The following is a 115343-nucleotide window of genomic DNA, read 5'->3' as shown; positions in this document are numbered from 1 at the left end:
TTTTGAAGCGCCACAGTTTGCAATTCTTCACGTTCGTCTTTTAGATTCCGAATTAAGTTTGCCATCGAAAGTGAAAGGAAAATTACTTCCATTCCAGTGCCTAGTTTAGACCCATTTTCTGTCCAAAAGCTAAGAGGTAGTATGCTAAAGTTTTTGAGAATAAAAACTACAAAACCACAAATGAGAAAGAATATACCTGTTGCAAAGAAACGATCAAGTTTTTTTGTACGGATGTAAATAATTGCCACTGATGTAATGATTAGTAACAGTAAAATTAATCCCAATCCATTGGCAATAGGATAGGAGTATTCGAGTGCTTTCGGAATAAAGAATAAAGACAAAAACAACAGTAAATCTAATCCATATAAAACATAAAAAGCATTGTTTATAAAACGATTGTATTCTTTTATTTTTAAGAAAACCTGAGCATAACGACCTAAAAAGAAATTGGCAATACAGGCAAAAATAATTACGGCATGTAAAGAAAACCAGCCCGATTGTGGCGTAACAAATTCATAAAAATAACCATCAATAGAAAATTGCAGCAAACCTATAAAAACGACATACATACTGTAATACAAGAAAGTTTTGTCACGCATGGCAAAGAAAAAGAACAGATATAAAATAGCAGCAATGATTAAGATTCCGTAAAAGAAACCAAACACAAACTGTTCAAACGAAGTGATTTCTAATAAATGTTGTAAACTATGCAATACCATTGGCATAGAAAGCATTTCACCATCACTTTTAATATGTAAATAAAACTGCTGTTGTTCTTGTGGCGACAAAGTAATTTTGAAAATCGTTTTTCTATGATCAAAACTTCTTTGTGAATACGGAATTGCATCACCGCTAATGTATTTTGTAACCTGATTATTGCTCTTTATGACATACAATTCAGCTAAGTCGGTGATTGGTCTTGCCGTTTCAAAGAAATATATCAGTTCTTCATCTGTGGTATTCTTAAGCTGAAAGCGCAGCCAATAGTTATGGTTTGTAAAGCCAAAGTCCTGATTTTCATTCTTCATTGGAACGAAATGAAAGGCTTTGATATTCCTGATTTGGTCAAAAGTTACATCGACTTGCCCTACATCTACATATTCAACTTTAGAATGAATGGTTATATTTTCGGATTGGTTTCCTTTTTTTAAAAGAAATTGAGAAGATGCATTTGTACAGAATAACAGAAAAATGCCTATCAGGCATAAGTATCTATTACATGCTAAAAGTGTGGTATTGGTTTGCATGTTGTGTTAGTTTCTTTGGTTGTATTATTTACGAATATAAAGCAGTTATGGTTTAAACAATTCTTAAAAAATAAAAAATATTGAAAAAAGCAATATTCTTTTCATCTTTGTATTCATCAAAATAAATGCATCGCTATGCAACTTGTATTCGCTTCCAACAATCAAAATAAAATAAAAGAAATTCAATTGTTACTTCCGACTTCAATTCAGATTTTGAGTTTGGAAGATATTGGCTGCTTTGAAGAAATTCCCGAAACTGCTGATACAATTGAAGGTAATGCTATTCTCAAAGCCAATTATGTTACCGAAAAATATGGATACAATTGTTTTGCAGATGATACCGGTTTGGAAGTAGAAGCTTTGAACGGTGAACCCGGCGTTTATTCCGCTCGTTATGCAGGTGAACAAAAAGGTGCCAATGATAATATGGATAAATTATTATTGAATTTAAAAGACACTTCGAATCGCGTAGCACAATTCAAAACGGTAATTGCTTTAAATCTTAACGGAAAGCAAACCTTATTTACAGGAATCATTAAAGGTAAAATTATTGAAGAAAAAATAGGAACCAATGGATTTGGTTACGATCCAATTTTTGTTGCCGATGGTTATACAAAAACGTTTGCTGAGTTGACGATAGAGGAAAAATCTAAGATTAGTCATCGTGGATTGGCGGTGAAACAGTTGGTTGATTTTTTATCTTAAAGTTGCAAAGTTGCAGAGTATCAAAGTTCCAAAGTAAGAAAAACGTATTAATTAGCCCCGATAGTAGCTGGCTACCATGTAGCGCGGATAGCGGGAACAATAGTGAAAAAAAGACAGAATTTCCGCTTCTAATTTTATTAAAAACTTTGTCACTTTGCTGCTTTGTAACTCTGCAACTCCTGTTAGTACTTTTAATAAATCGTAACTAATTAATTATCAATAAATAACAAATTAGTTTTTATGGTTATTAAAGACTACCTTTGCACCCAATTTAAAATACAATATGAATAAATTTGAACAATTAGGTCTGAATGAGTCGTTACTGCTGGCGATCAAGGATCTAGGATTTGAGAATCCGTCAGAAGTGCAGGAAAAGGCTATTCCAGTTTTATTGGAACAAAACACAGACTTAGTAGCTTTAGCACAAACAGGTACAGGGAAAACGGCAGCTTTTGGTTTTCCGCTGATTCAAAAAATTGATGCTGAAGACAGAAGTACTCAAGCGTTAATTTTATCCCCAACGCGTGAGCTTTGTTTACAAATCACCAACGAGATTAAACAATACTCAAAATATGTAAAGGGTTTACATACAGTGGCAGTTTATGGTGGTGCAAGCATTACTGAACAGGCCAGAGAGATTAAACGCGGAGCACAAGTAATTGTGGCAACTCCGGGTAGAATGCAGGACATGATTAATCGTGGTCTTGTAAACATTAAAAACATCAGTTACTGTATTCTTGACGAAGCAGATGAGATGTTAAACATGGGTTTTTATGACGATATCGTTTCGATATTATCGGATACTCCGGATGAGAAAAAAACATGGTTATTCTCAGCAACAATGCCTGCGGAAGTAGCGCGTATTGCTAAGAAATTTATGGCTGACCCAGTTGAGATTACTGTTGGACACAAAAACTCAGGTTCGGCTACAGTTTCACACGAATTTTACTGTGTGAATGCTCGTGATCGTTACGAAGCTTTGAAAAGATTGGCTGATGCTAATCCGGATATCTTCTCTGTAGTTTTCTGTAGAACAAAACGTGATACACAAGCGGTTGCTGAGAAATTAATTGAAGACGGATACAGTGCTGCAGCATTGCACGGAGATTTGTCTCAGGCGCAACGTGATGGTGTTATGAAATCGTTCCGTGGCCGTCAAATTCAAATGCTTGTAGCTACTGATGTTGCGGCTCGTGGAATTGATGTTGATAATATTACACACGTAGTAAACTATCAATTGCCTGATGAAATTGAAACTTACAATCACCGTTCAGGAAGAACTGGAAGAGCCGGGAAATTAGGAACTTCTATCGTAATCATCACAAAAAGTGAGTTGCGTAAAATTTCTTCTATCGAAAGAATCATCCAGCAAAAATTCCAGGAGAAAACGATTCCAAGTGGAATTGAAATCTGCGAAATCCAATTATTACACTTAGCTAATAAAATTAAAGATACCGAAGTTGACCACGAAATAGACAACTATTTACCGGCAATCAACGAAGTTCTTGATGGTTTATCAAAAGAAGAATTAATCAAGAAAATGGTTTCTGTAGAATTCAACAGATTTATCGAATACTATAAAAAGAAACGCGATTTATCTGGTGATGGTGGACAAAGAAGTGAAAGAAGTTCAGAGCCAAGAGAAATCAGAGCCGGAGATCCAGTTCGTTATTTCGTAAACATTGGTGCGCGTGACGATTTCGATTGGATGCAATTGAAAGATTTCTTGAAAGAAACATTGGATTTAGGTCGGGATGACGTATTTAAAGTCGATGTAAAAGAAGGTTTCTCTTTCTTTAATACGGATGGTGAGCATACCGAAAAAGTAATGTCAATCCTTAACGGATATGATATGAATGGAAGACGTATCAATGTAGAGATTTCTAAAAACGATGGTGGAAGTCGCGAAAGACGTGACCACAACGGAAGAAGTTCTGGCGGTTTCAGAGGTGATAGAAATTCTGGTGGAGAAAGAAGAAGTTCTGGTGGAAGTTTTGGCCCAAGAAAAGAAGGCGGATTCAGAAGCGACAGAAACGATGCGCCAAGAGGTGAACGTTCTGACAGACCAAGAAGAGAAGGCGGTTTTAATCGTGATAGCGCCGCTCCAAAAAGAGCACCAGGTTCTTTTCAAAGAGAAGAAAGAGCACCAAGACGTTCTTCTGAAAACAATGACAGACCAGCAGGTCGCTCATTTGAAGCAGCTAAAAGCAGAAGACCGAGGAAAAGCTAACGCTTTTAAATTTCAAAAATAAAATTCCAAATTCCAATTGGGAAATCTATAACTCCGTTTTACTAATGTAATGACGGAGTTTTTGTTTTTTGAAATTTTACACTTTGATTTTTATTTGGAATTTGGGATTTGACATTTGGAATTTCACCCTTTTGTTAATTTTGTTCTAATTCTGCCATTAAACGTTACCATTTCTTAAAAGAGTTTCATACTTTTAAACCATCAAAATTAGCTATGAGATATTTTACAATTCTACTTTTATTTATACTTCCCTTTACTGGCATCTCGCAAGTTAATCAGACGGCGCAAAAAGTTACAGGAACTATCATTAACGATAATACGTTGTTGCCAATTTCCAATGTAAATGTTATTAATATAAACAAAGTAAAAGGTGTTACGACAAATGTAAAAGGCTACTTCGAATTGGAAGTAAGTGTCAATGATACGCTGCACATTTCTTTGCTGGGTTATCAATCTTTGAGGGTAAGAGTAACCAATGACTGGCTTAAAAACGGTGAAGCCAAATTATTGCTAACAGAAAAAGCCATCGCTTTGGAAGAAGTTATTGTCAAGAAATATGACTTAACCGGTTATCTTGAAATCGATTCAAAACTTATTCCGGATAAAGAAAACTACCGTTACAGTATTTCCGGTTTGCCACAAGGTTACGAAACAGGAGATACTTCTCCCGGAGCTTTTACGAGAGTTTTGGGTTCTATTTTCAATCCTGCGGACATGCTCTATAATTTCTTTGGTAAGAAGTCCAATGAGCTCAAGAAACTTAAGCAGATGAAAAAGGATGATACCGTTAGAAATCTGTTGGAATCTAAGTTTGACAGAGAAACCCTTGGTGTGCTTCTTGGTATCGATAAAAAAGAAATTGCCGAAATCTTAACGCGTTGCAGCTATTCAGAAGAGTTTATCAAAACTGCAAACGATTTACAGATTATGGATGCGATTAGCGAATGCTATGAGCAATATAAGGTGTTGAAGAAGAAATAGTGAAGACTTTTAGCTAATAGCTGTCAGCTGTTAGCTTTTTTCTGAATAATACCTCGCTTCAATCCGCTTAATATCCTTAATGCTATTTCTTGCCCAGGCTAAACGTTTTTCCAGTAACTCTTCTTCTGATAATTGCCAGTTTACATCAGATTGGCGTAGGCGAGTAGTGATGTCCTGAATTATAATTGCTGCAGAAACGGATATATTTAAACTTTCCGTAAAACCAACCATTGGAATTTTTAAATAACCATCCGCCTGACTCATTACTTCTTCTGATAATCCTTCTTTTTCGGTGCCAAAAAACAAAGCACTTTTTTTAGTTACATCAAACTCGTGAAGCAAACATGAATCGTTATGTGGTGTGGTAGCAATGATTTGATAGCCTTTGTTCTTTAAGGTTTGGATGCAATCAGAAATTGTGTCAAACTTATTAATATCTACCCATTTTTGTGCGCCCATGGCAATTTCTTTATCGATGTTTTTGCCGAAACGTTGCTCAACGATATTAAGTTCCTGAATTCCAAAAACCTCGCAGCTGCGCATCACGGCACTCGTATTGTGAAACTGAAACACATCTTCTACAGCTATCGTGAAATGATTGGTTCTGTTTGCCAATACAGTTTCAAAGCGCTCTTTGCGGTTGTCGGTTAAAAATCCTTCGAGATAGGTTAGGTAGTCTAGGTCTGTCATACTTGAATTGTTTATCTATTAGCCTCTGATATCCAGTGAAACTGCTTTTCGGCTAACGGGAACTTTTTATCATGTTTTACAAGTTCATAGAACAAAGTATCTTTTTTGAAAACTCCTTCTAACTGAAGGTTATTTTTAGTTATTAGTTTATATTTCATCTTAAAAAGCGGAACAGTATCTGACATTCCTTCCTTGAAGTGTATCATTTGTTTGGCCTTAACCGTTTCATAGATAAAATAGGCTCTACCATATTTGTTCATAAAAGTTGTGTCTGCTGTTTTGATGCTGCCAAGTTTTCCTTTATCAAATATAAAATCTTTCCAAGCCAAGGTATCATTAGCATCAATTTCAATAATCTGATTGTTCTTTTTAAATGTTTTAATGTTGTAAATTCCATGTGGAATAACGCTTGTTTCCTGTGCATGTGTTTTTTCATACCAGTCTATGCATTGGTAAAGGTTTAAGCCAACAAGCAACAGTATAAATACAGTTTTTAAAACGATGCGTCCAATTCGTTGCCATCTCTTGTTAAAGTGGTAATCATATCCTGTTGTTGGAATCGTTGGCTTATTGAGAATAAAGAAATTAAGGTACTTTCTACTGTCAATTGCCAATAAAAAGAAACAGCAAATAACAATCTGCATTGAATACAATTTAACCGGAATATCATAGCACATATTCATTGCGAATACATTAATGAAAACTCCAAGACCAATAATCAGTCCAAGCGGAATGGTTCTTCTGTAAAGCAATAAAAGTCCAACAATAACTTCCATCAAGCCCGAAAAGAATTGGTAAGGCTGAGAGTAACCAATAAACATCCAACTGAATCGCATTGGGAGAAAATCACCCAAAGGTGTTGCCAACTGACTCAGGTTTGGAAAAGGCATTTGTAATCCGAACAACTTGATAATTCCATAACTGAAAGCAACCATGATAAGGTTGTACCGAATTAAATTATGCAGCCAATACTCGAGTGCTCTGGATTCTTTTTCTTTTTTATTTAATACTGCCCAAATAACAGCAATTGCCAGTGAAAGTATAATGATGGTATAAAATTCGGCCCAGGCATAAGAGGTGTCTCCACTTCCATTACCCTCAATATTTAATTTTGGTTTTACATGCAAAAACCAATCATTAAATTTGAAAACAATCCACTGCATTCCTTTTGCGTAAAATTCAGTTACGTAGTTTATGCCTGGTATATATGCAAGCCAAAACCATGGCGTAATGATTAGAAAAAAGTAAAGAAAGAAAAACCGAAAGAATATTTTTTTGATCTGTTTCATAAATTGTGGTTTTGGTAAAAGTAGTAAATAGTGTAATTTTAAGAAAAAAAATGTATGAAAAAGAAACTAGTAGTTCTAACCGGTGCCGGAATTTCTGCTGAAAGTGGTTTCAAAACTTTCCGTGATGCTGATGGACTTTGGGAAGGTCATAATGTGATGGATGTTGCATCGCCCGAAGGTTGGCATAGAAACACTGCATTGGTTTTAGATTTCTATAACCAACGCAGAAGACAATTGCAGGAAGTTAAACCAAATAAAGGGCACATCGTTTTAGCTGAATTGGAAAAAGATTTTGATGTTCATATTATCACGCAGAATGTAGATAATCTTCACGAACAAGCGGGAAGTTCTAAAGTTTTACATTTACATGGCGAATTATTAAAAGTACGCAGCACTAATCCCGAAGCTTCGGGAGAAGAGTATATTTTAGATTGGAAAGATGATTTGTTAATTGGCGATGTTGATGACAAAGGGCATCAACTGCGTCCGCATATTGTTTGGTTTGGCGAAATGGTTCCGGCTTTAGAGGAAGCGGTTTATATCACAGAACAAGCAGATTATGTAGCTGTAATTGGCACATCACTTCAAGTTTATCCGGCAGCAAGTTTGATGCATTATGCGAATCCAAAAGCTCAGGTTTTTTACATTGACCCAAGACCGGCAAGCATCAACAATTTGCAAAATCCTTTAGAAATTATTGAGATGAATGCTACTGAAGGAATTCCTTTTTTAAGGGAAAGATTGTTGGAGAGATTAGCAAAACGTAGTCGTTAGCCCCGATAGGAGCTAGCTACCATGTAGCGCGGAAAGCGGGAGTGAATATTCTTAGAAAGAGAATGGTTCTGCTCCTAAAAAAACTGAATACTAATTACCGAACACTGAACACTATTCCTTATTTTTGCACAACAAACAAGATTCTGAAATGAATTCAGAATAAACAACACAACACATGTCACTAACACCATTAAACGCCGTTTCACCAATAGACGGAAGATATCGAAGTAAAACCAAATCACTTTCCAATTATTTTTCTGAAGAAGCTTTAATCAAATACCGTGTTTTGGTAGAAGTAGAGTACTTCATTGCTTTATGCGAAGCCAATTTGCCACAGCTAAAAGGAGTAAACCCAACCGTTTTTGACAGCCTGCGTAACCTCTATAAAAACTTCACTGCCGAAGATGCGCAATGGATAAAAGACACTGAGAAAATCACTAACCATGATGTAAAAGCGGTAGAATATTTCATTAAAGAGAAGTTTGAAGCTTTAGGATTATCACAATACAAAGAGTTTATTCATTTTGGTTTAACCTCGCAGGATATTAATAATACAGCGATTCCGTTATCTACAAAAGAAGCTTTTCAGGAAGTGTATTTGAAGTCATTAATAGCCTTAGTGGCAAAGTTGAAAGAACTGTCGATGGAGTGGAATGATATTCCGATGTTGGCCAGAACTCACGGTCAGCCTGCTTCGCCAACACGTTTAGGAAAAGAGATTTTAGTTTTTGTAGAGCGTTTGGAAGAGCAGATGCGTTTGTTGTTTAATATTCCGTTTGCGGCTAAGTTTGGTGGTGCTACCGGAAATTTTAATGCGCATCATGTGGCTTATCCAAATGTAGACTGGAAGCAATTTGGTACCACTTTCGTGGAAGATACGCTTGGTTTGCAACATTCTTTTCCAACTACGCAAATAGAGCATTATGATCATTTCGCTGCATTTTTTGATGCATTGAAAAGAATAAATAATATTGTCATCGATTTAGACAGAGACATTTGGACGTATGTTTCTATGGATTATTTTAAGCAGAAAATCAAAGAAGGAGAAATAGGTTCATCGGCGATGCCACATAAAGTAAACCCAATTGATTTCGAAAACTCTGAAGGAAATTTGGGAATTGCCAATGCTATATTTGAACACCTTTCGGCAAAATTGCCAATCTCAAGATTGCAGCGTGATCTTACTGATAGTACGGTTTTAAGAAATATTGGCGTTCCAATAGGACATACTTTAATTGCTTTTGAAGCAACTTTAAAAGGTTTGAATAAATTGTTATTAAACGAATCAAAATTCGCCGAAGATTTAGAGAAAAACTGGGCCGTTGTTGCCGAAGCGATTCAGACTATTTTAAGAAGAGAAGGATATCCAAATCCGTATGAAGCTTTGAAAGGCTTGACCAGAACTAATTCGGTTATTGATAAAAAAGCAATTCACGATTTTATAGGAACATTAGAAGTTTCAGATACAATCAAAGCTGAATTACTTCAAATTACTCCAAGTAATTATACTGGGATATAATTAAAAGGCATAAGTAATTAAACTTATGCCTTTATAATTAGTGTTGTTTTGGTTTAAAAAGAATAAGTTGTTGCTAATAAAATAAAAGCAGAAGAACCTGTTGCAGTACCATCTTTTTTGCTGAAAATATCTTCTGATGATGAATCAAATCTAACTTCCGGAATAAAAGTAAAGTTACCTTCTTTATAGTTAAATGATAAAGTATTGCCTATGATGCTTGGCATTGCTCCATAAATAGCACCATCTTTATCATCAAAATACTCTAATCTATAAGCCACACTCCATTTACCTTTCAAGGCATAGTTTACATAACCTACAAGTGAAAACCAATTAGCATCCAGATCACTATCAAAGTCATCCTCAACCATTGCATAAGTACCATTGAAACCCAAAGTTAATTTATCATTTAACTTTCTACTGCCAACAAAATCAAATTGAGTTTTGTTTTTATCTGATGCAGGATTAGCACTTCCTGAAGTGAAATTCAGGTAAGCACTACCTTTGTCTGCAACATAACCGATTTGACCAATAAAAGTTTTATTTTTAGATCCTGCCTCACTAGCAGTTTTAAAATCGGTTGGGTTTGTAATTCCGGCCATAAAGCTATATTTTCCGGAGGTATATTGAGCTTTAACTCCTGTGTTGAAGAATGGTCCGTTTGTAAAAGCATAAGACATACTGTAGTTTTTGTTATCAACTGCATCTAGTAATTCGTATCCGATATGAGTTCCGAAACTACCGGCAGTTACTTTAAAACTAGGCGTAAAATCATAAGTAATATACATTTGTTTAATCATGAAAGTATTGGCAGCATCGTTGTATGTAAATTCACTTGCTCTTGAACCAAAACCTAAATCAACAAATATTGATGCTTTTCCTAATTTGTGAGAAGCTTCAATCGAAGCCATACCAATTTCATAGGAATCGTGAGAATGGGTAAAGCTGGTATAACTGTTATCAACTTCTGCAAAGTCATATTTATAATAGAAATCGGCTGAACCTGCGAATGTAGTTCCAGGTATTATTTCTTTAGCTTCTTGTGCATTTGCAGAATACATTGCCAATAGGCAAAAACCAGCTATTTGAAGAAAATTCTTTTTTAAAGTTGTTGTAATTGTTTTCATGTGTTGTTCTTTTTAATGTTAGTTAGTAATATTTTTATTTAGATTTAGACAATAGAAAATACCATCAACAACATCTGGGGCAAAAAGATGTTGTTGAAAATATTTTCAGTAAATGAGCTTGATTTTAAATAATTTATTTAGAGGAATTCTCCGTGTTGTGTGATGTCTAGTCCTAATTCTTCTTTTTCTTCAGTTACACGTAAAGGTGTTATTTTATTAACGATAAAGAAAAGAGCATACGAAACCACAAAGGCAAATATAGATACTAGTACTAAAGCTTTCAATTGTATAAAAAACAAAGTAGCATCACCATATATTAAACCTTGATTGTCACCAACAATTGCATTAACAGATTTTGAGGCAAATACACCAGTTAAAAGCATACCAACCATACCGCCAACACCATGACAAGCAAATACATCTAATGCATCATCGATTTTACCTTTTGGAAATTTACTAACCACAAAGTTACTTACAATACTAGCTATAAAACCAATAGCAAGAGCAGAAGGAATTGACACAAAACCTGCAGCTGGAGTAATGGCTACCAATCCAACAACGGCACCGATACAAGCTCCCATTGCAGAAAGTTTGTGGCCTAAGATTTTATCAAGGAATACCCAACCCATTGCGGCAGCGGCAGCGGCTACAGTAGTTGTTCCAAGAGCTTGAGCTGCAAGGCTTCCTGATCCAACAGCAGAACCTGCATTGAAACCAAACCAACCGAACCACAATAAGCCAGTTCCTAATAATACATAAGTGATACGCGCAGGATTTGCTTTTTGCACTTTTCTTTTTCCTAAAAACATAGCTCCTGCAAGAGCAGCCCAACCGGCACTCATGTGTACTACAGTTCCTCCTGCAAAATCTAATACTCCCCATCCAAAAAAGATTCCGTCAGGATGCCAAGTCATATGGCATAATGGAGAATAAATAAACAGTATGAATAAAACCATAAATAACATATAAGCCCAGAAACGCACGCGTTCTGCAAAAGCTCCTGTTATTAAGGCAGGTGTTATTATAGCAAATTTTGCCTGAAACAAAGCAAACAATATAAAAGGAATTGTTGGAGCTAATTCCCATGCTGTATTAGCACTTACTCCTTGAAAAAATAAGTTATGAGAAGGATCTCCAATAAAACCTCCTATTGAAGGTCCAAAACACATTCCAAATCCAACTACAACCCAAAGTACAGTTACAATTACCATTGCTATAAAGCTTTGTAGTACTGTACTAATTACATTTTTCTTACCAACCATTCCCCCATAAAAGAAACCAAGTCCTGGGGTCATTAACAATACAAGTCCCGTTGCGCAAAGCATCCAAGCTGTGTCTCCAGTATCTAATTTTAAATTAACTACGTGAGCACCTAATGTTGTCCCTTCAGGAAATAAATAAATTGAAAAAACAGATAGTACTAAAATCGTGATCAGAATTACACTTAAAATAATTTTTCTCATAAATATGTTGTTTTAATGTTAATTATTTGCTAAAACTATTAATAAATTATTGTAACCCCCAAATTTTTATATATAAAAAGTTAATTTTTATTAAATTATTAAATATAACCCTAAAAATTATAGGGTATTCATATAAAATAAAATATTTTTAGAATTTAATAATCCTCATTTTAAAAAATCATATTTTTTTTACTTAAATAGTTAATAATGAAAAAAAGGCATCAGAAATTAATCTGATGCCTTTTCACTTTTATGCCTAATGGCTAATTTTATCTCGAATAATTGGGAGCTTCTTTGGTAATCGTAACATTATGTGGATGGCTTTCGCCAATGCCACTTGTTGTTATTCTAACAAAACGCCCGGTTTCCTGTAGCGTTGGAATATCCTTTGAACCACAATAACCCATTCCGGCACGAAGTCCACCCACAAATTGCTGCATGCTTTCGTTTAATTCACCTTTATAAGGGACGCGGCCAACAATTCCTTCGGGAACTAATTTTTTAATATCGTCTTCAACATCTTGGAAGTATCTGTCTTTTGAACCTTCCTGCATGGCTTCAACAGAACCCATTCCGCGATAGGACTTGAATTTTCTTCCTTCAAAGATTATAGTTTCTCCCGGAGATTCTTTTGTTCCGGCTAAAAGCGAACCTAGCATTACACTATCAGCACCAGCTGCAATCGCTTTTGGAATATCGCCAGTATATCTAATTCCACCATCAGCAATTACAGGAACTCCGGTTCCTCTTAATGCTGCAGCAACTTCTAAAACTGCTGAAAATTGTGGAAATCCAACTCCGGCAACAACTCGGGTGGTACAAATTGAACCTGGACCAATTCCGACTTTAACTGCATCGGCACCATTTTGTACTAAATATAATGCCGCTTCTGCTGTTGCAATATTTCCAACAACTACATCAAGATTTGGAAATTTAGCTTTTACTTCTTTTAAAACTGTTACAACACCTTGCGTATGTCCGTGAGCGGTATCAATAATTACAGCATCAACTCCGGCGTTAACTAAAGCAGTTGCTCTCTCCAAAGCATCGGCAGTAACGCCTAAAGCAGCCGCGACACGCAAACGACCAAATCTGTCTTTGTTCGCAATAGGCTTTTGAGTAAGCTTAGTTATATCTCTAAAAGTAATTAATCCGATAAGTTTAAAATTATCATCAACAACCGGAAGTTTTTCAATTTTATTTTTTTGCAGAATTCCTTCGGCTTCCTGTAATGTTGTTCCTTCGGCAGCGGTTACCAGGTTTTCTGAAGTCATTACTTCTAATATAGAACGGGAATTTATTTTTTCGAAACGCAAATCTCTGTTGGTTGCAATTCCTTTTAAAATTCCTTTTTCATCTACGACCGGAATTCCGCCAATGCCAAATTCTTTCATTGCCATTTTAGCATCGCCAACGGTAGCTGTTAATGGTAATGTAACCGGGTCGATAATCATTCCGGCTTCAGCACGTTTAACTTTTCTGACTTTGGCAGCCTGTTGTTCGATTGTCATGTTTTTGTGCAAAACACCAATGCCACCTTCCTGTGCCATTGCAATTGCCATTGAACTCTCGGTAACGGTGTCCATCGCGGCAGAAACAATAGGAACATTTAAAGTAATATTTCTCGAAAACTTCGATTGAATACTAACTTCACGCGGTAAAACTTCGGAATAATTTGGGATGAGCAATACATCGTCGTAAGTAAGACCTTCTCCAACGATTTTTGTTGTGTGTGCTTTCATTGCAATTTGTAGTTGTAGTTAAATTGCATGCAAATATAGTAATCTTTATGTAAATAAGACAGTTTAATTCATCTAAAATATCTAACTTAGTAGATATAACTCAATTCATTATAATGCAGGAAAATCATAAGCTTATCAAAGGACTTTCAAATGATGAAGTTATTGCCTCAAGAAAAAAAAATGGTTCAAATTCTTTAGAACATCAACATAAAAATCATTTGCTGATTTCAATACTTGAAATGGTAAAAGAACCGATGTTTCTTCTTTTGGTTGCTGCAGCCAGTATCTATTATATTACCGGAGATTACGGAGATGGTATTTTTATGACAACAGCTATTCTATTAGTTGCTGCTATTTCATTATTCCAGGAGGCCAGAAGCAGAAATGCTATAGATGCATTAAAGAAATTATCCCAGCCCAAAAGTAAAGTCATCCGAAATGGTGAAGTGATTGAAATATTGAGTGAAGAGATTGTAGTAGGGGATAGTATTCAGGTGGAAGAAGGTACTTTTATTCCGGCCGATGCAGTTATTATACAATCGAATGACTTTTCGGTAAATGAAGCTATTTTGACGGGTGAATCCTTATCGGTCTTTAAAAGTGAATCGTCAGAAATCAAGCAAGTATTCCAGGGAACTATTGTTGCTACAGGTCTGGCGATTTGTGAAGTTACCGCTATTGGTAATCAAACCAGTCTGGGTAAAATTGGGAAAAGTCTTGAATCTATAGAAGAAGAAAAAACACCTTTACAGCTACAGATTACCAACTTTGTCAAGAAGATGTCCATCATCGGATTGGTTATTTTCGGAATTGTTTGGGTATTAAATTATTATCATTCAAATAGTGTTTTAGACAGCTTATTAAAAGCACTAACTATTGCAATGAGTGTTATTCCTGAAGAGATTCCTGTGGCATTTACCACTTTTATGGCCTTAGGAGCCTGGCGTTTGATGAAGATGGGCATAATCACTAAGCAAACCAAAACGGTGGAAACGCTTGGAAGCGCTACGGTAATTTGTACAGACAAAACAGGAACGATAACAGAGAACAAAATGAGTTTGGCGCAACTCTATGTTTTCGATTCCAATGCTATATTTGATACCAATGAAAAACTAAATACAGAAGCCGAAGAAGTCTTGAGTTATGCCATGTGGTCTAGTGAACCCATTCCGTTTGACGCTATGGAAATTGCAGTTCATGAAGCCTACGCCAAATTAGAATCGGTTGATGAACGTCCAAATTTTAAACTAATTCATGAATATCCATTAAGTGGAAAGCCGCCAATGATGACTCATGTTTTTGAAGATAACAAAGGAAAAAGAATTTTAGCAGCTAAAGGTGCGCCCGAAGCCTTAATTGAAGTCAGTAATTTATCTGATAAAGAAAAAAAGCAAGTTTTGACAGCTATGGAAGCCATGGCTAAAGAAGGATATCGGGTTTTAGGTATTGGAATAGCCGATTTTTCAGGCAAAGAGTTTCCAAAAACACAGCAGGAATTTAAATTCAGCTTTAAAGGATTAGTAGCCTTTTATGATCCGCCAAAGGCTAACATTCAGGAAGTATTTGAAACTTTTTATAAAGCAGGTATTCAAGTCAAAATTGTTACTGGTGATAATGCAGCGACAACTTCTACGATTGCCCAACAAATAGGTTTTAAAGATGCTGATAAAGTACTTAACGGAGATGAATTGATGGCAATGGATGAAGCTACTCTAAAAGCAAAAGTCATGGAAACAGCTATTTTCACACGAATGTTTCCCGATGCAAAACTCAAAATTATTCAGGCACTAAAAGATAGCGGTCAAATTGTAGCTATGACTGGTGATGGTGTGAATGATGGACCAGCTTTAAAATCGTCGCATATCGGAATTGCCATGGGTAAAAAAGGAACCGAAATTGCTAAGCAAGCCGCTAACCTGATTTTAATTGAAGATGATTTTAGTAAAATGATTGATGCGATTGCTATGGGAAGAAAGATTTATATTAATCTCAAAAAAGCTATTCAGTATATTATTTCGATTCATATTCCAATTATTCTTATCGTCTTTATTCCGTTGGCGTTAGGATGGATTTATCCGAACATTTTTACGCCGGTTCACATCATCTTTTTAGAGATAATTATGGGGCCAACGTGCTCAGTGATTTATGAAAATGAACCAATGGAACGAAACTTAATGCTCCAAAAACCAAGGCCTTTAACAACTACTTTTTTCAATTTAAAAGAAATAACGATTAGTATTATTCAAGGATTAGTCATTACTTTAGGATTACTTTTAGTATATTACTATTGTGTTGATAGCGGTTATTCTGAATCATATACCAGAACTACTATTTTTCTAACTCTAATAGCGTCTAATATCTTTTTGACCTTGGAGAACCGCTCTTTTTATTATTCTGTTTTAACAACCATTAGATATAAAAACAATTTGGTTTTGATGATTATCGGAATCACAATAAGTATCACATCGCTACTATTATTTGTTCCTGTTTTTTCAAAATTCTTCTTATTTGAAAAAGTAGATATAACTCAAATTGGGTTAAGTGTTTTGGTTGGATTTGTAGCTGTAATGTGGATTGAAATTTATAAATTTTTCAAAAGGAAAAAGCATCAATGAAACTCTGTAAAAATCTTCGTGGCTTCATTATAAGCACTTTCAAAACTCATCGGACTTGTGTTGGTATTTACCTTTTGTGCAGTAAAATAGGATAGGAGTTTCTCGGTTGGCATATTTCCAGTCAAATCATCCTTTGCCATTGGGCAACCACCAAAACCCTGAATGGCTCCGTCAAATCGAACACAACCTGCTTTATAGGCTGCGTCAATTTTTTCGTGCCATTTGTCCGGAGTAGTGTGTAAATGCGCACCAAACTCGATGTGAGGATATTTCGGAATTAAATTCGAAAACAAATAAGTAATCACATCTGGCGTCGAACTTCCAACAGTATCTGAAAGCGATAGAATTTTAACACCCATAGTCGCCAGTTTTTCAGTCCATTCGCCTACAATTTCAACATTCCAGGGATCACCATACGGATTTCCGAATCCCATTGAAATATAGGTTACAACTTCTTTATTGGAAGCGTCAGCAATGTTTAAAATCTCTTGCAGTGTGATTAAACTTTCCGCAATGGTTTTGTGTGTATTTCGCATTTGAAAGTTCTCTGAAATCGAAAACGGAAAACCTAAATACTGAATTTCCTTATGTGTTGAAGCAATTTGAGCACCTTGTGTATTGGCAATAATTGCTAATAATTTACTTTGTGTTTGCGATAAATCTAATCGCGCTAAAACTTCAGCAGTATCCTGCATTTGTGGAATCGCTTTTGGAGAAACAAAACTTCCGAAATCAATCGTGTCAAATCCAACGCGAAGCAAAGACTGAATGTATGCCACTTTCCTTTCAGTTGGAATAAAATCTTTAATGCCTTGCATGGCATCACGTGGACATTCTATTATTTTGATTTTTTCTTTCAAAGGTTCTGAGGTTCTGAGGAACTAAGGTACTAAGTTTTTTTAAAAAGAGTTGTTGAGAAGTTAAGGGACTAAGGTTTTTTTGCTTTTTTAGAGCCTTAGCACCTTAGCGCCTCAGTACCTTAATATAGCTTTGTTGATATCGGAAACCAATTTCGGTCCTTCATAAATAAATCCGGTGTACAATTGTACTAAAGAAGCTCCGGCTTCAAGCTTTTCAATTGCATCTTCAGCCGAATGAATTCCGCCAACGCCAATGATTGGAAAAGCTTTGTTGCTTTTCTCTGAAAGAAAACGAATAACTTCTGTCGAACGTTTTGTTAATGGCTTTCCGGATAATCCACCTGCTTCTTTTAAAACTTGGGGACTATTTTCCGATTGCAATCCTTCTCTTGAGATTGTAGTATTGGTTGCAATTACGCCGCCAATCTTGGTTTCATTTACAATATCGATAATATCCAATAATTGCTCATCCGTCAAATCTGGTGCAATTTTTAGCAGAATTGGTTTTGGAATTTGTTTTTTGGAATTTGCATTTTGCAAATCTTGCAAGAGATTTGTCAGTGGTTCTTTTTCCTGAAGTTCACGAAGATTTGGTGTGTTTGGAGAGCTTACATTTACCACAAAATAATCGACGTAATCAAATAAAGTATCAAAGCAAATCAGATAATCAGCAGTCGCATCTTCATTTGGCGTAAGCTTATTTTTTCCAATATTTCCTCCTATAAGAACGCCTTTGTTTTTCTTTAATCGATTCACCGCTGCATCAACGCCACCATTATTGAAGCCCATTCTATTGATGATTGCGCTATTTGATTTTAAACGAAACAAACGCTTTTTTGGATTCCCATCTTGCGGTTTCGGTGTCAAGGTTCCGATTTCTATAAAACCAAAGCCAAAGTTGAAAAGTTCCTGATAACATTTAGCATCTTTGTCAAATCCGGCAGCCAAGCCCACAGGATTTTTAAATTTCAATCCAAAGACCTCTCGTTCTAAACGGCTGTCTTTGACTTCGTAAATCGATTTTAGAATGGCAGGAACAAAAGGAATTTTTGAAATAAATTTGATAAAACTAAAGGAAAAATAATGGACTTCTTCCGGGTCAAACCAAAATAAAATGGGACGAATGAGTAGTTTGTACATGAGTAGTGTTGTTGTTGCGCAAAGATAATTCGGTTATTTGGTAATTCGGTTATTTGGTTAAAAAATTGTTTTCAAATAACCAGATAAACGCATAACCAAATCAACATATTTACTATTTTAGCCAATCAATAGTTACAAAATGATTTCAGAAGAACAGTTTCAAAAAGAACTCAATATAATTATACAAAACGGTATTCGCGAGGATATTGGTCCGGGCGATTATAGTTCGTTAGCCTGTATTCCGGTTAGTGCCAAAGGAAAAGCTAAACTTCTGGTAAAAGATAGCGGAATCATTGCCGGAGTTACATTTGCTAAAATGGTTTTTGAAAATGTTGACCCAACTTTAGAAATCGAAACTTTTATTGAAGACGGAACAGCAGTAAAACATGGCGACATCGTGTTTCATGTTTCAGGAAGTTCACAATCTATATTGAAAGCGGAACGATTGGTACTCAATTCGATGCAACGAATGTCTGCTATTGCAACTAAGACTAATCAATATGTAAAACTTTTAGAAGGAACCAAAACAAAAGTACTCGATACACGAAAAACCACACCCGGATTTCGTGCCTGTGAAAAATGGGCTGTCAAAATTGGTGGTGGTGAGAATCATCGTTTCGCGTTGTATGATATGGTGATGCTCAAAGACAATCACAATGATTTTGCTGGCGGAATTACCTATGCAATCAATAAAACCAAAGCTTTTTTAAAACTTAATGATTTGGATTTGAAGATAATTGTCGAAGCCAGAAATCTTGATGAAATCAAAGAAATTCTCGAAAGTGAAGGCGTTTACCGAATCCTGATTGACAATTTCAATTTTGAAGATACTCGTAAAGCTGTCGAGTTGATTGGCGATAAATGTTTAACAGAATCATCCGGAAATATTAATGAAAATACTATTCGTCAATATGCTGAATGTGGCGTGAATTATATTTCATCCGGAGCATTGACGCATTCGGTTTACAATATGGATTTAAGTTTAAAAGCCTTTTAAATGTCAACGCCAAAAGAAAATAAGTTCATAAAACTCCCTATCATTAAGCAGTTTGTTTTTTTATTACAGAAAATAAAATTGCCTTGGCTTCATGGTTTATCATTATACGATTTACTGGATATTTATTTTATAGGAATCGTGCAAGGTGCCATATCTTATCGTGCTTCGGCAATTGCCTGGAGTTTCTTTATGGCTTTGTTTCCGTTTATGCTTTTTATTTTCAATCTCATTCCATACATTCCGATTGAAGGTTTTCAGGAAGATTTTTTAGGATTTGTACAGCAAAGCGTTCCGCCAACAACTTACGATGCTATTTATAAAATCATTAGTGACATTTTGCATAACAGTCACAGCGGGTTACTTTCAACCGGATTTTTAATGGCAATTTTATTGATGACCAATGGTATAAATGCTATTCTTGGTGGTTTTGAAAGTGGACATCATGTGCATGTTTCATCTAAGCGAAAATTTTTCAGGCAATACTTTGTGTCTTTAGCTTTGTCAATTGTCTTGTCTTTTGTTTTGATAATAACCGTTGCAGTTATCGTGATTTTTGAGGTTTTTATTCAGAAAACAAAAATTCAGGATGTGCTTTCAGACAATATTCCGCTGATAGAAATGGGAAGGTATATTTTTGTTATTTTAATGATATTGATAACTACTTCCTTTTTATTCAAATTCGGAATCAGACATGATAAAAAAAGACCATTTATTTCGATAGGTTCCGTATTTACTACGATTCTAATTATAATTTCTTCCTATTTCTTTGGAATTTGGGTAGTAAAGTTTTCAAAATATAACGAACTTTATGGCTCAATCGGAACGTTGTTAGTGGTAATGTTTTATATTTGGATTAACTGTATGATATTGCTTTTAGGTTTTGATTTGAATGCTTCAATACAACATCTTAAACGTGAAAAGCAACAGGAAATAGATACTCAAACCTAATGAAATTAATACTATCAATCGTTTTTCTTTTGCTTTTCCAACTAAGTTTTTCGCAAACTATTTTTGGAAAATGGAAAACTATTGATGACATAACCGGAAAAGAAAAAGGAGTTATTGAAATTTTTGAGCACAAAGGCAAAATCTATGGTAAAATAATCGAAATTTTTGAAGCAGATAAAAAGCATATCAAATGCGAAAAATGTGATGGTGATGAAAAAAACAAGTCAGTTCTGGGAATGAATATAATCAAAGGATTAACTAAAGATGGCTCTGTTTATAGTGGCGGAAAAGTATTGGATCCAAAAATTGGTAAATGGTATCATTGTAAAATTACACTCGAAGGAAAAGATAAACTGATTGTTCGCGGTTATATTGGAATTTCGCTTTTTGGAAGATCACAAACATGGATTAGAATATAATAGCGGCATAAATTATGAACTATTTTATTGAAGTTATTGTTCCGCTTTCTTTACCTAAAACATTTACTTACAAGGTTTCAGAAAATGAGTTTGCATATATTAAGAAAGGAATGCGAATCGCAGTTCCGTTTGGCAAAAACAAAATCTACACTGCATTAGCAATCGATTTACATCAAGATGCTCCAACGCTTTATGAAGCCAAGGAAATCCACCAAATTCTTGACGAAAAACCTATTGTAAACGAATTTCAAATCAATCATTGGTTTTGGATTGCATCTTATTATATGTGCAACATTGGTGATGTTTATCGCGGTGCATTACCATCAGCATTGTTATTAGAAAGCGAAACAATTATTTCTCAAAACAAAGAAACATTTGTAGATGAAACTGCTTTTACCGATGATGAGTTTTTGATTTATGAAGCCTTGCAAAATCAGAGTTCTTTGAATGTTCAGAACATTATTGATATTCTGAATAAGAAAACAGTTTTACCGGTTATTCAGAAGCTTATTAATAAAAATATCATCTCGCTTCAAGAAGAAATTCAGGAAGAATACAAACCTAAATTAGTTAAATATATTCGTCTAAACGAGCAATATCAGAAGGAAGAAAACCTAATTCATTTATTAGACAGTTTAAAATCGGAAAAACGGAAAAATGTTTTGCTCCAGTATTTTCAATTGAATGCTGGTGAAAAGAAGCCAATTTCAGTAAAGCAGTTAACCGAAAGCGCACAAACTTCTGCAGCAATTGTCAAAGCTTTGGTTGATAAGCAAATTTTTGATGAATACTTTATCCAGGAAGACCGAGTAAATTTTGACAAAAATAAAATTGAGAATGATTTGGTTTTAAGTCAGGCACAACAACAGGCTTTTGATGAAATTGAAACGTCGTTTTCAACAAAAGAAGTTTGTTTGCTGCACGGAATAACATCAAGCGGCAAAACAGAAATCTACACCAAACTCATAGAAAATTATATTTCAGAAGGCAAACAAGTCTTGTATTTGCTGCCGGAAATTGCTTTAACCACACAATTGGTCGCCCGATTAACACAGCATTTCGGAAATAAAGTTTCCGTTTTCCATTCCAAATACAGCAATAACGAGAGAGTAGAAGTTTGGAACAATGTAAATCAAAATTCTGACTCTGCACAGATTGTAATAGGAGCAAGGTCAGCTTTGTTTTTGCCCTTTTCAAACTTAGGTTTAATCATTGTTGACGAAGAACACGAACAAACATTTAAGCAACAAGATCCGGCACCAAGATATCATGCGCGAGATGCGGCGATTGTTTTGGCAAATGCGCATCAGGCTAAAGTTTTATTAGGTTCAGCCACACCAAGTATTGAAACGTATTACAATGCAAACTCAGAAAAGTTTGGTTTAGTTTCTTTAACTGAACGCTTTGGAAAAGTGCAAATGCCCGAAATAGAATTAGTCGATTTGAAAGACAGTTATTTCAGAAAAAAAATGAAAGGTCATTTTAGTTTGACATTAATTGAAGAAATCACAGAAGCGTTTGCGAATAATGAACAAGTAATTCTTTTTCAAAACCGTCGTGGCTTTTCACCTGTTTTAGAATGTATGACTTGTGGTCATGTACCGCAGTGTCCGCAGTGTGATGTGAGTTTGACGTACCACAAATACAAAAATCAGTTGCGTTGTCATTATTGTGGTTATTCGATGGCAAAACCAACGAATTGTCATGTTTGTTCGAGTGTTGATTTGGAGACCAAAGGATTCGGAACCGAACAAATAGAGTTGGAATTAGCCGAATTGTTTCCGCAGAGAAATATCAAGCGAATGGATCAAGACACCACTCGCGGAAAATATAGCTTCGAAAAAATCATTGATAGTTTTAAAAACAGAGAAATTGATGTTTTAGTTGGTACGCAAATGTTGGCCAAAGGTTTAGACTTTGACAATGTCTCTTTAGTCGGAATCATGAATGCGGATAATATGCTGTATCATCCCAATTTTAGAGCGTTTGAAAGAAGTTTTCAAATGATGACACAGGTTGCCGGACGTTCGGGCAGAGCTGAAAAACGTGGAAAAGTTATCATTCAGACGTATAATCCGTTGCATAATATTATTCAGCAAGTGACAAACAATGATTATGAAGGAATGTATAAGGAACAACTTTATGAAAGAAAGATTTATTACTATCCACCATTTTACCGTTTGATAAAGCTGACATTAAAACATCGTGATTTTGACAAGCTAAAAGAAGGCTCCATGTGGCTGTATCAGGTTTTGCAGCAAAACTTAACTATTCCTGTTCTTGGTCCGGAAGAACCTGCTATTGGAAGAATCCGAAACGAATATATTCGAACCATAATGATTAAGATGCCTGGAGACGCTTCGATTCAGGGCACAAAAAAAACTATCCAGAAAATACTGAATAGTTTTGATTTGGTATCACAATACAGAACGATTAAAGTTACTGTAAATGTTGATTTTTATTAAGTAGACTTACGCAATAGCCAAAGCTTTTATTAAATCTTCTTTTTTATTTCGGCTCAACGGAATTTTAGTAACGCCAATTTCGGCAAACTTACTGTTGAAACGTTCTACTTTATCAATGTTAATGATATAAGATTTATGAACCCGAATAAACTTTTCTTTTGATAAATCGTTTTCAAAAGATTTCATAGTAGAAAGAACAAGATTACTATCTTCTTCTGTAACTACTTTCACATAATCTCCATAAGCTTCAATCCACTTAATTTTATTAGTATAAATTTTAAGTTTTTTGAGATTACTCTTAATAAAGATATGTTCTCCTTCTTCTTCCTGATTTTCTTTTTTAAGCATATGGAAATCCATTGCTCTTCTAACAGAGGCATTAAAACGATCAAGAGCTATCGGTTTTTGTAGGTAGTCCGTAGCGTCATAGTCGAATGCTTTCATAGCATACTCTGCTTTTGACGTGATAAAAATAATTTGAGGTTTTACTTTTAAGCCGTCAAGAAAATCAAAACCGCTGATGACCGGCATCTCGATATCGAGAAAAATTAGGTCAACGGTATGAACCGACATGCAATTTTTTGCTTCAATTGCATTAGAAAAATCACCGACTAAGTGTAGGTTTGGGTGATTATTTACTAACTTTGCGATGATCATCCTTTGGATCGAACTATCATCAACAACAACACAATTTAGTTTCATAATATTATTTATTATAGATTTGGTGATGTAAAAATATATACTTTTTTTTAATCCACCTAACATTTCGTCGATTTTTTTTGCTTTTAAACGATATTTTTTACTTTTAGACGATTTAATGCAACTTGTGGTTATTTATTAAAATATTATTCTTACTTTCGCGCCCAAATTAAATTTTAATCATTTTTATTATGAATCATTACGAAACTGTTTTCATCTTAAATCCCGTTTTATCTGAAGTTCAGGTAAAGGAAACAGTAAGCAAATTTGAAGATTTTCTTACTACTAAAGGAGCAAAGATGGTATCAAAAGAGGATTGGGGCTTAAAAAAACTAGCTTACGAAATCCAAAACAAGAAAAGTGGTTTTTACCATTTATTCGAATTCCAAGTAGCTCCGGAAGTATTAATTGCTTTTGAAACTGAATTTAGACGTGACGAAAGAGTTATGCGTTTCTTAACTGTAAGCTTAGACAAACACGCTGTAGCTTGGGCAGAAAGAAGAAGAACTAAATTAAAAGAATCATCTAAAGCGTAATTACTATGGCAAATTTGCAACAATCAGCTTCAGGAAAGAAAGACGGAGATATCAGATATCTTACTCCTTTAAACATCGAAACAAACAAAACTAAAAAGTATTGTCGTTTCAAAAAATCTGGAATCAAATACATCGATTATAAAGATGCAGATTTCTTATTGAAATTCGTAAACGAGCAAGGTAAAATTTTACCAAGACGTTTAACAGGAACTTCATTAAAATACCAAAGAAAAGTGTCAGTAGCTGTAAAAAGAGCACGTCACTTAGCTTTAATGCCATACGTGGCCGATTTATTAAAATAATATAAACTAAGTTGTTGGTTTCTCGTCAAACAGAACCTAACTTCTCTAATAAGGACAACAACATGGAATTGATCTTAAAACAAGACGTTCAAAATTTAGGATTTAAAGATGACGTAGTAACTGTAAAAAACGGTTACGGTCGTAATTACTTAATCCCACAAGGATTTGCTTCATTGGCAACTCCTTCTGCTAAAAAAGTTTTAGCCGAAAATCTAAAACAAAAAGCACACAAAGAAGCTAAAATAGTTGACGACGCTAAGAAATTAGCTGAAGCATTAAAAGCTCTTGAAATTAAAATTACAGCTAAAGCCGGTGGTGAAAAATTATTCGGTTCTGTTTCTAACATCGACATCGCTGCTGCTTTAGAAGCTGCAGGTCAAACTGTTGACAGAAAGTTTATCACTAGCGGTATCGTAAAACGCACAGGTAAATACAATGCATCTGTGAGATTACACAGAGATGTAATTATTGATTTACCATACGAAATCGTAGCTGAAGTTTAATATTTCGCTATATAATATAAAAGTCCCGATGAAAGTCGGGATTTTTTTTTTAATCTGAATTTAGTTCAGATTCTTTTCTTATTAAACAATTGCATCTGATTTAAGATGCTGAAACAAGTTCAGCATAAATGAAATACAAAAGACTAACAAAAGAACAATTCGAAGAACTCCACAAGGAATTCACCAACTTCCTGGCAACTCAATCTATCGATAAAGCCGAATGGGACAAAATCAAAACCGAAAAACCGGAAGTGGCCGAACAGGAATTAGATGTTTTCTCCGATTTAATCTGGGAAGGTGTTTTGAGTAATGCGCATTATTTGGAACATTTTTCTAAAAACCACATCTTCCTTTTTCATTGTCAGGAAAAATTAATCCAATCCATAGTTCTAAAAGCTTTAGAGCCACAAGTCGATTTTATGCAGACAGAAGGTTTGCAATGGTTAAGCGATAATATATTCACAGATACTGTCGAAATTCATTTAGGTAAAAAAGAATATCAAGGCGAAAGAAATACGGCGATTTTCGATTTAATAAAGGAAGGAGCCATCTTGAGTGATGGACAATTATATCTTCAAATCAACGGAATAATTCAGTCGTAAAAGTTTATTCCTTTTCAAAAATATTGGCTATTTTAGTGCACATAATTTGCAACTATAATAGCCAATTTCTTTTTATGGATATTTCAAAAACAATTCAGGATTTACGCGATGAACTCAATCAACACAACTACAATTATTATGTGTTAGACACTCCAACGATTTCTGATTTCGAATTTGATCAAAAACTAAAACAGCTTCAGGAATTAGAAAATCAGCATCCTGAATTCTACGACGATAATTCACCAACACAACGGGTTGGCGGAACAATTACCAAAAACTTCAATACCGTAGTTCACGATTACCGAATGTATTCTCTCGACAATTCGTATTCCAAAGAAGATTTAATCGATTGGGAAACCCGAATCCAAAAAGTACTTGGAAATGTTCCGTTGCAATATACCTGTGAATTAAAATACGATGGTGCATCAATTTCTATAACTTATGAGAACGGAAAATTAAAACGGGCAGTTACTCGTGGTGATGGTTTTCAAGGCGATGATGTGACAACCAATATAAAAACAATCAAATCAGTTCCATTAAAATTAAAAGGAGATTACCCTGAACGATTTGATATTCGTGGCGAAATTATTCTGCCTTACGAAGGTTTCGAAAAGATGAATCAGGAATTAATCGAAATTGGAGAAACACCTTATTCAAATCCAAGAAACACCGCTTCCGGAAGTTTGAAATTACAAGATAGCAGCGAAGTTGCTAAACGTCCGTTAGAATGTTTACTCTATTTTATTGTTGGCAATAATTTAAATATCGATTCTCAATATCATGGTTTAGAAGCTGCCCGTAATTGGGGTTTCAAAGTTCCCAAAGAAGCAAAATTGGCCAACAGTATCGAAGAAGTTTTCGATTATATCAATTATTGGGATACACATCGACATAGTTTACCTTATGAAACAGACGGCGTTGTTATTAAAGTAAATAGTTTCCATCAACAGGACGAATTGGGTTATACTGCCAAATCTCCGCGCTGGGCAATGGCTTATAAATTTAAAGCCGAACAAGTTTCTACAGTTTTAAATTCGATCTCATATCAAGTTGGAAGAACTGGTTCTATAACTCCAGTTGCTAATTTGCAACCCGTTCAATTGGCTGGAACTATTGTAAAACGGGCTTCTCTGCACAATGCAGACCAAATCGAAAAATTAGATATTCGAATTGGCGATACTGTTTTTGTTGAGAAAGGTGGTGAAATTATTCCAAAAATAATTGGTGTTGATTTGACTAAAAGAAATAAGGAATCACAGCCAACAATATATGTAACGCATTGTCCGGAATGTGATTCGGAATTAATAAGAACCGAAGGCGAAGCCAATCATTATTGCCCGAATTTTTATGGTTGTCCACCGCAAATTATTGGTAGAATACAACATTTTATTTCGCGCAAAGCTATGGATATTGAAGGCCTTGGAGGAGAAACTGTCGCCTTGTTATTCAATAATAACTTGGTTAAAGATTATGCTGATTTATACGAGTTAACCGTTGAACAAATTCTGCCATTAGAAAGAATGGCTCAAAAATCGGCTGAGAATTTGGTGAATGGCGTACAGAAATCTAAAGAAATTCCGTTTGAAAGAGTTTTGTATGCTATCGGAATCCGCTATGTAGGAGAAACCGTTGCTAAAAAATTAGCCAAACATTATAAAAATATTGATGCTATTCAAAATGCTTCTTTGATGGATTTAATTTTGGTTGATGAAATAGGAGAGAAGATAGCCCAAAGTGTAATCGAATTCTTTGAAAACCAGGAAAACGTCAAAATAATAGAACGTTTAAAACAATTTGGAGTTCAATTAGAACTGGTTGAAAAATTCAATCCAAATGCTACCGATAAATTATCAGGCAAAACTTTTGTAGTTTCTGGTGTTTTTGAAAAATTCTCCCGTGATGATTTGAAAAAAGCAATAGAAGACAACGGTGGAAAAGTAGGAAGCTCCATTTCTGCTAAAACCGATTTTGTGGTTGCCGGAGAAAATATGGGGCCAGCCAAACTCGAAAAAGCAAATCAGCTAAAAGTCCCAATTATTTCAGAAAATGATTTTTTAGCTATGATTACCGATTGAAAATATAACTTAATAATTGCTTGATTTTAAAAATATTAAAGTAACTTTATTCAAGTTTAGCACTATTGATTATTAAATTTAGCCTCCAAATCTAAAAACATGAGCTTTGAAAACTCTTTTAATAGTAAGTATAGAAAATACATTTCAAATTTTTTTCTGTGTTTATTTTTTATCGTTTCTTTTTTTGAAATTGTAGCCGAATATTATGAAGACAAACTTTTAATTTGGATTACAAAACCCCTAATTCTTCCTTTTTTATTTGCTTACTATCTAAGTTTAACCAAAAAGTTAAACTACTATTTTCTGGCAGCAATAGTTTGCAGTTGGGTTGCTAATTTACTTTTTATAGAAAACACTTTAAAATGGATAATCTACGGCTCTGTATTCTTTTTAGTTTATAGAATACTGATTATTTACATTGTAATGAATAAAGTAAAAATGCCAAGTTTAGTGCCTCTGATTCTGGGTTCTATTCCGTTTGTTTTTATTTATGCAACGATTTGCTTTTTATCTTTTGAAGCCATGGGTGACAATATTTATCTGTTCTTAATACACGGAATATTCACTATCTTTTTGGGTGGATTAAGTCTGGGAAATTATATCATGATTTCAAATAAGTCAAACCTGGTATTATTTTTAAGTACAATGCTTTTTGCTCTGACACAATTTGTTTTTGTGCTTAAAGTATATTATGAAGAGGCTAATGTTTTTCATGCTTTAGCCATGATTATGTTTGTTTTCGGACAGTTTTTACTAACAAAATTCATCTTCTTAACCGAGAAAAATAAAGATAAATATCAAACTGCCTTGCTGGATTAAAACAGTCAATTTTTGAAATCAACGCTTAATGCAAAAAAAAGAGAACATAATAAAATCGCTAACGGTATGTTATTTTATAATAGCTTTTTTTGAAGTTATAGCCGAGTATTTTGTGAACAGAACACTAATCTGTACATTAAAACCCATAATTCCATTGGTATTAATTGTAATTTATTGCATCGAATCCAATAAAAAAAACACGCTTTTTATAGTTGCATTACTTTTATCCTTAATTACTAATATTCTTTTTATCCCAAATACGCCAAGCTGTTTGTTTTATGGCGTACTGGTTTTCACAGTTCATCGAATTATTGTGTTATACCTAATATTCAGTTTTCAAAAAGTCACTGATTTTATTCCTTTGATTATAGCGACAACTCCTTTTTTACTGATATTCTTTTATTTGTTTTTAGAGACTGTAGAAATTCCAGAAAACAGTATTTACATAATTATATTCCAAAATTTGCTGATATCCTTATTTGCCGGAATAGCACTTTCGAGTTATTTTATGAATGATAACAAACAAAATTCGGTACTGCTGATTAGTGCGTTGCTTTTTGTTATGCTGCAATTTGTGGTATTTGTAGAAAAGTATTTTTTGGTAAACGAATTCGAAGAATTGTTCAGACCATTAGCAATGACTTTCAATGCACTGGCTTTTTTCTCTTTCTATAAGTATGTAATTATTGCCGAAAAATCAAACAATAATTGATTTTCCTGAAGCAATTTTTGAAACATCGGTATCAAAATAAAAATCAATTCGACCAAGATTTAGACCATAACAGCCAACCTGATTTACCAAAACATCTTTTCCGTCTGCATTTTTTAAGACAGTTGGTTTATCCAGGAAAGTGTGAGTGTGCCCACCAATAATCAAATCAATATCTTTTGTCAAAGCAGCTAATTTGACATCACAAATTTTATCCGGTTCGTTTTTGTATTGATAACCAATATGTGAAAGACAAATTACCAAGTCACATTTTTGCTCGTGTTTTAAAATTCGAGCCAAATCCTGAGAAACTGCAACCGGATCGTGATATACAGTTTCTTTATAGTTTTTCTTATCTACTAAACCTGTTAACTCAACGCCAATTCCGAAAACGCCGACTTTAATTCCGTCTTTGTGAATTATTTTATAAGGGTTCACGTGACCGTTCATGATAGTATTTTTGAAATCATAATTGGCATTGACAAATTCAAATCCTGCATTTGGCAATTGGTTGTACAAACCGTCAATTCCGTTGTCAAAATCATGGTTCCCAATTGTTGCCAAATCATATTTCATCATGCTCATCAGTTTAAACTCCAATTCACCGCCATAATAATTAAAGTATGGCGTCCCCTGAAAAATATCACCGGCATCAAGCAATAAAACATTTGGATTTTCCTTTCGGATAGTTTCAATCAAAGCGGCTCTTCGGGCAACGCCACCCATATTTGGATTCTTTGGATGCGTTGGTGGAAAAGGATCGATATAACTGTGAACGTCGTTCGTGTGAAGTATCGTCAAATGCTTTGATTCAAAAGTTTTAAAGCTGCTCAAGGACAAACCACCTATTCCAACGAAGGCAGTACTTAAAGCCGTATTTTGGATAAAATCTCTTCTTTTCATTTATGCTGAATTTAGTTCAGAATCTGTTTCAATGCTGAAAATAGTGTCACTATTCTTTGGTAATTCTAATGTCTTTATTGGCTGTAATCGTTTTGTTCTCCTTAAAATAATCAATGATGATATTTCGGAGTTTATAATTTAAATCATATTGTTCAACTCCTTTTTTAAAGAAAAGCATATTGTCACCTCCATTAGATAAATAATCAGAAGTTACAACATAATAGACTTTAACAATATCCAATGCTTTTCCATTTACCAAAATGTTCTTAGGCTGATTGCTTTTGTCAATGGTAAAGTTCAATCCTTTTAACGGATGTGGTTTTTTTTCGGAAATAATATAATTAACGATTTCTAAAATCTGCTCGCCTTTCAGTCCAATTACAATGGCACTGTTTTCAAAGGGCATAATTTCGTATGCAGTTCGGGCAGTTATATTCCCTTTCGGAATAATGCTTCTGATACCACCATGATTAAGCAAACAGATGTCAATTGTTTTTTTCTCACGCAGTTGAAACACTTTATCCGATTTTTCAAAAGTAATATCGGCTAAAAAGTTACCCATTGGAGTTTGCCATTCACCGGATTTGTCAAGAGTTTCAGGAGCATTTCCTAAAACCGTATTTAAATCAGCATCAATCTTATCGCGATAGGGCTTGATAAAGTTTTCAATCTCAACAACTTCAGATTGCTTATCCGTAATTCCAATTTCCTTGCCTTCAATTTTGGTAACGACATATTTCTTTTCGGCACACGAAATAACAGCGGTAAATGTTAATAATAAAACAAAATGCTTTACTACACCGTTATAGTTTTTTAGTTTTACCATCTCTTTTTGACACTAATTTTAGTAAATTTGCAATTCAAGTAAAAGTAGTATGTTTTTAAATTACTTCAAGGATTTTTCAACAAAAAAAATAGTTAAAAATAGCCTGTCAAATGTAAAACATTTGGCTTCCGATAACGTAATCAAAACCGTCGGAATTATTTTTGACGAAAGCTATTTCTATGAAAGAGAAGACTTGGTTAACGAGTTGATTAAAAAAGGAATTGATGAAAAGGAAATTAAAGTTTTGGTTTTCAAAGACAAAATAAAGAAGAATGAAGTTTTTGATTATCCTGTTTTTAGTCACAAAGATTTGAGTTGGACAGGAACTGTTGATAAAAAAGAAGTAAAAGATTTTATCAAAGAACCTTTTGATTTGTTGATTAATTATTACGATACAGAAAAAGTAGCATTACTGTTGGTTTCTAATTTATCTAAAGCAGGTTTCAAAGTTGGTTTTGCCTCAATTGACAAGCGATTAAATCATTTTATGATTGATACCAATGCCGAAAACTATAAAGTTTTTATGTCTGAATTATTCAAATATTTAAAAATCCTAAACAAAATATAAAATGCAATCATTAATCGGAACCGGCGTTGCGCTTGTTACACCATTCAAAAAAGATTTTTCGGTAGACGTCGAAGCATTGAGAGCCATTGTCAATTTTCAAATTGATAATGGGATTGATTATTTAGTGGTACTTGGAACTACTGCCGAAACCGCTACTTTAACTAAGGATGAAAAAGAATTGGTAATAAAGACTATAGTTGATGCCAATAACGGAAGATTGCCTTTAGTTCTTGGCGTTGGAAGTAACAATACCGCTGAAGTTGTTGAAGAATTAAAATCAAGGGATTTTTCAGATTTCGTTGCTATTTTATCGGTTTCTCCTTATTACAATAAGCCAACTCAGGAAGGAATTTACCAACATTTCAAAGCCATCGCCGAAGCATCTCCAATTCCGGTGATTTTATATAATGTTCCGGGAAGAACAGCCAGTAATATATTGCCGTCAACAATTTTAAGACTGGCAAATGATTTCAAGAATGTTGTTGCCGTAAAAGAAGCTGCCGGAGATATTGTGCAAGCGATGAAATTGATACAGGATAAACCAAAAGATTTTCTGGTAATTTCCGGCGATGATATGGTAACGTTACCAATGGTTTTGGCTGGAGGTTCAGGAGTTATTTCGGTAATTGCTGAAGGTTTTCCTAAACAATTTTCAGAAATGGTACACCTTGGTTTAAACAAAAGGGTAGACGATGCCTATAAAATTCATTACCTTTTAGCCGAATCAATTGATATGATTTTTGAGCAGGGAAATCCGGCCGGAATCAAAGAAGTCTTTAAGGCATTGGGTTTGGCTGAGAATAACGTGCGTTTACCATTAGTAAATGTCAATGAAGATTTAGCAAATCGTCTGCATAATTTCACCAATAAAATCTCAAAAATGTAGATTTTTTGAGCTCAAAAAAAATATTTTGTAATCAACAATTAATAACTAAATTTGCAGTTGATTTTTACAGCACAAAAAGTGTTTAAAATCAACTGAATTAAATAAATAAATGAAGAAATTTTTCGCCCTATTTGCAGTAATTATATTTTTATCGTCTTGCAGCGAATATCAAAAAGCTTTAAAATCGGAAGATGTTGCCGTTAAGTTTGTATCAGCTACAAAAATGTATGATGCTAAAAAATATGGTAAAGCAATTCGGCTTTTTGAACAAATTGCCCCGGCCTATAAAGGTAAACCACAAGCAGAAAGATTGTTTTATATGTATTCACAATCATTGTATAAAACAGAGCAATATTATTTAGCGGGTTACCAGTTTGAGAGTTTTGTATCTAGTTATCCAAAAAGTGAAAAAATCGAAGAAGCATCATTTTTAGGAGCTAAATCATTTACTTTTTTATCACCGGTTTATAGTTTAGATCAAACAGATACTTACAAGGCGGTTGACAAACTTCAAAATTATATCGATTCTTATCCGGAAGGACAGAATTTGGCTGAAGCTAATTTATTGGCAAAAAATTTAAGAGAAAAATTAGAAAAAAAAGCATTTGAAAATGCAAAGATTTATCATACGATTTCTGATTACAAAGCAGCAATGGTAGCATTTGACAACTTTCTAATTAATTTTCCGGGAACACCGTATAAAGAGAAAGCATTATTTTATAAATTAGATTCGGCTTATTTATTGGCAATAAACAGCGTTCCATCTAAAATGGAAGAAAGATTGATAAATGCCAAAAATGCACACGCGAGTTTAATCAAATTTAAAGGTGATACGCAATACAAATCAAAGGCAGACGAAATGTTAGCCCGAATTGAAAACGATTTAAAACAATATTCTAAATAAAAAAGGCATGGATTTAAAGAAGACGAATGCACCGGTAAACACTGTTACTTACAACAAAACTGCAATTGAAGAGCGTACAGGTAATGTTTACGAGGCAATAACCATTATGGCTAAAAGAGCTAACCAAATCAATTCTGAAATTAAAAAAGAATTGACCGAAAAATTGGAAGAGTTTGCAACATACAACGATAGTCTTGAAGAGATCTTTGAAAACAAAGAACAAATTGAAGTTTCTAAATACTACGAAAAATTACCAAAGCCACATGCATTAGCTGTTCAGGAATGGCTTGATGACAAAATTTACTACAGAGATACTACAAAAGACTAATTCAGATGTCTGTTTTAAGCGGTAAGAAAATTTTACTCGGCGTTTCCGGAGGAATTGCCGCCTACAAGACAGCCACATTAGTTAGATTATTTATAAAAGCCGGTGCACATGTCCAAGTGGTCATGACACCGGCTTCTAAGGATTTTGTAACACCGTTAACTTTATCCACACTTTCCAAAAATCCGGTTCATTCTACATTTTTTAATGAAGAAGATGAGAATGCACAATGGAACAATCACGTCGAATTAGGACTTTGGGCCGATTTGATGGTTATCGCTCCGGCAACTGCCAACACCTTATCTAAAATGGTCAATGGCAATTGCGACAATCTTTTAATTGCTACATACCTTTCAGCTAAATGTCCGGTTTATTTTGCTCCGGCAATGGATTTGGATATGTACAAACATCCTTCAACAATAGCCAGTTTTACTACGTTGAGACAATTCGGGAATATCATAATTCCGGCCGAAACAGGTGAACTTGCCAGCGGATTATCCGGTGAAGGGAGAATGGCTGAACCCGAAAATATCGTGGCTTTTCTTGAAAAAGATTTAGAAAGTAAATTGCCTTTACGTGGAAAAAAGATACTTATTACTGCAGGCCCAACTTATGAGGCAATCGATCCGGTTCGATTTATCGGAAATCATTCTTCAGGCAAAATGGGATTTGATATAGCCGAAAGTGCTGCAAATCTTGGAGCAGAAGTAATTTTAATTTCAGGGCCAACACACTTAAATACAAATAATTCCGTTATTAATTTAATTCGAGTGACATCGTCAAAAGAAATGTATGATGTTTGTCATGAACATTTTAATTCAGTTGATGTCGCTATTTGCGCAGCCGCTGTTGCCGATTATAAACCAAAATTTGTTGCCAAACAAAAGATTAAAAAAGCAGAAGCAGCATTAACAATTGAGCTCGAAAAAACGCAGGACATATTGGCTTCTTTGGGTAAAATCAAACAAAATCAATTTTTAATAGGCTTTGCTTTAGAAACTGAAAATGAAATTGAAAATGCTAAGTTGAAAATTCAGAAAAAAAACCTAGATTTGATTGTTTTAAATTCGCTTCAGGACAAAGGAGCAGGTTTTGGAAAAGCAACCAATAAAATAACATTTATCGATAAGGATTTTGTTATTGAGCCGATGGAATTAAAATCGAAGGAATTGGTTGCAGTAGATATTATGAACAAAGTAATTTCACGTTATGAAAAAAATAGTTAGTCTTTTTATTTTGCTTTTTGTTGGCGTAACGCAAGCTCAACAATTAAATTGTTCAGTTCAGATTAATTCGGATAAAGTTGCATCGACTAACAATCAGATATTTAAAAACTTAAAAACGTCAATAACCGATTTTGTTAATAAAACTGATTGGACCGGAGAGGAATACAAACCAAATGAAAAAATAGAATGCTCGATGGTTATCATAGTAAATACCTATGAATCAAACCAGTTTACTGCAACCATACAAGTGCAATCAACAAGACCGGTTTTTAATTCTACCTATGCGACACCGGTATTCAATTTTAACGACAAAGAATTTAATTTTCGATATGTTGAATTTGAAAACTTACAATTTAATCCATCCAATTTCGATTCAAATTTAGTTTCGGTTTTGGCGTATTACAGTTATATGATTCTTGGTTTTGATGCCGATACCTATTCATTAATGGGCGGGAATAAACATTATGAAATTGCGCAACAAATACAATCCGTAGCACAACAAAGTGGCTATAAAGGATGGAGTCAGGCGGATGGAAATCAAAACAGGTATTTCTTAACAAACGATATTCTTAGCGGTACTTATGATGCCTACAGAGAAGCTTTGTATCAATATCACAGAGAAGGTTTGGATATGATGAGTACTGATGTAAAATCAGGAAAAGATAAAATCATCTCGGCTATTAATACACTTACCGCAATCGCTAAAGTTCGTCCAAATGCTTTTTTAACAAGAGTGTTTTTCGATGCTAAAGTAGATGAGTTAGTTTCGATATTGTCTGCAGGACCAAAAGTCTCTTTAACTGAAACTATCGATAATTTAAATAAATTATCACCACTCAATACAAGTAAATGGTCAGCAATTAAGTTATAATTAGTACATTTACTACTTACACTTTTTCTTCATTTTCTGAACATGATTACATCGTTATCCATTGAAAATTTCGCCCTGATAGAAAAATTAGATATCGATTTTTCGAATGGTTTTTCAATTATAACAGGCGAAACCGGAGCAGGGAAATCGATACTTCTAGGTGCATTAGGTTTGGTATTAGGAAAGCGAGCCGATTTAACTTCACTTAAAAATAAAGACGAAAAGTGTATTGTTGAAGCTAATTTTTCTATCGGAACTTACGATTTGGAATCTTTTTTCGAAGCTAATGACTTAGATTATGAACAGGAAACAATCATTCGAAGAGAAATTCTTCCTTCGGGAAAATCGAGAGCGTTTGTAAATGATAGTCCGGTTAATCTTCAGCAATTGCAGGATTTAAGTTTTTTTTTGATAGATGTCCATTCACAACATCAAACTTTAGAACTATCGGAAGAAGAATACCAATTCAAAATCATTGATGCAATTGCTGCTAATCAGGAGTTGCTTATTGAATTTCAATCCGGTTTGAAAAAATACCGTGCTGCAAAATCGACTTTAGAATCTAAAAGAAATGCCTTTTCTTCCATTTTAAAAGAGAAAGATTATAATGAGTTTTTGTATAATGAATTAGAATCTGCCAATTTAAAAGAAGGCGAATTAGAAGAATTAGAGCAGCAATATCAGGCATTAAGCAATGTTGAATTCATAAAAGAAAATCTGGATAAACTTTTGTCAATAGCAACTGAAGAAGAATTTGGGATTTTAAAAAATTTAAAAGAATTCAAAGCGGCACTTCAAAAAAACACTGCTTTTTCGACCGAATATCAATCGCTTTTTGAACGTACCAACAGTATTTTAATCGAATTTGATGATATCGTCAAAGAATTAAATCGAGAATCGGATTTGGTTTTTAATGATCCTGAAAAGCTCGAAGCCATCAATCAGAAACTGCAACTGATTTACAATCTCCAGAAAAAGCACAACGTTTTAACCGTTGAAGAATTAATCCAAATTCAAACCGATTTAGAAACTAAAGTTGTTTCGGTTGCTGCTTTAGAAGACGAAATTGCAAAACTAGAAAGCAGCATCAAAGATTTCGAATTGCATTTAGATACAATTGCTTCAAAAATAAGCCAAAGTAGGAGAGAAGCAGTTCCGAATTTAAGTGAAAAACTTATTGAAATACTCAATCAATTAGGCATGCCGAATGTTCGATTTAAAATCGAAATTATTGCTTCTGAAACTTATCACAATAACGGAAAAGACACGCTTCAGTTTTTGTTTTCTGCCAATAAAGGAACCGATTTTGGTTTACTGAAAAAGGTGGCTTCAGGAGGCGAGATGTCTAGAATTATGTTGGCTGTAAAATCAATTTTATCTCTATATTCAAAACTGCCAACAATTATTTTTGACGAAATTGACACTGGTGTTTCGGGTGAAATTGCCAACAAAATGGGAGAGATTATGCGAGACATGAGTAAAACGATGCAGGTTTTTGCGATAACACATCTTCCACAGATTGCTGCGAAAGGTGCAAATCATTACAAAGTTTTCAAAACTGTATTGGGAGAAAATACCGTTTCGGAATTGAAATTATTAAACAGCGATGAAAGAATCATCGAAATTGCTGAGATGCTTTCCGGTAAAGATATTTCAGATTCCGCCGTTAATCATGCTAAAGCATTGCTAAATTGAAATGCTAATTCATTACTTTTGTAACACAATAAAAAACTAACATAAAATACACATCACATGATTATAGAACCAAGAATGCGGGGATTTATTTGTTTGACAGCTCATCCGGAAGGTTGTGCCCAAAATGTTAAAAATCAAATCGAATATGTAAAATCAAAAGGACATATTGATGGCGCTAAAAAAGTATTAGTTATTGGAGCTTCAACCGGTTTTGGTTTGGCATCAAGAATAACAAGTGCTTTTGGTTCAGATGCCGGTACAATTGGAGTTTTCTTCGAAAAACCACCAACAGAAGGAAAGACAGCAACTCCGGGTTGGTACAATTCTGCTGCTTTTGAAACAGAAGCCCAAAAAGCAGGTTTGTATGCCAAAAGCATTAATGGAGATGCATTTTCAAATGAAATAAAACAACAAACTATCGACTTGATTAAAGCCGATTTAGGTCAGGTTGATATGGTAATTTACAGTTTAGCTTCACCTGTTCGTCTGCATCCTGTAACAGGTGTTTTGCATCGTTCGGTATTAAAACCTATTGGTCAGACTTTTTCAAATAAAACAGTTGATTTTCATACCGGACTTGTTTCACAAGTCAGTATTGAACCTGCGAATCAGGAAGATATTGATAACACTGTTGTTGTAATGGGAGGTGAAGATTGGAAAATGTGGATAGATGCTTTAAAAGATGCTGGAGTTTTAGCCAACGGAGCAACAACTATCGCTTATTCTTATATCGGTCCTGAAGTTACCGAAGCCGTTTACAGAAAAGGAACAATTGGACGCGCCAAAGATGATTTGGAAGCAACAGCATTCAAAATTACAGACGATTTAAAAGCTATAAACGGAAAAGCTTATGTGTCTGTAAATAAAGCTTTGGTAACTCAAGCCAGTTCTGCTATTCCGGTCATTCCACTATATATTTCTTTATTGTATAAAATCATGAAAGCAGAAGGCGTTCACGAAGGTTGTATCGAACAAATCCAAAGATTATTTGAACAACGACTTTATACAGGAAATGATGTGCCAACCGATGAGAAAGGCAGAATCAGAATTGACGATTGGGAAATGCGTGACGATATTCAGGAAAGAATAAAAGCATTATGGGCAAAAGCTACTACAGAAAATTTAAGCGAGATAGGTGATTTGGCAGGTTACAAACAAGATTTTCTCAATCTATTTGGTTTTGGATTTACCAATGTTGATTATGCTGCCGATTCTAATGAATTGACAATGATAAAAAGTATCGAAAGTTAATTGTTGATATTTATTTAATAACTCTAGTTTAAAACTCACAATTTATTTGTGAGTTTTTTTATTTATACATACTTTTATGGCAATTAACTTTAAAACATTAACTACATGAAAAAAATTACATTAGCATTAATGCTTCTGGTCACATTTTCGGGGTTTGCACAGTTTCCTGCGCCCTATTGTGGACCAATGACATTTACAAGTAATGTTGAACCGATAACTTTGGTCAATTTTGCTGGTATCAATCAAACCAGTTCTGCTACGGTAGGAGCTAACAATGGCACGACAATTATTGCACACGAAGATTATACTGCAATTGTTGGAAACGTAAGTGCCGGAACAACTTATCCAATTACTCTAAAAGGTAACACGGATGGAAATTTTACCACAAGACTTAGAGTATACATTGATTGGAACCAAAACAATGTTTTTACAGACGCCGGTGAATCTTATGACATCGGAAACATTGTTAATTCAACTGGTGTTGACGCTATTGAATTAGTTGGAAATATAACAGTTCCCGGAACCGCTTTAGGTGGAAATACGAGAATGAGGGTAATCAAGCGATATAATGCTTTCGGAACCTCATGTCAAACTGGAGCTGGATATGGTCAAGCAGAAGATTATACTTTAAGTGTAACAGCACTTGCTCCTTGTCTAACAGGATTTGAGTATCCTTCTAATGTGACTGTACCAGGACTTTGTGACGGGGTTACACCGACAATAGTTGCTACAGATTCTTGGGCAGGTGATTATTTTACTGTTACTGTAACAAGTGGTGAGGTATATAGATTCTTAAGTTCAGTCGCTACTGATTATTTAACTGTAAGTACTGACAGCGGAACAACAGCAGTCACTTCTGGTACAACTCCACTAAGTTGGGTATCAACTGTTACAGGAGATATTAGAGTGTATATAAATACCGATTCGGCATGTGGTACTGAAGATGTTGACAGAGAAACATCTGTAATTTGCGGTACTCCATGTTTAACAGGAACATTATATCCTGCAGCTACATATGATGTGCCGGTTTGTGATGGAACAACGGTTAATGTTGTTGCTACAGATTCATGGGCAGGAGAGTATTCAAACATCAATGTTTTTGATACTAATGATTATGTTTTTTCAAGTTCTGTAGCTACTGACTATTTAACGGTAGCATCAGCTGATGGTCTAACCGTTTTGGCAGTAGGAATAGGTAGTGTAAGCTACGCGCCAAATGCTGACGGTGTAGTTAGAGTTTATTTCCACACAAATTCTACCTGTGGCACTCAAAATACTAACAGAGAAAGAAGAATTGTTTGTACTACTGCTTTAACGGTACCGGAATGTGCATCAAATCCAACTCCTGCAGACGGAAGCACAACTGTTCCTGCATTTGCAACTTTTGATATTTCTTGGGATGCACCTACAACAGGTGAACCAGCAACATCTTACGATCTCTATTCAGGAACGGATAGTGGAAATTTAGTATTTGAAGGAAATATTGCAGCGACATCTATTACTGGTGTTGGACCTATTGGAGCATATAGTACTACTATCTACTGGCAAATTATACCAAGAAATGCTGCAGGTGCTGCTACAGGATGTACTATTTGGAGTTTCACAACAGAACCACAACCAACAGATACTCCTGATTGGGCTAACTTACAATTCCCTGCTGCTGAAACAATCACGCAAGGAGGAAGTATAACTGTTTATGGTCAAGTTTATGAAGGTGGTTTAACAGATGTTGTTCCAAATATTGACGGTCAGGCTCCAGGTATTTTGGCTTGGGTTGGTACCGGCGCAACCGGAACAGATCCAAGTACATGGACAGATTGGACAGTAGCAACTTGGAATTCAGGTCACATTAGTAACAATGATGAATATCAGGCAAGTATTGGAGCTACTTTAGCGCCAGGAACTTATGATTATGCCACAAGATTCTCTTTAAATGATGGACCATATGTGTATGGTGGACTAAATAATGGTTTTTGGGACGGAACCACACATCCTAGTGGAGTGTTAACTGTTGAAGCATTGCCAGCACCAGCTAATGATAATTTTGCAACTCCTACTGCAGTAAGTTGTGGAAATACTTATACAGGAGATACAACATCTGCTACATTAGATGAGGATAATGCTCCTGATGGATTTACTGCCGATTTAGATGCGCCAAATGTTTGGTATTCCTTTACAGGAAGTGGTACTCCTCAAACAGTAACAGTTAATCTTTGTGGATCATCTTATGATACATCTGTATTGGTTTATACTGGAACTTCTGGTAGCTTAACTTTAGTAGCAGGTAATGATGACGACAGTACTTGTGTATCTGATACATTAAATTCCAGAGTAAGTTTTGATTCTGATGGAACAACTACTTACTATATTACTGTTGAAGGTTGGAATGTTGGAAGTGTAGGTGCATTTACTATGGATATAACTTGTGCATCACCTCCTCAACCACCGGTAAATGATGATTGTTCAGATGCCGTAACTGTAACTTGTGGATCTACAACAGCAGGGACAACTGCATTGGCTACAAATGAAAACATGCCTGTTTGTGGTATTTCAGGAGTAACAACACAAAACACACCTGGTGTTTGGTATAAGTATGTAGGTGATGGAAGCGATGTAACAGTAACTACATGTTCTCCAACTATCACTACAGGTGATTCAAGAATTGCTGTTTACAGTGGTACTTGTGGTGCTCTTACTTGTATTGGTGGTAATGATGATGCTCAAGCTGCGGGTTGTGCAACAAATACATTAGCTTCTGTTGTTACATTTAGCACAGTTGCCGGTACTGATTATTATATTTTAGTATATTCATATACTTTTACTCCAGGTACAAATCCTATCAATTTTGAATTAAGCGTTAGTTGTGTTGCTGCTTGTACACCAGCTACTACAAATGATGAATGTTCAACTGCTACACAAGTAACAATAGGAACTCCAATTACCGGAGCTAATAATTCATGTTCTTCTGCTAGTTTGGGTACTGCCTATCCAAGTTGTGGAAATATGTTTGGAACATATTATGACACTTGGTATTGGTTCGATAGTGGTTCTGTTACAGATGTAACTATTACTCTTGCTAATCAAACAGGGGCTGCAGGTTTCGCACTATATTCAGGTACTTGCGGTGCATTAACGCAGGTTAACGGATCTTGTACAACAACAGGAGCAGCTACGAGTTTAACAGGATTGAGTATTGGAACATATTATCTAAGAGTATTCTCAACGAGTCCAGCCTCTCGCGGTAGTTATGATTTATCAATTACGGATGATGGGTTAGGAAACGGTTCTTTTGATAGTAGTAGTTTTACTTACTATCCAAACCCTGTAAAAAACATTTTGAACTTATCTTATAACCAAGAGATTTCAAATGTTGAAGTATATAATTTATTAGGACAAAAAGTAAGTTCTACTATTATTAATGCTAACGATGCTCACATTGATATGTCAAATCTACCAAATGGAGCTTACATGGTTAGAGTAACATCTAATGATCAGGTAAAAACTATTAAGGTTATTAAAGAATAATTAGATTTCCTTTTTTATAATTAAAACCACCTAATTTTTAGGTGGTTTTTCTTTTGTATAAAACTTATCTTTGTTACCGAGACTCGTTTTTAATACCAAACAAATTGTACGAAGTAAAATTTATGTCATGTATATTTCAATAATTATTCCTGTTTATAATAGACCCGATGAAATTAAAGAACTATTGGAAAGTCTTTTGATTTCTGATTATAATAAAGAATATGAAATTGTAATCGTTGAAGACGGCTCTTCTATAACTTGTAAAGAAGAAGTAGAAAATTTCAAAGAAAAACTGAACATATCTTATTATTTTAAAGAAAACTCAGGCCCGGGTGATTCTAGAAATTACGGAATGAAAGTAGCTAAAGGAGACTACTTTATCATCTTTGATTCAGATTGTATTATTCCAAAACAATATCTTTCTGAGGTTGATAAAGAATTGACTCAGAAATATGTCGATTGTTTTGGTGGTTCTGATGCCGCTTTAGATTCGTTTTCGGATATTCAGAAGGCAATAAATTTTGCTATGACTTCTTTTTTAACAACAGGCGGAATTCGTGGCGGTTCGGAAAAATTAACCAAATTCCAACCTCGAAGTTTTAATATGGGAATTTCTAAAAAAGCTTTTGAAGATTCAAATGGTTTTGGAAATATTCATCCAGGCGAAGATCCGGATTTAAGTATTCGATTATGGAAATTAGGTTACAAAACAAGACTTTTCCCAAAAGCATTTGTGTATCACAAGCGAAGAATAGATTGGGATAAATTTTTATTGCAGGTAACCAAATTTGGCAAAGCACGTCCGATTTTAAATAGTTGGTATCCCGAATATAGCAAGCTTACTTTTTTCTTTCCAAGCTTTTTTATCCTGGGATTGTTCAGTGCGATGCTTGTATTCTTTTTTGGAATTGAATGGCCACTGTTTTGCTATATATTTTATTTTATAATTTTATTTGTAGTTGCGACAATTGAAACCAAAAGCCTTAAGATTGGATTATTATCAATGGTAGCGGTTTGCAAACAATTTTATGGATATGGTTTAGGTTTTCTAAATTCATTCATTAAAATAAGTCTGTTAAAACAAAAACCCGAAATAGCTTTTCCTGAACTATTTTTTAAAATAAAGTGATGACAAAAATAATCGGATTAACAGGCGGTATCGGAAGCGGAAAAACAATGGTTGCTGAGTATCTCAAATCATTGGGAATTCCGGTATATATTGCTGATGATGAAGCCAGAGAATTAATGACTTCTAATAAAATAATTAATAAAATAAGTTCCTCATTTGGAAAAGAAGTTGTAGAAAACGGAACCCTTAATCGTACTAAACTGGCACAAATTGTTTTTAACAATCCTGAAAAGCTGCAAAAGCTAAATAGTATAGTGCATCCTGAAGTAAAAAAACACTTTGATGCTTGGGTTAAAAAGCATGAAAATTTCCCTTTTGTAGTCAAAGAAGCTGCTATTTTATTTGAATCCGGAAGCTATAAATATTGCGATGCTGTAATTACAGTAACTGCTCCTTTAGAAACCCGACTTCAACGGGTAATTGATCGAGATAAAACGGATAGGGAAGCTGTTTTAAAAAGAATACAAAACCAATGGACTGATGAGCAGCGAATTGGAAAAAGTGATTATGTAATTCATAATCTATCAATTGACTCTACTAAAAAACAAATCAATGAAATCCTCAAATCATTGAAAAATCAATAATATATATACAAGATGTTAATGTTTGGTTAATGTATTTATTGTATAAATGTTAAAATGTTAAATTTGTATAATGAATAAATTGTTTTTCCGCTTACTGGTTATTCTAATGAGTTTATCCTTAATAGGTATAATTCTTGTTCAGGTATATTGGTTCGATAAATCTTTCGAGAATAATGAAGAACAATTTAAGTATCATGTAAAACAAGTTCTTGGGAATGTTGCCGTTAAATTACAAAAGAATGAGCAATATTCTTATTACGAAATGTATAATCGCCTAAAGGATAGTACAGGCAAAGCACCACAAAAAAGTGATTTTTTGGAGTTTGGTTACTATCAGCGCGATTCAAGAACTAACGAAACCATAATATATTCAAACAGTATAAATTCCGAAGATTACGGGATTTCTGCTTCGTTCTTTGATAAAAAATTAGACAGCGTAAAACTCAAAAATTACACAGCAAAAAGAAAAACTGAGATTTACAATGATGATATTGATAATTCAAGTATAAAACAAACGGTTGCACCGGATATCAAAATCGAAAAATCCGGACGATTGGATTTATTAGACAACGCGCAATTTGAAATTGTTTATAAAGATATTGCAGCGGTAAAACCTATTCAGGAAAGAGTTTCAAACGAAATGATGCAAAAGTTATTGTCGGAGGAACTTAAGGAATATGGTGTTAAAACTCCATTCGAATTCAATGTTTACAGTAATGGCTTGGCAACAAAAATAAAGTCGGAACACTTTAGATACGATAAATCATCAACTTATTCTATTCCGATTTTTATTGATAATGATGGTAATAACAAATACCAATTGTTATTAACGTTTCCGCAAAAGAAAAAATTTCTGTTTTCGGAATTGATTGGAATTTGCATTTTGTCAATCATTTTCACACTCATCATTGTTATTGCTTATTCAAGTGCATTAAATCAGTTGATAAAGCAACGTCAGATTTCTGAAATCAAAACCGATTTCATTAATAACATGACACATGAATTCAAAACGCCAATTGCAACAATAAACCTTGCGTTAGACGCTATGAAAAATCCGAAGGTCATCGAAGACAAGGAAAAAGTACTTCGATACATGCAGATGATTAAAGATGAAAACAAAAGAATGCACGCGCAGGTTGAAAATGTTTTGAGAATTTCAAAACTTGAAAAGAGAGAATTAGACATCAATAAAGAATCTAACAATATTCACGAGATAATTGAAGATGCTATTGAACATGTGAATTTAATTGTAGAAGACAGAAACGGAACAATAACAACACATTTTGATGCAACGCGAACTTCGGTTTTATTAAATGATGTGCATTTTACCAATGTGATTGTAAATATTTTGGATAATGCCATAAAGTATTCGCCCGAAGAACCAATAATTGATATTCAGACAGAAAATGTAAAAGATTTTGTCATCATCAAAATTAAAGATCAAGGTTCCGGAATGTCGAAAGCAGCTCAAAAAAGAATATTCGAAAAATTCTATCGCGAGCATACCGGAGATTTACACAACGTAAAAGGTCATGGTTTAGGCTTAGCCTACGTTAAAAGAATTGTTGACGATCACAACAGCGAAATATTTGTAGAAAGCGAAAAAGGAAAAGGAAGCACATTTATAATTAAAGTCCCACTCATAAATTAAAATAAAAAAAAACTGCTATGGAAAACAACAAAAAAATACTCTTGGTGGAAGACGATCAAAACTTTGGAATCGTTTTGAGAGAATTCCTCACATTAAATGATTTTGAAGTAACACTGGCCAAAAATGGTATGGAAGGTTTCGAAAAATTCAAAAAAGACAATTTTGATTTGTGTATTTTGGATGTGATGATGCCTTACAAAGACGGCTATACTTTGGCAAAAGAAATCAGAGAAAAAAACAAAGACGTGCCTTTGATTTTCTTAACGGCTAAGTCAATGAAAGAAGACGTTTTAAAAGGATACAAAGTTGGCGCCGACGATTATTTAAACAAGCCGTTCGATTCTGATGTATTGTTGATGAAAGTGAAAGCAATCATTCAAAGAAAATCAGCAGAGAATAAAAACGAACCAGCAAAATTTGAATTCCAAATCGGAAGATTCCTTTTAAATTCAAAGCTTCGTTACCTAAAATTCGAAAATCAGGAACCAATTAAATTATCCCCAAAAGAGTCTGAATTACTAAAAATGATGGCGACTTATGAAAATGATTTGATGCCAAGAGAACTAGCATTAACCAAAATTTGGAGAGAAGATAATTATTTCACCTCAAGAAGTATGGATGTTTACATCGCCAAATTAAGAAAGTACTTAAAAGATGAACCAAATGTCGAAATCCTCAACATTCACGGCGAAGGTTTCAGATTGGTCGTAAAAAAATAAAAAGAAATCCCGTCTTTTAGGCGGGATTTTTTATTAGGATTTATTCTGAATTTATTTCAGAAGCTAATCCTGCTGTCCACTATATCTTTTTATTGTTTGTCACCCTGAGCGCAGTCGAAGGGCTATTCACTAAACAATAAAAAGGATGCCGTTCCCATCAGGGCTAGGGCATTAGTTTTTATTTCAAGTTCAGTTGTAAAGCAAAACAAATTTTGTTTCCGGAATTCACCGTAAAAACACTTGGGTTTTCCAAGCTGCTTTTCTCAATAGCAATAGTTTCATTCAACGAAACTTCTTTCAGATAATTCATCTCAAAACCCTCTAATCGCTGATTGAGTAACAGTTTAGGCTCAACATAATCCAAACACCATTCTAAATATTTCACGCTGTTAGCATGATTCACAATATCTAAATCCGAAAGCAAAATTGTTTTTTCTGCAACAAATGTTTTGTCAATAGCAGTATCAATTTTAGAAAACTGAATTTCAGTAGCTTTATCATTCGGATATTTTTCAAAATGTTCATGGGCCAAGGTCAAAGGTTCAGGACGACGCGTTTGTGTATTAAAAACAGCCCAAAAGGTTTCGCACCCAATTATTTTTTCATCACCAACATACATTTCCAAACAGCGAATAGAACGCGAGTTTTCTAACGAATTAATCCAGGTTTTCACCGTTACAACATCTCTCCATTTTGGCAAGCGCTTTATTTCAATGCGCATTCTGCTCAAAACCCAAGCCTGATGATGCGCCTGCATATCACTAAAACTAATACCGCCCAATTCTGCATGAACGCCGGCAGTCAATTGAAGTATATTACACAAATCAGTATATTTTAAATAACCGTTTGGATAACATTGCAGAAAAGTGATTTCCCAATCTTTGCATAATATAGAAGTAAAGTCGTTTGATATTGGCATTACAGCTTAGATTTTATATAACTGATAATATCGTTTGCATCGCTTTTGAAATCAAACCATTTCACATTCTCTGTTCGCTTAAACCAAGTTAGCTGGCGCTTTGAAAACCGACGTGTATTTTTCTTGATTTCATCTATGGCAAAATCTAATGTAATATCTCCATTAAAATAATCGAATAATTCACGGTAACCAACAGTTTGCAAGGCATTCAGTTCTTTATGAGGCAACAAACTTTCAGCTTCATTAACCAAACCTTCAGCAATCATAATGTCAACACGTTGATTAATTCGGTCATAAATAATTTCTCTTTCAGCTTCCAAGCCAATGATAATAGGAGTGAAGCGACGCTGTTTTTTTTTCTGATTTAAAAAAGAAGAATAGGGTTTTCCGGTTCCGATGCAAACTTCAACAAAGCGTTTCATTCGCTGTGGATTCTGCAATGTTTGTGGATTTTCAAGTGCTATTGTTTGATAATAATCCGAGTCCAATTCTTTCAACTTACTTTGTAGGTAATCTATTCCAAGTTGCTCAAAATCAGCATTTATTTTTTCACGAACAGAATTATCAATATCCGGAAAATCATCAAAACCTTTTAGAATGGCATCCACATACAAACCTGAACCGCCAACCATGATTTGAATGTTATTTTTCAGAAACAATTCATCCAATTTTATAATGGCTTCCTTTTCATAATCACCAACAGTATAATTCTCAAAAATGGATTTATTTTGAATAAAATGATGCGTAGCCGAAGCTAATTCTTCTTCACTCGGAACAGCAGTTCCAATACGCATTTCCTTAAAAAACTGACGACTGTCGCAAGAAACAATATCACAGTTGAAATGTTGCGCTAAAGCAATGCTCAGGGAAGTTTTCCCTATTGCAGTCGGACCAATAATTGTGATTAGATAATTCATCAGAACTTTAAAATCTTGTACACTTTATTTTTGCGCAAATATCCTTGAATGATAGTTCGTGTATCGCGATTGTTCTGCATCGGAATGATAATATTTTTAAGAATTTCGATATTATTTACCTGATAATTCAAATCATAAAAACAATAGCCTTTATAAATTCCGTTTTCAATCAATACCGCACAGCGTTCGTCAACCGTTCTTCCTCTGTCAATAATGACCATATTATCATTTTCGAACTTCATTTCACTGATAAATTCTTCAACGCGTTCGTTGTATAATTCGGGCGTTTCTTTGCCTAAACACGCGCCATTGCACTCTTTTATCTTATGCTGAAAACAACCATTCTTGGTTTCGTACAAACCATTAATCTTTTGACACAAATTATACTTTTCTGTAATTTTCAACAACGCATTTTTGCCTTCTTGTAAAGAAGTAAAAGACGTAATTTCCTTTTTTCTGCCATCTGCTTTTTGGACTTTCACTGCTAAATATCCGTTCTCATCCATTTCGGGATAAAGCGCCCATTGGAAAATAGTCTTGCGTTGCGAACGGTTATAAATAGGTTTGTTGATTTTTATTTCTTCGCTTTCTTTCAACAAAGCAATCAGTTCACTTCCGGTAACTTCATAGGTTACGGCAAAAACTTCCCGCTGGATCTTTTTACTTTTTCCCGATGTTCCTGTAAAATGTTGATTGATTCGTTTCTTAATATTTCGGCTTTTACCAATATATATCAGATTTCCTTTTTCGTTATGTATGTAATAGATCCCGGTTTTTGTTGGCAGACTTTCAACAATATCAAGTAATTTAGGAGTCAATCCCGATTTTATTTCAGCCTTAATCAAACTGATTAGAATTTCTTTTTCGACATCTTTTGCCAAAATCATTTTAAACAATTTCACGGTTGCCATGGCATCACCGCTGGCGCGATGTCTATCCGTTACCGGAATTCCGAGAGCCCGAACCAATTTTCCCAAACTATAGGAAGCTTGTCCCGGAATTAATTTCTGCGCCAATTCAACTGTACAAAGAGTTGGTTTTATATAATCATAGCCCAATCGCTTGAATTCGGTTCTCAGGATTCGATAATCAAAAGAAGCGTTATGTGCTACGACGATGCAATCTTCAGTAATTTCAATAATGCGTTTGGCAATTTCATAAAACTTTGGAGCAGAACGCAGCATTGCATTGTTGATTCCAGTTAATTTCACAACAAAAGGCTGAATTGGTTTTTCAGGATTTATCAAGCTAATGAATTGATCCACAATTTCGTGACCGTCAAATTTATAGATGGCAATTTCGGTAATGCCTTCTTCATTGAATTGTCCGCCGGTAGTTTCTATGTCGAGTATTGCGTACAAATTTCAGTTTTAGATTATCTTCCTCCAAATATACTACTTCCAATTCGAACCATGGTACTTCCACAATCAATAGCAAGTTTGTAATCCCCGGACATTCCCATAGAAAGAGTTATGAGTGATGAGTTTTGAGTTTTGAGTTTATCGAATAGTGATTTTAAGTACAGAAATTCTTTTTTGATTTGTTCTTGATTATCAGTGAATGTTGCCATTCCCATTAAACCAATGACTTTTATGTTTTGTAATTTGTCATTCTGAAGGTAGTGAAGAATCTCCTCTAATTCATTTTCATCCAAACCAAACTTCGATTCTTCTTCAGCAATATATACCTGAAGTAAACAATTAATAACCCGATTGCGTTTTGCCGCTTGTTTGTTGATTTCCAGTAGCAATTTCAAACTATCGACACCGTGGATCAAACTAACATATTCAGCCATATATTTGACTTTGTTGGTTTGAACATGACCAATCATATGCCATTGAATATCTTTGGGCATTTGTTCCCATTTCTCAGTCATTTCCTGAATTTTGTTTTCGCCAAAAATGCGTTGTCCGGCATTATATGCCTCCATCAAATTGGAAACCGGTTTGGTCTTTGAAACCGCTACCAATATGACATGTGGAGGAAGAGAAGATTTTATTTCTAGAAGATTATCTTTTATTGACATTTTCAAATTACAATTCATAAACCATCAATCCACTTCTGAATTTAGGTTCGATATAAGTACTTTTTGGAGGCATAATCAAATTGTTATCTGCCAAAGCTTTGATTTCTGAAATATCAGATGGGAATAACATAAAACCAACTTCAAATTCGCCTTCGTCAACCAATTCTTTTATAGTTGAAATAGATTGTTTTCCGGGAATGTATTCAATACGTTCATCATTTCGCAAATCTTCTATTGCTAATAAAGGTTGCAAGACTTTATCGTATAAAATCTGAGCATCAAGATTTTCTAATATCGATGGTTGTTTATTCTCTTGTTTGTAAAATAAAGCATAAAAATGGCCGTCGAGATACATTCCGAATTCAAATTTACTTTGTGGTTTCCACAATTCCTGTTCTTTGTCTTTGATGATGAAGTTTTCAGCTAATTTTTCCAGAAAATCATCTTTGGTAAAACCATTCAAATCACGGATGATACGATTGTATTCATAGATTTTGACATTGCTTTCGGCAATCAAAAAACTCATAAAGTAATTTAGATTTTCGTTACCCAAATGCTTGTCTTCATCATACAACAATTCGGCTGAAGCCGAACGGTGATGGCCATCAGCAATATACAATTCAGGGATTTGTTCAAACTGCTTTTGTAACCATTCAATTTCTTCCTTGGTTTCAATTTTCCAAACTTGATGATTTTCCTTGTTGGTTGTGGAATAGTTATAAATCGGTTGGGATTTTTTCTTTTCGGCAATCCAGGAGTCCAAGGTTTCATTATCCGGATATGTAATCAAAACAGGTTCGGTATTAAAACCTGTCTGATGCAAATAATCCTTGAAATATTCAACACGATATTGTAAAGTATCTTCGTGTTTTTTGATGATATTATTTTTGTAATCTTCAATCGAAGTTCCCGCTACGAAGCCAGTGAAAGACTGCACTTTATTCTGAATTTCATACAAAAAGAAAGCAGCTTTGTCTTCTTCCATGAAAATGCCTTCCTCTTTAAAGTCTTGATATTTGTGGGCAACACCTTTAAAACGCTTGTCCAATGTAATCTTTTGCGAATACATATAAGCCGGATTAATTACATGCAAAAACGAATATGGATTAAAACTCAACCAAGCCGCAAGCTCAGCCGAACTATAATCGTCATAATTTCTGCAAGTTACTAACGCTACTTTGTCTGGAGTAGGACGAACGGCTTTGAAAGGGATTATTTTAGACATATTTTATAGTTTTCAGTTTCAGTCTCTGTTCTCAGTAAAAAACTGCAAACTGCGACTGCAAACTGCGACTCATTAATTAAACTGTTTAGAGACTTTCTCAGCTTTCTTCGATTCTGCATAATCATAAAAACCTTCACCAGATTTTACTCCGAGTTTTCCTGCCATAACCATATTAACCAAGAGTGGGCAGGGAGCATATTTTGGATTTTTGAATCCGTCATACATTACATTTAAAATTGAAAGACAAACGTCGAGCCCAATAAAATCAGCTAATTGTAATGGTCCCATTGGATGTGCCATTCCGAGTTTCATTACTGTGTCAATTTCATAAACTCCGGCAACTCCGTTATATAAAGTTTCGATAGCTTCGTTAATCATTGGCATCAAAATTCTGTTGGCTACAAAGCCCGGATAATCGTTTACTTCGGTTGGTGTTTTTCCTAATTTTATTGATAAATCCATGATGATTTTAGTTACTTCATCCGAAGTAGAATAACCACGAATGATTTCAACCAATTTCATAATCGGCACCGGATTCATAAAATGCATTCCGATTACGCGTTCCGGATGAACGACTTGTGCTGCAATTTGGGTTATAGAAATTGAAGAAGTATTGGTTGCCAAAATTACATTGTGATCACAAACGTCACTTAATTGCTTGAAAATCTGAAGTTTTAAGCCAACGTTTTCAGTGGCAGCTTCTACAACTAAATCAGTTCCAACAACGCCATCTTTTATATCGGTATAAGTTATAATATTTGAGATTGTTTTGTGTTTGTCATCTTCGGTAATGGTTCCTTTGGTTACCATTCGATCAAGGTTTGAAGCTATTGTTGTCATTCCTTTTTCGAGTGATTTTTCGGAAACGTCTATTAATTTTACGGTAAAACCGCTTTGTGCGAAAGTGTGAGCAATTCCGTTGCCCATAGTTCCAGCGCCTATAACAGCAATTGTTTTCATTATGTTGGGTTGATAGTTTTATTTTTCTCCATCGAATCAATGATCATATATGCAACGCGTAATGCTTCAGTTCCGTCTTCCAAAGTAACAACTGGATTTGTATTGTTATTGATTGCGTCAGCAAATGTTTCCAACTCATCCAAAATAGCATTGTTATTGGTTACTTCCGGATTATTGAAATAGATTTGTTTTTTATCGCCTTCGGCATTTTGAAGAATCATATCGAAATCTCCCGGAGTTTCAGGAGCTTCTTTCATTTTGACAACTTCGCAGGTTTTATCTAAATAATCTACAGAGATGTAGGCATCTTTTTGGAAGAAGCGTGACTTGCGCATATTCTTCATTGAAATTCGGCTCGAAGTAATATTGGCTACACAACCATTCTCGAATTCAATTCGGGCATTGGCAATATCGGGTGATTGGCTTAAAACCGAAACACCGCTGGCGTGAACAAATTTCACTTTCGATTTTACCACGCTTAAAATCGCATCAATATCGTGTATCATTAAATCTAAAACTACAGGAACATCAGTGCCACGCGGATTGAATTCTGCCAAACGGTGTGTTTCAATAAACATTGGAGTTTCTATTTGGTCTTTAACTGCTATAAACGCAGGATTGAAACGTTCTACATGTCCGACCTGACCTTTTACATTATATTCTTTTGCCAAAGCGATAATTTCTTCCGCTTCTTCAACAGTTGTAGAAATTGGTTTTTCTATAAAAACATGTTTTCCCGATTTGATAGAAACTTTAGCACATTTGTAATGCGAAAGAGTAGGAGTTACAATATCAATAACATCTACAGCGTGTATTAATTTGGCAATGGTATCAAATTGTTTGTATCCAAACTCGGCTTCGATTTTGGCTCCGTTTTCGTGATTTTCATCATAAAAACCAACAAGTTCGTATTTTTCAGACTGTTGTAATAATCTCAAGTGTATTTTTCCGAGGTGACCGGCACCTAAAACGCCAACTTTAAGCATAGAAATAAATTTTATCAAAAGTAATAATTAAAGGAGAAATACCAATATTTTAAATATCAAAACTCAAATAAATTCCAAATCTTAATCCCGAAGCTTTGGGACTAAATTTCAAATAAATTTCAAATAAATTTCAATATCCAAATTTTAAATTTCAAAAAGTGTTTGCTATTTGGCTTTTGAGTTTTGAAGCTTGCTTATTATTTGAAATTTGTTATTTGTTTTTTGTAATTTTTCCCTCTATTTTTACCAAAATAAAACATTACCCAAATTGAAAGACACAAGCAAGCATCAAGGACTTCGAAATCAATTAGCCAAACTATTGGCAGAAAAAGGGATTACTGATAAAAAAGTATTGGAAGCAATTAAAACGATTCCGAGACATTTATTTTTAGATTCGAGTTTTGAAGATTTTGCTTATCAGGACAAAGCGTTTCCAATTGGTGCAGGGCAAACCATTTCACAACCTTATACTGTTGCTTTTCAAAGTCAGTTATTGGAAGTTAAAAAAGACCATAAGATTCTGGAAATTGGAACCGGTTCTGGTTATCAAACGGCTGTTTTGGTTGTCATGGGTGCTAAAGTTTATTCGGTTGAAAGACAAAATGAATTGTTCAAAACAACTTCAGCATTATTACCAAAATTAGGAATTCGCGCCAAGCATTTATCGTTTGGTGATGGTTATAAAGGTTTGGTAAATCATGCGCCTTTTGACAGTATAATTGTTACCGCCGGTGCGCCAATCATTCCGAAAGCTTTAATGGCACAGCTAAAAATAGGAGGGAGACTCGTTATACCGGTTGGTGAAAAAGAACAGGTAATGACATTACTGATTCGCAAAAACGCTACTCAATTTGAAAAACACGAATTTGGAGATTTTAAATTCGTTCCGCTATTGGAAAATAAAAATTAAACTAAATTTATTTCTAGATAATAATGAAAAGACTTCACATCATTTTTTTACTGCTTTCAAGTATTGCATTTTCTCAAACCGCCGAAAAAAAAGTTTGGGATTTATTATTAGCCAATAAGCGTGAAGAAGCCAGAAACTTATTCAATAAAGAGTTAAAATCAAAAAAAGATTCAAATGTTGATTACCTAATTCTCGATGTCATGATCGACTATGAACAGGGAAAGCTTTCTTTTGATGATAAATTTGTACAGCAGTTTGTTATAACATGCAAACAAAAAGAATACCTATATCCAATTTGGTATAAACCTTATGTGATTGACAATACCAGGTCGAATGGTTTTAATGATTTCACTTATAAAAAAATGGATATTCTTGCTGAGTCACCTACTTTTAAAGATGACCCTTTAGTCATCTATTATAAAGCCATTTGTGATAGAAAAAGAAAGGATTTTGATGGATTCAACAATCAAATTAAAAAGCTAAACGGGATCGAAAATTGGCAGTACTGCGGTGTATTTGAAAACTTAAACGACAGCGGGTTAGAAACCGAATATGAACCCGAAGTCTATGCTAATAATGATAAATTATTTGACGCCAACAGTAATGGGAAAATAGGATGGTATGTTCCTGTTGACAAACAAAATGAAGGATATCATTTTTATTCCAACGAATCTGAATATGGAGAGGGAATAATTTACTCACAAGTCTTTATTGAATCACAAACCGATAAAGATGTGGTTCTGAATTTTGGTACGAGTTCATCGATTAAAATTTTTGTAAACGATACCGAAGTCTATGCAAATAATATGTCTCAGCATACTGACTTGAATGCATATAAATTGAAGTTTAGATTGCCAAAAGGTATGAATAGACTTTTGGTTAAATTTTCCTCTAAAAACAGCAGCGATAATTTCTTTTTGAATTTAACCGACGTAATGAATAATGCAATTCCGGATTTGAATTATTTTAATTCATATAAGCCCTATAACAAAACTTCATTTGAACAATTAAATGTAGCAGAGTTAGCTCCGAATTTTGAAGAATTCTTTAAAGATCTGATAGCCAAAAATCCGGACAATGTTCTTTATAAAATTTTACTTTTTGAAGCTTATTCCAATAACAGCAAAAACGAATTAGCAAATGATATTGTTGAAGAGTTAATTAAAAAATATCCAAAGTCATCCTTGATTCAGGTTATGCAAATGACTAATTACTCTAATAAGGGAGAAACTCAAAAAGTGGAGGAGATTAGCAAAAACATGGAAGTTAATGATGAAAATTATTTTTACAATATTTTGATGAAATTCCAAGATCAAGATTGGATGAAATCGGCTAATATAGTTGAATTAGAAAAGTTTCAAGAGAAGTCAAAATCGATAAAATCAGATATGATAAAGACGATGTTTGATTTTATCATAGCTTCCAGAAAGGCAGACATGAATTTAATGTTGGAAAAAGTCGAAGAATTGTTTTCTGCTTCAAACAACAACGAATTCTACATCACCAGTTTTGCTCCGGTTTATGAAAGATTGAAAAATGATAAAACAACGGCAATTTCAATGCTTGAAAAATTGATTGAAAAAAAAGAAAATATAGTCGCATTAAACCAATTAAAAAAATATTACAAAGACGCCAACAGAAAAGAAGATGTTGAAAGAATAACTCACGAATCATCTGATAAATATGCTTATTCGAATAGCTTAAGAAAAGATTATATTGATCTATTAATTTTTGATAAACGCTATGATGAAGCTATGCTGGAAGTTGACAAAGCATTGGCCAATTATCCATATTCTTTTTCATTAATGCAAATAAAAGGGAATATTTATAATAGTATGAATAACATCAAAGAAGCTGAAAAATATTTTAGAAAATCATTATCCCACGATTCTGGAAATGAAGTTTTGAGAAAAAAATTATATGATATCACCAAAACTCCTGATGAGATTGAAGAAATTGCCTCAAAGGATATTTACAAAATGATAAAGGCCAGAAGAAACAGTAGTTTAAAAGGAGATTTCGGTATTACGACGCTATTAGATGAATATATAGTTAATATCCTTCCTGAAGGTGGCCGTAAATCAAAAGTTACTTATCTATATGAAGTCACATCTGAAAAAGGAATAGATGAAATGAAAGAGTATAGTCTTGATTTGTATAGAAATACTGTCTTAAAATCAGAAATTGTAAAGCCAGACGGAAGTATTGTTCCCGGTGAAAAGGGAGACAACACTATTGTTTTTACAAATTTAAGTGCCGGAGATGTTATTTTTATTCAGTATGAACGCTATGAAAATTCATTTGGAAGATTTTACAAAGATTTTGATTTAACTTGTTATTTCAACAGTTTTTACCCAGCGGTCGAAGCCTATTTTGGACTTATATACCCTCAAGATATGGAATATATTTCCGCCTTTAATAACGGAACTGTTCCGGCTACAACTCAAAAAATTAATAATAAAACTTGTAAAATATGGAGACGGACCAACATTCCGGCAATGGCTTTGAACGAGGCATATGCTCCGCGCTATAGTGATTTGACTAATGCAATCAGAGTAAGCACAATTAAATCATGGAAAGAAATTTCTAATTGGTATTCCGACTTAGTTAAGAAGAATCTAAAGCTTGACAAAATAACTAAAGCCACATTTGATGAGATTTTCCCAAGTGGAGTTGAAGGAATTTCAGAGGAAGAAATTGCTAAAAAAATCTACACTTATATTGAGAATAATATTAAGTACAGTTCATTAGATTTCAGACAAAGCGGCTATGTTCCTCAAAAACCTTCAAAAACTATTACAACAAAACTTGGAGACTGTAAAGATGTTTCTACGCTTTTTGTAGCGCTTTCTCAACTAGCAGGTTTAAAATCCAACCTAGTTTTGGTGACTACAAATGACAACGGATTTAAATCGATGATGCTTCCTTCAAACGATTTTAATCATTGCATTGTTAAAGTAAAAATCGATAATAAAGAATATTTCTTAGAGCTTACTGATAACTTTTTACCTTTTAAAGCTTTACCAAGTAACTTATATAATGCAAATGCATTGGTAATTTCATTTGATAAAGCAGAAAATGAAAAGTCCGAAATTATCGCCATCCCTTTTGATAATGTACTGTCAGCTTCAATAAATACTACATCAACAATTACAATCGATGATAAATCGAAAAACTTCATAAATACTGTAAAAGCTGAAGGAGCTACCAAAGCATACTATAATGAACTCTTCTCAAGTTTTACAACCGAAGATGTTCGAAAAAAGAGATTGGAAGAAGACTATAACGAAAGATTAAAAAAAATTGTTTCATTGCAATCAGCTAAAATTATTGAAAACAAAACTTATGATAAAGACATAACTTTTGAAACCCAATTTACAATTGCCGAAAGAGCACAAACTGTTGGAAGCATGAAAATAACGGATATTCCGTTTTTGGATAAAGTCTATACGAGAGATATTATTTCGCTTGAAAGCAGAAAGTATGATATCAATTATTTTAGCTATGAAATCAATAATAATTATAGATCTACTGTGATTTTAAATATTCCAAAAGACAAGAAATTCACAGAAATTCCAGAAGCAAAAACCTTGACTTATAAAGGACATAAATACCAAATTAGCTTTGAATTAATAAATCCAAATTCATTGAAAGTAATCAGAACAGTTGATTTAACTTGGGACAAAATTCTGACTACTGATTATTTAGAATATAAAAAGTATGTTGATGACGTAATTGCTGCAGAAGAACAAATTGTCGGATACAAATAATTAAAGTAAAAACCCCATTTAGAAGAAATGGGGTTTTTTATTAAAATGATTTTTTAATTCGGTCTAAATCGCGTTTAGTATCTTGTTCTTTAAGACTTTCGCGTTTATCATACGTTTTCTTTCCGCGACAAAGCCCGATATCTAATTTGGCAATTCCTTTTTCATTGGTAAAAAGTCGCAAAGGAATAATTGTCAATCCTTTTGTGTCATAAGCTTTCTCAAGCTTTCTTAATTCTCTTTTATTCAATAAAAGTTTGCGCTCACTTTTTGCCTTGTGGTTGAATTGATTTCCATAAAGATATTCATCAATTTGGGTATTGATGGCAAACAATTCATTGTTGTGAAATTCACAAAAACCTTCTGTAATATTAGCTTTTCCTAAACGAATAGATTTGATTTCCGTACCTGTTAAAACTATGCCGGCAGTATAGGTCTCGATTATTTCATAATCAAATTTGGCGCGCTTATTAAGTATGTTTATTGTTTTCAACATTGGATGGCAAATGTAACAACAAATGCGGTAAACAACAATAGTTTTGTAACTTTGCTTTATGGAAAATAAAATTTCAAAAGATCCGCTTCACGGCATTACGCTTCAAAGAATACTCGAAATTCTGGTTGATTTTTATGGCTTTGATACTTTGGGTGAGCTAATAAGAATTAAATGTTTTAACGATAACCCAAGTATAAAATCGAGTTTAACTTTTCTTAGAAAAACGGATTGGGCCAGAAAAAAAGTAGAAGAATTGTATATTAGAACTTTGCCTAAGCTCAAAAACTAATTATTTTTTCCAGTTTCTTCTTAGTAAAGAATAAATAACCGTATCCCAAAACTTTCCTTCCCATAACTCATTTTCCAGTATATGAGCTTCTTTGACAAAACCGTTTTTTTGTAAAACTCTTTCGGAAGCAATATTCTCAGGATCAATAATCGCTTCAATAGAATGCAAGTTCATTTGCTCAAAACCGTAAGCGACAACAGCTTTTATAGCTTCTGTGATATAGCCTTTTCCATTGTATTCAGGAAAAGACATATAGCCGATTTCTGCACGATGATTTTCGGGTGAAATTATGTAATGACCAATAATTCCAATAATCTTCGGACTTCCTTTGATAGTAATTCCCCAATTAATTCCGGTATTATTGACAATCTTATCTTCAATCATGGCAATATGTTCCAAAGCATCTTCTATTGATTTTGCCAAAGGACGTGGAATATATTTCATCGTTTCAGGATTGCCGCGAAGTGCTAAAACTTCTTCAGCATCATTAGTATCTATACGCCGCAATAGCAAACGTTCAGTTTCTATGTTTTGAAAAGGATGAAAGTTTATTGTTAGCATCGTTATGTTTTTTGTAAAATTATAGAATTTCGATGCTAAAACTGTATTCTTTTGAAGAATTACTTTCCAGAATTTGAATGGCTTCTTTTTCTAAAATATTTCCGGTTGTATTTAAAATATCAGAGTAGCCAACCCAAGGTTCAAGGCAGATAAATGGTGCATTTACTTTGGTCCAAATTCCGAAATGAGGAAAATCGTTAAACTTAAAATTCAATATTGGAATGTTACTTTCCAGGATTTGGATCTGTTTTGACTTTAATTTCTTGAAAATCAAAGCATCATTTTCAAAAATAGAATAGGTAAGTGGCAAATTGTTTTTTAATAAGTCGATTTGTTTTGTCTTTTCTGAAAGCAAATCATTATCTAATTCGTAACTGATTAAATTTTCCTCTGTTTCAAATTGCAAACTATAATCTTCAAATTTTTTGTGTAAAGCAAATGCCGGATGTCCGCCAATTGAGAAAGGCAATATATCACTACCTATATTAATAACCTGATAACTAATCTTTAATTCAGAATTTATTAAGGTGTAAATTAGTCGCAATTCGAATTCAAATGGATATTTTTCTTTTGTTAATTCGTTTGATAACAGAGAAAAAACAGCTTCATTTTCATTATGGCTAATCAAATTAAAATCCATATCTCTAGCGAATCCGTGACGAGATAACTCATACGTATTGTTTTTATAAGTATATGAATTGTTCTTTAAAGTGCCAACAATCGGAAACAAAATAGGAGAGTGCTTTCCCCAAAAATCCGGATTTCCTTCCCAGATGTATTCTCTGTTTGAATCGGTATTTTTTATGGAAATTAATTCGGCACCTTTATGATTAATCGTAACAGAAAGTGCTGAATTTGAAATAGTTGTTGTCAAAACAGTTAAATTTTATTTGCAAATATATTTTATTAATTACATTTTGAAGCCGAAAAATTAGAATGTGCTTAGCAATTAAGTATGAATAGTTTAATTAATATTTATAAGAAAATTATTCATATAAATTATAAATATATGTATTTCGTCGATTTTATTTGTTATTTAATCGGTAAAACTTGTAAACTTGTCTAACCAAATCAAACAAACGTTCTGTCAATATTAATCGAAATAAAGTGTTTGCCCCACATCTACTTTATTTAAAAACTTAACCTACTACTATGAAAGCAAAAATGTTTAGAGCATTATTGCCGTTAGCAATTGTGTTCACAATGGTATCCTGTTCATCTGATTCGTCGGAAGCTACTTCGGCTGACAACAAGCTTGTAACTACCTACAATTACAACGATAGTGAGTTGAGACTAATTACTGCTGTTAATAATTATCGTCAAAGCATTGGATTAAGCACACTTGAGGTGATTAATCACATATCGCACAAGTCTGAAGAACATAATATTTATATGATTGATAATAAAGTGGTTAATCATGATTACTTTCAGCAAAGAGCTAATAACCTTGTTGAAGTATTAGGAGCAACTAGAGTTGCAGAAAACATTGCTTATAATTATCAAACTCCGGAAAGTGCTATGAGTGCCTGGTTAAACAGTCCGGATCATAAAGCCAATATTGAAGGTGATTTTACCCATTTTGGTATATCTGTTACTATTGATGAAACTACCGGAAAGAAATATTACACGAATATGTTCATAAAGAAAAAATAATTTGTTTAGTTTAATTTTGATGCACCCAAAAAAACCATTCACTAGAGTGGTTTTTTTATTTAAAACCTAAACGTGCTTTTAATTTTACAAATAATAGTGCTATAGAATAGGCGTCGTCTGAGGCAGAATTTCTTTCATTTAAAGGAAGCTTGTAATGTTTTACTAAATCTTCTAACGAAAAGGATTTGTTTGTAATGTCTAATAACTTCTGATGCATTATTTCGACATCCAACGCTTCATTCTTTAATTTACCACAATCCATTTTTTCCAGCACATCATTAATCATTTCTATATCGAAATGGATTCGGTGTCCAACTAAAACCGCATTGCCAATATAATCGACTAATGCTTGTATAGCTTGAGGTTCCGCAAGTTTTGACAGCTTACTTTCGATTAGAAACTCATTTGACAAACCATTGTCATGAAGGTATTTGTATTGCAAAATCACTACTTCGAAATTGTCTCCAATTCGGATAACATCATTTACAACAGCAACAGCTCCAAAGGATAAAATGACGTCCTTTTTTGGATTTAAACCTGTAGTTTCAGTACTCAAAACCACATATCTATTGGATTTAGATTCAAACTTTGCCAAATATAATTTCCAAAAATCGGGATATTCTTTATTGATTTTTTTTATCCAATCTATCATATTTATGAAAATTGAGTTAATTGAAATTTATCTTTTATCAATTCTTCCAATTCTTTCATTGGAGCAAAAGCATTTTTCATTTTTTCTTTATCAACTTTTGAAAGCTCTTCTACATTGATATAATCACCGTTGCTGTCATTTTTTAGTCCTTCAAGTGTTCTGAATTTTGACAAAATTAAAAATGCATCCGCACAATTTAAATAGATTTCAGAAAATTTTGGATCTACAATTGCCAGCTGTTTAAATCGTAAGTAGGTATTATTAATTCCTTTCAAATTCAAACTTATAGCAAATAGTCGGGCACCATCAACTAATGGCATGATGGCTCTGTTTTTTATATCAAATTTACCTTTATGATCGCCTTCTTCTTCGAGATTGAATTTTCTAAAAAAGTTTATTGGCGCATTTTTTCGCAAGGCATCATTACCTAGATAATCAAAGAATAATGCATTGTTTTTAGTATTCTTTAAGATCAAATCATCAAGCGTGTCCTCAATTTTGCCTTCGCCAAAAACAAGCTCATAATCAAAAAATATGCTGCTGATATCATTCGATTTTTCTCCAGGAGTTTTCATCCAGTTATTATATTGCTTTATCCAATCTGACATTGATTTACACCAAAGCATATTGCTGGCCATATGACCATTTGGACAAAAATCATAACCCACTTTTTCGAGTATAGTAGTAGTTCTTTTGGCTAACTTCAAAAAGTAATCTTTAACATCTCTGTATTTTTCTTCGGCAACATCTTCAAATATTAAAAAGCTGTCCTGATCGGTTAACAAAAATTGCTCTTTTCTCCCTTGGCTGCCAATACTAAACCAGGCAAATCGGGCTGGAGGAGAACCCAAATCGAGTATTGACAATTCAATAGAACGCTTTATAATGGCTGTTATAATTTCACCTGAAATATTGTAAATATGTGGTAAAGGAATGTTTTTGGCAATAGACGATTGAATTAAATCGGTTAATTTTTCTCTAACTAATTTAAGTTCTTTAGGCGAAAGGGAACGTTTTATTTCCTTAATCAAAACTCCGGGATTATTAGCTTGCGCTACAATTAAATCGTGCTCAGAAATTACTCCTTTGACCTCAGATTTGTCAGAACCATCTACAGTTACACATAAATGGCTCACATTATTTTTTAACATTAAGAGTTGTGCTTCGGCCACAGAAACATTTTCGGGAACTGTAATTACCGGCGAAGACATTATTTTATCTATAGTTGAAATAAGTGGAAATCTGCCATTGGCAATTTTGGATCTGAAATCGCTATCTGTCACAATGCCAATAGGGTGACTTTGCTCGGTTACAACCACATTGTCAGTAAGATTTTCGGTCATTAACTGAGCCGTATCTTTTGCAATAGCTGAAACACTGACTTTTAAAGGTGTTTTATTATAGGCTAAAGACTGGAAATATTGTATCTCATTTTGCTGACCTTCTGTGTAAACATTGTCAGTAATCAGTTTTCCTCGATTCTCTTTATCAAAAGGGTTTCTTGTATTTGTGGCAAAACTTTCCAATAAGAAATCCAATACTTGAGGATTTTGCGCCACAAAAGGTTTAAAAACAGTAATTGGAATGGCATAAACAATACTGTCTTCACGCGCTTTGGCGGTCATCATGTAATTGTTTTTGGCAAAAAATGGGCGCAAACCAAACACATCTCCAGCATAACATTTGTTTAATAATGTCTCTTCGGCATCAGCAATTACAGAAAGATTAATTACACCGGAAGCAACTACATAAAAACTATCGTGAAGTTTATCATCAATTTGAAATAAAATTTTATGCTTATCTAAATTGATAACACCAATGCTTGTAGTGACCTGAATCAGTTCATCATGACTCAAATAGCTAAAAGGTGAATATTCTTTTAAAAAGTTGGCAATATTTTCGGCAACAGAATTACTCATGTGTTTGTTTTAGTGAATGTATTTCAATTAACAAAAATAACAAAGGTTTAGAGAAGAAGTAACCAATTGTTAAAAACATTTTAAAACTATTAATGTGCAAAGAAGTGGTTATTTTTGAAAAATACTATTTTACATAATATAAATTATAGTTCAAAAAATATATGTATTTAGATATTTAAAATATAGTATATAACTAACTGTTTTTAAGCAATATAAACTACCTTTTATAAAGTGATAATTTTAAAAATTGAGTTCTCTGAATTTCTTTCCGATGGCTAAACTTAATTTGGTTTTATAATCTTCAATTAGCCATTCGCGATAATTTTTACTCGTTTTGCCTAAACATTTAACAAATCGTTTGACGCGACTTTCAATATCATCCGATAATAATTTAGAAAGCATTCTTGCCTGGACTAATTCGGTTGTATTTTCGACACACATTGCAGCATGTTGCAGAATTGATTTTTCGAGAACTTCTTTGGAACGCAAATTTTGAGCAACTACTTTTTTAAATTCACCTTCAATATCCATAGTTATATCAGCTGTTTTAGCAAACATCTTTCTAATTGTATCCGGCATTACATATTTGAAGTTGTTTTCTATTTCGGCATCATCCCTGAGATTTTCTAAATAATACTCGGGCGATTTAAAAATATGCTGCCAATCAACCGGATCATTCCATAAACCAAATCGTAGAGCGTTATTTCCTAAATCGATGACAATAAAACTATCTTTATTTGGTAATTTTCTGGAACCACGACCAATCATTTGAAAATATAAAGTCAGGGATTTTGTGGCACGATTCAAAATAATACTTTCCACTGTCGGCTCATCAAATCCGGTAGTCAAGATTCCAACAGAAGTTAAAATTGCATCCGGAGTTTTTTTAAACCATTGCAAAATCTCTTTTCTGTCTTCTACAGATGTTGTATTGTCCAAATGTCTTATTGCATAACCCGCTTCTCTAAAGGTTTCATAAACATATAGAGATGTATTGATTCCGTTGTTGAATATTAGAGTCTTTTTTCCCAATGATTTTTCGGTGTATGCATGTAATAATTTCTCCTGCATTACCATATTCATATACAAATCATCAGACGATTTAACGGTGTAATCACCATTAATTCCAACTTTCAAAGAGGTTAATCCAACATCATAACTATAAGTTGTTGCTTTTGCCAAAAATCCTTTATCTATAAGCGATTGAATCGTATCACCAACTATAAGTTCACTATAATTATGATGCATTGGCAACTTAATATTTGAACTCAAAGGTGTTGCAGTTACTCCTAAAATGAAAGAATTCTTAAATGAACTCATCAACTTTCGAAACGAATTGTAATGCGCTTCATCAATAATGACCAAGCCTACATTGTCAATCAGTAACTTCTCATCATTCAAACGATTTTTTAGTGTTTCAACCATAGCCACAAAACAGGAATATTCATCCTGGTCGGGCAATTCTTTGATATTACTGTTGATGACTTTGTTTTTTACATCAAATCCTTTAAGCATTTTTGAAGTTTGCTTACAAAGCTCAATTCGATGTGTCAGCACCACAACTTTTTTGTCGTGTTTCGATAAATAACGTCTTACTATTTCTGAGAAAATTACCGTTTTTCCACCGCCAGTTGGCAATTGGTAAAGTAAATGATGATCACTCGGCGCATTATCTAATCGGTCGAAAATTTTGTCAATATCGCCCTTTTGGTAACCGTAAAGCTCCTTTTTTTCTTCAATTTCGGTGATAAAATCTTTTTGAGACATGGCGATTTGTACAATTTTGCAAAAGTACATCTAAAAAAGAGTTATCGCCAAAATTAAATTGCTTATTTATAAAAAATTAATATTCAAAGCGTTCCACTATAGCATTGAATTCATATTGGTTAATCCATTTTTGATGTAAAGTTTCTTCTTTTATGGCCACTACTCTACTTATGAATTCACTTAAAATGCCATGCTCTATCAAAAAACTAACAGCTTGCTGATAAGAAGTCAGCATACTTTTGAAAAATAATTCCTGCTTGATTGTTTTTTCAGCAGAAAATGTCTGGGCAATCTCTATATTATAAAGCATTATATCGGCAATGATAAAAACATCCACGCCAAGTGTTATAAAATGTTTTATGAATTTTTGAGCTACAGAACGGCGCATTTTGGATTTTTTACCTTTGACAGGAAAGTATTCATTTGATATTTTGAACTTGGCTTCACGAACAAGTTTATCTTCATTTGGATTGAATACAAAATCATAATAGACTTTTACATCATTAAATTTGTGATATAATTCAATGATTTGCTCTTCCAATTGCTCTTTATTAAGCTCGTTCAGGTATTTTTTTAAATCGCGTTTACTCATAATGACAAATGTAAATTTCTTTATTGTTTATTACCTTATATAATTGATGATATTCATTATTTTTGCAGCATAAATTACAAATCATGACTAAACTTTTCAAGTTCATTGCCATTGCCGAAGGTGTTTCGTATTTAGTATTGTTTTTTAACATGTTAGTTATTAAGCGTTTGAATCTCGAATTATATAAATCATTATTATATCCAATTGGAATGGCTCATGGATTATTATTTATATCGTATGTGATTTTAGCATTTGTAATTTGGAAAAATCAAAAGTGGACAATTAAAGAGTTTTTAATCGTTCAGTTAGCGTCGCTTCTTCCGTTTGGGACTTTTTATATAGAGAAAAAATATTTGAAACATGCATAAACTAGTTGAGAAATTATTTGGCTGGTGCTATCCGCTGCTCAAAAAACTGGATTTTGGCGAAACTATTTCGGCCTATCTAAGTCTGGCTGTAAATATTTTTATTCTTTCTGTTTTATCTTATATAATCTATTTGGTTTTCCGATTTGTATTGGTGCGAACCATGATTATTTTGGCCCGAAAAACAAAGACAAGATTTGATGATTTATTAGTTTCCAATAAAACAGCTAAATACATAGCTCATCTGATTCCGCTGCTCTTCATCTATAAATGTGTTCCAATAATTTTGGAAAATTTTGTGTATTGGGAATCTATTTTCGGAAAACTAATAGGAATTTATATTGTTTTACTGAGTTTGTGGATTACAAAAACCATTTTTAATGCACTGCGGGATCATTTAAAACTAAACCCAAGATACAGCGACAAACCAATTGATAGTTACATTCAGGTAATTATGATAGTGTTGTGGGTTTTTGCTTTTATTTTTGTGGTTTCCAAAATTTTCGATATCTCAACCGGAACAATGCTTGGTACTTTTGGAGCGATTTCAGCAATTATCATTTTAATATTCAGAGATACAATTTTAGGATTTGTTGCCAGTGTGCAGGTTTCGTTAAACGATATGGTTCGGATTGGTGATTGGATTACGTTTGACAAATTTGGCGCTGACGGCGATGTAATTGAAATTAATCTGGCTACTGTAAAGGTTCGAAATTTTGACAATACCACTACTACAATTCCAACTTACAGCATGATTTCTGATTCTTTCAGAAACTGGCGCGGTATGTTGAATTCAGACGGACGAAGAATAAAAAGACACATTTTAATCAAAGCCAACAGCATTCGATTTTTGGATGAAAAGGAGCTTCAGGAATTGAAAAAAATTCAGCTTGTAAGCGCTTATATAGAACATCGCCAAACCGAAATTGATAAGTACAACAAAACGCATCAAGTGGATAAATCGATTTTAATCAACGGAAGAAATATGACTAATTTTGGATTATTCCGAAAATATATTACACAATATTTAAGTCAGTATCCGGGTTTAAACAAAGATATGATTTTGCTTTGCCGTCAGCTACAACCTACTTCACAAGGTGTTCCATTAGAAATTTATACTTTTTCTAATGACAAACGATTTGAAAATTACGAATACATTATGGCCGATATTTTTGATCATATTTTTGCCTCAATTCGTTTTTTTGATTTAGAAATCTATGAAATGCCTTCGGGGAAAAACAATTTTGTAGGCGTTGATTAATTGTCTATTCGGTCTTTAACGTACTCGATTTGGGTTTTACCATGAGCCTTCGGTTTTCCGTCATCGCCAAGACTAACCATGGTTATACTGTCAATGGAAATAATAATTTCTCTAGTCATCATATTTCTAACCTGACAAGTCAACGTAATTGATGAGTTACCAAATTTTATAACATCAATGCCAATTTCAACAATATCTCCTTGTTTAGCAGAACTCCTGAAATTGATTTCCGACATGTGTTTGGTTACGATTTTGGAATTTTCAAGTTGAATAATTGAATACAAAGCTAATTCTTCATCAATCCAAGCTAACAACCTTCCACCAAACAAAGTATGATTTGGATTTAAATCTTCGGGCTTTACCCATTTTCTGGTATGAAATCTCATATTTTAACTAATTATTGAATGCAAAAATAAGGATTTCAATATTTACGTGCATTAAAGTGCAAAAAAGTTGATATTTAATTGTAAACATTTATATTTGTACCGTTTGGAATATATTATTAATTATCGAAAATCAATCCATATGAAAAAATGCCTACTATTATTATTAACCTTGTTTTGTGTTTCTTTGTCTTCTAATGCTCAGAAAGAGAGCAAAAAAAACAAGAAAGATTTAGAGCTTGTTTCGGTAGAACCGGATAAAGAACTTGCAGGAGAATATTTCAACAGATGGAGTATTGAAGCTGATTTTGGACAAGCTAAAGGTTCAAAACCTTACACGGATGGTTATTTTGCAAATAATCCAAAGAAAGTTTTTGGAGGAATGCCAATGAACCACGTTGGAATTGGAGCAAGATATATGTTTAGTCCAAAATTTGGAATCAAAGCAAATTTCAACTGGGACAACCTGCAAGAGCAGAATGGTTCTGGTAGTTTACCATTTCAAATGGAGCACCTTCAATTTTCTTCTGAAGGGGTTATTAATATGACCAGATTATTTGATATTCAAAATCAAGCTGGTCGTTTTGGATTGTTATTCCATTTTGGATTTCAAGTATCACGTATGTCACCAAAAATGGGGCCTTTAGAAGGTTTCAAAGAATGGAACGGAGGAGCTGTTGCCGGATTGTCACCTCAATTTAGAATATATAAAAACATAAGCATTTTTGCTGATTTTTCAATTAACTCAAATCTAAGACAACATTTCACTTGGGATGGTCAGAATTATTCCGATAGTGCAAATAACTTGACAGGAAGTTTATCAAGAGTAACATTAGGAGTTTCAGTCGCACTTGGAAAAGGTCCAATACACGGAGATTGGGCTATCATTCAAGATAAAAATGATAAACGTCTTGATTCACTTAACAATAGAATTGGTGAAATTGAAGAGTTAATGAACGATAGTGATAAAGATGGTGTGCCTGATTATTTAGATGTTGAACAAAATTCAATTGCAGGAGTTGCTGTTGATACCAAAGGTAGAATGGTTGACAAAAACAACAATGGTGTTCCGGATGAGTTAGAGAAATATATAAATAATTCAATTACAAACAATAACAATACTGCAACTGCAGCGGCATCTGAAAATGCTATATTACAACTTATAAACGAAGGTTATATTGCTGCATATTTTGATACAGCCAAATCAACACCAAACACTGCTTCTGCAAATAGCATTGGATTTATTCTGAATTACCTGAAAAACAATCCTGATAAAACCGTTGAGATTGCTGGTTACGCTGATGAAATTGGAGCAACAGCATCCAACGACAAATTGGCAAACGACAGAGCGCAAAATGTTAAGTCTATATTGGTTAAAGCTGGTATAAGTGAATCAAGAATAACTATCTTGTCAAGAGGCGAAGATGATTCAGTAGATAAGAAATCTGATTGGGCAAGACGTCTAGTACGTAAAGCAATCTTTAAAATCAAATAATAATTAACAATTAATTATTAATAACTATAATTAACCTCTGTTTTTCAACAGAGGTTTTTTTTTAACTTTCAAAGAAAAACATGGAAGCTAGAGATGCACACGTACTTGAACTTAGAGGTGAAACCTTGGGAACAATCACTAATCAGTCTTCATCCGAAGAAATTTTTCAAAACATGACGCTTCGTCCAATCCTTAAAACACAAAATGATTTATTCATTCAAGTGTTTATCAATTATGCCATCAAGCAAAAAAATGTCTTTTTTAGCCTGACACCCGAAAAAAAGATGCAATACATCGAAAACGTTATACAACGTGATATTAAGTTCAGAAACTCACTAAAAGGGATGATAATAGCGCTATTCACCTTAGATGAATACGCCGAATACATCCGAATATCTTCCAATCTGAATAAGCGAATGATGAATATGCTTATCGAACGCTTAAAAAATCAAATGCAGCTTATCGAGCAATAGTTTGGTAAATTGACAAATATTAAAATCATTAACCTATTTCAAGATATTTATTAGAGATAATTCAATATCTAAATATCTTTGAAAAGTATATCGTAAAACTTAAAGTTTCTATATTTTTACACATTTCACAACGTTTTTTTTATTATAATTGTTAAACTAATAACAATTTATGAAAGAAGAATATTTTAAATGGTATTCACCAAATTTAAATAAAGAAGTCGAAATGCTTGTTTTTGGTCATACCGGTTATCCGGTTATTCTCTTCCCTACTTCTATGGGAAGTTATCACGAAAATAAAGACCAAGGATTAGTCGAGAGTGCCCGATGGTATCTTGAGCAAGGATTAATCCAAATTTTTTGTCCCTCAAGTATTGACAAGGATAGTTTTTATAATAAACACATTCATCCTGTGCATCGCATTCAAAATCATACCTGGTATGACAAAATGATTTGCCATGAAATTGTTGAACGTGTAAAAAATAATACCGGTTCAGGAAAAGTAGCCGTTGCCGGTTGCAGTTTTGGAGGTTATCATGCGGCCAACTTCGCCTTTCGTCATCCTGGATATGTAAGCCATATGTTTTCTATGAGCGGTGCTTTTAGTATCAAAAGTTTTATGGATGGTCATTGGGATGATGATGTTTTTTATAACAGTCCCGAAGATTATATTCAAGGACTAAATGATCACGAATTATGGAATATGGATATTGTTCTCGGAACATCCAATTGGGATATTTGTTTTGATGCCAATCTGAAGTTAAGCCGAGTATTAGCTCAAAGAGATGTGCCGCACTGGCTGGATATCAGACAAGACAGAGAACACGATTGGCCGGTTTGGAAAGAGATGTTTCCTCATTATTTATCGAGGATAAAGTTTTTTTAGAAAGATATAGACACAATTAGTATTAAGGTTTTAAAATATAAGAATATGAAAAAGATCGGAATTTTATTTGGTATGGAAGATACCTATCCACAAGCGTTTATCGACAGAGTAAACTCAAAAGGTGAAAAAGGCATCATTGCCGAAGCGGTTTCCATCGACAAAGTCGTGCAAAATAAAGGTGGCGAATATGCCGTAATCATTGATAGAATTTCACAAGACGTTCCGTTTTATCGCGCTTTTTTAAAGAACGCTGCACTAACCGGAACAAACGTTATAAACAATCCGTTTTGGTGGAGTGCTGATGATAAATTCTTCAACAATTGTTTGGCTGATACACTTGGTGTACCATTACCAAACACTGTCATTCTTCCTTCGGCTGAACATCCAACAGATACAACTTCTAAATCATTCCGAAACCTAAAATATCCAATGGATTGGGATGGTATTTTTGATTATATAGGTTTTCCGGCTTATATGAAACCGTATGCTGGTGGTGGTTGGAAAAATGTGTATCGATTAGAAAACAAAGAAGAGTTCTGGCAAAAACATCAGGAAACCGGACAATTAGTAATGCTTTTACAGGAAGAAATTGTTTTTCAGGATTATTACAGAGTGTACTGTTTAGGTTGTAAAGATGTACGAATTATGCCTTACGAACCAAGAAATCCTCACCACTTAAGATATGTTGTTGAAAACCCGAATACCGATAAAAAACTAATGGCAACAATTAAAGATTATACTTTGCGCCTATGCAAAGGTTTAGGTTACGATTTCAACACAGTTGAATTTGCAGTTCGAGACGGAATTCCATACGCTATTGATTTTGGAAACCCTGCACCCGACGCTGAATTAACATCAGTTGGTGCCGATAATTTTGAATGGGTTGTTGAAACTTCTGCTAAAATGGCAATCGCTGCAGCTAAAAAACAAAAACCGGGGCAAACCAATCTGACTTGGGGAACATTTATTAAAGAATCTGCTAAATAAGTAGCTGAGTGCCTAAGTCCCTAAGTTTCTGAGTTTTTCTCAGTTGCTTAGCTACTCAGTAACTCAGAAACTTTAAAAAAGAAAGAAGATGGCAAAAAAACTACCAATTTTCACCCTTGGTGTAGAAGAAGAATATCAAATCATAGATCCGCAAACCCGAGATTTACGCTCACATTTATCTAAAATTGTTGATGGCGCTAAAATCATTTTAAATGAACAGGTAAAAGCCGAAATGCACCAATCTGTAGTTGAAGTCGGAACTAATATCTGTAAAAATGTAGCCGAAGCAAAAGATGAAATCCGATTTTTGCGTAATAAGATTGTGGAACTGGCAGCAAAACAAAACCTTGTCGTTGGCGGTGCCGGAACACATCCATTCTCCCGTTGGCAAGACCAACCTATTACTGACGATCCACGCTATCATCATATCGTAAACGAATTACAAGATGCTGCCCGTTCTAATTTGATTTTCGGAATGCATTGCCATGTCGGAATTGAAAATCGTGAAATAGGAATGCAATTGATGAATCAGGCGACTTATTTCCTGCCGCATATTTTTGCATTATCCACAAACTCTCCTTTTTGGGAAGGCCGAAATACCGGTTACAAATCCTTTAGAACCAAAGTTTTTGATAAATTCCCACGTACCGGTTTGCCCGAATATTTTGATTCGGTTGCTTCCTATGACAATTATTTGGAAACCCTGGTAAAAACCAATTGCATTGATAATCCAAAGAAAATTTGGTGGGATTTGCGTTTGCATCCATTCTATGATACAATTGAATTCCGTATAACAGATATGATGTTGACCGTTGATGAAGCAATGTGTGTTGTTGCCATAATTCAGGCAATTGTCGCTAAATTGTATAAACTTACGTTGGCAAATACCAGTTTCAACATATATAGGATTGCATTGATTAAGGAAAATAAATTTCGTGCAGCACGTTACGGAATTGACAACCATATGATTGATTTTGGCCTGCAGAAAGAAGTAGAAACTAAAGAATTAATTCTTGAACTACTTGAATTTATTGATGATGTTGTTGATGAATTAGACAGTCGTAAACATATTGATTATGTGCATACAATCCTAAAAGAAGGAACCGGCGCTGACAAACAACTAAGAGTTTTTGAACAAACCCAGGATTTAACAAAAGTTGTTGATATGATTACAAGTGAATTCACTAAAGGTTTGTAAAATTAAATTTTAGATAATATCATTGAAAAGTTATATTTGCATTACCAAATCGTAAAAAAATGAGTCAGCAAATTCGAATCGCAGTTTTAGATATGTACAACGGAGAACCTAATCAGGGAATGCGTTGTATCATTGATATTATTAACAGATTCAACCAAATTGTAACCTTTCAGATATTTGATATTCGCGGGAAATGTGAATTCCCAAACATTGAAAAATTCGATATTTATATTTCTACCGGCGGACCGGGAAATCCGTTAGAAGGTGACGGAAACTGGGATTTAAAATACTATGATTTTATTGACCAATTGACTGAATGGAACAAAGAGCAAAAGGTAAAAAAACATGTTTTGTTTATTTGTCATTCGTTTCAAATGGCTTGCTATCACTTTGGTTTAGCCGAAATTACGAAAAGAAAATCGACTTCATTTGGTGTAATGACCATTCATAAAACAGAAGCCGGAACAAATGAACCAATTTTAGAAGGTTTAGAAAATCCATTTTATGCAATTGATAGCCGCGATTATCAAGTCGTACAACCTAAATTGAGCATTTTTAGTAAAAAAGGCGCTATGATTATTGCGTTGGAAAAAATCAGAACTTACAGAGAATATGAACGCGCCATCATGGGTGTTCGATTTACGGATCAGTTTGTTGGATTACAATTTCATCCCGAAGCTGATGCTTTGAGTTTTATCGCCAATTTGAAGAATGCGGAAAGACGCGATAAAATCATTGCCATGAAAGGAAAATCAAAGTTTCGTGACATGTTAGAGGATTTATTGGATGAAGATAAAATCTATAAAACAAACGAAACCATTATTCCGAATTTCCTGCGCATAGCCATCAATGATTTGATTAAAACCAAGAAGATATTGTCTAATTGAGTGACTAGTAATTAACTGATATGAACTCCAAATACAGACAACTTTTTAACGAACAATTTTCGGAAGCCAAATACAATAACTTTATTGAAGACATTACTTCTGATTTTGATTATAAAGTAACGTTTCGTATTGGAGAAACTCCTTTTTTTATTCCGAATGAATTAAAAGACCAATTGCTCGATGGTTGTCAGCAAGTGATTGATTTTATTAAACGAGATGATTTCATAAGCCTTACAAACAGAGCTTTGGAGCTTAACAGAAAAGTTCCTAACGAAGATAATCACACCACTTTTTTAGCGATTGATTTTGGAATTTGTGAAGAAGATGGTGAAATCGTTCCCAAGTTGATTGAAGTTCAGGGATTCCCATCTTTGTTTAATTTTCAGAATCATTTGTCACAAAAGTTTGTCAACCACTACCCTTTTCTTTCTGAATTGACGCCTTTTTTAAACGGATTAAATTCGAAAAGTTACTTGGCGTTAATCGAAGAAGTAATATGCAACAACCATCCAAAAGAAAATGTAATCCTGTTGGAAATTGAGCCTGAAAAGCAAAACACAAAGATTGATTTCTATTATTGTCATCGCGATATTGGTATTCCTGTAATTTGTGTAACCGATTTGTACCAAAAAGGTAAGCAGCTTTTTTATAAAAATGAGAATGGTTCGGAAGTTTTAGTAAAACGAATTTACAATCGTGTGATTTTTGATGAATTGGATTTGCGTACTGATTTAAAACTGAATTTTGATTTCTCTTCTGATGTTGATGTCGAATGGGCCGGACATCCGAATTGGTTTTTCAGAATCAGTAAATTCATTTTGCCATATTTAAAAGGAAAATATTTTATAGAAACTACTTTGCTTTCAGACTTAAAGGAAATTCCGGCTGACTTAGAAAATTATGTATTGAAACCATTATTCTCTTTCTCCGGAAGTGGTGTTATTTTTCATGTAAAACGGGAAGATATTGAAGCTGTAAAAGAAAAAGATTTATACATACTTCAGAAAAAAGTCAACTACAAACCAATCATTCAATCGCCTGATGGTAAAGTTAAAGCAGAGGTTCGCTTACTTGCTGTATGGAAAAAAGACGCGCCTTCTCCTACTCTAGTTACCAACTTAGTGCGTTTAAGTCGTGGTGAAATGATTGGCGTAAAATTCAATAAAGATAAAGATTGGGTCGGCGGAACGGTTGGAATGTTTGAAAGATAAGTTTCACAGATCTCTTAAAATATTCGGATTCGTGGCTAACTTAAATACTGCTTCTTAATCTCCAAAAAACTTCTTTCTGAATTCACCAATTCGTTAACGATTTCCTTTCTCAAAACATCTAAATCATCGTATTGTAAATACTTTGCCCAATCGGTTTCGGTTAAAACTTGTTTGATTGTTCTAATAGTTTTGGCCGTTTCTTTAGCATTTCGCAGAACAACTTTTTCCTGATTTTCTAAACTTAGTTTATGGTAAAAATTTACGTCTTGCTTTTCTAAATCAACTTTAATAAAAAACAGTTTTGAAGTATCGTCATTCGAATAAAAATCAGTCCATTTTGCATAGCCAACAATGGCATTTTGATTTTTAAAATCGGCTAGCGGAATTAACCGCCAATGACAATTAGCTACTCTTCCCCAATGATTGGAAATGCGGTACAAACCTTCAGCAGTAAAGATATATTCACTTCCGGATTGACTTTTATAGTTTATTTTTAAATCTTTGATATCGGAAAAAGGCACCTCTTTCCAAATACAGAAAGTGTACGAGTGAAAGTTGAGTTTGGTGTAGGTTTTAGTTGCCACGAATTAATGCAGTTTCTTCACTGCTTCTTGTTGAGCAACTGTCGCAAAATCTCTGATTAGTCGTTCTGCATAATCGTCTAAAAGTTCACGGATTCGTGCATGATTATCACTTTTTACAATCAAACCGGCATGATAATCTAATGGAACTCGGAAGCAGACTTCGGCATCATCAAATCCGGACAAATCAGGATGCTCGAATTTTGAAAGCGTTAATACGATTCCGGCGAATTCCTTTTTGATGGTTGGCAATTTATATTCCTTTCCTTTAACCAGGGAATCTTCAATTTTGGCCCATTCACCCCAAAGATTTACACCCGAAGCTGCTTCTACCATTTCGGCAAGATGAGCACCACCAACACGTGACGCGGTTTCTAAGAAATAAATTTTTCCGTCATCATTGCATTTGATAAACTCTGTATGGTTTGCACCATGCATCATTCCGAAAGCTTTCAACACTTGCTCGTTTACTTTCTTGATTTCCTTATCATCTTTGGAATCGTATGGAATATTGGCGCTCCTGAAGATGCCGCCGCCTTGTGAGATTTCCATTGGCGTTGCTAGATATTGCGAGGTAATCGAAAACAATGTTTTTCCTTTCCAATTTAAGCCATCACAATGATAGACTGCGCCAGGTTTGAATTGTTCTACTAAATATTTTAATCGATTTGTATCACCTAAGTCATGTATTTTTTGCCACAATTCTTCTTTAGAATATACTTTCATAATTCCGGATGCCGAAGCTTCTGAACGTGGTTTTAAAACCCATGGCGGTGAAACCGTATCAGCAAACTGATTGATTTCTTCATCGTTAAATAAAGAACTAAACGCCGGAATCGGAACACCCGCATCTTTGGCTTTCATTCGCATGGCCAATTTATCACGGAAATACCTTCCGGTGGTTTGCCCCATTCCGTCAATTCTCAGATTCTCTCTGAGATAAGCTGCTTTTTCTACATCAAAATCATCCAAAGCAACAATAGCATCAATCTTTTTATGACGCATTAGATTACCAACGCCTGCCAATAATTCTTCTAAATTCCAATCGATGTCTTGTCCGGGCATGAAAAAAATTTCATCGATATAATCAAAAGCCCATGCTTTCTCTCGAAGTTTTTCAGAGGTAATAAGATAAACACGATTCCCTTGCTTTTTTAGGTTGATTAAAAAATCATTTCCTTTAAAATAATTCGAAATGCAAATGAAGTTCTTGATTTGACTTTCCATGGTTTATTTTTTTATTTTTAAATGCAAACTAAAGTTTGCTTACCTTACTGCCACCGGCAGTCCTACTCTTAATATCAAAGATTTTCGATAAAGTTTGTAATTAAATGCACACCATAAGCCGTTGCATGTTTAGTTTTGGCAAATTCATCATCACCAAAAGCCACTCCGGCAATATCAAGATGTGCCCATGAGGCGTGATTATCTGTAAAGAATTCCAAAAACTTCGCCGCCGATATTGCTCCGGCAACAGGTTTTCCTGAATAGTTTTTTACATCTGCAATTTCGCTATCAATATCGGGTTTGTATGCATCCCAAAGTGGTAACTGCCATAAGCGTTCCCCAACAGCATCACCGGCTTGTTGCAGTTTCTTTGATAATTCTTCATTATTAGTAAACAATCCGGCACACTCGTAACCTAAAGTTCCGACAACACTTCCTGTTAAAGTAGCTAAATCAACTACAGTTTCAGGCTTGTAATTTTTAATCAGATAGGACAAACCGTCAGCCAAAATCAATCTTCCTTCGGCATCGGTATCGATTATTTCAATGGAATGTCCGGCATAACTCTGAATCACATCGCTTGGCAAAAACGATTGTGCATCAACCGAATTCTCGCAAGCCGGAACAATTGCCGTAACCCGAATTGGTAATTTTAAATCGGCTATCAGTTGCATTGTCCCAAGAACTGCTGCGCCACCAGCCATGTCGCATTTCATTTGCACCATTCCGGCTGTTTTGATATTCAGACCGCCGGTGTCAAACGTAATTCCCTTTCCAACCAGACCAATATGCTTTTTGGCACCATTAGGTTTGTATTCCAGTATGATGAATTGTGGTTCCTGCGCGCTGCCTTTTCCAACGGATAAGAATGAATGCAAACCAACTTCTGTAGCTTTGTCTTTTCCAAAAACAGTTACGTCGAAACCATATTTTTTTCCGGTTTCAGTTGCCCAATTGGCTAAATATTTTGGCGTGATTTTGTTTGGAGGTAAATCGACCAATGCAAAAGTTTCCAATTGTGCGTTGGCTATTTTAATTCCTTTATTGGCAGCTTCATCAATTTCGGTCTTAGAAATATAATTCAGTTCAAAATCAGCATGCAAAAAAGGATGTACTTCTGATTTCTTGTAATGTCCTAAATCATAAGTTCCCAATACTAAACCTGAAACAGCAGCTTCTATTTGTTTGGCAGAGAATTTTTCAGGAATCACCAAGGCAACATTTTTACCAAATACTTCCTTTTGTTTAGAAGCAATTCTTCTGAAGGTAGTTTTCAATGCTTTATAATCAAGTTCCTTTCCAAGACCGATAAACACGTGTGTACAATCGTATTTTTCGACTAAATAATGTGTGTCTTTTTTTCCGTAAAATACTTGGGAATAAACCGTAACACCGTGATATTCGATAGGAACAATGCTTTTGGCAGTTGTTTCAAAAACCGGAATTAAAATGGTTCCGGTGAAGTTATGTAGGTTTTGTAATTTTTTAATTTCCATTTGTTTTTATTTAACCACAAAGTTTCTATTCGTTCTTATCACTAAAGTACAACCATTCAATAGCTTTTGGAAATTCATCGCTCCAATAACGTTCGTTGTGTTTGCCTTCCATATTGATGCTTAGCCGCACTTTCATCATATCGGTATAGCCTTCTTTTTTTAATAATCTTTTCTTAAAATTCTTGACATGATCAATCATTGTGACACTTTCATCGCCTCCGGCATAGAGATAAATCCGAGTGTCTTGGGGTTCATCCATATCTAAAAAAGACAATTTTATTTTCGGAACCACCCAAAGCGACGGTGAGAATATCATCAGTTTTCCAAAGACTTCGGGATACATAATTCCGGAAAAAATGCTGACCAATCCACCCATTGAACTTCCTCCTATTCCGGTGTTTTCTCTATCAGCTTTTGTTCTGAAATTGTTGTCAACAAAAGGTTTAAGAGTTTCGGTTACAAACCGAATGTACTTTTTTCCTTGCCCGTTTCCGAGAACAGTATTACCAACATTGTATTCTTTGATTCGCTCTTTTTCGGCATGTTCAACAGCTACAACAATGATTTTTCCGATATTGTATTCTGCCATTACGGCCAGTTTTTTATCGATTTCCCAATTACCGTATTTCGCATTTTCATTGAATAAATTCTGTGCGTCCTGTAAATACAAAACCGGATAACTTTCGGTTGATTTATCATAATCATGTGGCAGCAAAGCCCATACTCTGCGGGTTTTATTTAACTGTGGAATTTCGAATTCTTCTGAAATCAAATGTACTTTAGGCAAGAACTTCGATTTGAATGGCAACCAATTGTGACGCCATTTAGCAACATGTTCTTTGTGAACACCATTGTGTTTTTTACACGAACGGTTCTCGGTTCGGTTTCCGTATTTATCTATCTCGACTTCACTCCAATCGCCACGAGTGAACTTGTATAATAACTCTTCAGGATAAACAAAATCATGTTCGAACTTAAAGTGATACAAACCTTGTCCCACTTTCTCCATTTCGAACTTCTTGTCTTGTGTTACCCAATTGTTGAAATTCCCGGAAATATAAACCGGACGCTCATCATCTTCGTCGGTGGTGAGAATAATATTGAGTTGGGGTTCAATGATATTTTTAACTTCTAAATCTTCTGCCAGGTTGCTTTGCTCTTTACTCATTCCAATTATATTATGACAAGCTAAAACTTGTATACCTGACTGCCACTGGCAGTCCTACTCTTAATATCAAATTCATCGCATTATGCTAAACTAAATTTATAGACGTAAAAATACCTTTTTGCATTTTTATAACAAAACCTTTTCTTAAAATATATGGATATTTAAGCAGAATAGAAATGTTGTTGAGAAATAGAATTTTTTGAGCTAAAATTTTATCAAATAAGCATAAAAAAACCTAACTGATATTTACAATTAGGTTTAAAATTATTTGGGAATTGCGTTTAATCGTCATCTTCAGCTTCGTTGCTTTGGGTTTGTTGAGCATTAGTTCTAATTTCAGTATGGCGAATTTCACCACCGGTAGTGCCTACGCTTTTAGCCAAAACCACACCAATAATCGCAATACCTAAAGCCAGGAAAGATACTAATTTGGCTTTATTGTGATTTTTAATATTGGTGTATAGGCCCATTAGAGAAACTGCGCCAAGCATATATAAAACAAGAGCTAATTTTTCGGCAATTTCTTCATGCTCATGAATAATTTTTTTACCAATATCAGGCATATCTTCAACCAATTCTTCTGCACCTTCACCGGTTGACATGCTTATTGCAGCAAAAATTGCAGCAATAATAAATATTACATAAGAAACATTTTTAACGGTATTGCTTTTGAAAACTATTCCCGCAATTAAAATTCCGAAGCCAAAAATCGTTCCGATAATCGGAAAATGATTAACCACTAAATGCAAATGTGCGTCGTTCATATTATTGTTTTTTTTTTAGGTTTATAATGAAGTCTAAATTATAACTTCTAATGAATCCGATACATGATTAATATCACATTTTTGCTATTTAGAACCGATATACGATTATTTTAATTTAGGAAAACTCAAAATAACATTGGTTCCCACATTTTCTTTGCTTTTGATTTCTAAATCGATTTGAAGTAAGGAACACAATCTTTTAACGATTGACAATCCAAGCCCGGTTCCTTTAATTTCGGGGTGTTCATTCGATTTTGAACGATAGAACTGGTCGAATATTTTTTCTAAATCTTCTGATGCAATTCCGATCCCGCTATCAGAAACAGTGAAAACTATGGCATCATTTGTTTCTTGAATATCAAAGTTTATTACGCTACCATTCTTGGAATATTTCACAGCATTAGTCAGAATATTATTAAGAATAAGCGAAAACAAATACGAATCGGTTTCAACATAAAAATCTTTAGTGAATAAAGGCACACAGTTCAGTTTCTTCTGATTGATGATGGTTGAATTTCTGGAAACAATATCTAAGAATATAGCGTTTAAAGAAACTTTTTCCATTTTCAACGATTGCTTTTGATTTTCGAATCGAGCCAATAAAAGCAATTCATCAACCAAATGATTCAATCGATTGACTTCACTAATACAAAAATCAATTTTCTCTTTATATTCTTCAGGATTACGTGGTTTTCTGATAAGCACTTCCAATGTTCCTTTGATAACGGCTAAAGGCGTTCTGAGTTCGTGAGAAGCATCTGAAGTAAATTGTTTTTCACGCTCTATAGCATTTTCGACTCTGTCTAATAAATTGTTAATCGTATTTGAAAGTAAATGCAATTCGTCTTTGTTGATTGGCAAAGGAATTCTGGATTTTAAATTATCTTTAGTAATAATATTTGACGTCTGAATAATGGCGCTGATAGGTTTAATACTTCTTCCGGCAATAAATCGGGCGATGAGAAATAACACTAAAAGAATCAGAGGATAGGCAACCAATAATATGATAAAAAGATTGTTCAATACCATGGCTGAATCTTCGAGCGACATGGCAATAATCATAAAGCCAATAATTTTAGTGTTCTGATATAATGGAACTTGTATTTGTCTAACTGAAGTATTTTCTAACTTTCCGTCAAACAAAACATTGTTGATAGCTTCGGGATAATAGTTTAGTTTTTTCTGTTTAAGATTTGGCGATTTATCAACTAATGCTCCTAATTCATCTACAAATTGAATGAATGCCGGACTGATATCAACTTTATTAAATTGAATCTTCTTCCATTGCTTTTCTCTAATGAGAAGTACACAATTTTCTTTGACTTCAATTTCTTTTAAATGTTTTGCTACTTCAATTTTTATATCATTGTTTACTTTGACATAAACGCTAAATTTCACTATCGAATAGATAACAAAGAACACCACAAAAATCAATAATGCGGTGGTAATTATATAGTTGGAAGCTATTCTGTTTTTAAAAGAAAGTTGTTGCATTTTAGTTAATCGTTAGCGATGAAACCCACACCGCGAATGGTTTTAATATAATCTTCATCGACTTTAATATTGAGTTTTTTACGAATAGCATTCATAAAAACATCTATAACTCCGGTGTCATAATCAAAATGAATTCCCCAAACATCCTGTATAATTTGCGTTCTCGAACAAACATTACCTTTGTTTTTTACCAAATAGCAAAGTAAATCAAATTCTTTGTGGGTTAATGTGACATCACATTTATTAACGGTCACGGAATGTTTTTGTATGTTAATTTCAATTGGGCCAAGCGTAAGTATTTCTTGTTCGTCTTTATCCCTCAATTGTACTCTGATACGCTCTACCAATTCGTCAAAACTGAATGGCTTTTTGATGTAATCGTTTGCTCCTGTTTTCAGACCTTCAACTGTTTCCTGAACGGTATCTTTGGCTGTTAGAAATATAATCGGAATTTTTGAATTGGTTTCTCTGATCTTTTGGCAAACTTGTAGTCCTGTCATTTTGGGAAGCATCCAATCTAAAAGTACTAAATCAAACTTTTGATTTTGAAAAAGTTTATAACCATCCAAACCGTTATTAGCCGAAGAAACCTGATAGTTTTCTTCCTCTAATCCTTGTTTTAAGAATTGAACAATTCCTTCTTCGTCTTCTACTATTAAAATGTGCTTCATACTGTATTGCTAATTTTTACAAAGAGTAAATTTAAAGCTTAATTGTCGGATAACCCATACATGCAAACTGTAATTTAAGTAAAAATTAATTATAGGGTAAATTGATTGTTAACTGTTACTACAGTAACTTAACAAAATAATAACTCTAAATGAGCTTCTTTAAAAAACATTCGCCTTTTATTAACTTACTCGTATTTTTTCTTGTTGTTAATATTATCCTCAGAATTGTACTGCTCTTCCATCCTATTACGCAATCAAGTTTTGGAGTTTTAGAAATCGGCAAGATCTTTTTATTTGGTTTGTTTTCAGATTTGTTTGTATTTATTGTAGCCAGTGCTCTCTTATGGTTGTATTTACTGTTTTTATCCAATTCGAAATATAATAGACCTTGGGGTTATATCATTTTTGGATGTTTACTTTCACTACTGATTTATGTATCTTTTTTTAATACAATTCTCAATGAATACGGAGGTTCTTTACCCGAAATCGGAATTAGTTTCATTGCTCTAAAAACCTTTTTATTCGGATTATTATTGTTTTTGCCGAAGTATCGCAAACAGATTCGATTAGTGCTGTACTACATTGCCATCTTCATTTTTGTCCTGATAATTGTTCAAAATGCCATTAGTGAATTTTTCTTTTGGAATGAATTTGGCGCACGCTATAACTTCATTGCCGTTGATTATTTGGTCTATACAAATACGGTGATTGGCAACATTATGGAATCATATCCTGTTGTTCCGCTGTTTATCGGTGTTGGATTGATAACCGCTTTTTTTACTTATTATATCGTAAAAAACACAAAGGCTTTTCTTTACAGACTTCCATCGTTTACAAATAAAATTAAGGGATTAGGTATTTATTTAGCTTTGTTTATAATCTCTTTTTTCGCGATTCCATTTTTCTCAAATCAAGAAAAATCGACAAATGTTTTTACCAATGAATTGCAAGCTGATGGTTTGTATAAATTTTATGTGGCATTCATGAATAATGATTTGGAGTATAATAAATTCTATAAAACCCTTCCCGATGCAGAAGCATTCGCAGTTTATAAAAAAGAACTTCCTGCGCCTTCCAAGCCAAATGCTGCAGAAATACACAAGAATGTAGTGCTGATAACTGTTGAAAGTTTTAGTGCTGATTTTATGAAAGCTTATGGCAACAAAAAGAACCTAACGCCATTTTTAGATTCGTTAGCAACTAAAAGTTTGCAGTTTACTAATATATATGCCGTAGGCAACAGAACGGTTCGCGGACTAGAAGCTGTAACACTTTGTCTGCCTCCAAGTCCGGCAGAAAGTGTAGTAAAAAAGAAAGATAATAAAAACAAATTTTCAACCGGAAGTGTTTTTAAACAAAAAGGATATCAGGTAAAATACCTTTATGGTGGCGATGCTTTTTTTGACAATATGGGAGATTTTTTTGGTGGAAACGGTTATGAAATTGTAGACAAAAAATCTTTCACACCAAATGAAATCACTTTTGCTAACGTTTGGGGAGTATGTGATGAAGACATGTATCGCAAAGCTATAAAAGTTATGAATCAGGAAGCTCAAAATAATAAGCCGTTTTTTAATCATATCATGACGGTTAGCAACCACAGACCATTTACTTATCCTGAAGGTAAAATAGATATTTCAGGAAAAGCGAAATCACGCGAAGGTGGCGTTAAGTATACTGATTATGCGCTGCGACAATTCTTTGCAATGGCAGAAAAACAAGAATGGTTTAGGAATACAGTATTTGTCATTGTAGCCGACCATTGTGCGTCAAGCTCAGGAAAAACAGAATTACCATTAGAGAAATATCGAATTCCGGCGCTTATCTATTCGCCTGGCTTTGTAGCACCTGGAGAATTCAACAAACTAATGTCTCAAATCGACGTAATGCCTACTTTATTTGGTCTGCTGCATTTTAACTACAACAGTAAATTTTACGGACAGGATGTTTTCAAAAAAGACTACGAACAAAGAGCTTTTATTGCTACTTATCAGGATTTAGGCTTGGTAGAAGAAGATTTGCTTACCGTAATTTCTCCTGTTAAAAAAGTAAAACAATTTGCATTGAAGGTGAAACCTAATCCGGAATTGAAACCCGAATTTCAAATGAATTATGAGGAAAAGCCATTAAAAAAATTAAATCAGGAATTAGTTTATGAGACAATTGGTTTTTACCAAACAACCGCTTATTTATTAAAAAATAAGAAGTATCAAAAATAACATGTTGTGATTTATTATTTCTTTTTAGGAACAAATACCATTTTATCTTTGTCGTAAACAAAAGTTGATTGTTGTGTTTTGTTTTTTTGAGTTATAGAGCCATCCGGATTTAATGTAAACTCAAATCCTTCTCTTCTCATTTTTTCCTGCGTTTCGGAAGCAGCTGTGCCACCTAAAAATACTTTTTCGGTTATGTGATTCGTCAATTGGTAATTTGAATACACTTGCTTTTTAGAAACCAATTCATATATAACCGAATAAACTGTAGTTCTTTCTTCTGTTTTCAAATTTGTTTTTACAGTGTTTAATTCTGTCCAAGAAAGCAGATATAATTTGACTCCGCTTGCCGTAAAAGAAGTCAGTTTGCAATTGGTTGGAGCGAAAGCAGCATCAACAGCTTTTACAATCAGCGCATCATCAGTCTTTCCTTTCTCACTAATCGTAACCTGAAAATTACCTTTTTTAATTTCAACCTGCAGATTGTCAAGTTTAGGTAATGCCGAAGCAGTAGTTGCTTTCTTTTTTTGGCTATAACCATTGACACTTAATAAAGCAACACAGATAAAGATAATGAACTTTTTCATAAATAATTTAATAGGTTAAAATAGAAAGCCAATGTACAAAATAATCTATTCGATTATTGTTAAATAAAAAAACCGTCCCAAATGCTTGGGACGGTTTCAACTTACTTTTAATCTTATGAATTATTTTACTTCTTCGAATTCTACATCTTGTGTATTATCTCCTTGAGCATCCGCTTGTGGTTGGGCTTCTTGCGCCTGACCAGCTTCGCCTTGAGCATACATTGCTTCAGTAGCGGTTTTCCAAGCTGCATTTACATTGTCAAGACCTTTTTGAATAGCTTCCAAATCCTGAGCCTGGTGTGCTGCTTTTAATTCGGTTACAGCAGCTTCAATAGCTACTTTATGTTCATCAGAAATTTTATCTCCCAACTCTTTTAGTTGACTTTCGGTTTGGAAAATCATACTGTCAGCTTCATTTAATTTTTCTGCTCTTTCTCTTGCTATTCTGTCAGAATCAGCATTTGCTTCTGCATCTTTTTTCATTCTTTCGATTTCTTCAGCGGTCAAGCCAGATGAAGCTTCGATACGGATGTCATGTGATTTTCCTGTTCCTTTATCAGTAGCCGAAACTTTGATGATACCATTAGCATCAATATCAAAAGTTACTTCAATTTGAGGAACACCTCTAGGTGCTGGCGGAATTCCGTCTAAGTGGAAACGCCCGATAGTTTTGTTATCAGCAGCCATAGTTCTTTCTCCTTGCAATACATGGATTTCAACACTTGGTTGATTATCTGCAGCTGTAGAGAATACTTGTGATTTTTTTGTTGGAATTGTAGTGTTTGACTCGATTAATTTAGTCATCACATTTCCCATAGTTTCGATACCTAATGATAAAGGTGTAACGTCAAGCAACAATACATCTTTTACATCTCCTGATAAAACACCACCTTGAATAGCAGCTCCAATCGCTACAACTTCATCAGGGTTTACTCCTTTTGATGCTTTTTTACCAAAGAACTTCTCTACTTCATCAGCAATTCTTGGCATTCTTGTAGAACCACCAACTAAGATTACTTCGTCGATATCTGAAGTAGATAAACCTGCATCTTTCAATGCTTTAGCAACCGGTTCCATTGAACGTTTTACTAATTTATCAGACAATTGCTCAAATTTAGCTCTTGTTAATTTCTTTACTAAGTGCTTTGGTCCAGAAGCTGTAGCTGTAACGTATGGCAAATTGATTTCTGTTTCAGCAGAAGATGACAATTCGATTTTTGCTTTTTCAGCAGCTTCTTTAATTCTTTGCAACGACATTGGATCTTGACGTAAATCAATTCCCTCTTCCGCTTTGAATTCGTCTGCCAACCAATCTATAATAGTTTGGTCAAAATCATCTCCACCTAAGTGTGTATCACCATTTGTTGACAATACTTCGAAAACTCCGTCTCCTAATTCAAGGATAGAAATATCAAAAGTACCACCACCTAAATCGTAAACTGCAATCTTTTGGTCTTTTCCTTTTTTATCCAATCCGTAAGCTAATGCCGCAGCAGTTGGCTCGTTGATGATTCTCATTACTTTAAGACCTGCAATTTCACCAGCTTCTTTTGTGGCCTGACGTTGCGCATCATTAAAGTAAGCAGGAACTGTAATAACTGCTTCGGTAACCGTTTGACCTAAATAGTCTTCTGCTGTTTTTTTCATTTTTTGAAGTGTCATTGCTGACAATTCCTGAGCAGTGTATAAGCGGCCGTCAATATCAACACGAGGTGTATTGTTGTCCCCTTTTACAACGCTGTAAGGTACTTTTTTTGCTTCCTCTGTAATTTCAGCAAAAGTATGTCCCATAAAACGTTTGATAGAACCAACCGTTTTTGTTGGGTTAGTTACAGCTTGTCTTTTGGCAGGATCACCTACCTTAATTTCACCACCTTCTACAAATGCGATGATAGATGGTGTTGTTCTTTTTCCTTCTGAATTAGGGATTACTACTGCTTCTTGTCCTTCCATTACAGAAACGCAAGAGTTGGTTGTTCCTAAGTCAATTCCGATTATTTTTCCCATTTTATTTTCTCCTTTTTGGTTTTTATTTTTTGATTATTCCTCTACGAGTGAATAGTACTTTGTCTTGTACGGTTTCGCAAATGACAAGTATTATGCCAAGCAACAAATGAGAATAAATTGTCAGTTAATTGAAAAAATATATGACAAGATGACATTTTAAGTAAGAAGTAGGAAGTTGAAAATACGAAGTTATATCTCGATTTTATTGGGTTTTGAATAATAGAAGATTATATAAAGTCAAAAAAAAATCCCAACCGTTACGTTGGGATTTCTATATTAATCATTCATCGAGATGAGGAACTCTTCGTTGTTTCGGGTTTTCTTAATTTTATCATTAATAGTATCCATCGATTCTACCGGATTCATATCGGCAAGGAATTTACGCAGTATCCACATACGTTTCAATGTGTTTGGATCTAATAATAAATCATCACGACGCGTACTTGAAGACGTTAAATCGATAGCAGGGAAAATTCGGCGGTTGGCAATTTTTCTGTCTAATTGTAACTCCATATTACCGGTTCCTTTAAATTCTTCAAAAATAACTTCGTCCATTTTTGAACCTGTTTCGGTTAGCGCTGTAGCGATGATACTTAACGAACCTCCATTTTCTACATTACGTGCCGCACCAAAGAAACGCTTTGGTTTTTGTAATGCGTTGGCATCAACTCCACCCGAAAGCACTTTCCCAGATGCCGGTTGCACCGTATTATAAGCTCTTGCTAAACGCGTAATCGAGTCTAATAAAACCACTACATCGTGACCACATTCGACCAAACGCTTTGATTTTTCGAGTACAATATTTGCAATTTTAACGTGCTCTGATGGTTCACGATCAAAAGTAGAAGCGATAACTTCACCACGCACAGAACGCTGCATATCGGTTACCTCTTCCGGACGTTCATCTATCAATAAAACTATTAAATAAACTTCAGGATGATTGGCAGCAATGGCGTTGGCAATGTCTTTTAACAACATTGTTTTACCGGTTTTTGGTTGTGCTACTATCATTCCGCGTTGCCCTTTTCCAATCGGAGAAAATAAATCGATTACTCTTGTAGAAACACTTGATTGTTTTTCTGCAATGTTGAATTTTTCTTGCGGAAATATCGGTGTTAAATGCTCAAATGAAACTCGGTCTCGAACCACTTGTGGATCATGACCGTTTATTTTTAAAACTCTTACTAATGGGAAAAACTTTTCGCCTTCTTTTGGCGGACGAACAACACCTTTTACGGTATCTCCGGTTTTTAAACCAAACAATCTGATTTGTGATGTCGAAAGATAAATATCATCAGGCGAAGCCAAATAATTATAATCGGAAGAGCGTAGGAAACCATAACCATCAGGCATCATTTCGAGCACGCCTTCACTTTCTATAATTCCGTCAAATTCAAAATCAGAATCTCGGAAATTATTTTGCTTTTTTCCTTTAAAGTTTGGATTGTTATTGTTGGCATTAGCATTGTTATTACCATTTTGGTGTTTGTGCTTATGCTCATTATTGCCATTTTGTGGAATTGGATTGACTTCTGTTTGTTCTGTCTGTTCAATATCATTTGAACTTTCAGCAGTTGCATTTTCTAAAACTTCCGAATCGCTTTCGGTTGGTTGCTCTTCTGAAGTCTTTTTCTTTTTTTCAAAAAGTGGTTTTTTGAATTTTTGATTTTTGCTTTCAACTGTTGGTTTTTCTTCAACTTCGGTTTCTTCTGAAAACAAATCACTCTGATTGATATCGGTCGCTTTCTTAGATTCTAGCGAAATACGGGCTCGCTTGGCTTTATTTTTCGGTGCTTGCTCATTATCATTTGAGCTTGAAGCAACTTTTGGTTCAGCTTCGCTCACAGCACTATTTTGGTGTTCCAAAATTTGCGCAATCAGCGTTTCTTTTTTGGCACCGGCGATTTTAATTGTTTTGGCTAATTTGGCAATTTCCTGAAGCTCAGAAAGCTTCATTTCTTTGAGGGCAGAAATGTTAAACATAAATAGTATTTATATCGTAATCGTTAAAAATGGAATGTAAAAATGAGGGTAGATTTTAATGCTTAGAATAATCCGATTGATGAAGTTCTTACGGATTTGTACTGCAATAATACAAATAATATTTTATCACGCAATAGTATTTTTTTAAAAAGAAATTTTATTTTTGCATCTCATTATTGAAAAAAGAATGTTCAGAATACAAACATATTACCTGATTGCCTGCTTGATTATAACCGCAATTTTACCATTTGTGTTTCCGTTATGGAAAGATGCAGCTGGAAAACCTTTCTATTTTATGATGGATATTACTTATGTTGCGCTTTTTGGATTAAGCACAACCTTGTCATTATTGAGTATTTTATCACACAAAAAAAGACAACAACAATTTGTCATGGGCAGATTGAATATGATATTGAATTTAATTTTATTAGGATTATTTGTGTATCGAACACTAACTGCATCTGGAGAAACAGCTATTTCTGAGAAAGGTGTTGGGATGTTCTTACCTATTTTTTCTATCGTAATTTTGGTTTTGGCCAACAAAGCCATTAAAAAGGACGAAGATCTCGTAAAATCTGTGGATCGTTTGCGATAAACCTATAAACTTAGTTTTTTAGTGCTGCGAAAAACCCGAATCTTATGGTTCGGGTTTTTTATTTAATCTAAACTTGATTCAGATTCTCCCTACTTCTTCCCTATTTCTATAATCTCCAAATTTTGAATTTTATCACCATCAATTTCAAACCGCAACATTGTTCGCACTTGATGAAAACCATAAATACCACAAGCTCCGGGATTCATGTGCAACAAATTTAAAGTCTTGTCAAACTGCACTTTCAATATGTGCGAATGACCACAAATAAATAGCTTTGGTGGATTGTTTTGGATTTCGGTTCGAATACTTTGATTGTATTTCCCCGGATAACCACCAATGTGAGTAATCCAAACATCGACATCTTCACAAAGAAAACGATTGTTCAATGGGAATTCCATTCGAGCTTTGTCATCATCAATATTGCCATTAACGGCACGTAATGGTTTTAATGATTTTATTGTATCGGTCACAACCAAATCACCAATATCACCAGCATGCCATACTTCATCCGCTTGACGGACGTATTTTAAAATAGCATCATCAATATAACTGTGCGTGTCGGAAAGTAGCAGGATTTTTTTCATTTTTAAGTGACTGAGTTGCTAAGGTGCTAAGTTACTAAGATTTTGATTTAGATAATAACTGTGTGCCTCAGAACCTTAGTGCCTTAATAAATATTTAAATTGATCTAAATTTTCTATTTTTGAAAAACTAACCATATTAAAATCAGCATGAAACAACAAGAACAAGAAGAAATTACTCGCGATGAAATAAAGAAAGAATTCCAATTAGAACGAATGATATTATTCAGCGATGCCGTTTTTGCTATTGTCATTACACTGATGGCAATAGAAATCAAAATCTCCGAAGATGTAGAATTAACTGCAGAAAATCTTTCACATTCCCTAATTCATCTATTACCAACCTTACTCGCTTATATTGTTAGTTTTATTTTCATCGGTTCTATTTGGTATCAGCATTTAAAAATGTTCAGTCTGCTTAAAGATTACGATAAAGGATTGGTTGTTCGGAATATGTTGTTGCTCTTTTTTATTGGCTTGTTTCCGTTTAGCGCCACTTTGATAACAAGAGCAAAAGGGCAAATGATTCCGTTTTTTATGTATCTATTTATGATTTTATTCTGCATCATCGCTCAATATATTTTATATAATTACATCGTCAAAAACGCAGCAATCCGCATAAATACAGATATGAGTGACCATGAAACTGAGTTGCGTAAAAGAAAAATTGCTGTCGTTGGTTTTTCAACTTCTGCCGTTTTAATTATGATTACTTATCTTATCATTCCAGAACCGGAATTAAAAAATCTGTCAATGCTTTGGATGGTGGCATTTCCTATTGTATTCAAAATAATGACAAGAAGAAAGAAAGCTGTAACCGAATAAACTTTAACCTTTCATCAACACAAAATCTTTGTAACTTTGGGGCTTTAAAACTCTTGAACTTTCACATTGAGATATTTCATCGAACTTGCTTATAAAGGAACAAATTACCATGGTTGGCAATATCAGCCTGGTGCTGATTCTGTGCAGGAAACACTTAACAAAGCCTTATCTTTATTGCTAAAAACCGATATTGATATTGTTGGCGCAGGAAGAACCGATACAGGAGTTCATGCCAAACAAATGTTTGCTCATTTTGATTTTGATAACGAACTTGATGCACCACAATTGGTTCACAAACTCAATTCATTTTTACCCAAAGACATTGCGATTTTCAATATTCTAAAAGTATCCGACGAAGCACATGCACGATTCGACGCAACGAAGCGCACTTATGAATATCATATTCACACAACAAAAGATGTTTTTGAAAATGAGGGAAGTTTTCAGTTTCAATTGCCATTAGATATTGATAAAATGAATGAAGCCTGTCAAATCCTTTTTAAACATAACGATTTCGAATGCTTTTCAAAAGTGAATACGGATGTTCATACATTCAACTGTGTGATTTTTGAAGCTAATTGGACACGAGGCGGAAACAAACTGGTTTTTACCATTTCGGCTGACAGATTTTTGCGGAATATGGTTCGCGCCATTGTTGGTACTATGATTAACATCGGAACAGGAAAAATAAATTTAGCCGATTTTGAAAAGATAATTGATAGCAAAGACCGCAGTCAAGCCGGATTTTCGGTGCCGGCACACGGCTTATATTTAACCAAAATTGAATACGAATACCTAAAATAATGCAGGCAAAAGCATTCGACACCAATTTATTTAAACGGATTTTAAAATACACCAAACCCTATAAATTCAGGTATTATGGTGTGATTTTGTTTGCTGTATTGCTTTCTGTTTTTGCTGCACTTCGCCCCTATTTATTAAAGCAAACTGTAGATGAATACATAAAACCAAAAGACGAGCACGGACTTTTATTTTATGTATCCGTAATGGGAATTGTGATGCTTTTAGAATCTATTTCGCAATTGTATTTTGTGTATTGGGCCAATTGGTTAGGGCAGGATATCATCAAAGATATTAGAATAAAACTGTTCAAACACATACTCAGTTTCAGGATGAAATACTTTGACAATTCACCGGTTGGTATGTTAGTCACACGCTCTGTTTCCGACATTGAGCAAATCGCACGTATCTTCAGCCAAGGCTTGTTCATGATTTTCAGTGATTTATTGAAAATGCTTGTGGTGCTGGTCTTTATGTTTTATATGAACTGGCGATTGACATGGATAGTAATAATCGCGATGCCAATACTGGTTTATATCACCAGGATTTTTCAGCGCAAAATGCAGGTTGCCTTTGAAGAAGTTCGAACTCAAGTTAATAATATGAATGTTTTTGTGCAGGAACGTGTTACCGGAATGAAGATTGTACAGCTTTTTAATCGAGAAGATATTGAATATGAAAAGTTCAAAGAAATTAATCAGAAACACAATAAAGCCTGGATAAAAAATATTTTTTACAACTCCATCTTCTTCCCTATTGCTGACATTATTTCATCCTTAACACTTAGTGCCGTTGTTCTTTACGGTGGTTTTCATATTTTAGATGGTGATAAATTCACCACATTTGGCGATTTATTTTCCTATACTATGTTTATTGGAATGCTGTTTAATCCGTTGCGTCAAATTGCGGATAAATTCAACGAAATGCAAATGGGAATGATTGCGGCTAATCGTGTATTTGATATTTTGGATACGGATAGCGATGTCCAGCATGACGGAACAAAAACAGCCGGTCATTTTCACGGAAACATTCGTTTTGAAAATGTTCGTTTCAGTTACATTGACAATGAAGAAGTTTTAAAAGGCATCAACCTAAAAGTAAATGCCGGAGAAACTATTGCGATTGTTGGAGCTACAGGCGCAGGAAAATCGACAATCATTAATCTTTTGAATCGTTTTTATGAAATTAATTCGGGTGCAATTTATATCGATGACCAAAACATAAATGACTTCAAATTAGAAAGTCTTAGGCAACAAATAGCAATTGTTTTGCAGGATGTTTTTCTTTTTGCAGATACAATTCACAATAATATTACGCTGAACAATCCCGAAATTACCCGTGAAACTGTTATTACTGCAGCTAAAGAAATTGGTGTTCATAAATTTATCAAAAGCCTTCCCGGTGGTTATGATTATGATGTAAAAGAACGCGGTGTAATGCTGTCATCGGGTCAACGCCAACTGATTGCATTTCTTCGTGCTTATGTCAGCAATCCGAGTATTTTGATTTTGGATGAAGCTACTTCTTCTATTGATACCTATAGCGAAGAATTAATCCAAAAAGCTACCGAGACTATCACTAAAGGCAGAACATCAATAGTTATTGCTCATCGATTGGCAACAATTATTAATGCTGATAAAATCATTGTGATGGATAAAGGCCAAATCGTTGAAGAAGGTTCACATCAGGAATTGATAACCAAATCGGAAGGTTATTATAAAAAATTATACGACTCACAGTTTTCTTTAGAAAACAATTCCTAATTTGCCACAACTATAAAATCAAATTACAATGGCATTTACCATAGCAATTTCTAAAGAAAGAATTCCATTTAAAAATAATATCTGGCAAAAAGCCTTTATCGCTTTTTTTATAATAAACTGGATAAATTCCTATGTTGGAAATACCGATACTGCCAATTGGATTTTAGAAAACACCCTGGTTTTTATCTTTTTAGGTTTTCTAATTTATACCTATAAAAAATTTATATTCAGCGATTTAAGTTATCTGCTGATTTGTATGTATCTGTGTCTGCACGTTTATGGTTCAAAATATACTTATGCAGAAAATCCTTTTGGCTATTGGCTTAAAGACGCACTTGATTTGTCTCGCAATCATTACGATAGAATAGTACATTTCAGTTTCGGATTTCTGTTAGCTTATCCAATGCGCGAAATGTTTTTGAAATGGCTGAAATTTCCAAGATGGGTGGCATGGACATTACCCATAGAAATTACACTTTCCATCAGCGGATTTTATGAATTGATAGAATGGGCTGTTGCCGATGTCTTCTTTAAAGCGCAAGGCGATGCTTATCTTGGAACACAAGGCGATATTTGGGATGCACAAAAAGATATTTTTCTGGCATTTATCGGGTCAATAATCGCCACGACTATTGTAACTATTGTCAAAAAAATTTGGAACGTAACTGAAAAGTAAAGCATATAAAAAGTGGCTGCAACTTCTTATTTTATTTTAAAATAAATCCTTAAATTCGCAATCTCAAATAATCAAAGAAATTCTTTAAATATGGCACGAGCCGTTAGGCGACTGCATTTTGTACAAATAACAAATAAATAAGCACAAAATGAAATACGATATTATTGTTTTAGGAAGTGGTCCCGGCGGTTATGTTACTGCTATTCGTGCATCACAATTAGGCTTTAAAGTGGCCGTAATCGAAAAAGAAAACCTTGGTGGTATTTGCCTTAATTGGGGTTGTATTCCAACAAAAGCGCTTTTAAAATCGGCACAGGTTTTTGATTACCTAAAACATGCTTCTGATTATGGATTAACCATTAAGGAATTTGACAAAGATTTCTCAGCCGTAGTAAAGCGTTCAAGAGATGTTGCCGACGGAATGAGCAAAGGGGTTCAATTCCTAATGAAGAAAAATAAAATCGATGTTATCAATGGTTTCGGAAAAATAAAACCTGGAAAAAAAGTTGATGTAACTGCTGCTGATGGAAAAGTTACTGAATATTCAGCTGACCATATTATCATAGCAACCGGTGCACGTTCACGCGAATTGCCAAACTTACCACAAGATGGTGTAAAAGTAATCGGATATCGCCAAGCGATGACCTTACCTTCTCAACCAAAGAAAATGATTGTTGTAGGTTCTGGTGCTATCGGAGTAGAATTTGCACATTTCTACAATGCAATGGGAACAGAAGTTACTATAGTTGAGTTCATGCCAAATGTGGTTCCGGTGGAAGATGAAGACATTTCAAAACAATTCGAGCGTTCATTAAAAAAAGCTGGAATTTCAGTAATGACTAATTCATCTGTTGAGAAAATTGACACTTCTGGAAAAGGTGTAAAAGCTTTTGTAAAAACCGCTAAAGGTGAAGAAATCATTGAAGCTGATATCTTGCTTTCAGCAGTTGGAATCAAAACCAATATCGAAAACATCGGTTTAGAAGAAGTTGGAATTGCTACAGATAAAGATAAAATTTTGGTAAACGCTTATTCTCAAACCAATGTTCCGGGCTATTATGCTATTGGAGATGTAACTCCAGGCCAGGCTTTGGCTCACGTAGCTTCGGCTGAAGGAATTAATTGTGTTGAAAAAATAAAAGGCTTACACGTTGAACCAATCGATTATGGAAATGTTCCTGGTTGTACTTATGCTACTCCTGAAATTGCTTCCGTTGGTTTAACCGAAAAACAAGCCAAAGAAAAAGGATACGAATTAAAGATTGGTAAATTCCCATTCTCAGCATCCGGAAAAGCAAAAGCTGCCGGAACTCCAGACGGATTTGTAAAAGTAATTTTCGATGCCAAATACGGCGAATGGTTAGGCTGTCACATGATTGGTGCCGGAGTTACCGATATGATTGCAGAAGCGGTTGTAGCGCGTAAATTGGAAACTACAGGACACGAAATCCTAAAATCAATTCATCCTCACCCAACAATGAGCGAGGCAGTTATGGAAGCTGTGGCTGATGCTTATGGCGAGGTGATTCACTTGTAAAAGTTTTAAAAAAAAATATAGAAATCCGCTTTGTGAAAACTTAGCGGATTTTTTTTACATAAAATACTTAAAATTAGATATTATGATAGTTTTTTGACTATTTTGCATTGACAATTCAAAACGAATAGTATGCCTTTACAAATGATGGAAGAAGCCCAAAAAATATGGGACAACATAAAGATGGAAGGATCTGTAGAAAGCCTCAATTTTGAAATTGAACTTCAGCGTAAACTGCTTAATTTTTTTCATGTAGGTAACTACTATTACTATATTTTCGATGTGATGAATGGCTGTTTTAAATATATCAGTCCACAGATGAAAGAAGTCCTCGGTTATTGTTCTGAAGATATGACCATCGAATATTTCTTTTCCAGAATTCACCCCGATGATCAGCCAATATTACTCAATTACGAAAAAGAGGTTGTGGATTTTTTTCAAAAACTCACAGCAGACAAAATAACAAAATACAAATTTAGTTATGATTACCGTATTCAAAACAGTGAAAACAAATACGTTCGTTTATTGCAACAGGTAATTACCATACAATTTGACAATCCAAAAAAAATTCTACTAACTCTAGGAGTACATACCGACATATCCCATATTAAAAAAGATAATACAACTTCTCTTTCCTTTATAGGATTAGATGGGGAGCCTTCTTTTATTGATGTGGATGTTGCAAAAATTTACAAAGGGCAAAAGAGTCTGTTAACAAGTCGCGAAAAAGAAATCATCAATATGTTAATTAAAGGCGATCAAACGATTGATATCGCTCAAAAATTATTTATAAGTCCACATACTGTAAATACGCATAGAAAAAATATCTTAAGAAAAACAGAAGCAAAATCTACAACAGAATTAGCGGCAATTGTTATTCAAAAAGGATTGTTGTAATTATTGAGTATAGCCAAGACATTTGTGTAAAAAAACTTCAGAACTGTTCCGTAAACAATGACACTTTACTTGAATTTTATATCTTTATGTTTGTGCTTTTAAAAAAAAATCAATTCTATTTTGTTGAAAGTTAAGCTATTTAGTAAACATTTAATTTAATCGCTAAAAAAAGAAATGAAATAGTTGTAAATTATAGAATGAAAAGTTACATTTGCAACCGCAAAAAAGTTAAGTTCTTTGAGCATTATTGAAAATCTGGAGAGTTGCCTGAGTGGCCGAAAGGACATGTTTGCTAAACATGCGTATGGGAAACTGTACCAAGGGTTCGAATCCCTTACTCTCCGCTTTTTAATTTTCGGGGTGTAGCGTAGCCCGGTTATCGCGCCTGCTTTGGGAGCAGGAGGCCGCAGGTTCGAATCCTGCCACCCCGACTTTTTAACCGTTTTTTGTACAAAAACTGTTTCGGTTCCATAGCTCAGCTGGATAGAGCAACTGCCTTCTAAGCAGTAGGTCGAAGGTTCGAATCCTTCTGGGATCACGAATTAATGAATAAAGCCAGTAAAAATGTCCAAACTCGTTTGAGCATTTTTACTGGCTTTATTCATTTTCAAAGCGGAGCTTTGAAGGAAGGACGAAGTCAATCCTGTTTTATCAAAAAGCGTAGCTTTGTAGGAAAGACGAAGTCAATCCCATTACTGATCACAATAAAAACCATTGAGAAATCAAAGGTTTTTTTGTTTAAAAAGCATTCCATAATTTGCAATAAAAGATTAGTTTTGCAGTACAAACAACAAGACACAAAATCATGAGCAAAAAAGTAGTTATCGTTTCAGCAGTCAGAACTCCAATCGGAAGTTTTATGGGTTCACTAGCAACTGTTACAGCTACCCAATTAGGTGCAGCCGCAATCAAAGGCGCATTAAATAAAATCAATTTAGATCCTCACTTAGTAGACGAAGTTTTAATGGGAAACGTAGTTCAGGCTGGCGTTGGACAAGCTCCGGCGCGTCAGGCTGCTAAATTTGCAGGTTTACCAGATGATGTTCCGTGCACAACTGTAAATAAAGTATGTGCTTCAGGAATGAAAGCTGTCATGCAGGGCGCACAGGCAATAATGACTGGCGACGCTGAAATTGTAGTTGCCGGTGGAATGGAAAACATGAGTTTGATTCCACACTATGTTCATTTAAGAAACGGAGTGAAATTTGGCCCAACAACAATGGTTGACGGAATGCAGAAAGATGGTTTGACTGATGCTTATGACGGTAACGCAATGGGAGTTTGTGCTGATTTATGTGCAACCGAATATAAAATTACACGTGAAGAACAAGATGCTTTTGCAATTCAATCCTACGAGCGCTCTGCTAAAGCTTGGGAAGCAGGAAAATTCAATAATGAAGTTGTTCCGGTTGAAATTCCGCAACGTCGTGGTGAACCGATTATCTTTTCAAAAGATGAAGAATATACCAATGTAAAATTGGATAAAATTCCGGCTCTGAATGCAGTTTTCACCAAAGACGGAACGGTTACTGCTGCAAATGCTTCAACTATAAATGATGGTGCAGCAGCTTTGGTTTTAATGAGCGAAGAGAAAGCAAACGCTTTAGGATTAAAACCTTTGGCTTATATCAAATCATACGCTGATGCTGAACAGGAACCAAAATGGTTTACTACTTCACCTGCAAAAGCATTGCCAAAAGCTTTGGACAAAGCTGGAATTTCAATTTCTGATGTAGACTTTTTTGAATTCAACGAAGCTTTTTCTGTAGTTGGTTTAGCTAATGCTAAAATATTAGGATTGGATAATGATAAAGTAAATGTAAACGGTGGCGCGGTTTCCCTAGGTCATCCTCTTGGATGTTCCGGAGCCAGAATCATAGTAACCTTAATTAATGTTTTAGAACAAAATAATGCCAAAGTTGGTGCAGCAGCTATATGTAATGGCGGCGGCGGTGCTTCGGCAATTGTCATTGAAAGAGCTTAAAATTAGTTATGAGTTATGAATTATAAATTATAAGTTAACCGTAATTCTCAACTCATGACTCATGACTCATAACTTATAACTCATAATTATCTTAATGTTTGCCATTTGTAATCTTGCCATAATTCCTTTACGAGCCGAACCAAGCGACAGAAGCGAAATAGTTTCTCAAGTCTTGTTTGGTGAGCATTTCGAAATTCTGGAGACACAAAATCAATGGTCAAAAATCAAATTGCAGTTTGATGAATATGAAGGATGGGTAGATTCTAAACAATACCAAACCATATCAGAAAAAAGCTTTAAAGCCTTATCAAAAGATGCCGTAATTCTGAATTCAGATTTGGTTGAATATGTGACAAATCCATCAAATATATTACTACCTATTCCGTTAGGAGCTTCACTTTCATTTTTAAATCACAGTGAAATCAATACTGAAAGCTTCGAGTTTGAAGGAATGAAAACCACTGGCATCAAACCAAAAAAGGATTTGATTACGACCGCTTTTATGTATTTGAATGCACCATATTTGTGGGGAGGAAAAACACCATTCGGAATTGATTGTTCCGGATTTACTCAAATGGTTTACAAGCTGAATGGGTATCATTTGCTTCGGGATGCTTCGCAACAAGCTACTCAAGGAGATGCTTTAAGTTTTATCGAGGAAAGCGAAGCCGGTGATTTAGCCTTTTTTGACAATGAAGAAGGAAATATTATCCACGTTGGTATCATCATGGATAATAATTATATCATTCACGCCAGTGGAAAGGTCAGGATTGACCGATTAGATCATTTGGGAATCTATAATGCGGAACAAAACAGACATACACATCGTTTGCGCGTCATCAAAAAAATCATTTGAACCGAGACATAAGTTTCGGTTTTTTTATTTAATTTAGAGTACTAAAATCTTCCAAATGAAATATTTTACCAAAACCCTATTACTTTTTATAGTAATCATCAGTTCGAGCTGTCTCAAAAAAAATGATGAGAAAGCATCAGATGATTCAAGATACCAACCCAAAGAATTTGTCGAATTAAAGCATCCCGAATGGAGTAAAAATGCTACTATTTACGAAGCAAACATTCGACAGTTCACACCCGAAGGAACATTTAAAGCATTCGAATCACATCTGCCAAGAATAAAAGCAATGGGAATTGATATCATTTGGCTAATGCCGATTCATCCCATTGGCGTTGAAAAAAGAAAAGGAACATTAGGTAGCGAATATTCTGTAAAAGATTATTACGGAATCAATCCAGAGTTTGGAACCAAAGAAGATTTTGAGTCATTGGTAGATAAAATCCATAGCTTGGGAATGTATGTGATAATAGATTGGGTGGCTAATCATTCCTCTTGGGATAATCAATTAGCTAAAGATCATCCTGACTGGTATACCAAAACAGAAGAAGGTAATTTTCAGCCAACGCCTTGGTATGATTGGGATGATGTAATTGATTTTGATTATGACAAACCCGGAATTAGAAAGTACATGACCGAAGCATTGGTGTATTGGGTTAAGGAATGTGATATTGATGGTTATCGTTGTGATACGGCAGGATTTCTGCCAACCGATTTTTGGGATAATGCAAGAGCCGAAATGGATGCTGTAAAACCAGTTTTTATGTTGGCCGAATGGGAATCGCGTGACTTGCACATAAAAGCTTTTGACATGACGTATTCGTGGACATTCTTCGATAAAATGGTTGCTGTAACCCGCGATAAAAAAAGCATGGCCGGTTTGGTTGAATATATGGCTCACGATGTAAGCACGTTTCCGCGTGATGGCTACCGAATGCTTTTTACCGACAATCACGACATGAATTCCTGGAATCACAATATGGATTATAATTTTGGCGATGGATTAATAGCTTCAATGGTTTTATGCGGAACCGTCAATGGAATGCCATTGGTTTATGGCGGACAGGAAGCCGGTCTAAACCGTTCATTGAAATTTTTTGATAAAGATTTAATTGACTGGAGTAAAATGCCTTATGAAGGGTTATTTAAAAAATTATTTGATCTGAAACATAAAAATAAAGCCTTATGGAATGGTAAAGAAGGTGGCGTTATGGTTCGGATTTATAGTGATAAAATGGAACAGGTGATTTCGTTTTCGAGAACAAAAGACAAGGATAAAGTGATTACAATTGTCAATTACAGTGATAAACCTGCAACTGTAAAACTGAATTCAAAATATCAAAAAGGCGATTATACAGAATTGTTTTCGGGAGCAAAAATTAGTCTGAAAGGAGATGACATTTTTGAGATGAAACCATGGGACTACTTGGTTTTAGTAAAATAAAAAAGTCCTCTCATTCCAAAAACGAGAGGACTTTTGCATAAATATTTCGATTTATTTCAACAAAAAGTTAAATCCAACATTTATACTGGAACGACTGTTTGTCAGTGACGGATAACCAGATTCTTTGTTTATATCTGTAAAACCTCCCTGCCCTTCTATTTCAGCGAAAAATTTAAGTTTGTCGGAAATTGGAATCTTAACCCCGATTCCGGCCGCTAAACCAAAATCTGTTGTGTTAAAAAACTTTTTCATATCAGCATCAAATTGGGTGTCTTTAGCACTCATAAGAAATCCAAGGTAAGGACCAAAATTCAAGTACCATTCTCTTTTATTACCAAAATGCCAATTGGCCATTACCGGAATAGTCAGATAATCTAAATTATAATCTGTTGGATAATATTGTCCATCATCAAGATTCAGAATCACATCGTTATCCCAGCCTTTTTGATCATAAATCATTTTTACTTTCAAACTCCAATCTCTTGAGAAGTAGTAATCAAGTGAACCACCAATATTTAATCCCGTGCTCGAATCGTATGAGTACTGAGAATCAGAAACAGATGAATTATTAAAACCAATGTTAAAACCAACCTCTACATCGCCTTTCTTTTGAGCCATAAGGTTAAACGATACCAAGAGTGCTATAAGTGTTGCTAAAATGGATTTCTTCATGACATTTATTTATTTGTTTATCAAAATTACGCGATTTTTCTACCAATTAGCGTGCCATTTAAATTTCTTTTAACGCTGAAACTAAATAATCAATTTCTGCTTTGGTGTTATAATGACTGAATGAAATACGCAAACTTGGTTTTTTCAACTCATCATCGTTAAGCATTTCTGCCAGCACATGTGATGGTTTAATGCTTCCACTTTGACAAGCACTGCCGCGGGAAACCGCAATGCCTTTCATATCCAAATTAAACAAAATCATAGCCGTTTTTTCGGGAGCAAAAGGTAATACAACATTTAAAATATTATAAAATGTATTGCTGCCATTTACAGTAACATCCTGAAAAGTGGCTTGCAATTTTTCGAAACAATACGCTTTCAGCTCAGAAATTTGTTCTCTTTCCTCATTCAAATTTTCATAAGAAAGTTCAAGTGCTTTTGCCATTCCGGCGATTTGATGCACCGATTCCGTTCCGGCACGCCAGCCTTTTTCCTGTTCACCACCGAAAAGCATGGGTTGCAAGACCAAATTTTTACGGATAAAGGCAAATCCAACCCCTTTTGGTCCATGAAATTTATGCGCACTGGCCACCAGAAAATCAACCGCTAGTTCATGTATATTCAATTCTGTTTTTCCAATAGACTGTACTGTGTCGCAATGAAACAAAGCTTTATTTTGGTGACACATAGCTCCTATCCTTTCAATATCATTGACAACTCCGGTTTCGTTATTCACATGCATTAAAGAAACTAGTGTTTTGATATTACCGGAAAGCAATTCCGAGAATTGTGCGTAATCTAAAGTTCCGTCATGGACAACATTTACGAATTCAACTTCAATTCCAAATTCTTCCTGCAAAGCTTGAACGGTGTACAATGTAGCATGATGTTCTACTTTTGATGTAATGATTCGTTTTACGCCAAAGTCTTTCACGGCGCTTCTTAAAATCCAATTTGTAGCTTCGGTAGCTGTTGCTGTAAAAACAATTTCCTGTGCATTGCAATGCAACTGTTTGGCAATCGTTTTTCTCGAAGTTTCAATAATAGCTTTAGCGCTTCTGCCAATACTATGTGTCGATGACGGATTTCCATACTCTGACTGCATAACTTTCATCATTTCATCTATAACTTCCTGACGAATTGCTGTGGTTGCTGCGTTATCGAGGTATATTTTTTTCATTTTGCAAATATAAAAGTACTGTTCTTAATTAAATGATAAAAGGCGAAATTTAATAGTATAAAAAACTTATTTTTGCTTAAAAATTTTACTATTCCGATGAAAAGAATTTTATGTTTACTCACATTGTTACTGATTATTACTGCTTGTGACGATGGAAATTTAACTGTTGATGTTATTGATTTTTCTGAAGTTTCTGCCTCAAAATGCAGTGCTAAAGATGTGATTTATAAAGTTAAAGATGGCGAAATGCTTTTTATTGAAATTCCGGCTTCAACTTTTTTAGCTGATGCGACGCTGGATGGTGCTCCTATTGAAGTTTCTATAAATTCTGCCAACAAAGTAACTTACCGAAAATATGATGGAGATGTAAGTTCAAATAATATTTGTCCAACTGTACCTGATGCAACACCAAATCTAAAGGAAGAATGGAATGCGACATCAGGCACAATTCAAATCACATCTACTGCAATTAAGTCGACTAACTCAACCGACAATTCCACTCGAATTACCGGCTATACTTATAATATTGTTTTTAAAAACATAACTTTTCAAAAACCAACCGGACCACAAGTATATGAAACTTTTGTCTTTGGAAATTATGCCACCACTGTAAGTCCATTAGCATTTGGATTCAATCGCGAAGTGGATAAAAGTGCTTGTAGCACAAAAATATATGATTTTAGCGGTGGCGAGGTTTTTACCTTAGATGTTGCTGATTATGAAGCATTATTTGCGAGTGAAGTAACTACAACTCCAAGGACCAGGTTGATTAGCGCTACTAATAAATTATCCTATCGATTATATAATGGTACAATAACCGATGCATATTTCTGTGCTACAACTGTTCCGTCTAGTCCAACCCTGACACAACAATGGGATGCTGTAGATGGAATTGAAGCTACAAGCGGAATTATCGAAGTAAGTACAACATCATTAGGTTCTGATTTTCTGCATACTATACGTTTAAAAAAAGTTACTTTAAAAAAAGGAAACAGTGAATTTTCTCTAGGCGATGATTATCTTTTTGGAACATTTATAACCAATTAATTTTACCAGATTATCATGCCTACGGACTGTATTAGCTATCAAAAATCAGGATATTTCTCTAAATTAATTTCAGATTATTTAGACGAGAAACCCGAATTAAAATCGCTTTACAATCGTTTTCCAACTCAGGAAAATTTTAAAGGTCAACTGGAAGAAAAAGAGCAAAACTATCCGGCAGAAAATAGAAAAAGTTTGGTTACTGCTCTAGGAAATCAGTACAGTGGTTTTCAGGTTTCAGAAGCTACAAAGGCAAATATTTCACTCTTATCCAATACAAAAACTTTTACCATTACAACCGGTCATCAACTGAATTTGTTTACCGGACCTTTGTATTTTTTGTATAAAATTATTTCTACTATAAATCTTTGTGCTACTTTAAAAAAAGAACATCCATCATATGATTTTGTTCCGATTTATTGGATGGCGACAGAAGATCATGATTTTGAAGAAATAAACTATTTCAATTTCAAGAATGGGAAAATAAAATGGAATAAGGAAAGTTATGGTCCGGTTGGAAGACTCTCGACAGACGGCTTAAAGGATGTTTTAGATGTCTTTGCTTCCGAATTAGGACTAGGTAACAACGCGACTTATTTAAAAGAGCTTTTTGAAAACAGTTATTTAAAGCATAAAAATCTTGCTGATGCCACACGATTTTTGGCAAATAGACTATTTGGAGATAAAGGCTTGGTTATTCTTGACGGTGATGATAAAAGTTTAAAACAAATATTCGCTCCTTTCGTCAAAAATGAACTGATGAATAAAACCTCATTTCACAAGGTTTCTGAAACAAATTTATTGCTTCAAAAGAGTTATGATATTCAGGTAAATCCAAGAGAAATCAATCTGTTTTATATTGAAGATAATCTTCGTGAACGCATTGTATTTGAAGACAATCAGTTTAAAATAAACAATACTAAGTTAGCATTTTCGGAAAAAGAAATTTTAGAATTGCTCGAAAACAATCCTGAGAAGTTTAGTCCAAATGTTATTCTTCGTCCCTTGTATGAAGAAATCGTTTTACCTAATTTGTGTTACATTGGCGGTGGCGGAGAAATTGCTTACTGGCTACAGTTACAATCAAATTTTGAAGCGAACAAGATAACTTTTCCAATGCTTTTAGTACGTAACTCTGTTTTGTTAGCAACCGAAAAACAAATAAAAAGAGCGGACAAGTTGAACCTTTCCTGGGCAGATTTATTCAGCAACCAACAAGAGTTGTTTACTCAAAAGACAAAAGAGTTTTCAAAATTCAACATTGATTTCTCCGAGCAAAAAGAGCATTTAAAACAGCAGTTTGAAAAATTACTTCTAATCGCCAATCAAACCGACAAATCATTTATTGGTGCCGTTAAAGCACAACAAACCAAGCAAATAAAAGGATTAGAAAACCTAGAAAAACGTTTGCTAAAAGCAGAGAAAAGGGTTCACGCCGAAAAACTGGAACAAATCATTTTGCTTCAAAACGAATTGTTTCCTAATCAAGGATTACAGGAACGAAAAGCCAATTTCTCCGAGTTTTATTTGAATGTAAGTAATGAACTTTTGGAAAAACTCTTTCAAAAACTAGAACCATTAGAGTCTAATTTTACGATAATCACTCTTTAATTCGATAAGTTTTCAACACGAAAACGTTTTCGCTTTTTCATAATTTCATAATGTAAACTTTGTTTTATTAACTTTAAAAAACTAATATAAAACCAAGCTATTATGAAAAAACAACTACTCTTATTTACTGCCCTATTCTTATGCATTCAATTTAATTTTGGTCAGGTAATTTCAATGATTGGAAGTACCAGTCCTTCCGGAAGTTGGGCTGTTGATACGGTTATGAATACTACGGACAACATAACGTATACATTAAACAATGTAGCAATTACAACTGCGACAGATCCAGCAACTACCGGATTGAAATTCCGACAAGACAACAGTTGGACAATCAACTGGGGTTCTGCAAATTTTCCTTCAGGTACCGGAACTCAAAATGGTGCAAACATTATGACTCAGGCCGGTACTTATGATGTTACGTTCAATAGAAGTAACGGAACTTATACTTTTATTCCATCTGGTTTTACAAATATCGGAATTTGGGGACCAGCAGTAGATTCTATATTAGGATTTGGTGGCGCTGATGTTGACATGACTACAACTGATGGAGTCATTTACACACTTTCGGGTTTTTATTTTACAAGCGGAACAGCCTATTTTCGATTTAACAACGACAGTATGAACACGTGGGGAAGTGTTTCTTTTCCGACCGGAACTGCAGTTAGTGGCGGTCCAACAATACAGGTAACCGGAGGCGAATGGTTTGTAACTTTTAATAAAAATACAGGCGAATATAGTTTTGCTTATCCAAGTGTTGGTATTTTGGGAACTGCATTAAATGGTTTTCTTGCAGCTGATACTGATTTGACAACTACCAATGGATTTAATTATACTATTTCCGGTTTAGCACTGACCGATGGTGAAGTCAAGTTTAGAAAAGACAACGATTGGACTACCAATTGGGGTTCTCTTGATTTTCCAACAGGAACAGGAATTCAAAATGGGCAAAACATTCCGGTAACAGCAGGTACTTATGATATTTCTTTTGAAAGAACTAGCGGAAATTATTCGTTTACCAATACGCTATCTAATAACACCTACTCTATTTCTGAAGTAAAAATCTATCCAAATCCTTCAAACGCTATTTGGAATCTGTCACATAGTGCAACAATTGACAGTGTTGAACTTTTTGATGTTACGGGCAAAACAATTCAAAGTTTTACGCCAAATGCTTCTCAATTTGAATTGGATGGAAGTGCTTTGACTAATGGTGTTTATTTTGTAAAAGTGAAATCCGGATTAGATTTTGCCGTGCAAAAAATTATCAAGAATTGATAGTCGTTCTATTTTTAATAATGGTTTAAAAAGTTTACTTTTGCACCGAAATTAAAAATAAACAAAAATGGCAACGAATAGAACATTTACAATGATTAAGCCTGATGGTGTTGAAAACGGACACATCGGTGGAATTTTAAATATGATTACTGAAGGTGGTTTCAGAATTGTAGCAATGAAATTAACACAATTAACAGTAGCAGATGCAAAAGCATTTTACGCTGTACACGCTGAAAGACCTTTCTACGGAGAATTAGTAGAATTCATGACACGTGGACCAATCGTAGCAGCAATTTTGGAAAAAGACAACGCTGTTGAAGATTTCAGAACGTTAATCGGAGCTACAAACCCGGCACAAGCTGCAGAAGGAACTATCCGTAAAAAATATGCAACTTCAGTGGGCGAAAATGCGGTTCACGGTTCAGATAGCGATGAGAACGCAGCTATCGAAAGTGCTTTCCACTTTGCAGGAAGGGAGCAGTTCTAATTCAAAACTGAATATATTATTTAGAATCCCATATCGAAAGATGTGGGATTTTTTTATTAATCAAAAATAAATGTTAAGGCATAAACCTACATATACAATAATTTATACTTTCGTTTTCTTAAACAATACTTTTTATCAACCAAAATTTAAACTTTATGAAAAAACAACTGATTTCAGTTTTAGTGATTTTAATCTCTTGCACCGCTTTGGCACAATCAACATCTGAAAAAAAAGAAAGCAATTTAGAGTTTACGGTCAATACCAAATTAGGATTTGCCAAACTGAAGCAAACCGGTAATGTGGGATTAAACGGAAATGTTAATGGTGCAGATATATTATTCTCATTGCCTTTAGGGAAAAAGTGGAATATCTCATCAGGGATTGGCTTTTTAGAATTTAATGCAAACCCAACTATTGCAGGAAATACTGCCAGTTTGAAAAATTCTTACCTGCACATTCCGGTACAATTCAATAATGACTTTGCTATTTTCAATAAAGAAAATCCAGAGAATCAAAAAATATTTTTCACTGTTGGATTAGGATTATATGCCAATAGTCTGATTAAACAAGAACTGGAAACGGTAACCGGAAATAGTAGTGCTAAAAATCAAGGTTGGAATTTTGGATTTTCAAGTCAGATTGGTGCCAAATTTGTCGTTAGCGATGCAATCAATATTGGTTTAGGTTTTGAAGGACAGAGCGATTTTACTAAAATGAAAAAAGACGGAAACGAACAAAAAATAGAAAACATTAATGCTGTTTATTTTAAATTAGGATTTAAATTTTAAGCCTACTATAATAAATAAAAGTCCCGATTGCTCGGGACTTTTATTATTGTAAACTCTTTAAACTCTGCTCTATTGTAGCAATCTTTGCCAGAGCGTCCGCTTCTTTTTTTCGTTCTATTTCAAGTACTTTTTCGGGTGCGCCTCCAACAAACTTCTCGTTAGATAATTTGCCTTGAACACTTCTTAAAAAGCCTTGGGTATATTTTAACTCTTCATTTAGTTTAGCAATCTCGGCAGCAATATCAATATTCCCTGAAACCGGAATAAAGTATTCGTTAGATTTTACTCTATACGTTAACGCACCATCAACTTTCTCGGTGATATATTCTAAAGAAACAATGTTACCAAGTTTCATAATTACACTGTCAAAATAAGTTGAAACCTTTTCGCTGTTTACTATTTTTAAATCAATAGCGTCTTTCATGGCGATGTTTTTCTCTTTACGAATAGTTCTCAAACCGGCAATAACTTCAGAAGTAAATTCGAAATCAGTTATTAGTTTTTCGTTAAACGAAGTCATCTTTGGATATTCAGCAATAATTAAGGCTTGTTCCGGAGTTCTATCGGTAATATGCTGCCAAATTTCTTCTGTAAGGAATGGCATAAATGGATGCAGTAATTTCAAATTCGCTTCCAGCATATCAATGGCTTTGTTGAATGTCGCTCTGTCGATTGGCTGTTGGTAAGCAGGTTTTATCATTTCCAAAAACCAGGAACAGAAATCGTCCCAAACCAATTTGTAAATTGCCATCAATGCATCGGACAATCTGTACTTTTCGAAATGGTCTTCTATTTCTACTAAGGTTTGCTGTAATTTAGATTCGTACCATTCGATAGCGACTTTAGAGCTTTCCGGTTGTGGAATATCGGCAACTTCCCAACCTTTTATTAATCTAAAGGCATTCCATATTTTATTCGCAAATGCTTTACCGTTGTTGCATAATTCTTCGTCGAACATTATATCATTTCCGGCTGAAGCACTTAAAAGCAATCCAACACGAACACCATCGGCACCAAATTTTTCAATTAGTTCTAACGGTTCCGGAGAATTTCCTAACGATTTTGACATTTTGCGACGTTGCTTGTCACGTACCAAACCTGTAAGATATACATTTGAAAACGGTTTTTTTCCTGTATATTCATAACCTGCGATAATCATACGGGCAACCCAGAAGAATAAAATATCCGGTCCGGTCACCAAATCATTTGTTGGATAATAGTATTTGAAGTCTTCGTTTTCCGGATCCATTATTCCACCAAAAACAGCCATTGGCCATAGCCAAGAGGAGAACCAGGTATCTAAAGCATCAGCGTCTTGAGTCAGGTTATCGGTTGTCAGTTGTTGGTTGTTGGTTTTGGTTTTCGCTAATTCCAATGCTTCATTTATATTCTCGGCAACAACGAAATCTTCTTTTCCGTCTCCATAGAAATAGGCCGGGATTTGTTGTCCCCACCATAGTTGACGCGAAATATTCCAGTCGCGGATATTTTCTAACCAATGACGATACGTATTATCAAAACGAGAAGGATATAATTTAATTTCTTTGGTTTCCAATACCGATTTGATGGCAGGTTTTACCAATTCTTCCATGCTCAAAAACCATTGATCGGACAAACGAGGTTCGATTACGGCTTTTGTTCTTTCTGACGTTCCTACTTTGTTTAAATAGTTTTCTGTTTTGGCTAAAGCACCTGTAGTTTCTAATTCTTTGGCAATTTCCTCACGAACAACGAATCGGTCTTTTCCTTGGTAATGCAATCCATAAGAATTCAAAGAGGCATCTTCGTTGAAGATATCTATGATTTCAAGATTGTGTTTTTCGCCCAATGTTTTATCGTTCATATCGTGCGCAGGCGTTACTTTTAAACAACCTGTTCCGAATTCAACATCTACATACTCATCTTCTATAATTGGCACTACTCTATTACAAATTGGTACGATTGCTTTTTTACCTTTCAAATGTGTGAAGCGTTCGTCATTTGGATTAATGCAAACTGCGGTATCACCAAAAATAGTTTCAGGACGTGTGGTTGCAACAGTTAAGAAGTCTGAACTTCCTTCTATTTGATATTTTAAAAAGTATAATTTCCCTTGTCTTTCTTCAAAGATTACTTCTTCGTCTGATAAGGTTGTTTTGGCTTCAGGATCCCAGTTTACCATTCTGTAACCGCGATATATATAGCCTTTGTTATATAAATCAACAAACGAACGAATTACAGATGCTGACATATCAGGATCCATGGTAAATTTAGTTCTATCCCAATCACAGGAACAACCTAATTGTTTTAGTTGTTCTAAAATTGTTCCGCCGTATTTGTCTGTCCAATCCCAAGCGTGTTTTAAAAATTCTTCTCGGGTTAAATCGTTTTTGTTGATGCCTTCGCTTTTTAACTTCGCTACCACTTTTGCTTCGGTTGCAATTGAAGCATGGTCAGTTCCCGGAACCCAACAGGCATTGAAACCTTTTAATCGCGCACGTCGAATTAAAACATCCTGAATAGTATTGTTTAGCATATGTCCCATGTGCAAAACTCCGGTCACGTTTGGTGGCGGAATCGTAATGGTATATGGTTTTCTATGGTCGGGTTTTGAATGAAAATAGTTGTTTTTCATCCAGTAGTCATACCATTTTTTTTCTACTGCTGCTGCGTTAAACTGTGCGGGAATCGACATATTTGGTTATTCGGTTATTTGTTTATTCGTTTGCAAAAGTGCGATACGTTTTTCTTTTAGCCCCGATGGTAGAAGCTACCATGTAGCTCGGACAGCGGGAACATGGATAACTGACAATCACTGACCACTCGCTCCAAATCGTAATGGCACACCTTTTGTAAACTGCACTGCAAAAGTAATTAATAAAGACTTTAGAAAAAATTAAGAATTAAATTTTTGTGCATTAATTTAAACGAAGTATTTTTACTAACCAAATAACACATTTGACCTATGAAAAAATATATACTTATCACTGTTATCCTTATAAATGCTGCAGTTTTTGCGCAAAAAGGACCAAGAATTGAGTTTAAAGCCAAAGATAATACCATTGATTATGGAACAGTAAATAAAGAAGATGACAGTGGTCTTCGCACTTTTGAGTTTACAAACACCGGAGATGAACCTTTGATTATTAAGAATGTGCAATCAACTTGTGGTTGTACAGTGCCATCAAAACCAACCGAACCAATTCTACCCGGCAAAACCGGAAAGATTGATGTAAAATACAACATGCATACCGGACCAATCAGAAAAACAATTACGGTTGAAAGTAATGCTGTGAATGTTGACGAAGGTCGTGTTGCAATAAAGATTAAAGGAGAAGTTATAGAGAAACCTATTGTGAATCTCTTAGAAAAAAAGAAAACCAGTCCGATGATGCAATAAAAAAAGTCCCGATTACAATCGGGACTTTTTTATATAATGTTTTTGAGTTGGAATTTGAATTTAAAGGGTTTTCCATTTCTTTCGATTTCTATTTCGATTGCTTTTCCTTCTTCGGATTTGAGAAGTTCATTTATCGATTGGATGCTGAGCCAGTGTGTTGTTTGCCTATTTATTCTGATAATTTTATCTCCCACTTTTAGTCCTGCTTTTTCGGATTCGGAGCCTGCTCTGACACTTGCTATTTTAAAAACAGGTTTTAGTGTAAAATGAATCTTTAAGCTGTTTTGAATTCTATTCTGAGTATTATCAGTATATATTTTTATACCACCAACTGTTCTCTCATCTACAGCTTCCGTTACCCATTCTAAACCGGCATGCTCAACTTCTATTCCGCTCATGTTAAAATGAAATGGATCGGCTATCTTTTTATTAGGTTTGGTATAAACTGCATTGTTTACATAATCAAAGACAACAGTAAACCTCGAAATAATTTCACTTCCCAGAGAACCAACTCTATTCGGAACAAAATTTACACTTTTCAAAGACGTCGAATCGGGAAAAGTTATCAAAGGATTGTTGAATGTTTTATTGCCGAATTCAAAGCTACTCAATCTGGCTCTTTTGCCATAAACGTTCCCACTAAATCCTCTGCCAAGATAGTCTTGTATGTTTTTTTCGGGTAATTTAATTTTATCAGTTCTATTTAAAAAAACCCAAACCGCATCACTATTACCTGTGTCTATTAATAATTTTGAAGGAACAGTTTGCTCACCGGCTTTAATGTTTAAAACACAATAGGGCTTATTATCTTCGATAGTTATTGGCTCTCTAACAAACTTCTTTTGCAGAAGACTGTTTATTTTAATGTGATTATGGTCGTAAACCGTAAGCCTCTTTTTGTCGTAATTTATTTCAACAATATGCTTTTTAAAAAAATTAGAGCCCATAATTCCGTTTACTGGAATTCCAACATGGGAAGAAAAATTAAATTCTTGGTCAAGAACAACATAAATCTCATGTTTATAATCGACAAAGTCTTTTATTTCTACTTTATTTCCGGATGATTTATACGAATCAATGGCTTCTTTACTCCCTAATCCTCTGAGTTTTAATTTCTCTACTTCGAATAATTTGACTTCATCTTTTTCATCCAAACTAAAAAGTATTGTTTGCTCGACTCCGGTGTCTAATAAAAAAGTCAATTCTTCCCCGTTTATCGTAACCGGGATAAAAATCAGATTATTAATAAGTTTGAAAGGAATAACAACTTTATTTTTTAGATTGTTTATCTTAAATTCAGATTGGCTAAATCCATGAACAGAAAGTAACAGAAAAAATAATAGCAGCTTTGCACGCATTACAAATGATTTTCTATAAAAATAAAAAATAATTCTCTGCCAATGGTGTTTTTAACAAATTATAAATATTGGATGAATTGTTTACCTCTGAAAAAAATCGCAAATTTGCACCACAAACAAACGTCAGCATCACGATAACAATCGTGTAGCCGAAGCAAACAAAAAAGTCATGCCTAAAATATCATTGAAAGGTCAGCATATGCCCGAATCGCCAATCAGAAAATTGGTTCCTTATGCAGAAATTGCTAAAAAGAAAGGTCACAAAGTGTATCATTTAAACATTGGTCAGCCTGATATCAAAACACCGGATGTAGCACTGAATGCAGTTAAGAATGCCGATATAAAAGTTTTAGAATACAGTCATTCTGCTGGTTTTGAAAGTTACAGAACCAAGCTTTCTGCTTATTATAAATCACACGGATTACCTATTGATGTTGCTGATATAATCATCACAACCGGCGGTTCTGAAGCCTTATTGTTTGCTATGGGAAGCACTATGGATACCGATGATGAAATCATTATTCCAGAGCCTTTTTATGCCAATTACAATGGTTTTTCAACAGCTTCCGGAGTAAAAGTTGTACCGGTTATTTCAACTATCGATGAAGGTTTTGCATTACCTCCAATAGCTGCTTTCGAAAAATTAATTACACCAAAAACGAAGGCAATTTTAATTTGCAATCCGGGAAATCCAACAGGATATTTATATTCAAAAGAGGAAATTTTCCAATTAGCCGAAATCGTTAAAAAGCACGATTTGTTTCTGATTGCCGACGAAGTTTACAGAGAATTTATTTATGATGAAAATGAAAAGCATTTTTCTGTAATGAATGTTCCCGGAATAGAACAAAACGCCATTATGATTGATTCAGTTTCGAAAAGATACAGCATGTGTGGTGCTCGAATCGGATGCATTGTTTCTAAAAATAAAGAAGTAATGGCAACGGCTATGAAATTCGCGCAGGCAAGATTGAGTCCGCCAACTTATGCTCAAATCGCCAGTGAAGCCGCTTTAGACACCCCACAAAGTTATTTTGATGATGTAATCGATGAATACAAAGAAAGAAGAGACACCTTAATAGCCGAATTACAAAAAATCGAAGGCGTAAAAGTAGCCACACCAAAAGGCGCTTTTTATTGTATTGCACAACTGCCGGTAAAGAACGCAGATAATTTTGCCCAATGGCTTTTAGAGTCTTATGACAATAATAAAGAAACTGTAATGGTTGCTCCGGCTGCTGGTTTTTATTCAACACCAAACGTTGGTTTGAATGAAGTCCGAATTGCTTATGTCCTCAAAAAAGATGATTTGATTCGCTCTGTTGCCATCCTTAAAGATGCTTTGGAAGTTTATAATAAAAAATAATTTCTCAAATTATATTTAATAAAATCCTGTCTTGTTTGATACGAGATGGGATTTTTCTTTTCAGGAGCGGACGTCTGTGTTTCTCCACAACCCTGCTCCCGCTATCCGCGCTACACGGTAGCTCGCTGCTATCGGGGCTATTATCACGTTTGATTTTTCTTCCCATAAAAAAAGCCCTGACTTAATCAGGGCTTTTTAACTTATAATTTATAACTCATAATTGATAACTCAAACTATCGCTTCATCGCAAAGTGTGACTTAAACTGTTTCATCACACCACCTTCTGCAAAGTCAACCGTAAACCAGTAATCATCCGATGGTAACAGATGTCCGTTATACGTACCATCCCAACCCGCTCCTGTCGGACTGATTTGTTTAAGCAGTTTGCCATAGCGGTCAAAGATGAAGATTTTTGCCTCATCTAATCCAACAACATTCCAAGTATCATGAATGCCGTCTCCATTCGGAGTAAAGTAATGCGGATAATCAATGATATAAACCTCATTTATAACTAACTCCTCACAACTGTAGGCAATATTACCTTTGGCATCCCAAACATGGATAACGTGCGTACCCATGCTAACGCCCTCAAACACATTACTATCCTGTCTTGGTCCGTCATCCAAACTGTACTGATAATCCGGTGCTCCATAACCTTCTACTGTAACCGTAATAACCTGTGTATCGCTAAAGGCGCCCGTTACTGTGTATCCT

At 34.4% G+C, this 115343-nt stretch carries 103 protein-coding genes and 3 tRNA genes (1 of these 106 running past the window's edge); 64 read left to right on the top strand and 42 right to left on the bottom strand.

Going from position 1 to position 115343, the window contains the following annotated elements:
• On the bottom strand, positions 1–1247 hold the 5' portion of the coding sequence (locus L1S35_RS03575) for a hybrid sensor histidine kinase/response regulator (RefSeq protein ID WP_236396691.1). Its footprint begins 1138 nt before the window's first position; 1247 of the gene's 2385 nt are visible here — the first part of the coding sequence; its start codon is at positions 1245–1247; its stop codon lies beyond the left edge, outside the window.
• Positions 1248–1382: 135 nt separating this feature from the next.
• On the opposite strand from L1S35_RS03575, the gene L1S35_RS03570 reads away from it, so the two are divergent.
• The 3 genes from L1S35_RS03570 to L1S35_RS03560 all read left to right on the top strand — a co-directional run bounded on the left by L1S35_RS03570 (position 1383) and on the right by L1S35_RS03560 (position 5184).
• Positions 1383–1952: a non-canonical purine NTP diphosphatase gene (locus L1S35_RS03570; protein ID WP_236396689.1), complete on the top strand. Its 570-nt coding sequence runs from the start codon at positions 1383–1385 to the stop codon at positions 1950–1952.
• A gap of 283 nt (positions 1953–2235) precedes the next feature.
• Positions 2236–4182, top strand: coding sequence for a DEAD/DEAH box helicase (locus tag L1S35_RS03565; RefSeq protein WP_236396686.1), 1947 nt, complete (start codon positions 2236–2238; stop codon positions 4180–4182).
• 234 nt (positions 4183–4416) lie between these two features.
• Entirely contained in the window at positions 4417–5184 is a 768-nt protein-coding gene (locus tag L1S35_RS03560; RefSeq protein WP_236396685.1) for a carboxypeptidase-like regulatory domain-containing protein, read from the top strand.
• Positions 5185–5214: 30 nt separating this feature from the next.
• On the opposite strand, the gene L1S35_RS03555 is transcribed toward L1S35_RS03560, so the two are convergent.
• Both L1S35_RS03555 and L1S35_RS03550 read right to left on the bottom strand, forming a co-directional pair.
• The gene (locus L1S35_RS03555; RefSeq protein ID WP_236396683.1) at positions 5215–5874 is read right to left on the bottom strand and encodes a TrmH family RNA methyltransferase; all 660 of its coding nucleotides are present in this window, start codon (positions 5872–5874) and stop codon (positions 5215–5217) included.
• Between the two features lie 11 nt (positions 5875–5885).
• Positions 5886–7163: a hypothetical protein gene (locus tag L1S35_RS03550; protein WP_236396681.1), complete on the bottom strand. Its 1278-nt coding sequence runs from the start codon at positions 7161–7163 to the stop codon at positions 5886–5888.
• Between the two features lie 54 nt (positions 7164–7217).
• On the opposite strand from L1S35_RS03550, the gene L1S35_RS03545 reads away from it, so the two are divergent.
• Both L1S35_RS03545 and purB read left to right on the top strand, forming a co-directional pair.
• Positions 7218–7937: an SIR2 family NAD-dependent protein deacylase gene (locus L1S35_RS03545; protein WP_236396679.1), complete on the top strand. Its 720-nt coding sequence runs from the start codon at positions 7218–7220 to the stop codon at positions 7935–7937.
• Positions 7938–8112: 175 nt separating this feature from the next.
• Positions 8113–9456, top strand: coding sequence for an adenylosuccinate lyase (gene purB, locus L1S35_RS03540; RefSeq protein ID WP_236396678.1), 1344 nt, complete (start codon positions 8113–8115; stop codon positions 9454–9456).
• Between the two features lie 53 nt (positions 9457–9509).
• Here the strand turns inward: purB and L1S35_RS03535 are convergent, their stop codons facing one another.
• The 3 genes from L1S35_RS03535 to guaB all read right to left on the bottom strand — a co-directional run bounded on the left by L1S35_RS03535 (position 9510) and on the right by guaB (position 13785).
• On the bottom strand, positions 9510–10580 hold the full coding sequence (locus L1S35_RS03535) for an outer membrane beta-barrel protein (RefSeq protein ID WP_236396676.1): 1071 nt from the start codon (positions 10578–10580) through the stop codon (positions 9510–9512).
• Between the two features lie 137 nt (positions 10581–10717).
• Entirely contained in the window at positions 10718–12043 is a 1326-nt protein-coding gene (locus L1S35_RS03530) for an ammonium transporter (protein ID WP_236396674.1), read from the bottom strand.
• A 269-nt stretch (positions 12044–12312) separates the two neighbouring features.
• Positions 12313–13785 carry an IMP dehydrogenase gene (guaB, locus tag L1S35_RS03525; RefSeq protein ID WP_236396672.1) on the bottom strand — a complete coding sequence of 491 codons (1473 nt, stop codon included), beginning with the start codon at positions 13783–13785 and terminating at the stop codon, positions 12313–12315.
• A gap of 113 nt (positions 13786–13898) precedes the next feature.
• Between guaB and L1S35_RS03520 the strand changes: the two genes are divergently transcribed.
• Positions 13899–16400, top strand: a complete 2502-nt coding sequence (locus L1S35_RS03520; RefSeq protein WP_236396670.1) for a cation-translocating P-type ATPase — start codon at positions 13899–13901, stop codon at positions 16398–16400.
• Here the strand turns inward: L1S35_RS03520 and L1S35_RS03515 are convergent.
• Both L1S35_RS03515 and L1S35_RS03510 read right to left on the bottom strand, forming a co-directional pair.
• Complete coding sequence (locus tag L1S35_RS03515; RefSeq protein ID WP_236396668.1) at positions 16394–17260, bottom strand: hydroxymethylglutaryl-CoA lyase; 867 nt, start codon at positions 17258–17260, stop codon at positions 16394–16396. The genes L1S35_RS03520 and L1S35_RS03515 overlap by 7 nt on opposite strands.
• A gap of 111 nt (positions 17261–17371) precedes the next feature.
• The gene (locus tag L1S35_RS03510; protein ID WP_236396666.1) at positions 17372–18400 is read right to left on the bottom strand and encodes a quinone-dependent dihydroorotate dehydrogenase; all 1029 of its coding nucleotides are present in this window, start codon (positions 18398–18400) and stop codon (positions 17372–17374) included.
• Positions 18401–18539: 139 nt separating this feature from the next.
• Between L1S35_RS03510 and nadC the strand changes: the two genes are divergently transcribed.
• From nadC to priA, 4 genes are read left to right on the top strand one after another with little or no spacing between them, the layout of a single operon-like run.
• Positions 18540–19397 (top strand): carboxylating nicotinate-nucleotide diphosphorylase, encoded by an 858-nt coding sequence (gene nadC / locus L1S35_RS03505; protein ID WP_236396664.1) that lies wholly within the window; start codon positions 18540–18542, stop codon positions 19395–19397.
• Positions 19398–20345, top strand: a complete 948-nt coding sequence (locus tag L1S35_RS03500) for a YihY/virulence factor BrkB family protein (protein WP_236396662.1) — start codon at positions 19398–19400, stop codon at positions 20343–20345.
• Positions 20345–20764 (top strand): DUF2147 domain-containing protein, encoded by a 420-nt coding sequence (locus tag L1S35_RS03495; RefSeq protein WP_236396660.1) that lies wholly within the window; start codon positions 20345–20347, stop codon positions 20762–20764. The genes L1S35_RS03500 and L1S35_RS03495 overlap by 1 nt, the downstream gene beginning before the upstream one ends.
• A gap of 14 nt (positions 20765–20778) precedes the next feature.
• Complete coding sequence (gene priA, locus L1S35_RS03490) at positions 20779–23229, top strand: replication restart helicase PriA (RefSeq protein WP_236396657.1); 2451 nt, start codon at positions 20779–20781, stop codon at positions 23227–23229.
• A 6-nt stretch (positions 23230–23235) separates the two neighbouring features.
• On the opposite strand, the gene L1S35_RS03485 is transcribed toward priA, so the two are convergent.
• Positions 23236–23931: a LytR/AlgR family response regulator transcription factor gene (locus tag L1S35_RS03485; protein ID WP_136152297.1), complete on the bottom strand. Its 696-nt coding sequence runs from the start codon at positions 23929–23931 to the stop codon at positions 23236–23238.
• Between the two features lie 188 nt (positions 23932–24119).
• On the opposite strand from L1S35_RS03485, the gene rpsF reads away from it, so the two are divergent.
• The 7 genes from rpsF (at position 24120) to L1S35_RS03450 (ending at position 29477) form a co-directional block, all read left to right on the top strand.
• A complete protein-coding gene (rpsF, locus tag L1S35_RS03480; protein WP_236396655.1) occupies positions 24120–24464 on the top strand; it encodes a 30S ribosomal protein S6 in 345 nt (114 codons plus the stop codon).
• A gap of 5 nt (positions 24465–24469) precedes the next feature.
• Positions 24470–24766, top strand: a complete 297-nt coding sequence (gene rpsR / locus L1S35_RS03475) for a 30S ribosomal protein S18 (RefSeq protein ID WP_136152299.1) — start codon at positions 24470–24472, stop codon at positions 24764–24766.
• 62 nt (positions 24767–24828) lie between these two features.
• Positions 24829–25269, top strand: coding sequence for a 50S ribosomal protein L9 (gene rplI / locus L1S35_RS03470; protein ID WP_236396653.1), 441 nt, complete (start codon positions 24829–24831; stop codon positions 25267–25269).
• A gap of 128 nt (positions 25270–25397) precedes the next feature.
• Positions 25398–25871, top strand: a complete 474-nt coding sequence (locus L1S35_RS03465) for a DUF6495 family protein (protein ID WP_236396651.1) — start codon at positions 25398–25400, stop codon at positions 25869–25871.
• Between the two features lie 74 nt (positions 25872–25945).
• On the top strand, positions 25946–27946 hold the full coding sequence (gene ligA / locus L1S35_RS03460) for an NAD-dependent DNA ligase LigA (RefSeq protein WP_236396650.1): 2001 nt from the start codon (positions 25946–25948) through the stop codon (positions 27944–27946).
• A 99-nt stretch (positions 27947–28045) separates the two neighbouring features.
• Positions 28046–28765: a lysoplasmalogenase family protein gene (locus L1S35_RS03455; RefSeq protein ID WP_236396648.1), complete on the top strand. Its 720-nt coding sequence runs from the start codon at positions 28046–28048 to the stop codon at positions 28763–28765.
• A 28-nt stretch (positions 28766–28793) separates the two neighbouring features.
• Positions 28794–29477, top strand: coding sequence for a lysoplasmalogenase family protein (locus L1S35_RS03450; RefSeq protein WP_236396646.1), 684 nt, complete (start codon positions 28794–28796; stop codon positions 29475–29477).
• On the opposite strand, the gene L1S35_RS03445 is transcribed toward L1S35_RS03450, so the two are convergent.
• Together L1S35_RS03445 and L1S35_RS03440 are read right to left on the bottom strand one after the other, a co-directional pair.
• Complete coding sequence (locus L1S35_RS03445) at positions 29463–30377, bottom strand: bifunctional metallophosphatase/5'-nucleotidase (RefSeq protein ID WP_236396644.1); 915 nt, start codon at positions 30375–30377, stop codon at positions 29463–29465. The two genes, L1S35_RS03450 and L1S35_RS03445, sit on opposite strands and share 15 nt — an antisense overlap.
• A 49-nt stretch (positions 30378–30426) precedes the next feature.
• The gene (locus L1S35_RS03440) at positions 30427–31203 is read right to left on the bottom strand and encodes a 5'-nucleotidase C-terminal domain-containing protein (RefSeq protein WP_236396642.1); all 777 of its coding nucleotides are present in this window, start codon (positions 31201–31203) and stop codon (positions 30427–30429) included.
• Between the two features lie 49 nt (positions 31204–31252).
• Here L1S35_RS03440 and L1S35_RS03435 point away from each other — a divergent pair, with 49 nt between their 5' ends.
• The 13 genes from L1S35_RS03435 to L1S35_RS03375 all read left to right on the top strand — a co-directional run bounded on the left by L1S35_RS03435 (position 31253) and on the right by L1S35_RS03375 (position 46537).
• Entirely contained in the window at positions 31253–31771 is a 519-nt protein-coding gene (locus tag L1S35_RS03435; protein WP_236396641.1) for a DUF6913 domain-containing protein, read from the top strand.
• 1 nt (position 31772) lies between these two features.
• Complete coding sequence (gene dapA / locus L1S35_RS03430; protein WP_236396638.1) at positions 31773–32657, top strand: 4-hydroxy-tetrahydrodipicolinate synthase; 885 nt, start codon at positions 31773–31775, stop codon at positions 32655–32657.
• A 109-nt stretch (positions 32658–32766) separates the two neighbouring features.
• Positions 32767–33561, top strand: a complete 795-nt coding sequence (locus L1S35_RS03425; RefSeq protein WP_236396636.1) for an outer membrane protein assembly factor BamD — start codon at positions 32767–32769, stop codon at positions 33559–33561.
• Between the two features lie 7 nt (positions 33562–33568).
• Positions 33569–33889, top strand: coding sequence for a DNA-directed RNA polymerase subunit omega (locus tag L1S35_RS03420; RefSeq protein WP_236396634.1), 321 nt, complete (start codon positions 33569–33571; stop codon positions 33887–33889).
• Between the two features lie 5 nt (positions 33890–33894).
• Positions 33895–35112, top strand: a complete 1218-nt coding sequence (gene coaBC, locus L1S35_RS03415) for a bifunctional phosphopantothenoylcysteine decarboxylase/phosphopantothenate--cysteine ligase CoaBC (RefSeq protein ID WP_236396632.1) — start codon at positions 33895–33897, stop codon at positions 35110–35112.
• Positions 35096–35983, top strand: a complete 888-nt coding sequence (gene porD / locus L1S35_RS03410) for a type IX secretion system protein PorD (RefSeq protein WP_236396630.1) — start codon at positions 35096–35098, stop codon at positions 35981–35983. The genes coaBC and porD overlap by 17 nt, the downstream gene beginning before the upstream one ends.
• Positions 35984–36025: 42 nt before the next feature.
• Positions 36026–37678, top strand: coding sequence for a DNA repair protein RecN (gene recN / locus L1S35_RS03405; protein ID WP_236396628.1), 1653 nt, complete (start codon positions 36026–36028; stop codon positions 37676–37678).
• 57 nt (positions 37679–37735) lie between these two features.
• Entirely contained in the window at positions 37736–38929 is a 1194-nt protein-coding gene (fabV, locus tag L1S35_RS03400; protein ID WP_236396626.1) for an enoyl-ACP reductase FabV, read from the top strand.
• 105 nt (positions 38930–39034) lie between these two features.
• Complete coding sequence (locus L1S35_RS03395; protein WP_236396625.1) at positions 39035–42454, top strand: T9SS type A sorting domain-containing protein; 3420 nt, start codon at positions 39035–39037, stop codon at positions 42452–42454.
• A gap of 127 nt (positions 42455–42581) precedes the next feature.
• Entirely contained in the window at positions 42582–43583 is a 1002-nt protein-coding gene (locus L1S35_RS03390) for a glycosyltransferase family 2 protein (RefSeq protein WP_236396622.1), read from the top strand.
• The gene (gene coaE / locus L1S35_RS03385) at positions 43583–44167 is read left to right on the top strand and encodes a dephospho-CoA kinase (RefSeq protein ID WP_236396620.1); all 585 of its coding nucleotides are present in this window, start codon (positions 43583–43585) and stop codon (positions 44165–44167) included. The genes L1S35_RS03390 and coaE overlap by 1 nt, the downstream gene beginning before the upstream one ends.
• Before the next feature lie 70 nt (positions 44168–44237).
• Positions 44238–45818 (top strand): sensor histidine kinase, encoded by a 1581-nt coding sequence (locus tag L1S35_RS03380; protein WP_236396617.1) that lies wholly within the window; start codon positions 44238–44240, stop codon positions 45816–45818.
• 17 nt (positions 45819–45835) lie between these two features.
• A complete protein-coding gene (locus L1S35_RS03375; protein WP_236396616.1) occupies positions 45836–46537 on the top strand; it encodes a response regulator transcription factor in 702 nt (233 codons plus the stop codon).
• A gap of 178 nt (positions 46538–46715) precedes the next feature.
• Here L1S35_RS03375 and L1S35_RS03370 read toward each other — a convergent pair whose 3' ends face one another.
• The 7 genes from L1S35_RS03370 to L1S35_RS03340 all read right to left on the bottom strand — a co-directional run bounded on the left by L1S35_RS03370 (position 46716) and on the right by L1S35_RS03340 (position 53570).
• Complete coding sequence (locus L1S35_RS03370; RefSeq protein ID WP_236396614.1) at positions 46716–47456, bottom strand: acyl-[acyl-carrier-protein] thioesterase; 741 nt, start codon at positions 47454–47456, stop codon at positions 46716–46718.
• Positions 47456–48373: a tRNA (adenosine(37)-N6)-dimethylallyltransferase MiaA gene (gene miaA, locus L1S35_RS03365; protein WP_236396612.1), complete on the bottom strand. Its 918-nt coding sequence runs from the start codon at positions 48371–48373 to the stop codon at positions 47456–47458. Before miaA ends, L1S35_RS03370 begins: the two co-directional genes overlap by 1 nt.
• Positions 48373–49734, bottom strand: coding sequence for an exonuclease domain-containing protein (locus L1S35_RS03360; RefSeq protein ID WP_236396610.1), 1362 nt, complete (start codon positions 49732–49734; stop codon positions 48373–48375). Before L1S35_RS03360 ends, miaA begins: the two co-directional genes overlap by 1 nt.
• A gap of 14 nt (positions 49735–49748) precedes the next feature.
• Positions 49749–50399, bottom strand: a complete 651-nt coding sequence (locus L1S35_RS03355) for a YggS family pyridoxal phosphate-dependent enzyme (protein WP_236396608.1) — start codon at positions 50397–50399, stop codon at positions 49749–49751.
• Between the two features lie 7 nt (positions 50400–50406).
• A complete protein-coding gene (locus L1S35_RS03350; protein WP_236396606.1) occupies positions 50407–51624 on the bottom strand; it encodes a DUF1015 domain-containing protein in 1218 nt (405 codons plus the stop codon).
• Between the two features lie 72 nt (positions 51625–51696).
• Positions 51697–52584 (bottom strand): 3-hydroxyacyl-CoA dehydrogenase family protein, encoded by an 888-nt coding sequence (locus L1S35_RS03345; RefSeq protein ID WP_236396604.1) that lies wholly within the window; start codon positions 52582–52584, stop codon positions 51697–51699.
• The gene (locus L1S35_RS03340; protein ID WP_236396602.1) at positions 52584–53570 is read right to left on the bottom strand and encodes a Gfo/Idh/MocA family protein; all 987 of its coding nucleotides are present in this window, start codon (positions 53568–53570) and stop codon (positions 52584–52586) included. Before L1S35_RS03340 ends, L1S35_RS03345 begins: the two co-directional genes overlap by 1 nt.
• 268 nt (positions 53571–53838) lie before the next feature.
• Here L1S35_RS03340 and L1S35_RS03335 point away from each other — a divergent pair, with 268 nt between their 5' ends.
• Together L1S35_RS03335 and L1S35_RS03330 are read left to right on the top strand one after the other, a co-directional pair.
• Positions 53839–54480, top strand: a complete 642-nt coding sequence (locus L1S35_RS03335; protein ID WP_236396600.1) for a protein-L-isoaspartate(D-aspartate) O-methyltransferase — start codon at positions 53839–53841, stop codon at positions 54478–54480.
• A gap of 23 nt (positions 54481–54503) precedes the next feature.
• A complete protein-coding gene (locus L1S35_RS03330; protein ID WP_236396598.1) occupies positions 54504–58250 on the top strand; it encodes a transglutaminase domain-containing protein in 3747 nt (1248 codons plus the stop codon).
• 40 nt (positions 58251–58290) lie between these two features.
• Here L1S35_RS03330 and smpB read toward each other — a convergent pair whose 3' ends face one another.
• Entirely contained in the window at positions 58291–58743 is a 453-nt protein-coding gene (gene smpB / locus L1S35_RS03325; protein ID WP_236396596.1) for an SsrA-binding protein SmpB, read from the bottom strand.
• A 58-nt stretch (positions 58744–58801) separates the two neighbouring features.
• On the opposite strand from smpB, the gene L1S35_RS03320 reads away from it, so the two are divergent.
• Complete coding sequence (locus tag L1S35_RS03320; protein WP_236396594.1) at positions 58802–59032, top strand: VF530 family protein; 231 nt, start codon at positions 58802–58804, stop codon at positions 59030–59032.
• Here the strand turns inward: L1S35_RS03320 and L1S35_RS03315 are convergent, their stop codons facing one another.
• Together L1S35_RS03315 and L1S35_RS03310 are read right to left on the bottom strand one after the other, a co-directional pair.
• On the bottom strand, positions 59033–59593 hold the full coding sequence (locus L1S35_RS03315; RefSeq protein ID WP_236396592.1) for a GNAT family N-acetyltransferase: 561 nt from the start codon (positions 59591–59593) through the stop codon (positions 59033–59035).
• 19 nt (positions 59594–59612) lie between these two features.
• Positions 59613–60467, bottom strand: coding sequence for an aldose 1-epimerase family protein (locus L1S35_RS03310; RefSeq protein WP_236396590.1), 855 nt, complete (start codon positions 60465–60467; stop codon positions 59613–59615).
• Positions 60468–60745: 278 nt separating this feature from the next.
• Between L1S35_RS03310 and L1S35_RS03305 the strand changes: the two genes are divergently transcribed.
• A complete protein-coding gene (locus L1S35_RS03305) occupies positions 60746–61246 on the top strand; it encodes a CAP domain-containing protein (protein ID WP_236396588.1) in 501 nt (166 codons plus the stop codon).
• 55 nt (positions 61247–61301) lie between these two features.
• Here the strand turns inward: L1S35_RS03305 and L1S35_RS03300 are convergent, their stop codons facing one another.
• The 4 genes from L1S35_RS03300 to L1S35_RS03285 form a co-directional block, all read right to left on the bottom strand.
• Entirely contained in the window at positions 61302–61898 is a 597-nt protein-coding gene (locus tag L1S35_RS03300; protein WP_236396586.1) for a 3'-5' exonuclease, read from the bottom strand.
• A 2-nt stretch (positions 61899–61900) separates the two neighbouring features.
• Entirely contained in the window at positions 61901–63817 is a 1917-nt protein-coding gene (locus L1S35_RS03295) for a DUF294 nucleotidyltransferase-like domain-containing protein (protein WP_236396585.1), read from the bottom strand.
• 240 nt (positions 63818–64057) lie between these two features.
• Positions 64058–65614, bottom strand: coding sequence for a DEAD/DEAH box helicase (locus tag L1S35_RS03290; protein WP_236396583.1), 1557 nt, complete (start codon positions 65612–65614; stop codon positions 64058–64060).
• A 46-nt stretch (positions 65615–65660) separates the two neighbouring features.
• The gene (locus tag L1S35_RS03285; protein WP_236396581.1) at positions 65661–66176 is read right to left on the bottom strand and encodes a DUF6155 family protein; all 516 of its coding nucleotides are present in this window, start codon (positions 66174–66176) and stop codon (positions 65661–65663) included.
• 83 nt (positions 66177–66259) lie between these two features.
• Here L1S35_RS03285 and L1S35_RS03280 point away from each other — a divergent pair, with 83 nt between their 5' ends.
• Both L1S35_RS03280 and L1S35_RS03275 read left to right on the top strand, forming a co-directional pair.
• The gene (locus L1S35_RS03280; protein WP_236396578.1) at positions 66260–66544 is read left to right on the top strand and encodes a DUF3817 domain-containing protein; all 285 of its coding nucleotides are present in this window, start codon (positions 66260–66262) and stop codon (positions 66542–66544) included.
• Positions 66537–67802: a mechanosensitive ion channel family protein gene (locus L1S35_RS03275; RefSeq protein ID WP_236396576.1), complete on the top strand. Its 1266-nt coding sequence runs from the start codon at positions 66537–66539 to the stop codon at positions 67800–67802. The genes L1S35_RS03280 and L1S35_RS03275 overlap by 8 nt, the downstream gene beginning before the upstream one ends.
• Here the strand turns inward: L1S35_RS03275 and L1S35_RS03270 are convergent.
• Positions 67799–68188, bottom strand: a complete 390-nt coding sequence (locus L1S35_RS03270) for an acyl-CoA thioesterase (RefSeq protein WP_236396574.1) — start codon at positions 68186–68188, stop codon at positions 67799–67801. The genes L1S35_RS03275 and L1S35_RS03270 overlap by 4 nt on opposite strands.
• 139 nt (positions 68189–68327) lie before the next feature.
• Between L1S35_RS03270 and L1S35_RS03265 the strand changes: the two genes are divergently transcribed.
• The 7 genes from L1S35_RS03265 to L1S35_RS03235 all read left to right on the top strand — a co-directional run bounded on the left by L1S35_RS03265 (position 68328) and on the right by L1S35_RS03235 (position 75319).
• Positions 68328–69680 (top strand): OmpA family protein, encoded by a 1353-nt coding sequence (locus L1S35_RS03265; protein WP_236396573.1) that lies wholly within the window; start codon positions 68328–68330, stop codon positions 69678–69680.
• Positions 69681–69760: 80 nt separating this feature from the next.
• Entirely contained in the window at positions 69761–70153 is a 393-nt protein-coding gene (locus L1S35_RS03260) for a glyoxalase (RefSeq protein WP_236396571.1), read from the top strand.
• Positions 70154–70322: 169 nt separating this feature from the next.
• Entirely contained in the window at positions 70323–71036 is a 714-nt protein-coding gene (locus L1S35_RS03255) for an esterase family protein (protein ID WP_236396569.1), read from the top strand.
• Positions 71037–71081: 45 nt separating this feature from the next.
• Entirely contained in the window at positions 71082–72023 is a 942-nt protein-coding gene (locus tag L1S35_RS03250; protein ID WP_236396567.1) for an ATP-grasp domain-containing protein, read from the top strand.
• Between the two features lie 88 nt (positions 72024–72111).
• The gene (locus tag L1S35_RS03245; RefSeq protein ID WP_236396566.1) at positions 72112–73221 is read left to right on the top strand and encodes a carboxylate-amine ligase; all 1110 of its coding nucleotides are present in this window, start codon (positions 72112–72114) and stop codon (positions 73219–73221) included.
• 59 nt (positions 73222–73280) lie between these two features.
• On the top strand, positions 73281–74108 hold the full coding sequence (locus tag L1S35_RS03240; protein WP_236396565.1) for a type 1 glutamine amidotransferase: 828 nt from the start codon (positions 73281–73283) through the stop codon (positions 74106–74108).
• A 20-nt stretch (positions 74109–74128) separates the two neighbouring features.
• On the top strand, positions 74129–75319 hold the full coding sequence (locus tag L1S35_RS03235) for a hypothetical protein (protein ID WP_236396564.1): 1191 nt from the start codon (positions 74129–74131) through the stop codon (positions 75317–75319).
• A gap of 35 nt (positions 75320–75354) precedes the next feature.
• Here L1S35_RS03235 and L1S35_RS03230 read toward each other — a convergent pair whose 3' ends face one another.
• The 7 genes from L1S35_RS03230 to L1S35_RS03200 all read right to left on the bottom strand — a co-directional run bounded on the left by L1S35_RS03230 (position 75355) and on the right by L1S35_RS03200 (position 82720).
• Complete coding sequence (locus L1S35_RS03230; RefSeq protein WP_236396563.1) at positions 75355–75903, bottom strand: hypothetical protein; 549 nt, start codon at positions 75901–75903, stop codon at positions 75355–75357.
• 3 nt (positions 75904–75906) lie between these two features.
• The gene (locus L1S35_RS03225) at positions 75907–77127 is read right to left on the bottom strand and encodes an ATP-grasp domain-containing protein (protein WP_236396562.1); all 1221 of its coding nucleotides are present in this window, start codon (positions 77125–77127) and stop codon (positions 75907–75909) included.
• A 74-nt stretch (positions 77128–77201) separates the two neighbouring features.
• The gene (locus tag L1S35_RS03220; protein WP_236396561.1) at positions 77202–78623 is read right to left on the bottom strand and encodes a leucyl aminopeptidase family protein; all 1422 of its coding nucleotides are present in this window, start codon (positions 78621–78623) and stop codon (positions 77202–77204) included.
• A gap of 25 nt (positions 78624–78648) precedes the next feature.
• Complete coding sequence (locus tag L1S35_RS03215; protein ID WP_236396560.1) at positions 78649–79791, bottom strand: alpha/beta hydrolase; 1143 nt, start codon at positions 79789–79791, stop codon at positions 78649–78651.
• A 281-nt stretch (positions 79792–80072) separates the two neighbouring features.
• Complete coding sequence (locus L1S35_RS03210) at positions 80073–80555, bottom strand: hypothetical protein (protein WP_236396558.1); 483 nt, start codon at positions 80553–80555, stop codon at positions 80073–80075.
• Positions 80556–80660: 105 nt separating this feature from the next.
• Positions 80661–82049, bottom strand: coding sequence for a sensor histidine kinase (locus tag L1S35_RS03205; protein WP_236396556.1), 1389 nt, complete (start codon positions 82047–82049; stop codon positions 80661–80663).
• A 5-nt stretch (positions 82050–82054) separates the two neighbouring features.
• Positions 82055–82720 carry a response regulator transcription factor gene (locus L1S35_RS03200; protein WP_236396554.1) on the bottom strand — a complete coding sequence of 222 codons (666 nt, stop codon included), beginning with the start codon at positions 82718–82720 and terminating at the stop codon, positions 82055–82057.
• A 149-nt stretch (positions 82721–82869) separates the two neighbouring features.
• Here L1S35_RS03200 and L1S35_RS03195 point away from each other — a divergent pair, with 149 nt between their 5' ends.
• Positions 82870–84939, top strand: coding sequence for an LTA synthase family protein (locus L1S35_RS03195; RefSeq protein ID WP_236396552.1), 2070 nt, complete (start codon positions 82870–82872; stop codon positions 84937–84939).
• A 14-nt stretch (positions 84940–84953) separates the two neighbouring features.
• On the opposite strand, the gene L1S35_RS03190 is transcribed toward L1S35_RS03195, so the two are convergent.
• From L1S35_RS03190 to rho, 3 genes are all read right to left on the bottom strand, one after another.
• Positions 84954–85523, bottom strand: coding sequence for a hypothetical protein (locus L1S35_RS03190; RefSeq protein WP_236396550.1), 570 nt, complete (start codon positions 85521–85523; stop codon positions 84954–84956).
• Between the two features lie 120 nt (positions 85524–85643).
• Complete coding sequence (gene dnaK / locus L1S35_RS03185; protein ID WP_236396548.1) at positions 85644–87530, bottom strand: molecular chaperone DnaK; 1887 nt, start codon at positions 87528–87530, stop codon at positions 85644–85646.
• A 276-nt stretch (positions 87531–87806) separates the two neighbouring features.
• Positions 87807–89513, bottom strand: a complete 1707-nt coding sequence (gene rho / locus L1S35_RS03180) for a transcription termination factor Rho (RefSeq protein WP_236396546.1) — start codon at positions 89511–89513, stop codon at positions 87807–87809.
• A 187-nt stretch (positions 89514–89700) separates the two neighbouring features.
• Here rho and L1S35_RS03175 point away from each other — a divergent pair, with 187 nt between their 5' ends.
• Positions 89701–90108 carry a DUF4293 family protein gene (locus tag L1S35_RS03175; protein WP_236396543.1) on the top strand — a complete coding sequence of 136 codons (408 nt, stop codon included), beginning with the start codon at positions 89701–89703 and terminating at the stop codon, positions 90106–90108.
• An 89-nt stretch (positions 90109–90197) separates the two neighbouring features.
• Here L1S35_RS03175 and L1S35_RS03170 read toward each other — a convergent pair whose 3' ends face one another.
• Positions 90198–90692: a metallophosphoesterase family protein gene (locus L1S35_RS03170; protein ID WP_236396541.1), complete on the bottom strand. Its 495-nt coding sequence runs from the start codon at positions 90690–90692 to the stop codon at positions 90198–90200.
• A gap of 147 nt (positions 90693–90839) precedes the next feature.
• On the opposite strand from L1S35_RS03170, the gene L1S35_RS03165 reads away from it, so the two are divergent.
• The 12 genes from L1S35_RS03165 to L1S35_RS03110 all read left to right on the top strand — a co-directional run bounded on the left by L1S35_RS03165 (position 90840) and on the right by L1S35_RS03110 (position 101469).
• On the top strand, positions 90840–91514 hold the full coding sequence (locus L1S35_RS03165) for a TMEM175 family protein (protein ID WP_236396539.1): 675 nt from the start codon (positions 90840–90842) through the stop codon (positions 91512–91514).
• A 66-nt stretch (positions 91515–91580) separates the two neighbouring features.
• A complete protein-coding gene (gene truA / locus L1S35_RS03160) occupies positions 91581–92318 on the top strand; it encodes a tRNA pseudouridine(38-40) synthase TruA (protein WP_236396537.1) in 738 nt (245 codons plus the stop codon).
• Positions 92318–94078, top strand: coding sequence for an ABC transporter ATP-binding protein (locus L1S35_RS03155; protein ID WP_236396535.1), 1761 nt, complete (start codon positions 92318–92320; stop codon positions 94076–94078). The genes truA and L1S35_RS03155 overlap by 1 nt, the downstream gene beginning before the upstream one ends.
• Positions 94079–94106: 28 nt before the next feature.
• The gene (locus L1S35_RS03150) at positions 94107–94754 is read left to right on the top strand and encodes a DUF2238 domain-containing protein (protein WP_236396533.1); all 648 of its coding nucleotides are present in this window, start codon (positions 94107–94109) and stop codon (positions 94752–94754) included.
• 148 nt (positions 94755–94902) lie between these two features.
• A complete protein-coding gene (gene lpdA, locus L1S35_RS03145; RefSeq protein WP_236396531.1) occupies positions 94903–96291 on the top strand; it encodes a dihydrolipoyl dehydrogenase in 1389 nt (462 codons plus the stop codon).
• 129 nt (positions 96292–96420) lie between these two features.
• Positions 96421–97185, top strand: a complete 765-nt coding sequence (locus tag L1S35_RS03140; RefSeq protein WP_236396529.1) for a LuxR C-terminal-related transcriptional regulator — start codon at positions 96421–96423, stop codon at positions 97183–97185.
• A gap of 257 nt (positions 97186–97442) precedes the next feature.
• A tRNA-Ser gene (locus L1S35_RS03135) sits at positions 97443–97529 on the top strand.
• Between the two features lie 12 nt (positions 97530–97541).
• Positions 97542–97616 (top strand) — tRNA-Pro (locus L1S35_RS03130).
• A 33-nt stretch (positions 97617–97649) separates the two neighbouring features.
• A tRNA-Arg gene (locus tag L1S35_RS03125) sits at positions 97650–97723 on the top strand.
• Positions 97724–97990: 267 nt separating this feature from the next.
• Positions 97991–99169, top strand: a complete 1179-nt coding sequence (locus tag L1S35_RS03120) for an acetyl-CoA C-acyltransferase (RefSeq protein ID WP_236396528.1) — start codon at positions 97991–97993, stop codon at positions 99167–99169.
• Between the two features lie 94 nt (positions 99170–99263).
• Positions 99264–100025, top strand: a complete 762-nt coding sequence (locus tag L1S35_RS03115; protein ID WP_236396526.1) for a C40 family peptidase — start codon at positions 99264–99266, stop codon at positions 100023–100025.
• Between the two features lie 55 nt (positions 100026–100080).
• The gene (locus L1S35_RS03110) at positions 100081–101469 is read left to right on the top strand and encodes an alpha-amylase family glycosyl hydrolase (protein ID WP_236396523.1); all 1389 of its coding nucleotides are present in this window, start codon (positions 100081–100083) and stop codon (positions 101467–101469) included.
• A 51-nt stretch (positions 101470–101520) separates the two neighbouring features.
• Here L1S35_RS03110 and L1S35_RS03105 read toward each other — a convergent pair whose 3' ends face one another.
• Together L1S35_RS03105 and L1S35_RS03100 are read right to left on the bottom strand one after the other, a co-directional pair.
• Entirely contained in the window at positions 101521–102141 is a 621-nt protein-coding gene (locus L1S35_RS03105) for a porin family protein (protein WP_236396521.1), read from the bottom strand.
• A gap of 58 nt (positions 102142–102199) precedes the next feature.
• Entirely contained in the window at positions 102200–103321 is a 1122-nt protein-coding gene (locus tag L1S35_RS03100) for a cysteine desulfurase family protein (RefSeq protein ID WP_236396519.1), read from the bottom strand.
• Between the two features lie 96 nt (positions 103322–103417).
• Here L1S35_RS03100 and L1S35_RS03095 point away from each other — a divergent pair, with 96 nt between their 5' ends.
• From L1S35_RS03095 to L1S35_RS03075, 5 genes are all read left to right on the top strand, one after another.
• Positions 103418–104368, top strand: a complete 951-nt coding sequence (locus L1S35_RS03095; protein WP_236396517.1) for a hypothetical protein — start codon at positions 103418–103420, stop codon at positions 104366–104368.
• Between the two features lie 15 nt (positions 104369–104383).
• Positions 104384–105976 (top strand): bacillithiol biosynthesis cysteine-adding enzyme BshC, encoded by a 1593-nt coding sequence (gene bshC / locus L1S35_RS03090; RefSeq protein WP_236396515.1) that lies wholly within the window; start codon positions 104384–104386, stop codon positions 105974–105976.
• Positions 105977–106078: 102 nt separating this feature from the next.
• Positions 106079–107251: a T9SS type A sorting domain-containing protein gene (locus L1S35_RS03085; RefSeq protein ID WP_236396513.1), complete on the top strand. Its 1173-nt coding sequence runs from the start codon at positions 106079–106081 to the stop codon at positions 107249–107251.
• 67 nt (positions 107252–107318) lie between these two features.
• Positions 107319–107738 carry a nucleoside-diphosphate kinase gene (locus L1S35_RS03080; protein WP_236396511.1) on the top strand — a complete coding sequence of 140 codons (420 nt, stop codon included), beginning with the start codon at positions 107319–107321 and terminating at the stop codon, positions 107736–107738.
• 155 nt (positions 107739–107893) lie between these two features.
• Positions 107894–108526: an outer membrane beta-barrel protein gene (locus L1S35_RS03075; RefSeq protein WP_236396509.1), complete on the top strand. Its 633-nt coding sequence runs from the start codon at positions 107894–107896 to the stop codon at positions 108524–108526.
• A gap of 43 nt (positions 108527–108569) precedes the next feature.
• Here the strand turns inward: L1S35_RS03075 and L1S35_RS03070 are convergent, their stop codons facing one another.
• Entirely contained in the window at positions 108570–111200 is a 2631-nt protein-coding gene (locus L1S35_RS03070; protein ID WP_236396507.1) for a valine--tRNA ligase, read from the bottom strand.
• Positions 111201–111470: 270 nt separating this feature from the next.
• Between L1S35_RS03070 and L1S35_RS03065 the strand changes: the two genes are divergently transcribed.
• The gene (locus L1S35_RS03065) at positions 111471–111905 is read left to right on the top strand and encodes a DUF1573 domain-containing protein (RefSeq protein ID WP_236396505.1); all 435 of its coding nucleotides are present in this window, start codon (positions 111471–111473) and stop codon (positions 111903–111905) included.
• A gap of 29 nt (positions 111906–111934) precedes the next feature.
• Here the strand turns inward: L1S35_RS03065 and L1S35_RS03060 are convergent, their stop codons facing one another.
• Positions 111935–113263, bottom strand: a complete 1329-nt coding sequence (locus L1S35_RS03060; protein ID WP_236396503.1) for an aspartyl protease family protein — start codon at positions 113261–113263, stop codon at positions 111935–111937.
• Between the two features lie 169 nt (positions 113264–113432).
• On the opposite strand from L1S35_RS03060, the gene L1S35_RS03055 reads away from it, so the two are divergent.
• Complete coding sequence (locus L1S35_RS03055; protein ID WP_236396501.1) at positions 113433–114629, top strand: pyridoxal phosphate-dependent aminotransferase; 1197 nt, start codon at positions 113433–113435, stop codon at positions 114627–114629.
• Positions 114630–114862: 233 nt separating this feature from the next.
• On the opposite strand, the gene L1S35_RS03050 is transcribed toward L1S35_RS03055, so the two are convergent.
• Positions 114863–115343 (bottom strand): T9SS type B sorting domain-containing protein (locus L1S35_RS03050; protein WP_236396499.1); only part of this gene is annotated, 481 nt, incomplete at its 5' end.

This window comes from Flavobacterium anseongense (assembly GCF_021608185.1).
Lineage (GTDB): Bacteria > Bacteroidota > Bacteroidia > Flavobacteriales > Flavobacteriaceae > Flavobacterium > Flavobacterium anseongense.
The sequence above is the reverse complement of the archived record's forward strand: the minus strand, read 5'-3'. Positions and strand labels throughout refer to the sequence as shown.

Coding starts and splice junctions, on each gene's coding strand:
- L1S35_RS03570 (WP_236396689.1), top strand. CDS start 1,383: ATGCAACTTGTATTCGCTTCCAACAATCAAAATAAAATAAAAGAAATT.
- L1S35_RS03565 (WP_236396686.1), top strand. CDS start 2,236: ATGAATAAATTTGAACAATTAGGTCTGAATGAGTCGTTACTGCTGGCG.
- L1S35_RS03560 (WP_236396685.1), top strand. CDS start 4,417: ATGAGATATTTTACAATTCTACTTTTATTTATACTTCCCTTTACTGGC.
- L1S35_RS03555 (WP_236396683.1), bottom strand. CDS start 5,874: ATGACAGACCTAGACTACCTAACCTATCTCGAAGGATTTTTAACCGAC.
- L1S35_RS03550 (WP_236396681.1), bottom strand. CDS start 7,163: ATGAAACAGATCAAAAAAATATTCTTTCGGTTTTTCTTTCTTTACTTT.
- L1S35_RS03545 (WP_236396679.1), top strand. CDS start 7,218: ATGAAAAAGAAACTAGTAGTTCTAACCGGTGCCGGAATTTCTGCTGAA.
- purB (WP_236396678.1), top strand. CDS start 8,113: ATGTCACTAACACCATTAAACGCCGTTTCACCAATAGACGGAAGATAT.
- L1S35_RS03535 (WP_236396676.1), bottom strand. CDS start 10,580: ATGAAAACAATTACAACAACTTTAAAAAAGAATTTTCTTCAAATAGCT.
- L1S35_RS03530 (WP_236396674.1), bottom strand. CDS start 12,043: ATGAGAAAAATTATTTTAAGTGTAATTCTGATCACGATTTTAGTACTA.
- guaB (WP_236396672.1), bottom strand. CDS start 13,785: ATGAAAGCACACACAACAAAAATCGTTGGAGAAGGTCTTACTTACGAC.
- L1S35_RS03520 (WP_236396670.1), top strand. CDS start 13,899: ATGCAGGAAAATCATAAGCTTATCAAAGGACTTTCAAATGATGAAGTT.
- L1S35_RS03510 (WP_236396666.1), bottom strand. CDS start 18,400: ATGTACAAACTACTCATTCGTCCCATTTTATTTTGGTTTGACCCGGAA.
- nadC (WP_236396664.1), top strand. CDS start 18,540: ATGATTTCAGAAGAACAGTTTCAAAAAGAACTCAATATAATTATACAA.
- L1S35_RS03500 (WP_236396662.1), top strand. CDS start 19,398: ATGTCAACGCCAAAAGAAAATAAGTTCATAAAACTCCCTATCATTAAG.
- L1S35_RS03495 (WP_236396660.1), top strand. CDS start 20,345: ATGAAATTAATACTATCAATCGTTTTTCTTTTGCTTTTCCAACTAAGT.
- priA (WP_236396657.1), top strand. CDS start 20,779: ATGAACTATTTTATTGAAGTTATTGTTCCGCTTTCTTTACCTAAAACA.
- L1S35_RS03485 (WP_136152297.1), bottom strand. CDS start 23,931: ATGAAACTAAATTGTGTTGTTGTTGATGATAGTTCGATCCAAAGGATG.
- rpsF (WP_236396655.1), top strand. CDS start 24,120: ATGAATCATTACGAAACTGTTTTCATCTTAAATCCCGTTTTATCTGAA.
- rpsR (WP_136152299.1), top strand. CDS start 24,470: ATGGCAAATTTGCAACAATCAGCTTCAGGAAAGAAAGACGGAGATATC.
- rplI (WP_236396653.1), top strand. CDS start 24,829: ATGGAATTGATCTTAAAACAAGACGTTCAAAATTTAGGATTTAAAGAT.
- L1S35_RS03465 (WP_236396651.1), top strand. CDS start 25,398: ATGAAATACAAAAGACTAACAAAAGAACAATTCGAAGAACTCCACAAG.
- ligA (WP_236396650.1), top strand. CDS start 25,946: ATGGATATTTCAAAAACAATTCAGGATTTACGCGATGAACTCAATCAA.
- L1S35_RS03455 (WP_236396648.1), top strand. CDS start 28,046: ATGAGCTTTGAAAACTCTTTTAATAGTAAGTATAGAAAATACATTTCA.
- L1S35_RS03450 (WP_236396646.1), top strand. CDS start 28,794: ATGCAAAAAAAAGAGAACATAATAAAATCGCTAACGGTATGTTATTTT.
- L1S35_RS03445 (WP_236396644.1), bottom strand. CDS start 30,377: ATGAAAAGAAGAGATTTTATCCAAAATACGGCTTTAAGTACTGCCTTC.
- L1S35_RS03440 (WP_236396642.1), bottom strand. CDS start 31,203: ATGGTAAAACTAAAAAACTATAACGGTGTAGTAAAGCATTTTGTTTTA.
- L1S35_RS03435 (WP_236396641.1), top strand. CDS start 31,253: ATGTTTTTAAATTACTTCAAGGATTTTTCAACAAAAAAAATAGTTAAA.
- dapA (WP_236396638.1), top strand. CDS start 31,773: ATGCAATCATTAATCGGAACCGGCGTTGCGCTTGTTACACCATTCAAA.
- L1S35_RS03425 (WP_236396636.1), top strand. CDS start 32,767: ATGAAGAAATTTTTCGCCCTATTTGCAGTAATTATATTTTTATCGTCT.
- L1S35_RS03420 (WP_236396634.1), top strand. CDS start 33,569: ATGGATTTAAAGAAGACGAATGCACCGGTAAACACTGTTACTTACAAC.
- coaBC (WP_236396632.1), top strand. CDS start 33,895: ATGTCTGTTTTAAGCGGTAAGAAAATTTTACTCGGCGTTTCCGGAGGA.
- porD (WP_236396630.1), top strand. CDS start 35,096: ATGAAAAAAATAGTTAGTCTTTTTATTTTGCTTTTTGTTGGCGTAACG.
- recN (WP_236396628.1), top strand. CDS start 36,026: ATGATTACATCGTTATCCATTGAAAATTTCGCCCTGATAGAAAAATTA.
- fabV (WP_236396626.1), top strand. CDS start 37,736: ATGATTATAGAACCAAGAATGCGGGGATTTATTTGTTTGACAGCTCAT.
- L1S35_RS03395 (WP_236396625.1), top strand. CDS start 39,035: ATGAAAAAAATTACATTAGCATTAATGCTTCTGGTCACATTTTCGGGG.
- L1S35_RS03390 (WP_236396622.1), top strand. CDS start 42,582: ATGTATATTTCAATAATTATTCCTGTTTATAATAGACCCGATGAAATT.
- coaE (WP_236396620.1), top strand. CDS start 43,583: ATGACAAAAATAATCGGATTAACAGGCGGTATCGGAAGCGGAAAAACA.
- L1S35_RS03380 (WP_236396617.1), top strand. CDS start 44,238: ATGAATAAATTGTTTTTCCGCTTACTGGTTATTCTAATGAGTTTATCC.
- L1S35_RS03375 (WP_236396616.1), top strand. CDS start 45,836: ATGGAAAACAACAAAAAAATACTCTTGGTGGAAGACGATCAAAACTTT.
- L1S35_RS03370 (WP_236396614.1), bottom strand. CDS start 47,456: ATGCCAATATCAAACGACTTTACTTCTATATTATGCAAAGATTGGGAA.
- miaA (WP_236396612.1), bottom strand. CDS start 48,373: ATGAATTATCTAATCACAATTATTGGTCCGACTGCAATAGGGAAAACT.
- L1S35_RS03355 (WP_236396608.1), bottom strand. CDS start 50,399: ATGTCAATAAAAGATAATCTTCTAGAAATAAAATCTTCTCTTCCTCCA.
- L1S35_RS03350 (WP_236396606.1), bottom strand. CDS start 51,624: ATGTCTAAAATAATCCCTTTCAAAGCCGTTCGTCCTACTCCAGACAAA.
- L1S35_RS03345 (WP_236396604.1), bottom strand. CDS start 52,584: ATGAAAACAATTGCTGTTATAGGCGCTGGAACTATGGGCAACGGAATT.
- L1S35_RS03340 (WP_236396602.1), bottom strand. CDS start 53,570: ATGCTTAAAGTTGGCGTTTTAGGTGCCGGTCACCTCGGAAAAATACAC.
- L1S35_RS03330 (WP_236396598.1), top strand. CDS start 54,504: ATGAAAAGACTTCACATCATTTTTTTACTGCTTTCAAGTATTGCATTT.
- smpB (WP_236396596.1), bottom strand. CDS start 58,743: ATGTTGAAAACAATAAACATACTTAATAAGCGCGCCAAATTTGATTAT.
- L1S35_RS03320 (WP_236396594.1), top strand. CDS start 58,802: ATGGAAAATAAAATTTCAAAAGATCCGCTTCACGGCATTACGCTTCAA.
- L1S35_RS03315 (WP_236396592.1), bottom strand. CDS start 59,593: ATGCTAACAATAAACTTTCATCCTTTTCAAAACATAGAAACTGAACGT.
- L1S35_RS03305 (WP_236396588.1), top strand. CDS start 60,746: ATGAAAGCAAAAATGTTTAGAGCATTATTGCCGTTAGCAATTGTGTTC.
- L1S35_RS03300 (WP_236396586.1), bottom strand. CDS start 61,898: ATGATAGATTGGATAAAAAAAATCAATAAAGAATATCCCGATTTTTGG.
- L1S35_RS03295 (WP_236396585.1), bottom strand. CDS start 63,817: ATGAGTAATTCTGTTGCCGAAAATATTGCCAACTTTTTAAAAGAATAT.
- L1S35_RS03290 (WP_236396583.1), bottom strand. CDS start 65,614: ATGTACTTTTGCAAAATTGTACAAATCGCCATGTCTCAAAAAGATTTT.
- L1S35_RS03285 (WP_236396581.1), bottom strand. CDS start 66,176: ATGAGTAAACGCGATTTAAAAAAATACCTGAACGAGCTTAATAAAGAG.
- L1S35_RS03280 (WP_236396578.1), top strand. CDS start 66,260: ATGACTAAACTTTTCAAGTTCATTGCCATTGCCGAAGGTGTTTCGTAT.
- L1S35_RS03275 (WP_236396576.1), top strand. CDS start 66,537: ATGCATAAACTAGTTGAGAAATTATTTGGCTGGTGCTATCCGCTGCTC.
- L1S35_RS03270 (WP_236396574.1), bottom strand. CDS start 68,188: ATGAGATTTCATACCAGAAAATGGGTAAAGCCCGAAGATTTAAATCCA.
- L1S35_RS03265 (WP_236396573.1), top strand. CDS start 68,328: ATGAAAAAATGCCTACTATTATTATTAACCTTGTTTTGTGTTTCTTTG.
- L1S35_RS03260 (WP_236396571.1), top strand. CDS start 69,761: ATGGAAGCTAGAGATGCACACGTACTTGAACTTAGAGGTGAAACCTTG.
- L1S35_RS03255 (WP_236396569.1), top strand. CDS start 70,323: ATGAAAGAAGAATATTTTAAATGGTATTCACCAAATTTAAATAAAGAA.
- L1S35_RS03250 (WP_236396567.1), top strand. CDS start 71,082: ATGAAAAAGATCGGAATTTTATTTGGTATGGAAGATACCTATCCACAA.
- L1S35_RS03245 (WP_236396566.1), top strand. CDS start 72,112: ATGGCAAAAAAACTACCAATTTTCACCCTTGGTGTAGAAGAAGAATAT.
- L1S35_RS03240 (WP_236396565.1), top strand. CDS start 73,281: ATGAGTCAGCAAATTCGAATCGCAGTTTTAGATATGTACAACGGAGAA.
- L1S35_RS03235 (WP_236396564.1), top strand. CDS start 74,129: ATGAACTCCAAATACAGACAACTTTTTAACGAACAATTTTCGGAAGCC.
- L1S35_RS03225 (WP_236396562.1), bottom strand. CDS start 77,127: ATGGAAAGTCAAATCAAGAACTTCATTTGCATTTCGAATTATTTTAAA.
- L1S35_RS03220 (WP_236396561.1), bottom strand. CDS start 78,623: ATGGAAATTAAAAAATTACAAAACCTACATAACTTCACCGGAACCATT.
- L1S35_RS03215 (WP_236396560.1), bottom strand. CDS start 79,791: ATGAGTAAAGAGCAAAGCAACCTGGCAGAAGATTTAGAAGTTAAAAAT.
- L1S35_RS03210 (WP_236396558.1), bottom strand. CDS start 80,555: ATGAACGACGCACATTTGCATTTAGTGGTTAATCATTTTCCGATTATC.
- L1S35_RS03205 (WP_236396556.1), bottom strand. CDS start 82,049: ATGCAACAACTTTCTTTTAAAAACAGAATAGCTTCCAACTATATAATT.
- L1S35_RS03200 (WP_236396554.1), bottom strand. CDS start 82,720: ATGAAGCACATTTTAATAGTAGAAGACGAAGAAGGAATTGTTCAATTC.
- L1S35_RS03195 (WP_236396552.1), top strand. CDS start 82,870: ATGAGCTTCTTTAAAAAACATTCGCCTTTTATTAACTTACTCGTATTT.
- L1S35_RS03190 (WP_236396550.1), bottom strand. CDS start 85,523: ATGAAAAAGTTCATTATCTTTATCTGTGTTGCTTTATTAAGTGTCAAT.
- dnaK (WP_236396548.1), bottom strand. CDS start 87,530: ATGGGAAAAATAATCGGAATTGACTTAGGAACAACCAACTCTTGCGTT.
- rho (WP_236396546.1), bottom strand. CDS start 89,513: ATGTTTAACATTTCTGCCCTCAAAGAAATGAAGCTTTCTGAGCTTCAG.
- L1S35_RS03175 (WP_236396543.1), top strand. CDS start 89,701: ATGTTCAGAATACAAACATATTACCTGATTGCCTGCTTGATTATAACC.
- L1S35_RS03170 (WP_236396541.1), bottom strand. CDS start 90,692: ATGAAAAAAATCCTGCTACTTTCCGACACGCACAGTTATATTGATGAT.
- L1S35_RS03165 (WP_236396539.1), top strand. CDS start 90,840: ATGAAACAACAAGAACAAGAAGAAATTACTCGCGATGAAATAAAGAAA.
- L1S35_RS03155 (WP_236396535.1), top strand. CDS start 92,318: ATGCAGGCAAAAGCATTCGACACCAATTTATTTAAACGGATTTTAAAA.
- L1S35_RS03150 (WP_236396533.1), top strand. CDS start 94,107: ATGGCATTTACCATAGCAATTTCTAAAGAAAGAATTCCATTTAAAAAT.
- lpdA (WP_236396531.1), top strand. CDS start 94,903: ATGAAATACGATATTATTGTTTTAGGAAGTGGTCCCGGCGGTTATGTT.
- L1S35_RS03140 (WP_236396529.1), top strand. CDS start 96,421: ATGCCTTTACAAATGATGGAAGAAGCCCAAAAAATATGGGACAACATA.
- L1S35_RS03120 (WP_236396528.1), top strand. CDS start 97,991: ATGAGCAAAAAAGTAGTTATCGTTTCAGCAGTCAGAACTCCAATCGGA.
- L1S35_RS03115 (WP_236396526.1), top strand. CDS start 99,264: ATGTTTGCCATTTGTAATCTTGCCATAATTCCTTTACGAGCCGAACCA.
- L1S35_RS03110 (WP_236396523.1), top strand. CDS start 100,081: ATGAAATATTTTACCAAAACCCTATTACTTTTTATAGTAATCATCAGT.
- L1S35_RS03105 (WP_236396521.1), bottom strand. CDS start 102,141: ATGAAGAAATCCATTTTAGCAACACTTATAGCACTCTTGGTATCGTTT.
- L1S35_RS03100 (WP_236396519.1), bottom strand. CDS start 103,321: ATGAAAAAAATATACCTCGATAACGCAGCAACCACAGCAATTCGTCAG.
- L1S35_RS03095 (WP_236396517.1), top strand. CDS start 103,418: ATGAAAAGAATTTTATGTTTACTCACATTGTTACTGATTATTACTGCT.
- bshC (WP_236396515.1), top strand. CDS start 104,384: ATGCCTACGGACTGTATTAGCTATCAAAAATCAGGATATTTCTCTAAA.
- L1S35_RS03085 (WP_236396513.1), top strand. CDS start 106,079: ATGAAAAAACAACTACTCTTATTTACTGCCCTATTCTTATGCATTCAA.
- L1S35_RS03080 (WP_236396511.1), top strand. CDS start 107,319: ATGGCAACGAATAGAACATTTACAATGATTAAGCCTGATGGTGTTGAA.
- L1S35_RS03075 (WP_236396509.1), top strand. CDS start 107,894: ATGAAAAAACAACTGATTTCAGTTTTAGTGATTTTAATCTCTTGCACC.
- L1S35_RS03070 (WP_236396507.1), bottom strand. CDS start 111,200: ATGTCGATTCCCGCACAGTTTAACGCAGCAGCAGTAGAAAAAAAATGG.
- L1S35_RS03065 (WP_236396505.1), top strand. CDS start 111,471: ATGAAAAAATATATACTTATCACTGTTATCCTTATAAATGCTGCAGTT.
- L1S35_RS03060 (WP_236396503.1), bottom strand. CDS start 113,263: ATGCGTGCAAAGCTGCTATTATTTTTTCTGTTACTTTCTGTTCATGGA.
- L1S35_RS03055 (WP_236396501.1), top strand. CDS start 113,433: ATGCCTAAAATATCATTGAAAGGTCAGCATATGCCCGAATCGCCAATC.